This window comes from Micromonospora craniellae, from assembly GCF_014764405.1.
Classification (GTDB): domain Bacteria; phylum Actinomycetota; class Actinomycetes; order Mycobacteriales; family Micromonosporaceae; genus Micromonospora; species Micromonospora craniellae.
Genome location: NZ_CP061725.1, coordinates 3,511,094 through 3,624,795 on the forward strand (window position 1 = coordinate 3,511,094; position 113,702 = coordinate 3,624,795).

General features: G+C 69.9%; 107 protein-coding genes and 7 pseudogenes (2 of these 114 running past the window's edge). 57 read left to right on the forward strand and 57 right to left on the reverse strand.

Annotated elements, in window-relative coordinates; all coding sequences use genetic code 11:
• The 10 genes from ID554_RS15660 to ID554_RS15705 form a co-directional block, all read left to right on the forward strand.
• On the forward strand, positions 1-75 hold the 3' end of the coding sequence (locus ID554_RS15660; RefSeq protein WP_117230239.1) for a hypothetical protein. It extends 969 nt beyond the left edge of the window; the window shows 75 of its 1,044 coding nt (coding positions 970-1,044); the start codon falls outside the window, past its left edge; the stop codon is at positions 73-75.
• A complete protein-coding gene (locus tag ID554_RS15665) occupies positions 72-479 on the forward strand; it encodes a hypothetical protein (RefSeq protein WP_117230240.1) in 408 nt (135 codons plus the stop codon). Before ID554_RS15660 ends, ID554_RS15665 begins: the two co-directional genes overlap by 4 nt.
• 269 nt (positions 480-748) lie before the next feature.
• Positions 749-892 (forward strand): hypothetical protein, encoded by a 144-nt coding sequence (locus ID554_RS15670; RefSeq protein WP_191088555.1) that lies wholly within the window; start codon positions 749-751, stop codon positions 890-892.
• On the forward strand, positions 889-2,037 hold the full coding sequence (locus tag ID554_RS15675; RefSeq protein WP_223884093.1) for an AAA family ATPase: 1,149 nt from the start codon (positions 889-891) through the stop codon (positions 2,035-2,037). The genes ID554_RS15670 and ID554_RS15675 overlap by 4 nt, the downstream gene beginning before the upstream one ends.
• Before the next feature lie 8 nt (positions 2,038-2,045).
• The gene (locus ID554_RS15680) at positions 2,046-3,653 is read left to right on the forward strand and encodes a vWA domain-containing protein (protein ID WP_117230242.1); all 1,608 of its coding nucleotides are present in this window, start codon (positions 2,046-2,048) and stop codon (positions 3,651-3,653) included.
• A 433-nt stretch (positions 3,654-4,086) separates the two neighbouring features.
• Positions 4,087-4,872: a hypothetical protein gene (locus ID554_RS15685; RefSeq protein ID WP_147333552.1), complete on the forward strand. Its 786-nt coding sequence runs from the start codon at positions 4,087-4,089 to the stop codon at positions 4,870-4,872.
• On the forward strand, positions 4,873-5,211 hold the full coding sequence (locus tag ID554_RS15690; RefSeq protein ID WP_147333553.1) for a hypothetical protein: 339 nt from the start codon (positions 4,873-4,875) through the stop codon (positions 5,209-5,211).
• A gap of 190 nt (positions 5,212-5,401) precedes the next feature.
• A complete protein-coding gene (locus ID554_RS33115) occupies positions 5,402-5,623 on the forward strand; it encodes a tyrosine-type recombinase/integrase (RefSeq protein ID WP_199489278.1) in 222 nt (73 codons plus the stop codon).
• A gap of 589 nt (positions 5,624-6,212) precedes the next feature.
• Complete coding sequence (tnpC, locus tag ID554_RS15700; RefSeq protein ID WP_191088556.1) at positions 6,213-7,661, forward strand: IS66 family transposase; 1,449 nt, start codon at positions 6,213-6,215, stop codon at positions 7,659-7,661.
• A gap of 25 nt (positions 7,662-7,686) precedes the next feature.
• Positions 7,687-8,262 (forward strand): hypothetical protein, encoded by a 576-nt coding sequence (locus ID554_RS15705; RefSeq protein WP_147333624.1) that lies wholly within the window; start codon positions 7,687-7,689, stop codon positions 8,260-8,262.
• A gap of 267 nt (positions 8,263-8,529) precedes the next feature.
• Here ID554_RS15705 and ID554_RS15710 read toward each other — a convergent pair whose 3' ends face one another.
• The 5 genes from ID554_RS15710 to ID554_RS15730 form a co-directional block, all read right to left on the reverse strand.
• Entirely contained in the window at positions 8,530-9,132 is a 603-nt protein-coding gene (locus tag ID554_RS15710; protein WP_223884094.1) for a hypothetical protein, read from the reverse strand.
• Between the two features lie 208 nt (positions 9,133-9,340).
• Positions 9,341-10,813 (reverse strand): hypothetical protein, encoded by a 1,473-nt coding sequence (locus ID554_RS15715; protein WP_117231174.1) that lies wholly within the window; start codon positions 10,811-10,813, stop codon positions 9,341-9,343.
• Positions 10,810-13,881 carry a BTAD domain-containing putative transcriptional regulator gene (locus ID554_RS15720; protein ID WP_223884095.1) on the reverse strand — a complete coding sequence of 1,024 codons (3,072 nt, stop codon included), beginning with the start codon at positions 13,879-13,881 and terminating at the stop codon, positions 10,810-10,812. The genes ID554_RS15715 and ID554_RS15720 overlap by 4 nt, the downstream gene beginning before the upstream one ends.
• A 328-nt stretch (positions 13,882-14,209) precedes the next feature.
• Complete coding sequence (locus ID554_RS15725) at positions 14,210-16,123, reverse strand: AfsR/SARP family transcriptional regulator (RefSeq protein ID WP_117231173.1); 1,914 nt, start codon at positions 16,121-16,123, stop codon at positions 14,210-14,212.
• Between the two features lie 63 nt (positions 16,124-16,186).
• On the reverse strand, positions 16,187-17,980 hold the full coding sequence (locus ID554_RS15730; protein ID WP_223884096.1) for an Hsp70 family protein: 1,794 nt from the start codon (positions 17,978-17,980) through the stop codon (positions 16,187-16,189).
• Positions 17,981-18,293: 313 nt separating this feature from the next.
• On the opposite strand from ID554_RS15730, the gene ID554_RS15735 reads away from it, so the two are divergent.
• The 5 genes from ID554_RS15735 (at position 18,294) to ID554_RS31715 (ending at position 22,996) form a co-directional block, all read left to right on the forward strand.
• Positions 18,294-18,545: a hypothetical protein gene (locus ID554_RS15735; RefSeq protein ID WP_191088947.1), complete on the forward strand. Its 252-nt coding sequence runs from the start codon at positions 18,294-18,296 to the stop codon at positions 18,543-18,545.
• Positions 18,546-18,688: 143 nt separating this feature from the next.
• Positions 18,689-19,330 (forward strand): hypothetical protein, encoded by a 642-nt coding sequence (locus ID554_RS31710; RefSeq protein WP_223884097.1) that lies wholly within the window; start codon positions 18,689-18,691, stop codon positions 19,328-19,330.
• Positions 19,331-19,601: 271 nt separating this feature from the next.
• Positions 19,602-20,444, forward strand: coding sequence for a transposase family protein (locus tag ID554_RS15745; RefSeq protein WP_396888371.1), 843 nt, complete (start codon positions 19,602-19,604; stop codon positions 20,442-20,444).
• A 609-nt stretch (positions 20,445-21,053) separates the two neighbouring features.
• Positions 21,054-22,304 (forward strand): group II intron reverse transcriptase/maturase, encoded by a 1,251-nt coding sequence (ltrA, locus tag ID554_RS15750; RefSeq protein WP_223884098.1) that lies wholly within the window; start codon positions 21,054-21,056, stop codon positions 22,302-22,304.
• A gap of 110 nt (positions 22,305-22,414) precedes the next feature.
• Positions 22,415-22,996: a hypothetical protein gene (locus tag ID554_RS31715; protein ID WP_199489330.1), complete on the forward strand. Its 582-nt coding sequence runs from the start codon at positions 22,415-22,417 to the stop codon at positions 22,994-22,996.
• A gap of 41 nt (positions 22,997-23,037) precedes the next feature.
• Here the strand turns inward: ID554_RS31715 and ID554_RS15760 are convergent.
• Positions 23,038-23,442 (reverse strand): annotated as a pseudogene (locus ID554_RS15760) (transposase); the annotation flags it as partial.
• A 1-nt stretch (position 23,443) separates the two neighbouring features.
• Between ID554_RS15760 and ID554_RS15765 the strand changes: the two are divergent.
• The 3 genes from ID554_RS15765 to recD2 all read left to right on the forward strand — a co-directional run bounded on the left by ID554_RS15765 (position 23,444) and on the right by recD2 (position 27,017).
• The gene (locus ID554_RS15765; protein ID WP_396888550.1) at positions 23,444-24,181 is read left to right on the forward strand and encodes a DUF981 family protein; all 738 of its coding nucleotides are present in this window, start codon (positions 23,444-23,446) and stop codon (positions 24,179-24,181) included.
• An 87-nt stretch (positions 24,182-24,268) separates the two neighbouring features.
• The gene (locus ID554_RS33120) at positions 24,269-24,580 is read left to right on the forward strand and encodes a winged helix-turn-helix transcriptional regulator (RefSeq protein ID WP_117231382.1); all 312 of its coding nucleotides are present in this window, start codon (positions 24,269-24,271) and stop codon (positions 24,578-24,580) included.
• Between the two features lie 232 nt (positions 24,581-24,812).
• Complete coding sequence (gene recD2 / locus ID554_RS15775; protein ID WP_223884099.1) at positions 24,813-27,017, forward strand: SF1B family DNA helicase RecD2; 2,205 nt, start codon at positions 24,813-24,815, stop codon at positions 27,015-27,017.
• Between the two features lie 762 nt (positions 27,018-27,779).
• Here recD2 and ID554_RS33125 read toward each other — a convergent pair.
• A complete protein-coding gene (locus ID554_RS33125) occupies positions 27,780-27,971 on the reverse strand; it encodes a DUF397 domain-containing protein (protein WP_117229896.1) in 192 nt (63 codons plus the stop codon).
• Positions 27,972-28,311: 340 nt separating this feature from the next.
• Between ID554_RS33125 and ID554_RS15785 the strand changes: the two genes are divergently transcribed.
• The gene (locus tag ID554_RS15785) at positions 28,312-29,190 is read left to right on the forward strand and encodes a helix-turn-helix domain-containing protein (RefSeq protein WP_117229895.1); all 879 of its coding nucleotides are present in this window, start codon (positions 28,312-28,314) and stop codon (positions 29,188-29,190) included.
• Here ID554_RS15785 and ID554_RS15790 read toward each other — a convergent pair.
• Positions 29,187-29,555, reverse strand: coding sequence for a hypothetical protein (locus ID554_RS15790; protein ID WP_117229894.1), 369 nt, complete (start codon positions 29,553-29,555; stop codon positions 29,187-29,189). The genes ID554_RS15785 and ID554_RS15790 overlap by 4 nt on opposite strands.
• 680 nt (positions 29,556-30,235) lie before the next feature.
• Here ID554_RS15790 and ID554_RS15795 point away from each other — a divergent pair.
• Positions 30,236-30,433 (forward strand): hypothetical protein, encoded by a 198-nt coding sequence (locus ID554_RS15795; protein ID WP_117229893.1) that lies wholly within the window; start codon positions 30,236-30,238, stop codon positions 30,431-30,433.
• Positions 30,434-30,524: 91 nt separating this feature from the next.
• Here ID554_RS15795 and ID554_RS15800 read toward each other — a convergent pair whose 3' ends face one another.
• Both ID554_RS15800 and ID554_RS15805 read right to left on the reverse strand, forming a co-directional pair.
• A complete protein-coding gene (locus ID554_RS15800; RefSeq protein WP_223884673.1) occupies positions 30,525-31,340 on the reverse strand; it encodes an IS701 family transposase in 816 nt (271 codons plus the stop codon).
• A gap of 76 nt (positions 31,341-31,416) precedes the next feature.
• On the reverse strand, positions 31,417-32,208 hold the full coding sequence (locus ID554_RS15805; RefSeq protein WP_117229892.1) for an NYN domain-containing protein: 792 nt from the start codon (positions 32,206-32,208) through the stop codon (positions 31,417-31,419).
• A 369-nt stretch (positions 32,209-32,577) separates the two neighbouring features.
• On the opposite strand from ID554_RS15805, the pseudogene ID554_RS15810 reads away from it, so the two are divergent.
• Positions 32,578-33,265: pseudogene (locus tag ID554_RS15810) on the forward strand (IS5 family transposase).
• Between the two features lie 18 nt (positions 33,266-33,283).
• Here ID554_RS15810 and ID554_RS15815 read toward each other — a convergent pair.
• A complete protein-coding gene (locus ID554_RS15815) occupies positions 33,284-33,526 on the reverse strand; it encodes a hypothetical protein (protein WP_117229891.1) in 243 nt (80 codons plus the stop codon).
• 336 nt (positions 33,527-33,862) lie between these two features.
• On the opposite strand from ID554_RS15815, the gene ID554_RS15820 reads away from it, so the two are divergent.
• Positions 33,863-36,247, forward strand: coding sequence for a glycoside hydrolase family 65 protein (locus ID554_RS15820; RefSeq protein ID WP_117229890.1), 2,385 nt, complete (start codon positions 33,863-33,865; stop codon positions 36,245-36,247).
• 72 nt (positions 36,248-36,319) lie between these two features.
• Here the strand turns inward: ID554_RS15820 and ID554_RS15825 are convergent, their stop codons facing one another.
• Positions 36,320-36,772, reverse strand: a complete 453-nt coding sequence (locus ID554_RS15825; RefSeq protein WP_117229889.1) for a hypothetical protein — start codon at positions 36,770-36,772, stop codon at positions 36,320-36,322.
• Between the two features lie 124 nt (positions 36,773-36,896).
• Positions 36,897-37,595 carry a DUF4386 domain-containing protein gene (locus tag ID554_RS15830; RefSeq protein WP_117229888.1) on the reverse strand — a complete coding sequence of 233 codons (699 nt, stop codon included), beginning with the start codon at positions 37,593-37,595 and terminating at the stop codon, positions 36,897-36,899.
• A gap of 112 nt (positions 37,596-37,707) precedes the next feature.
• Here ID554_RS15830 and ID554_RS15835 point away from each other — a divergent pair, with 112 nt between their 5' ends.
• Positions 37,708-38,397 carry a TetR/AcrR family transcriptional regulator C-terminal domain-containing protein gene (locus ID554_RS15835; protein ID WP_117229887.1) on the forward strand — a complete coding sequence of 230 codons (690 nt, stop codon included), beginning with the start codon at positions 37,708-37,710 and terminating at the stop codon, positions 38,395-38,397.
• A gap of 28 nt (positions 38,398-38,425) precedes the next feature.
• On the opposite strand, the gene ID554_RS15840 is transcribed toward ID554_RS15835, so the two are convergent.
• Positions 38,426-39,184, reverse strand: coding sequence for a hypothetical protein (locus ID554_RS15840; RefSeq protein ID WP_117229886.1), 759 nt, complete (start codon positions 39,182-39,184; stop codon positions 38,426-38,428).
• 501 nt (positions 39,185-39,685) lie between these two features.
• On the opposite strand from ID554_RS15840, the gene ID554_RS15845 reads away from it, so the two are divergent.
• Positions 39,686-40,762, forward strand: coding sequence for a sensor histidine kinase (locus ID554_RS15845; RefSeq protein ID WP_117229885.1), 1,077 nt, complete (start codon positions 39,686-39,688; stop codon positions 40,760-40,762).
• On the forward strand, positions 40,759-41,433 hold the full coding sequence (locus ID554_RS15850) for a response regulator (protein WP_117229884.1): 675 nt from the start codon (positions 40,759-40,761) through the stop codon (positions 41,431-41,433). Before ID554_RS15845 ends, ID554_RS15850 begins: the two co-directional genes overlap by 4 nt.
• Before the next feature lies 1 nt (position 41,434).
• Here ID554_RS15850 and ID554_RS15855 read toward each other — a convergent pair whose 3' ends face one another.
• Positions 41,435-42,346 carry a UbiA family prenyltransferase gene (locus tag ID554_RS15855; protein WP_117229883.1) on the reverse strand — a complete coding sequence of 304 codons (912 nt, stop codon included), beginning with the start codon at positions 42,344-42,346 and terminating at the stop codon, positions 41,435-41,437.
• 230 nt (positions 42,347-42,576) lie between these two features.
• On the opposite strand from ID554_RS15855, the gene ID554_RS15860 reads away from it, so the two are divergent.
• The gene (locus ID554_RS15860; RefSeq protein WP_117229882.1) at positions 42,577-43,242 is read left to right on the forward strand and encodes a helix-turn-helix transcriptional regulator; all 666 of its coding nucleotides are present in this window, start codon (positions 42,577-42,579) and stop codon (positions 43,240-43,242) included.
• Here the strand turns inward: ID554_RS15860 and ID554_RS15865 are convergent.
• The 16 genes from ID554_RS15865 to ID554_RS15940 are packed head-to-tail and all read right to left on the reverse strand — an operon-like array spanning position 43,174 to position 59,936.
• Positions 43,174-43,953: a 4'-phosphopantetheinyl transferase family protein gene (locus ID554_RS15865; protein ID WP_147333532.1), complete on the reverse strand. Its 780-nt coding sequence runs from the start codon at positions 43,951-43,953 to the stop codon at positions 43,174-43,176. The two genes, ID554_RS15860 and ID554_RS15865, sit on opposite strands and share 69 nt — an antisense overlap.
• Complete coding sequence (locus tag ID554_RS15870) at positions 43,953-45,308, reverse strand: condensation domain-containing protein (protein ID WP_117229880.1); 1,356 nt, start codon at positions 45,306-45,308, stop codon at positions 43,953-43,955. The genes ID554_RS15865 and ID554_RS15870 overlap by 1 nt, the downstream gene beginning before the upstream one ends.
• On the reverse strand, positions 45,296-46,654 hold the full coding sequence (locus ID554_RS15875) for an MATE family efflux transporter (protein WP_117229879.1): 1,359 nt from the start codon (positions 46,652-46,654) through the stop codon (positions 45,296-45,298). The genes ID554_RS15870 and ID554_RS15875 overlap by 13 nt, the downstream gene beginning before the upstream one ends.
• Entirely contained in the window at positions 46,647-47,798 is a 1,152-nt protein-coding gene (locus tag ID554_RS15880; RefSeq protein WP_117229878.1) for an acyl-CoA dehydrogenase family protein, read from the reverse strand. Before ID554_RS15880 ends, ID554_RS15875 begins: the two co-directional genes overlap by 8 nt.
• Positions 47,776-48,345, reverse strand: coding sequence for an acyl-CoA dehydrogenase family protein (locus tag ID554_RS31720; RefSeq protein WP_223884100.1), 570 nt, complete (start codon positions 48,343-48,345; stop codon positions 47,776-47,778). Before ID554_RS31720 ends, ID554_RS15880 begins: the two co-directional genes overlap by 23 nt.
• Positions 48,339-49,211 (reverse strand): hypothetical protein, encoded by an 873-nt coding sequence (locus tag ID554_RS15890; RefSeq protein ID WP_158573798.1) that lies wholly within the window; start codon positions 49,209-49,211, stop codon positions 48,339-48,341. Before ID554_RS15890 ends, ID554_RS31720 begins: the two co-directional genes overlap by 7 nt.
• 2 nt (positions 49,212-49,213) lie before the next feature.
• On the reverse strand, positions 49,214-49,504 hold the full coding sequence (locus ID554_RS15895) for an acyl carrier protein (protein WP_117229877.1): 291 nt from the start codon (positions 49,502-49,504) through the stop codon (positions 49,214-49,216).
• On the reverse strand, positions 49,501-50,838 hold the full coding sequence (locus ID554_RS15900; protein WP_117229876.1) for a type III PLP-dependent enzyme: 1,338 nt from the start codon (positions 50,836-50,838) through the stop codon (positions 49,501-49,503). Before ID554_RS15900 ends, ID554_RS15895 begins: the two co-directional genes overlap by 4 nt.
• A complete protein-coding gene (locus tag ID554_RS15905; protein ID WP_223884101.1) occupies positions 50,835-52,205 on the reverse strand; it encodes a preATP grasp domain-containing protein in 1,371 nt (456 codons plus the stop codon). The genes ID554_RS15900 and ID554_RS15905 overlap by 4 nt, the downstream gene beginning before the upstream one ends.
• Positions 52,206-52,213: 8 nt before the next feature.
• The gene (locus ID554_RS15910; RefSeq protein ID WP_117229874.1) at positions 52,214-53,146 is read right to left on the reverse strand and encodes a 3-oxoacyl-[acyl-carrier-protein] synthase III C-terminal domain-containing protein; all 933 of its coding nucleotides are present in this window, start codon (positions 53,144-53,146) and stop codon (positions 52,214-52,216) included.
• Positions 53,143-53,421 carry an acyl carrier protein gene (locus tag ID554_RS15915; RefSeq protein ID WP_117229873.1) on the reverse strand — a complete coding sequence of 93 codons (279 nt, stop codon included), beginning with the start codon at positions 53,419-53,421 and terminating at the stop codon, positions 53,143-53,145. Before ID554_RS15915 ends, ID554_RS15910 begins: the two co-directional genes overlap by 4 nt.
• A gap of 46 nt (positions 53,422-53,467) precedes the next feature.
• On the reverse strand, positions 53,468-55,153 hold the full coding sequence (locus ID554_RS15920) for an acyl-CoA dehydrogenase (RefSeq protein WP_117229872.1): 1,686 nt from the start codon (positions 55,151-55,153) through the stop codon (positions 53,468-53,470).
• Positions 55,150-56,754: an acyl-CoA dehydrogenase family protein gene (locus ID554_RS15925; RefSeq protein ID WP_117229871.1), complete on the reverse strand. Its 1,605-nt coding sequence runs from the start codon at positions 56,752-56,754 to the stop codon at positions 55,150-55,152. The genes ID554_RS15920 and ID554_RS15925 overlap by 4 nt, the downstream gene beginning before the upstream one ends.
• Complete coding sequence (locus ID554_RS15930; protein WP_117229870.1) at positions 56,751-58,523, reverse strand: fatty acyl-AMP ligase; 1,773 nt, start codon at positions 58,521-58,523, stop codon at positions 56,751-56,753. The genes ID554_RS15925 and ID554_RS15930 overlap by 4 nt, the downstream gene beginning before the upstream one ends.
• The gene (locus ID554_RS15935) at positions 58,520-58,738 is read right to left on the reverse strand and encodes a ferredoxin (RefSeq protein ID WP_117229869.1); all 219 of its coding nucleotides are present in this window, start codon (positions 58,736-58,738) and stop codon (positions 58,520-58,522) included. Before ID554_RS15935 ends, ID554_RS15930 begins: the two co-directional genes overlap by 4 nt.
• A gap of 4 nt (positions 58,739-58,742) precedes the next feature.
• Positions 58,743-59,936 (reverse strand): cytochrome P450, encoded by a 1,194-nt coding sequence (locus tag ID554_RS15940; protein WP_117229868.1) that lies wholly within the window; start codon positions 59,934-59,936, stop codon positions 58,743-58,745.
• A gap of 349 nt (positions 59,937-60,285) precedes the next feature.
• On the opposite strand from ID554_RS15940, the gene ID554_RS15945 reads away from it, so the two are divergent.
• The 5 genes from ID554_RS15945 (at position 60,286) to ID554_RS15965 (ending at position 65,715) form a co-directional block, all read left to right on the forward strand.
• Positions 60,286-60,540: a DUF559 domain-containing protein gene (locus ID554_RS15945; protein ID WP_223884102.1), complete on the forward strand. Its 255-nt coding sequence runs from the start codon at positions 60,286-60,288 to the stop codon at positions 60,538-60,540.
• Entirely contained in the window at positions 60,527-61,219 is a 693-nt protein-coding gene (locus tag ID554_RS15950; protein ID WP_117229867.1) for a hypothetical protein, read from the forward strand. The genes ID554_RS15945 and ID554_RS15950 overlap by 14 nt, the downstream gene beginning before the upstream one ends.
• On the forward strand, positions 61,219-64,461 hold the full coding sequence (locus tag ID554_RS15955; protein WP_117229866.1) for a helicase HerA domain-containing protein: 3,243 nt from the start codon (positions 61,219-61,221) through the stop codon (positions 64,459-64,461). Before ID554_RS15950 ends, ID554_RS15955 begins: the two co-directional genes overlap by 1 nt.
• Before the next feature lie 331 nt (positions 64,462-64,792).
• Positions 64,793-65,089 carry a DUF1540 domain-containing protein gene (locus ID554_RS15960; RefSeq protein ID WP_117229865.1) on the forward strand — a complete coding sequence of 99 codons (297 nt, stop codon included), beginning with the start codon at positions 64,793-64,795 and terminating at the stop codon, positions 65,087-65,089.
• Between the two features lie 98 nt (positions 65,090-65,187).
• On the forward strand, positions 65,188-65,715 hold the full coding sequence (locus ID554_RS15965; protein ID WP_117229864.1) for a hypothetical protein: 528 nt from the start codon (positions 65,188-65,190) through the stop codon (positions 65,713-65,715).
• A 69-nt stretch (positions 65,716-65,784) separates the two neighbouring features.
• Here ID554_RS15965 and ID554_RS15970 read toward each other — a convergent pair whose 3' ends face one another.
• The 3 genes from ID554_RS15970 to ID554_RS15980 all read right to left on the reverse strand — a co-directional run bounded on the left by ID554_RS15970 (position 65,785) and on the right by ID554_RS15980 (position 66,738).
• Entirely contained in the window at positions 65,785-66,117 is a 333-nt protein-coding gene (locus tag ID554_RS15970) for an ATP-binding cassette domain-containing protein (protein ID WP_191088558.1), read from the reverse strand.
• A gap of 91 nt (positions 66,118-66,208) precedes the next feature.
• The gene (locus tag ID554_RS15975; protein ID WP_117229863.1) at positions 66,209-66,466 is read right to left on the reverse strand and encodes a Txe/YoeB family addiction module toxin; all 258 of its coding nucleotides are present in this window, start codon (positions 66,464-66,466) and stop codon (positions 66,209-66,211) included.
• Positions 66,463-66,738 (reverse strand): type II toxin-antitoxin system Phd/YefM family antitoxin, encoded by a 276-nt coding sequence (locus ID554_RS15980; protein ID WP_117229904.1) that lies wholly within the window; start codon positions 66,736-66,738, stop codon positions 66,463-66,465. The genes ID554_RS15975 and ID554_RS15980 overlap by 4 nt, the downstream gene beginning before the upstream one ends.
• Positions 66,739-67,042: 304 nt before the next feature.
• Here ID554_RS15980 and ID554_RS15985 point away from each other — a divergent pair, with 304 nt between their 5' ends.
• On the forward strand, positions 67,043-67,327 hold the full coding sequence (locus tag ID554_RS15985; RefSeq protein WP_117229862.1) for a type II toxin-antitoxin system Phd/YefM family antitoxin: 285 nt from the start codon (positions 67,043-67,045) through the stop codon (positions 67,325-67,327).
• Positions 67,324-67,578, forward strand: a complete 255-nt coding sequence (locus tag ID554_RS15990) for a Txe/YoeB family addiction module toxin (RefSeq protein ID WP_117229861.1) — start codon at positions 67,324-67,326, stop codon at positions 67,576-67,578. The genes ID554_RS15985 and ID554_RS15990 overlap by 4 nt, the downstream gene beginning before the upstream one ends.
• Before the next feature lie 146 nt (positions 67,579-67,724).
• Here the strand turns inward: ID554_RS15990 and ID554_RS15995 are convergent, their stop codons facing one another.
• From ID554_RS15995 to ID554_RS16005, 3 genes are all read right to left on the reverse strand, one after another.
• Positions 67,725-68,822 (reverse strand): integrase core domain-containing protein, encoded by a 1,098-nt coding sequence (locus ID554_RS15995; RefSeq protein WP_117229860.1) that lies wholly within the window; start codon positions 68,820-68,822, stop codon positions 67,725-67,727.
• 245 nt (positions 68,823-69,067) lie between these two features.
• Complete coding sequence (locus ID554_RS16000) at positions 69,068-70,663, reverse strand: plasmid pRiA4b ORF-3 family protein (RefSeq protein WP_199489259.1); 1,596 nt, start codon at positions 70,661-70,663, stop codon at positions 69,068-69,070.
• Between the two features lie 165 nt (positions 70,664-70,828).
• Positions 70,829-71,542, reverse strand: coding sequence for a hypothetical protein (locus ID554_RS16005; protein WP_117229858.1), 714 nt, complete (start codon positions 71,540-71,542; stop codon positions 70,829-70,831).
• A 491-nt stretch (positions 71,543-72,033) separates the two neighbouring features.
• Between ID554_RS16005 and ID554_RS16010 the strand changes: the two genes are divergently transcribed.
• Positions 72,034-74,265: an MMPL family transporter gene (locus tag ID554_RS16010; protein ID WP_117229857.1), complete on the forward strand. Its 2,232-nt coding sequence runs from the start codon at positions 72,034-72,036 to the stop codon at positions 74,263-74,265.
• Positions 74,266-74,387: 122 nt separating this feature from the next.
• Positions 74,388-75,047, forward strand: a complete 660-nt coding sequence (locus ID554_RS16015; protein WP_117229856.1) for a TetR/AcrR family transcriptional regulator — start codon at positions 74,388-74,390, stop codon at positions 75,045-75,047.
• Between the two features lie 76 nt (positions 75,048-75,123).
• On the opposite strand, the gene ID554_RS16020 is transcribed toward ID554_RS16015, so the two are convergent.
• Complete coding sequence (locus tag ID554_RS16020; RefSeq protein WP_117229855.1) at positions 75,124-75,357, reverse strand: hypothetical protein; 234 nt, start codon at positions 75,355-75,357, stop codon at positions 75,124-75,126.
• A gap of 407 nt (positions 75,358-75,764) precedes the next feature.
• Between ID554_RS16020 and ID554_RS16025 the strand changes: the two genes are divergently transcribed.
• The 5 genes and pseudogenes from ID554_RS16025 to ID554_RS32450 all read left to right on the forward strand — a co-directional run bounded on the left by ID554_RS16025 (position 75,765) and on the right by ID554_RS32450 (position 78,125).
• On the forward strand, positions 75,765-76,208 hold the full coding sequence (locus ID554_RS16025) for a hypothetical protein (RefSeq protein WP_199489258.1): 444 nt from the start codon (positions 75,765-75,767) through the stop codon (positions 76,206-76,208).
• A gap of 135 nt (positions 76,209-76,343) precedes the next feature.
• On the forward strand, positions 76,344-77,309 hold the full coding sequence (locus ID554_RS16030; protein ID WP_117229854.1) for an RNA polymerase subunit sigma-70: 966 nt from the start codon (positions 76,344-76,346) through the stop codon (positions 77,307-77,309).
• Between the two features lie 56 nt (positions 77,310-77,365).
• A pseudogene (locus tag ID554_RS32445) lies at positions 77,366-77,446 on the forward strand (hypothetical protein); the annotation flags it as partial.
• A 71-nt stretch (positions 77,447-77,517) separates the two neighbouring features.
• The gene (locus ID554_RS16035; RefSeq protein WP_117229903.1) at positions 77,518-77,991 is read left to right on the forward strand and encodes an Atu4866 domain-containing protein; all 474 of its coding nucleotides are present in this window, start codon (positions 77,518-77,520) and stop codon (positions 77,989-77,991) included.
• Complete coding sequence (locus tag ID554_RS32450; protein ID WP_263407285.1) at positions 77,991-78,125, forward strand: hypothetical protein; 135 nt, start codon at positions 77,991-77,993, stop codon at positions 78,123-78,125. Before ID554_RS16035 ends, ID554_RS32450 begins: the two co-directional genes overlap by 1 nt.
• 62 nt (positions 78,126-78,187) lie before the next feature.
• On the opposite strand, the gene ID554_RS16040 is transcribed toward ID554_RS32450, so the two are convergent.
• Entirely contained in the window at positions 78,188-79,015 is an 828-nt protein-coding gene (locus tag ID554_RS16040) for a helix-turn-helix domain-containing protein (protein WP_117229853.1), read from the reverse strand.
• Positions 79,016-79,141: 126 nt separating this feature from the next.
• On the opposite strand from ID554_RS16040, the gene ID554_RS16045 reads away from it, so the two are divergent.
• Positions 79,142-79,870 (forward strand): Atu4866 domain-containing protein, encoded by a 729-nt coding sequence (locus ID554_RS16045; RefSeq protein ID WP_117229852.1) that lies wholly within the window; start codon positions 79,142-79,144, stop codon positions 79,868-79,870.
• 26 nt (positions 79,871-79,896) lie between these two features.
• Positions 79,897-81,234, forward strand: coding sequence for an amidohydrolase family protein (locus ID554_RS16050; protein WP_117229851.1), 1,338 nt, complete (start codon positions 79,897-79,899; stop codon positions 81,232-81,234).
• A gap of 287 nt (positions 81,235-81,521) precedes the next feature.
• Here ID554_RS16050 and ID554_RS16055 read toward each other — a convergent pair whose 3' ends face one another.
• Positions 81,522-81,755, reverse strand: coding sequence for a GntR family transcriptional regulator (locus tag ID554_RS16055; protein WP_117229850.1), 234 nt, complete (start codon positions 81,753-81,755; stop codon positions 81,522-81,524).
• A 473-nt stretch (positions 81,756-82,228) separates the two neighbouring features.
• Here ID554_RS16055 and ID554_RS16060 point away from each other — a divergent pair.
• From ID554_RS16060 to ID554_RS16075, 3 genes and pseudogenes are all read left to right on the forward strand, one after another.
• Positions 82,229-83,767, forward strand: a pseudogene (locus ID554_RS16060) (cellulose-binding protein); the annotation flags it as partial.
• Positions 83,768-84,037: 270 nt separating this feature from the next.
• A complete protein-coding gene (locus tag ID554_RS31730) occupies positions 84,038-85,486 on the forward strand; it encodes a VTC domain-containing protein (protein WP_223884105.1) in 1,449 nt (482 codons plus the stop codon).
• A 151-nt stretch (positions 85,487-85,637) separates the two neighbouring features.
• Positions 85,638-86,219: a hypothetical protein gene (locus ID554_RS16075; protein ID WP_147333531.1), complete on the forward strand. Its 582-nt coding sequence runs from the start codon at positions 85,638-85,640 to the stop codon at positions 86,217-86,219.
• A gap of 117 nt (positions 86,220-86,336) precedes the next feature.
• On the opposite strand, the gene ID554_RS16080 is transcribed toward ID554_RS16075, so the two are convergent.
• Genes ID554_RS16080 through ID554_RS16090 form a run of 3 tightly spaced genes read right to left on the reverse strand, consistent with a single transcriptional unit; the run spans position 86,337 to position 89,565 of the window.
• Positions 86,337-87,554: an ABC transporter permease gene (locus ID554_RS16080; RefSeq protein ID WP_191088559.1), complete on the reverse strand. Its 1,218-nt coding sequence runs from the start codon at positions 87,552-87,554 to the stop codon at positions 86,337-86,339.
• Positions 87,551-88,312, reverse strand: coding sequence for an ABC transporter ATP-binding protein (locus ID554_RS16085; protein WP_117229901.1), 762 nt, complete (start codon positions 88,310-88,312; stop codon positions 87,551-87,553). The genes ID554_RS16080 and ID554_RS16085 overlap by 4 nt, the downstream gene beginning before the upstream one ends.
• Before the next feature lie 32 nt (positions 88,313-88,344).
• Positions 88,345-89,565 (reverse strand): efflux RND transporter periplasmic adaptor subunit, encoded by a 1,221-nt coding sequence (locus ID554_RS16090; RefSeq protein ID WP_147333530.1) that lies wholly within the window; start codon positions 89,563-89,565, stop codon positions 88,345-88,347.
• 90 nt (positions 89,566-89,655) lie between these two features.
• Here ID554_RS16090 and ID554_RS16095 point away from each other — a divergent pair, with 90 nt between their 5' ends.
• The 3 genes from ID554_RS16095 to ID554_RS16105 all read left to right on the forward strand — a co-directional run bounded on the left by ID554_RS16095 (position 89,656) and on the right by ID554_RS16105 (position 93,147).
• A complete protein-coding gene (locus ID554_RS16095) occupies positions 89,656-90,363 on the forward strand; it encodes a response regulator transcription factor (RefSeq protein WP_117229900.1) in 708 nt (235 codons plus the stop codon).
• Positions 90,360-92,177 carry a sensor histidine kinase gene (locus ID554_RS16100; protein WP_223884106.1) on the forward strand — a complete coding sequence of 606 codons (1,818 nt, stop codon included), beginning with the start codon at positions 90,360-90,362 and terminating at the stop codon, positions 92,175-92,177. Before ID554_RS16095 ends, ID554_RS16100 begins: the two co-directional genes overlap by 4 nt.
• A 439-nt stretch (positions 92,178-92,616) precedes the next feature.
• Positions 92,617-93,147, forward strand: a complete 531-nt coding sequence (locus tag ID554_RS16105) for a DUF3604 domain-containing protein (RefSeq protein ID WP_223884107.1) — start codon at positions 92,617-92,619, stop codon at positions 93,145-93,147.
• Between the two features lie 63 nt (positions 93,148-93,210).
• Here the strand turns inward: ID554_RS16105 and ID554_RS16110 are convergent, their stop codons facing one another.
• The 6 genes from ID554_RS16110 to ID554_RS16135 form a co-directional block, all read right to left on the reverse strand.
• A complete protein-coding gene (locus ID554_RS16110) occupies positions 93,211-93,516 on the reverse strand; it encodes a DUF1905 domain-containing protein (RefSeq protein WP_117229898.1) in 306 nt (101 codons plus the stop codon).
• Positions 93,517-93,647: 131 nt separating this feature from the next.
• Positions 93,648-95,363, reverse strand: a complete 1,716-nt coding sequence (locus tag ID554_RS16115; RefSeq protein ID WP_117229845.1) for a cellulose binding domain-containing protein — start codon at positions 95,361-95,363, stop codon at positions 93,648-93,650.
• A gap of 305 nt (positions 95,364-95,668) precedes the next feature.
• On the reverse strand, positions 95,669-96,652 hold the full coding sequence (locus ID554_RS16120; protein WP_117229844.1) for a nitroreductase family protein: 984 nt from the start codon (positions 96,650-96,652) through the stop codon (positions 95,669-95,671).
• A complete protein-coding gene (locus tag ID554_RS16125; RefSeq protein WP_117229843.1) occupies positions 96,653-97,741 on the reverse strand; it encodes a GNAT family N-acetyltransferase in 1,089 nt (362 codons plus the stop codon).
• Complete coding sequence (locus ID554_RS16130) at positions 97,738-98,178, reverse strand: DUF4188 domain-containing protein (protein ID WP_117229897.1); 441 nt, start codon at positions 98,176-98,178, stop codon at positions 97,738-97,740. The genes ID554_RS16125 and ID554_RS16130 overlap by 4 nt, the downstream gene beginning before the upstream one ends.
• A gap of 2 nt (positions 98,179-98,180) precedes the next feature.
• The gene (locus ID554_RS16135; protein WP_117229842.1) at positions 98,181-99,758 is read right to left on the reverse strand and encodes a phenylacetate--CoA ligase family protein; all 1,578 of its coding nucleotides are present in this window, start codon (positions 99,756-99,758) and stop codon (positions 98,181-98,183) included.
• A 161-nt stretch (positions 99,759-99,919) separates the two neighbouring features.
• On the opposite strand from ID554_RS16135, the pseudogene ID554_RS16140 reads away from it, so the two are divergent.
• Positions 99,920-100,087, forward strand: a pseudogene (locus ID554_RS16140) (non-reducing end alpha-L-arabinofuranosidase family hydrolase); the annotation flags it as partial.
• Positions 100,088-100,191: 104 nt separating this feature from the next.
• On the opposite strand, the pseudogene ID554_RS16145 reads toward ID554_RS16140, so the two are convergent.
• Both ID554_RS16145 and mgtE read right to left on the reverse strand, forming a co-directional pair.
• Positions 100,192-101,013 (reverse strand): annotated as a pseudogene (locus tag ID554_RS16145) (IS5 family transposase); the annotation flags it as partial.
• Between the two features lie 168 nt (positions 101,014-101,181).
• Positions 101,182-102,510: a magnesium transporter gene (gene mgtE / locus ID554_RS16150; protein WP_117229945.1), complete on the reverse strand. Its 1,329-nt coding sequence runs from the start codon at positions 102,508-102,510 to the stop codon at positions 101,182-101,184.
• A 457-nt stretch (positions 102,511-102,967) separates the two neighbouring features.
• On the opposite strand from mgtE, the gene ID554_RS16155 reads away from it, so the two are divergent.
• Complete coding sequence (locus ID554_RS16155) at positions 102,968-103,984, forward strand: TerC/Alx family metal homeostasis membrane protein (protein WP_117229944.1); 1,017 nt, start codon at positions 102,968-102,970, stop codon at positions 103,982-103,984.
• Positions 103,985-104,259: 275 nt separating this feature from the next.
• On the opposite strand, the gene ID554_RS16160 is transcribed toward ID554_RS16155, so the two are convergent.
• Positions 104,260-104,868: an ABC transporter permease gene (locus tag ID554_RS16160; protein WP_117229943.1), complete on the reverse strand. Its 609-nt coding sequence runs from the start codon at positions 104,866-104,868 to the stop codon at positions 104,260-104,262.
• A gap of 27 nt (positions 104,869-104,895) precedes the next feature.
• Positions 104,896-105,852 (reverse strand): NAD-dependent epimerase/dehydratase family protein, encoded by a 957-nt coding sequence (locus ID554_RS16165; RefSeq protein WP_117229942.1) that lies wholly within the window; start codon positions 105,850-105,852, stop codon positions 104,896-104,898.
• A 110-nt stretch (positions 105,853-105,962) separates the two neighbouring features.
• Between ID554_RS16165 and ID554_RS16170 the strand changes: the two genes are divergently transcribed.
• The 3 genes from ID554_RS16170 (at position 105,963) to ID554_RS16180 (ending at position 109,081) form a co-directional block, all read left to right on the forward strand.
• A complete protein-coding gene (locus ID554_RS16170) occupies positions 105,963-106,655 on the forward strand; it encodes a TetR/AcrR family transcriptional regulator (RefSeq protein WP_117229941.1) in 693 nt (230 codons plus the stop codon).
• A 164-nt stretch (positions 106,656-106,819) separates the two neighbouring features.
• The gene (locus ID554_RS16175) at positions 106,820-108,382 is read left to right on the forward strand and encodes a hypothetical protein (RefSeq protein ID WP_117229940.1); all 1,563 of its coding nucleotides are present in this window, start codon (positions 106,820-106,822) and stop codon (positions 108,380-108,382) included.
• A 69-nt stretch (positions 108,383-108,451) separates the two neighbouring features.
• Entirely contained in the window at positions 108,452-109,081 is a 630-nt protein-coding gene (locus tag ID554_RS16180) for a nucleotidyltransferase family protein (RefSeq protein WP_223884108.1), read from the forward strand.
• 20 nt (positions 109,082-109,101) lie between these two features.
• Here the strand turns inward: ID554_RS16180 and map are convergent, their stop codons facing one another.
• The gene (map, locus tag ID554_RS16185; protein ID WP_117229950.1) at positions 109,102-109,869 is read right to left on the reverse strand and encodes a type I methionyl aminopeptidase; all 768 of its coding nucleotides are present in this window, start codon (positions 109,867-109,869) and stop codon (positions 109,102-109,104) included.
• A gap of 81 nt (positions 109,870-109,950) precedes the next feature.
• Here map and ID554_RS16190 point away from each other — a divergent pair, with 81 nt between their 5' ends.
• The 3 genes from ID554_RS16190 to ID554_RS16200 are packed head-to-tail and all read left to right on the forward strand — an operon-like array spanning position 109,951 to position 111,504.
• Positions 109,951-110,223, forward strand: a complete 273-nt coding sequence (locus tag ID554_RS16190) for a helix-turn-helix domain-containing protein (RefSeq protein ID WP_117229939.1) — start codon at positions 109,951-109,953, stop codon at positions 110,221-110,223.
• A 49-nt stretch (positions 110,224-110,272) separates the two neighbouring features.
• Entirely contained in the window at positions 110,273-110,947 is a 675-nt protein-coding gene (locus ID554_RS16195) for a TOPRIM nucleotidyl transferase/hydrolase domain-containing protein (protein WP_191088561.1), read from the forward strand.
• Between the two features lie 32 nt (positions 110,948-110,979).
• Positions 110,980-111,504 carry an RBBP9/YdeN family alpha/beta hydrolase gene (locus ID554_RS16200; RefSeq protein ID WP_147333535.1) on the forward strand — a complete coding sequence of 175 codons (525 nt, stop codon included), beginning with the start codon at positions 110,980-110,982 and terminating at the stop codon, positions 111,502-111,504.
• Positions 111,505-111,629: 125 nt separating this feature from the next.
• Here the strand turns inward: ID554_RS16200 and ID554_RS16205 are convergent, their stop codons facing one another.
• Positions 111,630-112,562 carry an SDR family NAD(P)-dependent oxidoreductase gene (locus ID554_RS16205; RefSeq protein WP_117229937.1) on the reverse strand — a complete coding sequence of 311 codons (933 nt, stop codon included), beginning with the start codon at positions 112,560-112,562 and terminating at the stop codon, positions 111,630-111,632.
• A 110-nt stretch (positions 112,563-112,672) separates the two neighbouring features.
• Here ID554_RS16205 and ID554_RS16210 point away from each other — a divergent pair, with 110 nt between their 5' ends.
• Complete coding sequence (locus ID554_RS16210) at positions 112,673-113,242, forward strand: TetR/AcrR family transcriptional regulator (protein ID WP_199489263.1); 570 nt, start codon at positions 112,673-112,675, stop codon at positions 113,240-113,242.
• On the opposite strand, the gene ID554_RS32455 is transcribed toward ID554_RS16210, so the two are convergent.
• Positions 113,231-113,440 (reverse strand): alpha/beta fold hydrolase, encoded by a 210-nt coding sequence (locus ID554_RS32455; RefSeq protein WP_233527456.1) that lies wholly within the window; start codon positions 113,438-113,440, stop codon positions 113,231-113,233. The two genes, ID554_RS16210 and ID554_RS32455, sit on opposite strands and share 12 nt — an antisense overlap.
• Before the next feature lie 67 nt (positions 113,441-113,507).
• A pseudogene (locus tag ID554_RS33130) lies at positions 113,508-113,702 on the reverse strand (alpha/beta fold hydrolase); its annotated part runs 27 nt beyond the window's last position; the annotation flags it as partial.

Here is a 113,702-nt window from a genome sequence, read left to right on the forward strand (position 1 = left end):
AGCAGCCACCGCGTGGTCTGGCCACCAGTCCTCGCCCCGGCGCCAACAGCGGACGACGAGGTGGCGCGGCCGTGATCGACGACGACTACCTCCCCGGTGAGGGCGACGTCATGCCCGCGACCTGGTGGCACCTGCCGGAACCCTTCGGCCTCATCAAGCGGGTCCGTAGCAGTCGGATCCCCGGCCACCCGCTGATCGCGTTCGTCGACGAGTTCAGCACAACGCTCTCCGCCGCTGGTCCGCTCTACGTGAACCTGTACCGGTACACGGTCTGGGACAGCACCTCGTCCATGGACACCGTCGAGCGGCAGATCTTCGAGAGCCTCACCAACAGCTATCCGGGCATGTTCAGCACGGTTGTCGGCGGACCGGACGTGTGGCTCGCGCTGCGGATGACCCGGCTCACCGATCGCATCGTGACCGCGCTGCTTGAGCAGCACGAGCGCTACCAGGCCCACCGCCGCAGGACATCGGTGTAGCGGCACGACTTTCCTTGGGCCGGCCCGCGCCTACAGCCGCTGATGAACCTGGCCCGCTCCCTGTGACACCACGCCCGGGCCGGACTCCGGCCCGACATCACTCCTCGACCCGTCCTCGCGCCGCCGAACTGGTAGGCGCCCGACCTGAGCACCGCTCCGCGTAGCCGGTACGGCTACGCGCGCTCTTCCCCGCCCGCTGTGGCGCACCACTGCCGCCGCGCGCCCCGGGGAAGGGGCGCGCGGCGGCTTCCTATCGCCAAGGAGCATTCATGTCGAACTCGATACAACTTCCGATCCGCCAGCCGCTGACCGGCCACACCCTGCTGGAGCTGCGCGGATACGACTTGATCACGTCCGGGACCGCAGGTATCGGTTGCACGCTGACCGCAGCCATCGTCGGAGGTGCCCGATGACCTCACCCGCTCACCCCACCAGGCCGAAGGCCAAGCCCCGCCCCATGTTCGGGCCGGTCCTGACCCTGCTCGCGGCCGAGCCGCACCGTGCCTTCTCCATCGGCGACCTCGGCAAGGAGCTGCCCGGCCGGTCCTCCGGAGCGATCGGCTCCGTCCTGAACCGCCTCGTCGACCGAAAGTGGGCCACCATGTCCGGTGGGTCACCGCGCCGATACACCATCACCGCCGAGGGCATCGACGCGTACAAGGCGGGGGCCGGCTCCAGCCGCGCCCCCGCGACCGCCACCCCCACGCCCGCGGTGGCACCCGCGCCGACGCCCAGTTCGACCGGGCCGATTCCACCGCGTCCCGGCGCTGTCCTGCGCCCCAACGGCGTCTGGTACCTGCCCCGCCAGCTCGGCGACAGCACCGACGTCGAGGTCCTGCGCCGGCTGCGCCGCGACACCATCACGGTCCTGCTCTACGGGCCGCCCGGCACCGGCAAGACCAGCCTCATCGAAGCCGCCTACGCCGACGCGATCACCGTCGCCGGTCACGGCGACACCACTGTCGAGGACCTCGTCGGTAACTACGTCCCGCTGCCCGACGGCGGCTTCGAGTTCGCCTACGGGCCGCTCGTCGTCGCCATGCGCGACGGACGCGCCCTGTTCATCGACGACGCCACATTGATCCCACCCCGCGTGCTCGCCGCCCTCTATCCGGCGATGGACGGCCGGGCCACCATCACCATCGCCGCCCATCACAACGAGGTCGTGACCGCCGTCGACGGGTTCTACGTCTGCGCCGGCCACAACCCCGGCGTGCACGGAGCGATCCTCACCGAAGCCCTCGCCTCGCGATTCGCGGTGCACATCGAGGTCACCACCGACATGCAGCTCGCCCGATCCCTCGGCGTACCGAACGGGGCCATCGACGCGGCGGTCGCCCTCAACGCGCAGATGCGCAAGCACGAGATCGACTGGGCGCCCCAGTTGCGCGAGCTGTTGGCGTTCAAGCGCGTCGCCGCGAGCCTCGGCCTCGACGCCGCCGTGTCCAACCTCGCCGCGATCGCACCCGAACCCGACCGGCAGGCGGTCATCGAGGCCCTCCAACGGGCCTACCGCGGCTCCATCATCACCCCGCTCACCCTCGGCAAGCAGAAGTAGAGGCTGCCATGACCAGCGTTTCCGCACACCTGAGCACCTCCGGCACCACCCCGGCACCGGCTTCGTCGCCCTGGAGTCCATGGTCGGCGGCCTGGACCAAGCACGCCGCCCGGCTCACCGGCCGTCCGGACGCCTCCGTCACCGTCACCCCCGCCAGCGGCGGCCCGAAGGGTTTCAGCTACCCGGCGACCGCCGAGATCCAGGTCGACGCCGACCTCATCGGCGACCCGGAGATCGCCGACCCCCGCCGACTCGGGCACCGGTCGAAGGTCCCCGTCGCCTACGGCGTCCTGCTCCACGAGGTCGCCCACGTCATCCACTCGCACTGGGACCCGCCACCGTCGGTGCCGCCCGTCGTCCGGGAAGCCGCACTCATGCTGGAGGAGTCCCGGATCGAAGGGCACTACCGGACCGCCCGGCCCCGCGACCGCCGGTGGCTACGCCGCGCCATGACCAGCCTCATCGTCCCCGACGACACCCCCACCGACACGACATGGAGCGCCGCCTACGCCGCCGGACTGCTCCTCGCCCGAGTCGACGCGAAGATCCTCTACCCCGCCGACGTCCGCGAGCCACGACGCGCCATCACCAAGGTCCTCGGCCGCAAGCTCCTCAAGGGCCTCCGCGCCATCTGGCGGGAAGCCCAGACCGTCGGCGACACCGACACCGACCGCATGATCGACCTCGGTGAACGCTGGTGCCGCCTCCTGGGCATCAACCCCACCGTCAACCCTGGCCTGCCCGCCGACGACGCGGCCACCAGCGCGATCGCGGCGGCCATCGCCGCCGCTATCGACGCCATCCTCAACAACCCCGCCGACACCCCCGAACCACGCGGCGACGTGCCCGGCATCTACGTCGACACCGACACGCCGATCACCTGGACCGAACGCGACCCCCGCGACGCCGAACGCCAGGCCGCCCATCGACTCACCGCACTACTACGACGCGCCCGCCACCGCGAACACGCCCGCACCATCCAGGCCAGCAGCGCACCGCCCGGACGACTACGCACCCGCGCCGCCGTCACCCTCGCCGCCCAACGAGCGGCAGGCGCCATCCCCACCGCCCAGCCCTGGCAGCGCGCCGTACGACGCCCCGTCCCCGACCCCGAACTGACCGTCGCCATCCTCATCGACGCCTCCGGCTCGATGGACGCCTTCGCCGCCCCCATGTCCTCCGCCGCGTGGATCGTCGCCCAAGCCAGCACCCGCGCCGGAGCGACCAGCGCCACCCTGGCCTACGGCGAACGGGTCACCGTACTCATCCCACCCGGCCGCCGCCCCACCACAGTCCGCGACATGCAAGCCGACGCCGGAATGGAACGCTTCGTCGAAGCCTGCGCCGAAGCCGACCGACTCCTCCACCTGTCCACCCCCGGCACCGCGCGCCTGCTCGTCGTCGTCTCAGACGGCCACTACGTCAACCCGGAACAGAGCCAGGCCACCATCAACCGACTCCACAACACCGGCTGCGCCATCCTCTGGCTCGCACCCGACAACAAACACTGGTCGTCCAGGGTCTACGACAACACCACCACCATCACCGTCGACGACCCCACCACCTGCATCAATCTCATCGGCAAGGCAGCAGTCGACGCGCTGACCAGAGCCTGAGCCCGAACCCGCCGCGCAGGACCCCGGCCAAGAGGAGCGGCTCCCGACACGGACTATCGGGGGCCGCTCCTGCCCCTGCCTCAAGGGCTTCCAAGTTCGCCGTCCGGAATCCGGTGGCGAAATTCGACGCCGCGCGACTTGTCTGCCCCGTCGCTGCGAGCGTCAATTCGCGCAGGGCCCATCGATGTACTCAAAGGACCCGCCAACAAGGCACCTTCAACCATGACCGAAGGAAGTGCGAAACCCCAACGTAAGATCGTTATCGGCCCGGGAGAATGCCCGGCACACAAACACCTCGCGCCAGCATGGACAGGTGGCAGACTCCCGGTAGGGTCTTCTGCCGTGACCACCACCCCCTGGGTACCGCTGAGCCGCCGCAACGCCGACCTCGGCCCAGAACCACCTCAGGAAGGCGTCCCCCGCTACCTACAGGATGAGCTGCAAGGCTGGCTTCGAGTTCAGTTCATCACGCACCCAGAGCTTGAGAGAGCTACGCCTGCGCCTACGCATCCCTGGCCAACTGGCCAGGGCTGAGGGCGACAAGATGCTCGACGTTGTCGACGCTTTTCTATATTGGCACCCCTCGTCCGTCTGGGAGAACGAAGACGAGGAGGACCCCGAGGACTGGAGCCCCGAACAGGAAAAGGCGTGGCAGGACGATCTCACGGCCTGGCAGAGTTTGGCGGGCCAGATCGAGACGCTACTCAGTACGGCCGGCTCTGCTTGGCGTGTCGAGCAGCGATGCATCGGCCTCGAACGGCGAATCGATGAGACGGTGACAGCCGCCGTTGCTATGGCACGTAGAGACGCCCGCGACGATGCGGCCGAGCACCTCGCCGAGTCGTGGCGCGCGGCGTACGGCCGGAACCCGGACCACGACAAGGCGTACGACGAAGCCGTGCTCGCCGTCGAGGCGGTGCTCTGCCCACTGGTATCCCCGAACAACCAACGGCCGACCCTCGGCACCGTCATCCGTGATCTCCGGAACCAGACATCCCAATGGGAGCTGGCGATCGGCGACACCACTGGGAACCCGGCGGGGATCGGCCGCCTGGTCAACATGCTTGCGTTGCTGTGGGACGGGCAGTCGCGGCACGCGGGAGCCGCGAACTCCCGCCGGCAGTCCCAGATCGAGGGAGAGTCCGCAGTGCACGTGGCGGCCACGCTCGTGCAGTGGATCAACAGCGGTGTGCTGCGCCGGAAGACCGAGGGCCAGTAAGTGCCAATTGATCCCGCGACGTTCCTCGCTGCCGTGGCCACCGCCGTAGCAGCCAGCACCGTCGTGGAGCAATACGTCAAGCCGCGCGTCGAGGCGAAGAAGGCACGTCGGACCGCCCAACAGGAATTCATGGCCCGAATGGTCGGGCTGACCCTGTCCGCCGCAGTGCTCGCCGAGGATCTCCCCAAGGACATGGATCGCGAAGTGCGCGACCGGGTCAACGCCGAGCGGGCCCGCCAAGGGGAGCGGCTACGCCTGGCGGTGCAGCAGCTCTTCGACGACTCAGGCCGGTTCCTCATCGTCTACGGCGGTCCGCTGCGCACCCTGGTCCGGGACTAGGTCAGCTGCGTCGGCGGACTAACGCTGTCCGCTCGAACCAGAGCCCACCAAGCAGCGATCATCCAGGAACTGTCCGAGCCGGTCGCCACCGCGCTCAACCCTCCGTCGACGAGCGTCGGGCCGGGCCGATCCTGCGCAACACCTATGGTGGGCGGATGGATCGACACGCCGCCGCCCACCGATCAAGCACATGGCCCAGACCGAAGGGATCCGGATATCGAGGATGCAGCCGCATATGCTGCGCCACACGTTCGTGACGACCATGCTCGACGCCGGCGTCAGCCTCCGCGACGTACAGACCGCCGCCCGCCACGCCGACCCGAGAACCACCATGCGCTACGACCAAGCACGCAAGAAGCCTAGACCGGCACCCAACTACATCCCCGCCGCCTACACGGCCTCCGGGACATAGCCGGAGGCGCTCACAGCTTTTCCGAAAGTCGTGCACTCGATCATGACGTTGTCGGGTCTGCTCATCGCGTCCGGTCCGGCCGACTTCCCGAGCTGCCGATGTGAGTGCGCTGTAGCCGCGTCAGGAGCGGCCATTGCCGAGGACACTACCCGGTCAAACGACCGCCAATGGAGTCCTGGTTTCCGTCCGGTACCTGGAAATGCCGCCACAAGGGCTCGGCGGGTCTTTGCTGGAACCTCTGTCCGATCGGCCGCTCACTGATCCTGCCAACGTAGAAAGAGGCGCTCCTGCCAGCCCTTCATGCGAAGCTGGGCCGAGCGTTCCAGTTGTGACGGCCTCCGCGACAGGTGTGGCGAGACCGGCCGCCGCGCCCATCCGCGTTTCAGCACCCGGTAGAGCTGTGCTTATCTGCGTGATGGCTCTAGGATCTTCTCGTGAGCAGTGCTTCTGACTGGTTGGGCGTCGTCGCAACCGGGATCGGATCTGTCGGTACCGTAGGTGCCTTCTCGGTAACCTATCTTTTGCTGTAACTGGATAGGTGTCGTTGATCTTTCAGAGGTGTTTGGCCGGGGTGGGTCGTTGACCGTTCGTGCCCGCCGATCCTTCGCAGCCGTCGTATGAGCAGCTGCTTGCGCTGAACGCGGACCTGTTCGCCCGGTTGGATCAGGCGCTCGGGCGGATCGCGGAGCTGGAGGCTGACCTCAGTACGGCGAAGTGCCGGATCGCTGATCTGGAAGCCCAGCTGAAGCAGTCGTCGAAGAACTCCTCGAAACCGCCGTCGACGGACGGGCTGGCCAAGCCGGCACCCAAATCTTTGCGCGGTAGGTCCGGGCGGGGGCCGGGGCGCCCGGCCGGGCAGCCCGGCGCCACTCTGGAGCAGGTCGCCGACCCCGACGTCATCGTGCGGCACACCCCCGAGGTGTGCGCGGGCTGCGACAACGATCTGGCCGGCGCGGCCGAAGTGTCCGTGACCCGGCGGCAGGTGTTCGACATTCCGGAACCGACGGTCGTGGTGACCGAGCATCAGATCGTCACCCTCGCCTGCCCGTGTGGACATCGCACCACCGGCATCGGGCCCGCCGAGGCCACCGCGCCTGCCGTGTACGGGCCGCGGATCGCCGCGATCGGGGTCTACCTGTTGCACGGGCAGTTCCTGTCGATCGGCCGTACCGCCGACGCGCTGCGGGACCTGTTCGGCCTGCCGGTCGCGGCGGCCACGGTCACCGCCTGGGTCAAACGCACCGCCCTCGGCATCATCGAGCAGGTGCTGCCGGTGATCCGCGACCGGATCCGGCAGGCGCCGGTCGTGCACTTCGACGAGACCGGGATGCGCGTCGAAGGCCGTCTGGCCTGGCTGCACTCCGCGTCCACCGGCACCGACGTGCTCCTCACGGCGCACCGCAGACGCGGCGCCGCCGCCATTGACGACGCCGGTGTCCTGCCCGGCTTCACCGGTGTCGCCGTGCACGACGCGTGGGCGCCATACGACACCTACACCAGCGCCAACCACGCCCTGTGCAACGCCCACGTGCTGCGTGAACTGGTCTACGTCACCGACACCGCCACCGGCCCCACCGCCGACCTCGCCACCCAAGCCATCAACGCGCTGCGCCGGCTCAACCGCCTGGCCGACGACGCCCACACCGGGCAGGACACAGCGAACCCGGACGCCCTACGCGAGCAGCAGTACCTGCTGCGCTCCGCCGTCGTGCTCGGCGCGCAGGCCACCGCCGGCCGCGACGGCAAACTCCAGCGCAAACACCACGCCCTGTTCGTCCGGCTCCGCGACCGCCGCGACGACTACCTACGATTCGTCACCGACCCGGCCGTCCCCTTCGACAACAACGCCGCCGAACAGACCATCCGTATGCCGAAACTACGGATCAAGGTCTCCGGAAGCATGCGCACCATGACCGGCGCCGAACACTTCGCCGCCATCCGCAGCTACACCGCCACCGCCATCCGCCAAGGCAACAACATGCTCGACGCCCTGATCCAAGCCGTCACCGGAAACCCCTGGATCCCCGCCACCACCTGAGCAAATCGGCGTACACGCATACCCGATGTTCCAGCACCTATCCAGTTACCTTTTGCTGAAGCGAGAAGCCGCCCGGGATGAGGGCGCCGAGCATGCGCGGCAGACTGTTCGGGCTGAGCGGCGACGCCAGCAGGCTGCTGCGGTTGCATGCTGGTATGAAGAGCGGGTTCTTTCTGGTGAGCCTGGAGACGACGACTACGAGAGAGACTACGGCGCGAAACTGCTTAATTCGTCCAGTCTGCCTATCTATGACGTCCACTTGCGCTGGGCGCGAAAGAAGACGGCCGACTCGGAGCTCGAAGATCGGTGGCGCAACGTACTTCTCTATCCCGTTTGGTATGACGTTCTACCACCCACTCCTGACCCGATTTTTGTAAAATTCTCCGATCATAATGGGATAGCCGACAGCAATCTCGACTACGGTCTTGGCCGAATTGCAGTCCAAATGAGCTTCATAGACAGCGCAGGTGCTCGCTGGATGCGTCACGTGGATGGGCGACTCGAAGAGGATCCCGGGAACTCCATCAAGCGAGAGCCCGCCGGCTGGGAACTGCTGGAAATGGCAGACGTGCGAGAAATGATTCCGCACTACTTTCAGTAGTGAGCCATTTCCAACTTTATGGCGCAGGTCGGTAGCGTGGAGGGGGCCGGTAAGACAAGCAATCGGCCAAGAAAAATTCCCGTCGCCGTTGGTGGCCGAGTCTGGCTGGCGTGGACGTTCTGCTTGTTGACGAGAGCGCCCAAGCGGGACGGGAGCCGCCCAGTGCTTTCGCAGCGTGGCGGGTTGGCCTTCTTCCTTCGGATGACCGGAGCTTTCGCAAGCCGCTCGCTACGAAGCCTGGTGGAGGCGATGTATGGCCGTGCGATGTCAGGCCGCATTCGACGCCTCGATGATGGTAGCCGTTCCTACCACGGGCCGACCTTCGTGCATGGTGATCGTCATGCCTGGCTGCAGGTGACGCCAGAGGGCTGGGGACAGTGGGCCCAGGCGAACGGACCCGCTGGCGCCTGGTGACAGCGCTGGCGCGGACTCCACCCAGACGCGTGCCACGAGCAGATCGGGGTCGCCCTCAGCCGTACGGCGGCCGAGGTCCCACAGCGGTCGGAGGATGCCCTTGCCCGGGATCGGCGTTCGCCGACCGCCTTCGCTGGGCAACAGGAGCCGCAACTCAGCGCGGACGATTCCGTGGATGCTCTCCCACCGGCCCCAGCGGCACCACTTGACGGCATCGGAAAGCCACATCAGCTCGGCGCTGTCGATCAGCAGATCCCACCAAACGGTCGGGGGCCGCCAACCCGTGTCCAGGTCGGCAAGGAGGCCGAGCGCGACCTCCCACTCGCCGTGATCGAGGTACTCGCGTACGTCCATCACCGTCACGCCGGCCTCGTTGACGGCATCAACAGGGACCATGGCCGCAGCCCGAACGAGCAGATCGGCAACATCCACCCGCAGATTATTCAATGTCTTCATAGCCCCAGGGCAACGGTCCCATCGGCGCACGGATCTGCCGCGATCCGGGCACCAAATCGACTCGACTGGTGACTCAGCGTGAGTAGCGAACTTCGGGCCACTACGGTTGCAGACGAAGTGGAAGACGACCCGGCCATGTGTACGTCTGGCGTACCCGAGTCTGCACTGGAACCCGTACGCCGACACGTGGTCGTCGCGCCCGTTGACGTCACTTGCTCCGGCCCGCGGGCTGCCGTCGTGTCCGTGCCCTCGCGATTCCCGGTCGCCGGGGGTAGTCCTGCGGCAGGTGCCGGTAGATCGAACGCAGCGACTTGCCGATTCTCTCGGCTAGCAGTTCAGGGTCCAGGTTGGGTTCTTTGCGCAGCCAGTAGGCCACTGCCTCCGCGGTTCCCTTGGGAGCCTCCGAGTCTCTGTCGTCGTCGACCTCGCCGCCGACGGCGTGCTGATCGTCGTCCATCTCGTCGTTGTCGCCATCGCCGGCAGCGTCTGTGCCGTTCTCGCTCTCGCCTGCCGAGTCCGTTACGACTGGTCCTTCCAGCGGTGGCACGTGTGCGACTGCGTCGTGGCTCTCGGCCGGCTGCTGCTGATCGTCATCGTTCGGGGCGGGCTGTGGCTTCTGCTGGCCAGCGCTTGGCACGTCTGCCGCAGACGGGGTGCGCTCGGGCGCGGGCAGCGCGTCGGCGGGGCCATCTCGCCTGAACCGGCGACGGCGGCGGCCGGAGTTGTGTGCCGTGATGATCCGTTCCGGGGCGAGGTCTGCGGCGAGGAGCATGGTCAGCCCGTTGTAGTCGGCGGCGGCCGCGAGGCGCGCCGCGATCTCGTCCAGGTCGTACACCCGCACGGCGATGTCGGCGGTGGTCGGGTCGACCGCGGTTTTGATTTTGCGGTGGAGCACTTTGGCGATCGCGGCGTCGCGGCGTTGGCGGGCGGTCGCGGCGTGGGCCGCCTTCAGGGACTCGTACAGGTCGAGGCCGTCGGCCTTGGCGATGAACCGTGCCCGGGAGGTGATGACGGGGTGGCAGATCCAGTGCCCGAACACTTCATATGCGGGCGGTGTGGGTGGCAGCCCTCCGGTGAGGCGTAGCCGGTCGCGGCGCTGGTTGCCGGTGTGCATCACCCAGACGAGGTACCCGAGGGCGGACATGCCCGAGAAGAAGCCGCCGACCAGGTGGTCGGGGTGAGCGGCCCAGTTGAAGGCCACGGCACCGGCGGCGATGGCAGCCGACAGCAGGCGGGAGGCGATCGCCTGCTCGCCGAGGCGGCGTCGCACGTCGGCGTTGGCCATCACGACCACGCCGCCGAGTTCGAGGGCCGCGACGGCCGGGACCGCGACGAGCACCGGGACGCCCAGCGTCTGGACGGCGCCGGTGACCTGGCCGACGAGGGCGACCAGCAGCACCAGGACGTAGAACGCCTGGCGCATCCATGCCGCGTGCCGAACGGCCCTGATCAGGTCGGTATCGAGCGCGTCGCGGGTCATCGGGGACGTGGCGCGACGACTCGCCGCGCCCACCTCGCGGTCGATGCCCGGCGGGGTACCGCTGCCAGGGATGGTCGCTCTGGACGGCCACGCGGTGTTGTTGTGGCCGGCGTTCGCCGCCTGCACGCCGTCACGGCCGGGCGTGGGCTGATCGGGCCGGCTGCCGCGCGTCGTCTCGTGTGCCGGAGGGTGGAGCGTCATGCGCGTCGTCCGCTGTCACGGGGTTGCGGTTGTCCGGCTGGCCGGCGCTGTTGCAGGCCGGCGATGAGCCGGTCCGCGAGGTCGATGGTGTCCCCGCTGGGCTCGGCGTCGATCTCGTCGAGCCGGCGGGTGAGGGTCCGGCGCAGGGTGCGAATCTCGTCGAGGTGTCCCAGTGCGGCGTGGGCGCGCATCGCCTGCTGGTAGAGGGGCTCGGCGTATGGGTCGTGGCGCATCGCGGTGTCCAGCACCGTGAGGGCTTCGGCGGGGTCGGCGGTCGTGGCGGCGAGGGCGAGGTGGGCGTCGAGGGCTTGACGGCGGATGCCTTCGCGGTGGACCTCGATCCACTCGTAGTCGAAGCCGTCGGCGAGTGCACCACCGTAGGCGTTGACGGCGCGGCGCAGTGCGGCGGCCCGGTCGGCGTCGGTGGTGGCCCGCTCGGCGTCGCGCAGCGCGTCGCGCATACGCCACAGGTCCGTGTCGAACGCCTCCCGGTGGAGGGTGTAACGGCGGGACGGGTGGGTGACGTAGCTGGCGGGCCCGCCGGTGCGGGCGAGGGTCTTGCGTAGCGCGGACACATAGGTGTGCAGGCGGTGTGGGGCCTTCGCCGCGGGGGCGTCGGGGAGCAGGTCATCGAGGATGTTGTCCTGGGCCGCGTCGCCGTCATGGACGACGAGGTAGACGAGCAGTTCGAGGGACTTGGCGCGCAGCGGCACGGTGGTGTCTATGTCGACGATGCGCGCGTCGCCCAGGACCCGCACCGCGACGCGCTCCTGCGGCTGTGGGTCGTCGCTTCCTGGCCCGTCTTCGGAACGGTGACGGCTGTCCGTCGCGGCCGGCGAAACGGTGGTGTCGGAGGCGGGGACGGGATCATCCGTCGACGTCGGCGGCACCTCGCCGGCGGCGGGCATCGGGGCGTCGGTAAGACCGTGCGGTGCGCGGTTGTCGGCGTCGAGGATGGCATCCGGTTGCGGCTGCGGGCACTGTGTGGTCGTCGCGGTGGTGGGTCCGTCTGGTGTCGGCGTGGGGCGCTCGCCTGTGTGCGCCTCGGCGAGTGTGGTGACCAGGTCGATCGTCTCCTCCGGGGTGAGCACGGCCAGCCGGCCGACATCGGCGGGATGAACGCCGTGGCGGTTCTGTCCGTCGGGCCGGTGGGTGGTGCCGTCGGTGGCGACGACGACGGTGTCACCATCAGGCCAGGCGCCGAGAAGGACGCCGTGAATGTCGAGGCGTTGACCTTGGGCCAGGAGAGCGACGATCCGGGCGCGTTCGTGGCGGGCTGACGCGTGGGTGATGAAGAGGATGGGTGGTGGCGGTTCCTCATGGCGGGCGGTGTGACGCAGGTCGGCGAGGGTGTCGACCTCGTGCTGGTACACCAGACGGCTACGGTGCAGGGTCTGCGTCTCAAGGACGTCCAGGGCGTCGTCGAGGCCGGCGGTGACGGTGAGACGGCCAGTCTCGGGAAGGGCCGTGGCGGTGCTCAATAGGGCTGCTGCGGTCGGCGCGGGGATGACGACCCGGCCGCCGGTGTGGGGAGTGTTCACCCCGCTGGCGAGGGCGGCGGTGAGGAATCCACGCCCGGCCGCGTCCGCGCCGGGTCCGGTCAGCCCGAGCCCGGCGGGAGGCCACACGTCGCACAATGGGTGGTCCTGCGCGGGAACCACGGGCGCGGCGTGAGGCAGCGGCTGGTCGGCTGCTTCGGGGCTGTCGGCGCGCGTGTGCTCGACCGTGTCGTCATTGATCGCTGCCCGATCATCGTCGCAAGCGGCCTGCGCGGATTCGACGGCGTCGAGGATGTCGAGGCCGTGGGCGTTGTCGGTGGCCGGCCGGCGTAGGGCACGTCGGACGCGTGTGACGGTCGCGGGCATCGGCGTGAGGTCGGGATCGCCGGATCGCCTGTGCGGGCCGGGCGGTCGCGGCTGGTAGCGGCGCCGACGCCACGCCCAGACCAGGCTGGCGGCTGCCGCGACCGCGGCGGCGAGACCGAGGTCCAGCCAACTCCCGCTCCCCAACGTGATGCCATCGGGGCGGGACGATTCAGCCGGCGAGCTGTTGGCCGGCGGTGGCGTACGGGTGGCGTGGCTGCTCGGGGCGCCGGCCACGGTCGACGGTGCGGCGGTGGTGGTGGGGCTGGGCGGTGTGTCGCTGCCCTCGCCGGTGGTCGGCTCGCCGGTCGGTTCGACCGGCGAGGGCGGTTCCTGTGTGCGGGGTGTGTCGGGCTCAGACGGGCCTGTGGGGGCGGGGCTGGCCGCGCCTGGCGGGGCCGTGTCCGCGGGTAGGGCCAGGGTCCAGCCCGGGTAGATCAGGTCAGGATTGGTGAACGTGCCTCCCACGGTGGCGAAGTAGGTGCCGCGGTTGAGCGCCCAGATCTCGGGCCAGCGATCGGGATCGCCGAGCCACCGCTTCGCGATCGCCGACAGGGTGTCGCCCTCGCGCACCACGCAGGTGTAGACCGACCCGGCCCTGTCGACGGGGTGGTCCGCCCGCCGTGTCGTCGACGGTCCGCTCGCCGTGCGGGATGCGTCGGCGGAGACGACCGTACTGTGGCCAGCGACGGGCCGCGGGACGCGGTCGCTGTCGCCTGCAGCGGAACCGTGGTCTACCGGGGCCGACCGGCCCGCGTCGGTGCGGTCCGGCGCGGGCCGGTCGGCGGCGGGCCGCTGCGCGGGGGCGTCCTCGCGCGGTGTGCTGTCAGACGATGTGTCGGCCGTGGAGGTGGCGTGCGCGGCGGCGGGCAGCGCGGTGGAGGTTACCGCGGTGGCGCCCAGCAACGCTGCCGCGAGACCCTGCATCGGTGCCGGCATGCGCAGCGCGATCCGCCATCGCAGTCGAGCCGAGACACGCCGGTGGACGCGGCCGGCGACGGTGGTGGCGAACATGGCCCAGAGCAGCCACCCGCTGGCCTGCAGCAGCGTGGTGAGGAACCCGGTGGTCAGGGGCTGGTGCAGCCACGCGCGTAACTGACTGTTGGACGGCATCGTGGGCGTCGGCCAGTCCGCCAGGTAGATCAGCACGAGTGGCGCCGCCACGAGCACGAACGCGGCGATGCCCGCTGTCGAGACCGGTTTCACGCTGCCCTCCTCCCTGCGTCGTGCATTGGTGGCACCGAACGTAGGAGAAAGGTGGGCGGTGCAGGCCCGATGCGGGGCTGACAAGACCTCACACCGCCTTACACAACCTCACAACCGCAGGTCAGCCCCCGTACTGCCGAACGGGTCGTTGTCACGAAGGCTCCACCGTCGAGAGGCGTCGCGGTTGCTGGCAACAGGCCGCAGCTCCCCGCGCCACGCCGCCGGCCGCCCACCTTGCTCTTCGCGGCGCGGCCCGGCAGATCAAGTAAGGCTGGCCCCGGAGCCGTCCGGGACGGCAAGGCGCGTGGGACGGGACGGATTCAGCGGATCAGGCGCCGCCGGGCACGAACGCGCCGTCGAGGCTGAGACCGGCGGCGGTGAGACGCTTTCTGTACCGATCGGTCAGCACGACGGCGGCAGCCTGCTCACCCAGGTCGCTGAGGATGCGCGCGGCCTGCTGATGGAGGTCGGCGTTGTACGGGTCGACACGGATCCCGCCTTGTAGATGGGCGAGTGCTGTGTGAGGGTCGGGTGCGGTGTCGGCGAGGGCGGCGTAGGCGTCGAGCGCTCTGCGTCGGGCGGCTATCCGGTGTGGTTCGAGCCAGGGCCATGTGTGTCCGGTGGCGAGGTCGCCGGTGTAGGCGGTGATGACTGCCTGCCAGGCGGCTGCGGTGTCGGTGAGGGTGGCTGCCGCGTGGTCGGCGGTGGTGTGGAGGTGCCACAGGTCGACGTCGACGTTCGTCGGGTGGAGTCGGTAACGGTCTCCGCTGCGGTCGATGATCGTTGCGCCGGTGGTGGTGCGGGCGGCGGTGCGGAGTTCGCTGAGGGTGGTGTAGAGGCGTCCGGTGAGTCGGTGTGCGGGGAGTCCGGGCCAGAGCGCTTCGGCCATGAGGTGGCTGTCGGCTCCGTCTACGTGGACGGCGAGGAAGACCAGCGCCTGCCACGCCGCGGACCGCCGCAGGGCCACCGGTGAGCCGCCGACCAGCAGCTCCGGCTCACCCAGCACCCGCAACCGCAGGCCAGAAGAGTTGCCGCGTCGTGGGCCGGCCTGGCGAGGTATCCGCGCTGTCGGCGCAGGTGCGGCGGAGGTGTCTGGGGCCGGTGGGTCGAGGTGGCCGGTGACGGTGAGCAGGTCGGTGGTGGTCACCTCGTCGAGCACACATATCCGATGTCCGGCAGTGTCGTCGGCCGTGTGGCCGTCGGCGTCGACGTGCCAGACCGCCGCTTCTGGCCATGGTCCCAGCACGACCGGGACGGCCGCGCCTGTGACGACCGTGTCCGTCGGGGGAGCGTCGAGGATCAGTATCGCAGGCGCCCGTCGCCCATCCGCTCCGTCCGTTGACATCGCCGGAGGCGATGCGACAGCCAGGGCGGCGTGCGCGATGGTGTCGACGATCGTCAGTCCCGACCCGGGCCGTAGCCGCTCCACTGCAGGCCCGAGCAACATGTCGCCCGCGCGGCGGGTGATCACTACCTGCGCGTCCGGTTGTCGCATCGCGGTGAGGAGGACGCTGACCAGCAGGCCCCGTGCGGCGTCGAGTGCGCCTGGTCCGACCAACCCCACTCCCGTAGGCGGCACCCCCACCGGCAGCACTGCCGCCGGTGCGGATACGGGGTACTCGGCGGTGGCGGCGGTGATGGCCGCCACGGTGGACGGCAGAGGCGTCAGATCCGCCCCGTCGTTGTCGGCGGGGCGTGAGTGGGGGCGGTAGCCGCGGCGGCGGCGGAGCCACATCAGCCCGACCGCGACCGTCACCTGGCCGGCGACCTCGCGGGGCAGCCACCCACCGGCCACAGCGACACCGCCATCAAGCCCGGCCCGCTCACCCTCATCCGGCGTGGGAAGACCTGTGCTTCCTGTCGGTGGCACCGCGTCGACGCCGACAGCTGGTGTGGCGGGAGTGGGGATGGTGAGGGCGGCGGCGCCGGCGATCCCGGTCGCGGTGGCCTGCCACGGAGTGGGTAACGGCAGGCGGCGCAGCCACCGCACGCCCGCCCACATCCGCACCGCGACGCGGACGGTGATGATGTAGGCGACGAACGCCCACAACAGCCACGCCAGCACCACCGCCATCAGCATCAGGTTCTGGCCGGTCAGCGGGTCACGGATCCACTGCCACACCACCAGCCGCACCCCACCGCCCGGCGACGGCCACCCCACCACCATGACGAGCAGCAGCGGCGGACCGGCCAGCACCACCACGAGTACGACGAGCGACACGACTTGCCGCGTCCAGCGCATCGTCACCCACCTCCTACCGGACCGCGTCCCCGCACGGCAGCGACGTCGGCGAGGACACCCCCGTCACCGGACGGCCGTCACCGGGGCAGGGTGGATGATGCGGGTCCACAGACGACCCAGCCACCACACCCCGACCGCGACCGCGTAGATGACCGCCAAGATCCCCGTCGTGCCCGGACCCGCCAGCGCCGCGATCAGGATCGCCACCGGCGCGCCGAGGACCAGCCGCAGGACCGGCCGCGACACCAACGCCGTGACCACCCCAACCCCGATGAGCAGACCACCGAACCGGCCGCCGAAGTCGATCCACACCAACATGTGCGGCCACCGCTCCGCCGTCACCGACCACTGCAGCACCAGCATCCCCACCGTCGCCGTCACCACCGACGACACCGGGAACGCCAAGAACTGCGACCACCCACCCGCCGGCGTACGCCACTGACGCACGGCGATCACCGCGAGAACCGCCGCCACCACCACGATCGGCACGATCGGCACCACCGACCAGCGCAGGAACGGACCCAGCTCCATACCGATGTACTGGCTACCCACCACCGCGTACATACACGCCACAGCGACACCCAACCACGAGGCGGTGAGGATGCCGGTGGCGACCTGCGCCCCCGGCGACAACGGCAACCCGGTATCGGTACGCGACGCCAACGCCGCACCCAGAACCGTGCCCACACCGAGACAGGCGAGCATCGCGAACACCGACGCCATCGCCAGCTCACCCCAGTTCAACGTCGCCCACTTCCCCAACGCCGCGCTGTTCCACACCGGGGTGAACAACATGTGCGACACCAACGCCAACGACGCGAACCCCGACACCGCCACCGCCAGCGCCCGCCCCACCGACGGCAACGGCTCCACCACCACCTCCGGGCCCTCGCCCGGACTCCGCGCGCCGGCGTCCGCCGCCCCATGCGCCGCCGCGAGCGGAGGATCCCGCACCAACAGCGGCGTGAGACCCGTCTCGGTGGCCAGCACCTCCGCCACCAGTCGCATCTGCGCCGTCCCACCCGCACACCACAACCCCGCCACCGTCGCCGGGTCGACCTCCGCCGCGTCCACCGCATCCCGGACCAGGCCCGCCGCCCGTTCCAGGACCGGACGGGCCGCCTGCGTCAACACCAGATCGTTGACCACCACCGCCGGACCCGACGGCACCGCAACCGACACCGCCGCATGCGCGAACAGGGCATGCTTCGCCGTCCGCACACTCGCCGTCAACGCCACCTCCTCACCGGTCCCCGGAGCGACGGGATCGGGGGAGAGGGCGGCAGTCATCGCCGCGTCGATGGCGTCGCCACCGGCATCCGGGTCGGCGAGGGTGGAGAGGATCTCGAAGCCGACCGGAGTACGGCGGACGACGCTTACCTCGGCGCCGCCGCCCAGGTCACACACCACGATGGCGTCGCCCACCGGCAGGGGCACGCCTCCGGCGAGCAGGTGCGAGGCCACCGCCACCGGTGCCTCCACCAACCGGGGCTGCGGCAACCCTGCCCGATGCGCCGCGTGACGAAGCCAGGTACGACGTCGCGGTCCCCACCCCGCCGGCACCACCAACCGCACATCCTCCACCGCAGCTCCGACCATCCGTCGGGCCTCGTCAGCGGCACGCCGCAACGTCGCCGCCACCAACTCCGCCGGCACCACCTCCACGCCCGCCACGCTCACCTGCTCATCAGCAGGACGACGGGGGACAGGAACGAACCTCTGCGGCTGCGCCACCGCCGCCCGCCACGCCTGCTGCCCCGTCACCACCGACCCGTCGTCGGCGACCAGCACCGCACTCGGTAGTCCAGGCTCACCGTCGAACACCAGCGGCGACCACGACCCGTCCGACCACGCCACCACACCCGTCGTACTGGCACTCCCACAATCGATCGCCAGCCGAACCTGCCCCGATCGCATGCGCCATAGTCAAACATGAATCACGCCATCACGTGAGGGCATAACTACACACAGCGGCAGCCATCGGGCTGGGAAGTGAGCCGTGCATCTCCGATCTGGCATGACGTGGAAAGGCGTCGTCGCGCCGCGTGGTGCACGTTCCTCGGGCGGATCCCTCAGATCTCGGTTGATCAGCGGTGGACCCGGCCACGGCGACAGCCCAGCCCGGGAGAGCGGCTGGGTGAGTGTCGGCGCCGGATCGCGGGGAGGAACGATGGTCGCCGTGACCGCTCCTTCCCGTGCGCCGCTCGCCGTGTTGGAGGCGGTGCTGGAGCAGCTGACCTACGTCAACCAAGAGACCGGCTACACCGTCGCCCGGGTCGCCACCGGCCGCGGCGGTGACCTGTCTGGTCGGCGCGCTGTTGGGCGCGCAGGCCGCGGCGAACGAGCCATCACCACCCCCGAAACCTTGAGGATCCTCACCAAATTGTGCTGCAGTCCATCCCAGGCGACCGCGATCCTGTAGGCCATCCTCGTTCCCATGCCGCGTCGAAGCCGACCGCAACGCGGAAAGAAGTGGCTGATCAAGATAGCTTGAGGGCGTACTCGCTGGCGCCTGTCTCATGCACTTTGATCGATTGACTGAAGGTGTTTCTCGCGCTACGTTGAGTGTTCATTGCGCCATTGACGGAGGTGAAGGTCAAGGCGCGTGCGTCACAACGGGGAGAAATGATCTTGATCAGAAGTATGCGTGCATCGAGCTTAGCTATCGCCGTGGCCGTCGCCTTGCTGTCGACCGGAGCGAGCGCCGTGGCCTCTCCACCGGCATCGGACCCGTCGCCGGCCGCAGCTCGACCAGGGCTGGCGCCCGCCGATGCGGAGGGCACGTACCTCGACGAGGAGGGCAACGTCCTGTCGATGCGGGGGCGGGACGCCGACCTGGTAACAGGCAGAGCCCTGCTCCTTGGCTGCACACCCGGCAACGGAGCTGACAATCCGCACTGGACGACGCCTGATGTCTCGGGTCATGGAAGCTACGTCAAGGGAACGTGCACTAACAACACGGCTAAAGTTTACAACTGCTTGTACGAGTGGTACACCGACGGCACCTGGCGTCGGAAGTCGTGTTCGAGCACGGTGACGGTGACGGCTGGCGGCGGGGCTGGGAACAGGTCCAACGCCCGGCACGTCTGTCACTCGACCAGCCAGCTCATCTCCTGGCGCAATCACGAGGACGTCGACGTCATCGGCGAAATCGACGACGGCAACCAACCCTACAGGCAGGCCAGCGTCTATTGCGTAGTGAACTAGCCGTAGCGTTCACGATGGGCCATAGAGACCTCCGGTGGGTGTGGGCGTAAGCACCTCACGCCCCGCCGGGGGTTTCTCCATGGATCATGCCGACGCGCCGCCAAAGACGCTCATTAGCCACTGCAACTACAGTGAGGTGATCTCAGCAACGCATATGTGTTGATTGGCGCGACACGGGCGAAGGCGGCGAGTCGGGCGGCAGTGGAGACAGGCGTGGAGCCATCGATAGACATGTCCTTGCGACAGATCCACGTCTTCGAGAGGGCTCCACGTGATTGCCTATCGTGCCATGATCGACGTCCCGAGGGAACTCGTGCAGCATCTCGCGCGGCTGCTGTACGTGCAGCGCCGGGCCTGCGGCACTCGCCGTGGCACTCGTGCGTTGACCTGCTTCTACCAGGCCCTGATGGTGCTCGTCTGGTTCCGCAAAGGTGAGGACATGACCTTGCTGGCAGCCGGCTTCGGTATCTCCCGGGCGACGGCGTACCGCTACCGCGACGAGGGCATCACGGTGCTCGCCGCCCAGGCGGCCGACCTGCACACCGCTCTGCGTCGGGCCGCCGCCGACGGCTGGTCCCACGTGATCCTCGACGGCAAACTGTTCGACTGCGACCGGCTCACCGAGACCACCCTGTCGGTCAAGGGCGAGACCATCGACGCCTGGTACTCCGGAAAACACCGCGACTTCGGCGCGAACATCCAAGCGATCATGCGTCCAGACGGGCTGCCGATCTGGACCTCGGAAGCGATGCCCGGACATCTACACGACACCAGCTGCGCCCGCGACCTCGGGATCACCGCCGCCCTGAACTGGTCCGCCGCCGAACTCGACCTGCCCGCCCTGGCCGACTCCGGCTACGAAAGCACAGGCCACGGCATCAAGACCCCGATCAAGCAGCCCACCGACGGCAGCCGCCTCGCACCCGACAACCGCGCCTACAACCGACTGCTCCGCGGCCTGCGATGGCAAGGCGAACGCGGCTTCGCCATCCTGATCGGACGCTGGAAGACGCTCCGCCACACGAACATCAGCCCACGCCGAATCGGCGACATCGTCACCGCCGCATTACACCTGACCCACTTCGAATACAAATACCTACCAGTAAGTCGTTGAGATCACTTCTTGTGAACACGAACGTGGAAAGCGAGGCAAAGATTGATGACGGTCTCGTGGACTGCGGTGCTGTATGGGAGATGGAGGTTGTTTGGCCCTCCGGAGCCGGCTTGCGGAAGCAGGCTTCAAACCACCACGAGGGGCGTTGGCTGAAGACCGTCGTCCTGAGCGTCGTTGGAAAAGGCGTGACTGTGATCGCGTCAGGTATGGACCGGGAAGATGAGCGATGAACGTCGAGTTCTCTGCCGTTGACGTGTCGAAACTCAGTCAGACGACATCAGAACCGAGGCCGGAGGTGAGTCTCGGGATGAGCCTGGGGGATATCCGCTTACTGCCCAGGTGGTGTCCGGCATATAGGCAGCATGAGCCCGGTCCAGGCTCTCATACGGAACGTGTGAAGGCGGACCCCGATACCGTCCGTCGGTTTACCGGCGGCGAGAGGGAGGACTCCAAGCGGAGGAAACCGCGAGGAGCAGAGTACCGATGCGGGGACGCTGGCGGACTCGCCCGTAGTAGCTGTGAACCGCCTGCGTATCGCAGTGGGTCGGGGAGCGAAGGGGCGGGGTCGTTCAGGCTGGTTTGTGCGGTCAACCGTGAGGGAGGAACCGCGTGAGTCAGCCAGGGTTGACAGGCAAGTCGCACGATATCCCAAAGCGGCTGATCTGGGCCGCGTGGTTGAAGGTGAAAGGTAATGGCGGAGCGGCCGGGGCCGACGGAGTGACGATCGAACAGTTCGAAACGAGGTTGGCTGACAACCTCTACCGACTGTGGAACCGTATGTCGTCGGGCAGCTATTTCCCCGGCCCGGTCCGGGCGGTGGAGATCCCGAAGAAGGGTGGGGTCAGGATTCTGGGCATTCCCAATGTGGTCGACCGGGTGGCGCAGACGGTGGCGGTGCTGGTGTTGGAGCCGGAGGTGGAGAAGGTGTTCCACGACGACTCCTACGGATATCGTCCCGGACGGTCCCCGATTGATGCGATTCGGGTGTGTCGGCAGCGGTGTTTCAAGAAGGACTGGGTCGTCGATTTGGACGTCAAGGCCTTTTTCGACTCCGTGCGGTGGGATTTGATGCTCAAGGCGGTGGCGCGTCACACGACTCACCCGTGGGTCATGCTGTATGTGGAGCGCTGGTTGAGAGCGCCGATGCTGATGCCCGACGGGACCCTGACCCATCGGAACAAGGGGACACCGCAGGGTGGTCCGATCTCCCCGTTGATCGCCAACATTTTTCTGCACTACGGCTTCGACACCTGGATGGGCCGTGAGTTTCCCGGGGTCGGGTTCGAGCGGTTCGCAGACGATGTGGTGGTCCACTGCGTGACCGAACGTCAGGCGCAACAGGTGCGTCAGGCGATCGATCGTCGGTTCGCGGACATCGGGTTGCAGTTGCACCCCGACAAGACGCGCATCGTGTACTGCAAAGACGACCGGCGCCGTCTCGACTACGAGCTGGTGACGTTCACGTTCTGCGGGTACGCGTTTCGTCCCCGGAAGGCATGGGACAAGATCCGCGGAAGGGCCCGGACCGGGTTCCTACCCGCGGTTGCCCCGGGGAAGCTGACCGATATGAGCCGCAAGGTCGCGTCCTGGCGGCTACATCGACGCACGACCGGCAACCTGGCAGACCTCGCCGTAGAGGTCAACCCTGTCCTTCGGGGCTGGTTGAACTACTTCACCGTGTTTTACCCGAGCGCGGTCTACCCGATCGGCAAGCGCATCGATCGTCATCTGATGCGCTGGGCGAAGTGGAAGTACAAGCGACTCAAACGCAGCGACGACAGAGCTCGAGTATGGCTACGAGACGTCCGGCAACGGTCGCCCGACCTGTTCGCGCACTGGGCGATGCGGTACACGACCTGACAACCGAACGGCACGAGCCGGATGAGTCGAGAGGTTCACGTCCGGATCTGTGGGGGACGGCGGGTGAAACTCCCGCCGTCTACCCGGCAGTAGCGGTCTATTATTCGATGATGACACTGCAGCCCACTGGCGAACTCTCTGCTGCGGCGTGGCTGCATGCGACCGATGTCGACCCGGCACGGTTGATCACGTTTGGGCCGGCCTCGTTCCCCGCGTACGCACGCCTTCGCTACTTGCCCGATCCGGTCCTTCCGAATATGCGCGAGTCGGACGTGCGGCTCCCATCTCGCCGAACAACTGAGATCGACATGGCCCGAACAGCGTTGGAAGCCCTCGCCGACTACAGCTCCTCCACGCGCGATTGTTATGTCTGCGTGTGGGAAGGCGGCGCGACGCTCCGGAATCCTGCACTGACTGGCGGATCCATGCTGGACCTTCCGCACCGGCGATACGTCCTGTTCAGCGGCACACTGAACGACTTGATGGGGTGGAGCGACTTGTTCGACTCCGAAGTGTCCTCGGCGCCCGCATTCGTCTGGCCAGCGGATCATGCGTGGTGCTTCGCCAGCGACGTCGACCCTCATTGGGCCGGCATCGGAGCCGAGCGCGGGGTTGTCGACCGCCTCGTCGCGCACAGGAACCTCGACGTGGTGCATGCAGACCCGGCAGAGCGGCAGCCGACGTATTACTGAGCGCCTCCCTTTCCGCGATTCGGAGGCACCAGCGGCGCGGATTACGCCTCGGCGCTGGATCGCTGAGATGCTCCTATAGCTGTCAAGTGGTGCTGGTGGCTGGGGGCGCTGTTCAGGGTCCGGAAGAGTTGCCGGCTGATGTAGCGCTTGAGGCTGCGCATGACCTCGCGATACGTGCGTCCTTCGCGGGTGCGGCGGGTCACGTAGTCGCGGGTGCGGGGGTCGTGGTCCATGCGGACCAGCGCGACTGTGTAGAGCGCTCGGTTGAGGCGTCGGTCGCCGCTGCGGTTGAGCCGGTAGCGGGTGGTGTTGCCTAATGAGGCCGGAAGTGGTGACGCGCCGGCCAGGGCAGCGAACGCGGCTTCGGAGCGGACGCGGCCAGGGTGGGACCAGGCGAGTAGGACGGTGGCGGCGACGACGGTGCCGACACCTGGCAGGGCGAGCATGATTACCGTCCTCCGATTCTGGGCGCAGGTCCGTGCGCTGCCCGTGGCACAAGCGACCGCCGTCGCGCAAGCCGCATCGCGTAGCGAGGCGGCTGGTGGCGGGGGAACAGGAACTCTTGCGATTGCCACCAGAGCCGACACCACGACGATCACGGACGTCGAGCAGAGCGGCGGCTTCCACCCCGCAGACCACGCTCCCGTCTTTCTGATGCTCGGCGTCATCCTGACTGGGCTTGGCGGTGCGATGTCGGTGACTCACCCTCTCACGGCCAACCCTCCAGTCAACATCCTCTTCGGCGAACCCTGCCTGTGGCTCGGCGTGCTGCTGCTCGGCGCGGGTCTGCACCTGTCGCGGAGCCAGCACCTCTCTGCCGGCGCGATCAAGGCCGCATCGCCGGTGGTGTTCGGTGTGGGCCTGATCCTGGCGTTCTGCGCGGCGGCCATCGCACGGTTCGAGCTGATAGGAGCGGCACCGGTGGAGGAACCGATCACCGGACTCCTGCATGCCTATCCCGTCGTCGAGAACACCTTCTTCGTCCTCCTCTACGCCCTGTCCGCCGCAGGTGCGCTCGCCTTTCCGTGGCTCCTCTCGCGTGCCGGTGACCTGGCGTGGACGATCATGAAATGGAGTTGGTCCATCGCCGGATTGGGCTTCCTCATCTTCAGCGCCCTGAACTTCTACACCCATATCGGGATGATGGTGAACCTGACTCGACCTGATGCCGCTTTCCGGTTCTGACCGAAGACGTCCTGTGACTGCCGTATCGGGCGGTGCTTCGCTAAGGCAGCAAGCTGGCCATTGGAACATTCGTGATGACGGGAAACGATGAACCAAAAGCCCGTGCAGGCTGTTCTGCAATTATTCAACCACCGATGGACTCTGGAGATCCTCGCCGCGCTCACGTCCGGGCCACAGAGGTTCAACTCGCTCCAACGTGTGACCGGAAACATCAACGCCAAGACTCACCGGGACGCGCTGCAGCGCCTGGTAAAGGGACAACTCGTACGCCCCCCGTCCGACGGCGACGGAGTCCACTACGCACTGACCACGCTTGGTGAACGAGCACTTCCGGCTCTCAGGGCGTTCGCCGCCGGGCTTTCGCACGCAAAGCCTTCTCGACCACGCCAGCGTGTCTAGCAATTCGGTGCCTGTCGCCATACCGCCTAGTCATCCGGCGGGGAAGTGAGCCGTGTATCTCCGATCTGCCATGGCGTCGCAGGGGCGTCGTCGCGTCGCGTGGTGCGCGTTGCTCGGGCGGGTCCCGCGGATCTCGGTTGATCAGCGTGGAACTGGCCACGGCGACAGCCCGGCCCGGGCGAGCGGCTGGGCGAGTGTCGGTGCCGGATCGCGGGGAGGCACGATGGTTGCCGTGACCGTTCCTGTCCGTGCGCCGCTCGCCGTGGTGGAGGCGGTGCTGGAGCGGTTGACCTACGTCAACGAGGAGACCGGCTACACCGTCGCTCGTGTCGCCACCGACCGTGGCGGTGACCTGTCGACGGTGGTCGGCGCGTTGTTGGGGGCGCAGCCCGGGGAGAGCTTGCGGCTGCACGGCCGCTGGTCTTCGCATCCGAAGTACGGCCGGCAGTTCGAGGTCGACTCCTACACCACCGTCTTGCCGGCCACGATTCAGGGCATCCAGCGCTACCTCGGCTCCGGGCTGGTGAAGGGCATCGGACCGGTCTTCGCCGAACGGATCGTCGCGCACTTCGGTCTGGGCACCCTGCGGGTCATCGAAGAGGAGCCGGCGCGGCTGGTGGAGGTGCCGGGGCTGGGCCCGAAACGCACCGCGAAGATCACCGCGGCGTGGGAGGAACAGAAGGCCATCAAGGAGGTCATGGTCTTCCTGCAGGGCGTCGGCGTGTCCACGTCCCTGGCGGTGCGGATCTACAAGCAGTACGGCGACGCGTCCACCGACGTGGTGACGAAGGAGCCGTACCGGCTGGCCGCCGATGTGTGGGGGATCGGTTTCAAGACTGCCGACACCATCGCCCGGTCGGTGGGGATCCCACACGACAGCCCGCAGCGGGTCATGGCCGGCCTGCAGTACACCCTGTCCGAGGCCACCGACAACGGCCACTGCTACCTGCCCGAACCGAACCTCGTCGCCGACGCGACGAAGATCCTCGACGTGCCCGCCGACCTCGTCACCCGCTGCCTCGGCGACCTGGTCGCCGACGAGGGCGTCGTCCGCGAGACGCTCCCCGCGGCCGGCGGTGAGCCGCTGCGGGCGGTGTATCTGGTGCCGTTCCACCGCGCCGAGCAGTCCCTCGCCTCCTCGCTCCTGCGGCTGCTCCATGATTCAGGCGACCGGCTGGCCCACTTCGGAGGTGTCGACTGGGCCAAGGCCCTGGCCTGGCTGAGGGCCCGCACCGGCGCGGACCTCGCCCCCGAGCAGGAGCAGGCCGTCAGGCTCGCGCTGACCTCGAAAGTCGCGGTGCTCACCGGCGGGCCGGGCTGCGGCAAGAGCTTCACCGTCCGCTCCATCGTCGAACTCGCCGCCGCCAAGAAGGCAAAGGTGACGCTGGTCGCGCCGACCGGGCGGGCCGCCAAACGCCTGTCCGAGCTGACCGGTCACCCCGCCGCCACCGTGCACCGGCTCCTGCAACTCCGCCCCGGCGGGGACGCCTCCTACGACCGGAACAACCCTCTCGACGTCGACCTGCTCGTCGTCGACGAGGCATCCATGCTCGACCTGATCCTGGCCAACAAGCTCATCAAAGCCGTCCCACCCGGCGCCCACCTGCTCCTCGTGGGCGACGTCGACCAGTTGCCCTCCGTCGGCGCCGGCGAGGTGTTACGGGACCTGCTCGCCGCACCCACCATCCCCCGGGTGCGGCTGACCCAGATCTTCCGCCAGGCCGCCCAGTCCGGCGTGGTCACCAACGCCCACCGCATCAACGCCGGCCGCCCACCCCTCCTTCAGGGCCTGCCGGACTTCTTCCTGTTCGCCTGCGACGACACCGACGCCACCGCCGCCCTGACCGTCGACGTCGCCTGCACCCGCATCCCCGCCCGCTTCCGGCTCGACCCGCGCCGCGACGTGCAGGTCCTCACCCCCATGCACCGCGGCCCCGCCGGCGCCGGCGCCTTGAACGGCCTGCTGCAGCAGAAGCTCACCCCGCACCGCGAGGGACAGCCGGAGCGGCGCATGGGCGGGCGGGTGTTCCGGATCGGCGACAAAGTCACCCAGATCCGCAACAACTACGACAAGGGCCAAGCCGGCATCTTCAACGGCACCCTCGGCATCGTCACCGCCCTCACCAGCGAGGAACAGACCCTCACCGTGCGCACCGACGAGGACGAAACCATCGACTACGACTTCGACGAACTCGACGAACTCACCCACGCCTACGCCATGACCATCCACCGCTCCCAAGGCTCCGAATACCCCGCCGTCGTCATCCCCCTCACCACCAGCGCCTGGATGATGCTGCAACGCAACCTGCTCTACACCGCCGTCACCCGCGCCAAACACCTCGTCGTCCTCGTCGGCTCCCGCCGCGCCCTCCACGCCGCCGTCCGCACCGTCGGCGCCGGACGCCGCCACACCGCCCTCGACCACCGCATCACCTGAGACGTGATCGAGCCCGGCCCCCACAACCCGTCGCGCCCCTCCGCCTGCTCCTGCCGATCATCCTCAGGAGGCAGCACCGCAGGACCGGACGGCACCGCAACCGTCACCGCCGGATGCCCGAAGAGCGCATGCTTCGCTGTCCGCACACTCGCCGGGAACGCCACCTCCCTCACCAGCGGCCACGAGGGAGAGAAGTGATGGCCATTCCTAGTTCCGCCGCTGGTGGATCGATCGTTGATCCCGTCCGAGCCCTGCAGCGTGCGCCGTCGGATGACGCCGGCCGATGAGCCGCAACGACGATCTTGTTCACGATCGGGAAGCCGCTGAACCTCCTCCACGCCACTGACCTGCATCAGGTTGGAAAAGGGACCACTGTTTCGGATCGGCCGTCAAGCGGCCAAACGTCATGGTCCGAACGTGGACCCGCTAAGCGCGGTGTAGGCGGGCTGCAGCGCTTTGGCGATCTTGTCTCGGCGGGGTCGTCGGCATAGACGAGTTCGTTTTCGACCCCCCTGTGGCCGTCGGGGTGGGGTGCCGATGGGCGTGGTTGCGCTGTTCGTGGTGGGTGTCGTCGTGTCGTCTATACGGGTGGCCGGGGGTTCCGTAAGGTCTCGTTGACGGGACGCGGGGGTGTGGAGTACCTGTGCGAGCGGTTGAGTGGTGCCGGGCCTCGGTGCCGCCGGGGTCGATCGGCGACGGTGCCGGGCCCTGGGGTGGTGTCGGTTGCTGGCGGCGCGTTCGCGTGCCGCGCCGGTTCGGTGGCTATCGGGTGGGGTTGTCGTGGGTGCGGAGGAATGAGCGCCAGGAATCGTGAGTGAATGACAGCGTCGTGCCGGGATCGGTGGAGTTTCGCACCTGGACGGTGATGGAATGACGGGATACTTCGACACAGTTCTCATGGTCGCATCGGGAACTGCGGGTCCAGACAGGGGATGTGTTGTGGGATTTGCTCACGGCGATTCTCCTGGGTCATCCACGGGGCAGCCATTTGTGGGAGGTGGCACAGCGCCGGTCGGGTGTGAACGCAGACCGGTGGTGGATCGGCGGCGGGCTACCGAACCCACCCATAGCCTTCACGTACCGTCTTCGGCGACGTTGCGCTCTGTGAGCAGGCTAGCAGGGGGGTGACCACTTCGGCCATGAATGTCTCGCCCATTCACCCGATTCAGCGTCCACCCCTGCGGCCTGATAGCTTTATGCCCCCGGCATCGAGCTGGCGGGTCCATGCGAGTTGCCCTATGCGGGTTTGCGTATTCAATTTGCCTTCTGCAGATGCCGATCGTGGGGCGTGGATATGACGACGAACGGGCCGGGGCCGACCACGATTCGCCGCCGCATCCGCCTCCTGCTGCGTCAACTACGGGCCGACCGTGGACACTCGCAGGAGGACGTGTGCCGGGTGATGGCCTGGTCGCAGTCCAAAATGGCCAGGATCGAACGCGGCACCACCAACATTCCCGTTCGGGATCTTCGCGACCTGCTCGAATTCTACGAGATCGACGATGCCGACGAGGTGAGGCGCCTGCTGGATCTGGCGAAGCTCGCACGCCGACCTCACTGGGCGGGCGCGTACCGCGATTCGGTGCCAGCTCCTTACATGGATTTCCTCGGCTATGAGGACGATGCGCTCCGTATCAGTCAATACCATCCGTTCGTGATTCCAGGGCTGCTGCAGACCGAGCAGTACGCCCGTCTACTCGTGGCCGTGGGCCCGCGGCGTCGCGACGGCGACGATGAGGCAGAGGCTCGCGTGCGGTTGCGCCTGGCCCGACAACGTCGCGTCTTCGCCCAACCGCCGCGGCCCGGCCGGGTGCGGATCGTGCTCGACGAGCGGGCGCTCACCGTCGTGGAGAGCGACCAGGTCAAGCTTGACCAGATCGAGATGATCCTGTCGCGGCTGCCCGACATCGATTTCGCGCTACTTAGACGCGACACCGCCACTGACTCCGTCCTCGTCGGCCCCTTCTCCCTGCACGAGTTCGGATCCGAGGCCGATCCGGATGTCGTCTACGTCGCCAGCCAGCCCGAGGACGTGGCGCTCATCGAGGACCCCGAGGTCGTCGCAGGCTACAAACGCGCCTTCGACGACCTCTACCACCAGGCCGCGTCCGGCGACGAGGCACGACACATCCTCGACACCATCGCCACGTCACTGCGCGGTACATCGGCCTAACCCTCCCGGGGGCCGCGTGGCCCCGGCACGTCCACCCGGCCTCCCCGACCACAGGACCCGCCGCGACGCCCTCGTGCCTCCGCAGTCGTCGGTGCCCGCACCCGCGTCATGGACTCCGCACGCCGCTCTGCCTGCCACTCCACCAACCCGGCCAGCACGCCCACCAGGACGGCCAGCCTCAGATCATCGATAAGAGTGCCGACCAGCACCGCCACCGCCACCACCGGACCCGACGACCCCCGGATCTCCAGCAGCGGCCCCAGCAACCCATCCCCCGTTCCACCTCTGGCCATCACCGTCACCTGCGCCGCTGATGTCCCGTCCGCCGCCGACTGGCGGCTGCCCACCCTGCCTGAACGCACCATGCGTGCGCTCCTCCTCTACGATCCCGGCCTAGCATCGTGCAGAACGCACTTGCTGAACAGATACGCCAGACCGCATCAACCGACCTGACTTATGCACTCTAGGTCTCCCGGAGTGCGGTAGCGACACCGACACGCTCACCGCCACTCGGCGCGTCGCCCGCGCGGTCCACCACCCTGCCCCCAGACACCGGGCGGGATCTCCACGCCGCAACGGCACCACCCCGCCGCCCACCGCCGCTGGCACACCCCGCCACACCAAACCCGACCAGGCCCTTCTGCCAGCCCATACCTGACCTCAACAGACACCGCCATTCCCTCCCGGCGAATCACTCGGTCGGTACAGCCCAGCCACATCGGACGGCAGAGCACCGAGCCTGGTTCCTCCGGCAACCGCCCTACTGCTGTCGCGAACCGGACAATCGGTAAGAGACGGCGAGTGCGCACCCACTCGCCGGAGGGCCACGAGCTTGAAAGCAGGTCGGGGTCAGCGCCCTCTTTTATGGCTACGGCTACGGCGAGGGTGTCGGTGGAGCAGTTTCGGCCTAGGCCACCGACAGAGCCGGTCTCGGGACGGTCGGCCAGTCGCGGAGACCCGCACCGGACGTCAGGTGCGGGTCCTGTGGGGGCGGCGGACTCGGTAACACCTGGGTCTTGGCGACGTCGAGCCGTATCGTCGGAGGATGGACGTGCTGCTGCGCGGCGGGCCAGGTGACGGGCAGGTGATGCGCGGAAGCGGGGAGACCGTGGTGTGGCGTGCATGCCTGCACCAGATCACCCTCGAGCGCGGCCACCGGGGTGGCCGGGACCTTCGGGTCTATCGGCATCGCGGGGATTGCTGCGAGGCGTACGGGCGGGGCGGCGAGGATCGCTGCGAGTGAGCCGCCGCTGCCGGCCGCTCCGCCGAACGGCCCACGCCGGGCGCCGGCTCGTGGGTGCTCGGATGCCAGCGACCCCAGATGGACTCCCTCTTTAGTTGCTGGATTCCCGCCGCGAGCGACTGCCACCCCCGAGGGCTTGGCGGGCGTAGTGGCTGTTTCTCGCTGTGGCCTGGTGTCGACGTCGGAAGATGGACCAGGCGATGAGGTTCGCGGTGCGGCGTGCGGGTTCGATGATCAGGGCGTGGAAGAGCCGGCGGAGTTCGTTGGCGGTGATCGCGGTCATGCCCTCTGCGGTGGTGGTGCTGACGGTGGTTGCGGCGGCCAGGAACGCGTGAGCGGCGATGACCAGGGTGGTCCAGCGGTGCCAGGCCCGCCAGCGACGGTGTTGATGCTGGTCGAGGCCGAGACCGGTCTTCGCCGATTGGAACGATTCCTCGATCCGCCATCGAGATCCGGCGACCGACACCAGTTGAGGCAACGGGACGAGTCGCGGTGACCAGCAGCGATAGAACGCCAGTTCATCGGCGGTCCGGTTGCGGCGGATCAGCAGCCAGTGGTGTCCGGCGTGCTGGTCGACGGCCAGGGGCAGGGTGATGAACGCCCAGTCGTAGTAGCGGTGGCCTTTGGCGCCGTCGCCTGCCGAGAGCCGCTGCCATGCCTGTTTCGGCAGGTCGGCTGCGATCTGGTCGGCTCGTTGGACGCCGATGCCGGTCGGGACGTGATGCGAGCAGGCGACCGCGAGGACGTAACCCAGATGGTGGCCGCGTAATGCGGCGGCCAGGTTTGGGTCACCGCCATAGGCTTCGTCGCCGGCGACCCACCGGCATGGCAGTCCACCGGTGACCGCGGCTTCGATCAGACGGCGTGCCAGTTGCGGCTTGGTGGCGAAGGTGACCCTGTCGGGGATCCCGGGCGCTGTTCAGGGTCCGGAAGAGTTGCCGGCTGATGTAGCGCTTGAGGCAGCTGCCCCTCGCCAGGGCGGGCTATGGGTTGGTGGGTCGTTTGGGTGTGCTGTGGGTATGGAGGCGGATGTAGACGATGGCGGGCTTGCCGCCGCCGGGGATGCGGCGGTCGACTTCGTACCCGCCCGTGGCCTCGACGAGGTCGGTCAGCTTGGGGTATCCGTAGGTGCGGGAGTCGAAGTCGGGGCGGCGTTTCGTGAGGATGTGGCCGACGGCAGCGAGGTGTGCCCAGCCGTCGTCGCCGGAGGCGGCGTCGACGGCGGCGCGGAGCAGGGCCATAAGGGCGGTGTCGGTCGTGAGTGGGGCAACGGGTGGAGATGTTCGGGGCTTGATCACGGCGGCCGCGACCGGTGTGGCCGGTTGGTCATAGGTGAGGTTCTCGGTGTAGACGAACTTGTCGCAGGCGGCGACAAAGGATTGGGGTGTCTTACGTTCCCCGAAGCCGTAGACGGTGAGCCCGGACTCGCGGATGCGGGAGGCCAGGCGAGTGAAGTCGCTGTCGCTGGAGACGATGCAGAAGCCGTCGAAACGGCCGGTGTAGAGAAGGTCCATCGCGTCGATGATCAGAGCGGCGTCGGTGGCGTTCTTACCGCTGGTGTAGGCGAACTGCTGAAACGGTTGGATTGACTGGGCGAGAAGGTGCTCCTTCCAGCTGCGCAGGCCGGTGCCGGTCCAGTCACCGTAGGCCCGCTTCACATGCGCGGTGCCGTACTTGGCGACCTCGGCCAACAGCGGCACGATCAACGCCGGCTGGGCGTTATCGGCGTCGATGAGGACCGCTAGCCGGCTGCTGTTCTGTTCGATGGCGTCCATCGCGTCCCTCCCGCATGTAGCCCTGTCCGCTGGGTCGTCATCAGGTGTGCGGCAAGATGTGGTTCCGGTAGCGCTCACCGTATCGCCATACGCGAGCGCGTCGCCCCGAGTCGCTGGTCGCCGACGGTCGGACAGGAACGTCTGACTGGAACGTGCCCAATCCTGAGCCCGACGACCGGATCCGACAGGGCATCGCCGGCCTCTCTGGGTGGCAGCAATGGACCCGCCTGCCACGACTCGGGCCGCTATGGGCAGCTGTGTCGGCTGCGGGACGCGCGCCCCGGGGCTTGGGTTGTCTGCCCGGAGCGGTGGTGGTTAGGGCGTGTCCTGCCGATCTTGTGGTGGTTGATCGTTGACGATGTGCCGGTGGTGCGTCGTGGTGAACTGACCGATGAGGCGTGGGCGGTGATCGCGTCGCTGCTGCCGGAGCTTGGCGGGTCGCGGGGGCGGTGGCGGGATCACCGCCAGGTCATTGACGGGATTCTGTGGAAACTGCGTACGGGTGCGCCGTGGCGTGATCTACCGGAACGCTTCGCACCGTGGCAAGTCCGGGGACGCCTGGTACGCAAGATGGCGAGGCCATCGGCCGATCCCGCGGCGGGCTGAGCACGAAGATCCACCTCGCCGTCGACGGACGTGGACGGCCGCTGTCGATCCTGCTCACCCCCGGCCAAGCCGGCGACAACCCGCAGTTGTTGGCGCTGCTGGACGCGATCCGCGTCAACGAGCCCGGCCCCGGTCGCCCCCGCAAGCGCCCCGATGTGCTGATCGCCGACAAAGGCTACGCGCACGACACCACCAGACGTGCGCTACGGCAATGGGGGATCCGGCACGTCATCCCGCAACGCTCGGACCAGGTCGCCCGCCGGTGCCGCCAAAGGCAGCACCGGCGGGCGACCACCGGCCTTCGACAAGGCGACCTACCGCAAGCGCAACGTCGTGGAACGCTGCTTCAACCGCCTCAAGCAGTGGCGTGACCTGGCCCACCCGATACGCCAAACGCGCATCCCTCTACCGAGCAAGCCTCGTCCTCATCGCCGCCGTCATCTGGCTCTGATGACACCGATGACTCGCCTCAAGCAGCGACCTGGGCAGAGCTGACGAACCAGGAACCCGACTCGACACCAATGGGCTCATCAACCCAAGGCTGCACGATGACGGCGAGCTGCGCTGTCATGGGCCACACGTCCACGACCCACCCGTCGGGCGTCACCTCGACATGCGCGCGCAGCGGCTCGGTGACCTCTGACGGCAGGTCCCACGAGCGTACGAGGAAATCATCCACGCCGAACTTCTCAACCGTGTTGACCACAACCACGGCGAGACTCTAGCCAAGACGATGGCGGTGCCGACGGTGCAACTACCCGATCACCTTGCCGTCAGCTGATCGGCCCGTGGGTGCTCCGTGGGTGCTCGGACGCCAGCGGTCCCAGATGGATTTCCTCTTTAGATGCTGCATTCCTGCCACGAGCGGCTGCCGATCCGACAACTACAGTGAGTAACGACCGCGCTGACCTGCTGATACTGAAGCGCCTCTGTCCGGATTTGCGGACGAGATTCCGGACGGAAGCGCCTTGCGGGCAGCAGTCAGGGGCAGGACCGTCCGCAGTGGATTGACGGTCCGCAGGTACGTCGTCGCAACCCAGGAGGCGCTGTGCAAGGCACCCCCGACCGGCCGTCGTCGGCGCCGGACGACCGGTGGCGGATCCTTCGTACCCAGGACGACCTGGACCGGCTCGGCGAGACCGAATCGATCTTCGCGCTCAGCAACGGCTGGGTGGGGTGGCGCGGGACCCTCGACGAGGGCGACCCCTGCGACATGCCGGGCAGCTACCTCAACGGGTTCCACGAGCGGCGGGCGCTCAACTACCCCGAGGACGGGTACGCCTTCCCGCAGCTCAGCGACACCGTGATCAGCGCGCCGAACGCCACCCTCGTCCGGCTCTGGGTCGGCGGGGAACCGCTGGACATCCGCATCGGAACGCTCCGCACCCACGAGCAGGTGCTCGACCTGCGGGCCGGGGTGGTGGAACGGGTCACCGAGTGGATCTCGCCGGCCGGGCAGGGGGTGCGGGTACGCAGCACCCGACTGGTGTCGCTGCCGCGTCGCCGGGTGGCCGCGCTGGACTGGACGGTGGAACCCCTGGACGACGCGGTCGATCTGCGGATCTGCGCGGACCTGCTGGCCAACGAGCGGGTCCCGCAACGCGCCGACGACCCCCGGGCCGCGTCGATCGTCCACGATCCGCTGATCGCCGAGCGGCACCACGTCGACGGCGCCGACGGGGTGCTGGTGCACCGCACCGAGCACAGTGACCAGCGGGTCGCCGTCGCCGTGGCGCACCGGCCGTCGGCCCCCGACCAGATCGCCATCAGCACCGACGCCACCCCGGACCGGATCCGGCTCACCCTTGCCGGGACGGTTGCGCCCGGCGAGCGGGCACGCCTGACCAAGTACGTGGCGTACGAGTGGGTACCGGTCGACGGCACCGCCGCCGTGGACCTCGCCGACCAGGTGACGGCCGAGGCGGACGCCGCCCGCGAGACAGGCTTCACCACCCTGCTCGCCGAACAACGGGCGGCCCTCGACACCGCCTGGCGGACCGCCGACGTGGTGCTCGAAGGCGACGAGGAACTGCAACTGGCGATCCGGTTCGCCATGTTCCACCTGATCCAGGCGGGCCGGCCGGACGGCGCGTCGAGCATCCCGGCCAAGGGGCTGACCGGCAACGGGTACGACGGGCACGTGCTCTGGGACACCGAGCAGTACGTGTTGCCGGTGCTGACGTACGTCGCCCCCGGGGTGGCCCGCTCGGCCCTGCGCTGGCGGTACGCGCACCTGCCCCAGGCGCGGGAACGCGCGGCGGAGCTGCGGCTGACCGGCGCCACCTTCCCGTGGCGGACCATCGGCGGCCAGGAGTGCTCCGGCTACTGGCCGGCGGGCACCGCCGGGCTGCATGTCAACGCCGACATCGCCGACGCGGTGCTGCGCTACGCCGGTGCCACCGGCGACGAGAAGTTCCGGGCCGGGGCCGGGCTGGAGCTGCTGGTGGCCGGTGCCCGGCTCTGGCGTGGCTTCGGGCACTTTACCGACGACGGCGGCTTCCACATCTTCGGCGTCACCGGCCCGGACGAGTACGCCGCACTCGTCGACGACAACGCGTTCACCAACCTGATGGCCCGGCGGAACCTGCGCGGTGCGGCGGACGCCGCCGAGCGGTACCCGGAGGCGGCCGGTCGGTTGGGTGTGGACCCGGCCGAGGTGGCCGGCTGGCGGGCGGCGGCCGACGCGATGGTGCTGCCGTACGACGCCAAGCGCGGGGTGCACCAGCAGGCGGCCGGCTTCACCAGCCAACCGGAGTGGGACTTCGCCGGCACCGGTGACGACGACTACCCGCTGCTGCTGCACTTCCCCTACCTGGAGCTGTACCGCCGTCAGGTGGTCAAGCAGGCCGACCTGGTGCTGGCCATGCTGCGCTGCCCCGGCGAGTTCACCGCCGAGGAGAAGGCGGCGAACTTCGCCTACTACGAGGCGCGTACGGTCCGGGACTCGTCGCTGTCCGCCGCGCCGCAGGCGGTGCTCGCCGCCGAACTGGGTCACCTCGACCTGGCGTACGACATGTTCGCCGAGTCGGTGTTGCAGGACCTGTTGGACCTCGGTGACAAGACGGGCGACGGGCTGCACCTGGCCTCGCTGGGCGGCTCGTGGCTGGCGCTGGTGCAGGGCTTCGGCGGGATGCGCGACGACCGTGAGCTGCTCTCGTTCGATCCTCGGCTGCCCGACCGGATCGAGCGGCTGGCGTTCAGCCTGTGCTGGCGCGGGCACCGGCTGCTGGTCACGCTCACCACCGAGGAGGCCCGCTACGAGCTGCCCGACGCTCCCGCCGACACCGCCGTCGACCTGTGGCACCACGGCGAGCAGGTGCGGGTGGTCGCCGGGACCCCGGTACGCCGGCCGATGCCGCAGGTGCCCGACTTCGGCGCCGAGCCGACCGCCCCTCCCGGCCGCCGCCCCACCCACCGCGCCGCCGCTGTGTAAGGAAGCTGTGTAAGGAAGGGTCCCCTACTAACGCCTGGTGTATAGGAAGGGTCCCTTCCTTGCCTCCGGGGTCTAGTTGCCGGTCATGCGTTGCTGTATCGCGGTCAGCTCCTCGAAGGCGTACGCCCAGTTGTGGCACTTGAAGCTGCGGAGTCCGTCGATCGGCGAGCGGCAGTCGGAGCAGCGTACGCCGGGGATGGCGGCGGGCAGCCCGGTGTTGACGTACCGGCGGTCCCCAAGGATCACGGTGGCGATCATCGCCGGGTCGTGCACACCCTTCAGCGTCGAGGCGACGATGTCGTACCAGGTGATCCGGCGACCGCACTTGGGGCAGTCCGGCTGGTCACCGCTGACCCAGAGCGGTGCGCCGATGGTGCGCGGCGGCATACCGAGCAGCTTCTCGATCCGTCGGACGTCGGCCTCCGGGGTGGTCCAGCGGTGCCGGCCGGGCAGCGACGCGGGTGAATCGTAGACGGCCTGGAACAGCGTGGGGTCCACCTCCACGGTCTCGCGTTCACTGGTCATCGGCGTCCCTTCCGGTCGTTGGCGCCCCCACCGTGGTGGCCGGCGGGCGGCGGGCACATACCGGATCAACGACACGGCGGCCCGGCCGGCCCGCGCGTCACCGCCGGCCGGGCGTCCGCGTTCCTCAGGCGGCCTTCGTGGCTGCGGCTCGCGCCGGCTCGGTCAGCGCCGACCGCCGTACGCCCCGGACGATCAGGTAACCGAGGATCCAGAACTCGCCCACGGTCGCCGGGACGACGAGCAGGTCGGCGAGGATTCCGGCACCGGGGACGAGGTACGCGACAAACGCGTTGAGCAGGTAACCGGCACCGCCGACGACGAGGATCCAGCCGAGGGCACGGGGCAGCCAGCCCGAGCGGAGCACGCACCAGCCCATCGGGATCAGCCAGAGGCCGAAGAAGATCCCGCCGACCGTCCAGAGGTGACCACTGACCAGGTACAGCAGTTGCACGGTGCTGGCGGCGTCGCCGAACGGGTCGGTCGCCACCTCGACTGCGGTCGCGAGCAGCGCGGCGCTGCCCAGGATCGCGACGGCGTTGACCATGCCGAAGACGGCGATGCTGCCGGCGGCGGTGGCGTCGACGGCACGGAACAGACGGTAGAACCATACGGCGGTGAACGTCTGGGCGAGGACCACGAGCAGTTCGAGGGCGATCCCGACGCGGGCGAGGGACTCGTTGCCGACCAGGTGGGCCAGGGTCGCGTCGGCGTCGCCGGCGGCGAAGACCTGTGGCCGGACGGTCAGGAAGCCCAGTGCGCCGGCAATGGCGAGGCTGAGGTAGAACAACCCGGTCGCGCGGGCGGTGCGGATCAGGGGGTGCATGGGGAGACTCCTTCGAGATGCGCGTCGCCGCGGCCGGTGTCGGGTCGGGTAAGCAGCGCCTTACGACGTAAGGCAATCATACGATGTAAGGTAAAGGGAAGATGGGGGTCGGATGGGAGCGAGAAGACCTCGGGAGCCGCTGAGTCGTGAGCGTGCCCTCGCGGCGGCGATCGCGCTGGTGGACGCGGAGGGGCTGGCCGCGCTGACGATGCGTCGCCTGGCCGCCGGGCTCGGCGTCGAGGCGATGTCGCTCTACTACCACCTGCCCGGCAAGGAGGGACTGCTCGACGGCCTGGCGGAAGCGGTCATCGCCGAGATCGAGGCCGCTGCGGAGGCCGCCGACGCGACGGTGGCCGGCGACGACTGGCGCACCCGTCTGCGACAGCGCTTCCTCGCCGCCCGCGCGGTGATGCTGCGCCACCCGTGGGCGCCCGGTCTGCTCGGTTCCCGCCCGACCGTGCCCGCCGGGGTGTACGCCTACTACGACCAGATCATCGCCACGCTGCGCGAGGGCGGTTTCTCCTACCGAATCGCGCACCGCGCCCTGCACGCGTTCGGCAGTCTCGCGCTCGGCTTCGCCCAGGAGGTGTTCCGGCCGGCTGCGGCCGGCGGGACGACCGACGTCGACGTCGCCGAAGCGGAGTTGGCCGCGATGGCCGAGAAGCTGCCCCACCTGACGGCGATGATGGCCGCTGAGGCGCACGACGCGGATGACCCCACGCTCGGGTGGTGCGACAGTCAGGTCGAGTTCGAGTTCACCCTCGACCTGCTCTTCGACGGCCTCGAACGCGCCCGGGGGTGACGCCGCCCGGGTGTGGTGCCGGGAGCGGTCAGAGCGGTAGCAGGCCCTCGGCCAGGGCCCGCTTCACCTGCCACTCGCCTTCCGAGCCGGTCGGCCAGGGGAAGCCGCCACTGCCGAAGACCTGGTTCAGGTAGGCGACGAACGAGGTCGTCGTCTCGCCGACGAACAGCCCGTCCACGCATCCGTCGGGCAGGACGAAGCCGTACGGCCCGCCGCCGCTGGTGTTCTCCTTGTGCAGCCGGTCCGGCGCCACCGGGAGCACGAACACCCCGGGTTCCTCGTCGGCTTCCTGCTCCTCCTGCCAGGCGCTCCACTCCTCGTCGTGGTGATCGCGGATGGACGACCCGCCGGGGTGGCGGGATCCCTCCAGCTCGATCACCAGCGGGTCGGCCGATGCCGAGGTGGCCCACTCCGGATGCGTGCCGATCAGCCACACGTCACCCACCAGCCGGACCCAGGAGCACATCGTCATCGGCACCGCGCCGAACCGGTCCCGGAGCCAGTCCGCGTGCGCGTCGGCCTGCGCGGTCGGCGGGACGTACGGTCGCTGCACCGGCGTCTGCTCGTCGTCGTTCTCGTGGAACCGGTAGCCCGCGACGGTCAGCCGCTCCACCACGGCCTCGACGTTCTGCCGGGCCCGGAGCGCCATCTCGTCGCAGACCGACTGTGCTTCCTCGGCCAGCTCGGGACGGTGTCGGATCGTGCTGCCCCACTGGTGCAGCTCGTGCCAGACCTGCTCCCGTTGACCCCTGCGGTAGCGGCTGAGCCACTGCGGCGACGAGTTCATGGCGGCAGCATGGCGTACGCCCCCGACAGTCCGTCGACTCGGCGCGCCGCTCGGCGAAGCCGCACGTCCACAGGGGACGAAAGTTGGCCGTCGCCGGGTTCGTCGGGTGCCCCCAATCCCCCTTTCGGCCAATGATTGTTCGCCGTTCGACGTGGAGTGGTCCACGATTCAGGCGATCACTTCTCGGGTCGCACACATCGGTTTCCGAATATCTGCCGATCGGTCGGGGTAAAACGGTTTTATCGTCGTCCGGGTGGGCGCTTCGAGAATCGGCGGTTCTGCCTGGTGTCGGCGGCGATCTGCCGTGTGGGGACGGTCGCTCAGCGCGCCCCGGCAGGGGCGGCAGACGCGCACCTTGCTTGCTGTGACCCATGTCTCCTGTTAGAGTGAACGCCTCGGGAGCGCTCCCACGAAACGATCCCGTAAACGGATCCACGCACGGTGACACGGTGTAGGAATTTTTGTGAGCCTTAACAGTGGAATCGAATACAGGGACAGCGCGTGGGTTATCAGACAAATAAGCACGTCGGCCTGGCCGAAGAGATCTTCCGTGAACATCACCGGCGCCTGGAGTCCGCCTCGATCGCGCTGACCCGGAACGCGCCGGTGCTCGGTCAGTTGCAGCGCAACGTTCACGCGATCGTCGCCGACGTGGCGGAGCAGTTCGACCTGCCGGTGTCGAACGCCGACCCGCCCGCCGATATCGACGAGGTCGTCAACCACACGCTGCTGCCCACCGAGATCGGCGTGGACCGGGCGCTGCGAAACATCCATCCGATCGAGTCGTTGCGGGCCGCCGCGCTGCTCTTCGAGGTCGCGTTGCCGATCATTCTGCGCCGATACGTCATCACCGACCCGGCCCGGGTCGCGGCCGTCAGCCTCGCCCTGCACGACGCCATCTCCCGGCGGGTGTCGCTCTCCTCGCTGGCGTACGTGAACTACCTGATCGAGAAGTTGCAGGCGTCGCGCCGCGAGGAGCGTCGCCGGATCGCACGCGACCTGCACGACCGGCTCGGCCACTCGATCGGCCTCGCCCTGCAGAACCTCGACCTGTCCCGCCACTACGGCACGCAGGACCGCCTGCGGTCCGACGCCAAGGTCGGCGCGGCGATGCACGAGATGAGGGAGGCGTTGCAGACCGTGCAGGAGTTGACCGCGGAACTGCGCCGCTCGTTCGGTGCGGACGGCATCGAGCCGGCCCTGCGGGGGTATCTCGCGTCCAGCGTGCCGGCCACCATCCGCACCGGACTGACCGTCACCGGTGACGTCAAGGTCATGCCCCGCGAGGTCGGTGAGGAGCTGTACCTGATCCTGCGCGAGGCCGCCCGCAACGCGGTACGGCACGGCGAGGCCACCGAGCTGCGCATCACGATCGTCGCCTCGGAGGACGCGATCAACGCCGAGGTGATCGACGACGGTCGTGGCTTCGACCTGATCGACGCGCAGACCGCCGGTTTCGGGCTCCGGTCCATGGCCGAGCGCGCCGACCTGCTCAACGGCCGGTTCACCATCACCTCCGCACCCGGCAGCGGCACCGTTGTCGCGGTCGAGGTGCCGCTCTACGGTCCGGAAGGATGAACACGTCGGGCACCATCCGCGTGGTGGTGGTGGACGACCACAACCTGTTCCGCGAGGGCCTCAAGGAGGTGCTCGGCACCGACCGGGACATCCAGATCGTCGGTGAGGGCGGCAGCGGCCCGGAGGCGGTCGAGCTGGTCGTCGCCCACGAGCCGGACGTGCTGCTGCTCGACGTCGAGATGCCCGGGGCGGGCGTGACGGAGACCATCCGGCAGGTGCTGCACCAGTGCCGCGACGTGCAGATCATCGTGCTCACCATGCACGACGACGCCGAGCTGGTCCGTGAGGTGCTCGAGGCCGGCGCCAGCGCGTACATGCTGAAGACGATCCTGCGGGACGAGTTGCTGGCGGCGGTCCGGTCGGTGCGCCGCCCGTCGGCGAACATCCTGCTGGCGGTCTCGCGGGGCACGGTCGAGCAACTGGACCGCCGGCCGCCCGGCTCGGGCGGGCCGGGCACGGCGCTGACCCAGCGGGAGCGGGAGGTCCTGGTCCTCGCCGCGGGCGCGCTGAGCAACCAGCAGATCGCTTCCCGGCTGCACATCGCCGAGGCCACTGTGAAACGGCACCTGACCAACGCGTACGCCAAGCTCAACGCCGTTTCCCGGGTGGACGCGATCCGTAAGGCCGTCGCCCGCCGGATCATCTCCGACGGGCAGCGGCTCTCCCGCTGACTCAGATCGCCAGACACTGGGTGATCACCGTGAGGTGCACCGCGTACTGGGTGACCATGAAGGCCCGGTAGGGGCGGCGTCGGCGGCTGCGGTCGCCGTGGCTGATCCGGGTCAGCACGCAGACGCTCAGCACCACCGCACCGGCCAACAGTAGTCCGGCCGGCGGTAGCAGGGTCGGTTCGGTGGCGGCGACCGTGGCCAGTCCTGCCGCCACGAGCAGCGCGCCGGTGGCGAGCAGGCAGCGTGCGAGGCGTTCGGGCAGCACGATCGGCAGAGTGTGCCGGCCGGCCAGCCGGTCGCCGGCCACGTCCGGCAGGTCCTTGGTCATCCCCACCAGGCCCATCCAGAGCGACAGCGCGACGGCCACCGCGACCGCCCGTGAGTCCGGTACACCGCCGCCGGCGGCGTACCACCCGGCCAGGTAGGTGACGAGGCCGCCGGCCACCACCACGGCGACGAAGCCGGGCAGGTTGGCCTTCTGCGGCCGGGGCGCCGCCGAGTAGAGCCAGCCGAGTGCCAGCATGGCCGCCACCAGCACGGCGAAGCCGGGGGAGACGAGCACTCCGAGGGTCATCGCGAGCAGGCTGAGGGCGGTTGCCGCGCCACCGGCCGAGGCGGCGGACAGCGCGCCGGTGGCGAGCGGCCGGGCGGACCCGTTGTGCCGGTCCTCGGTGCGGTCGCAGAGGCCGTTGAGCAGATACACCTGCCAGGTGGCGCAGAGCCAGGCCAGCGCACCGACTGTCAGGTCCCGTACTTCGGGCGGGTGCAACGGCGGGGCGGCCAGCATCGCCCCGGTCAGAAAGCGGAGCTGGAAGACGGCCTGCACCACCGGACGGCTCTCCGAGAACGAGAGGCCGACGACGCGGGACAGGGAACCGCCCGACAGTGGACCCGCAATCGACTGAATGGACATCGGCACCCCTCGAATAGCGACACGGAATTGATGCATCTATCCTCGGTGGGGTAGGTGGCGATTCGGCTCCGACAACCACGGGATATCCGTCTGCTACTTTCGTCGTACACCGTCCTCCACCTTCGCCTGGTTAAAGCACCACCTCCGTATCTACCACTACTGTGGCCAATGCCGGCTGTTTATGGTGACCCTGCGATGCTGTTTCGATCGAGCGGAAGCGAGACGGGGGAATGGCACAGAAGATGATCTGGCCGGTGATGTCCGCCGGGTACCGGCCGGCACTGCCTGCTGACGAACTGACGATCGCCGTGGTGGTCGACAACGAGGTGACCTGGCGCGGTGTGGCGGCGGTCGTCCAGCAGGTGCCGAAGGTGCGGTGGACAGCCGGACCGGACGGTGCGGACGTGGTCATCGCCTCGCCCCGGGCCCTGAGCCACGCCGACAGGCTGGGGCGACACGACGACGGGCGGCAGCACAAGCTCCTCGTGCTGCTCGACGAGCCGGACCAGGTGGACATCGTGCGGTGGCTGACCCCGGACGGCTACCTGCTGGCTGCGGACCTGACGCCGGAGTCCCTGCACCGGACCCTGGCGCAGGTGGCCGACGGCCAGTTGGTGGTGCCCGCGGAGCTGAGCCGGCACCTGCTCAAGCTGGCCACCGGCCCGACGCGGCGGGAACGTGGCCGGGCTCCGGTGCTCACCGCCCGGGAGCGGGAGACACTGGCGCTGCTCGCCGAGGGGCTGAGTAACCGGCAGATCGGCCGTCGACTCGGTGTCTCGGAACACGGTGCCAAGCGCCTGGTGGGCAGCATCATGACCAAACTGGACTCACCGAACCGCACGCTCGCCGTGGCGATCGCCCTGCGGGAACGACTCATCCAGGCCGAACCGGCGTAGACCCGGCCAGGTGCGCATCACCACCCGGTAGTCGGCGGTCCCGGTCAACGCGACCGCGGCCAGGTGCCGGTCGCCGAGCGTGAGATCCCGCACCACCCACGGGCCGGGCAGGCCGGTCCCACCCCGGCAGCGCAGGCCGCGACCGTACGGGTGCGATCCGGCGACCCGTACCGGCAACCCCTGCACCAGCCGTCCACCGCTGGCCTTCACGCAGGCCTCCTTGCGGGTCCAGTAGCGGAGGTACCACCAGTCCCGGGCCGGCCCGCGCGCGCGGCCGACCCGGGACGCCTCGTCCGGTGGGTAGAACCGCGTCGCCAACCGGCCCACCGGTGACGGCGTGTCGTCCGGGTCGGGGCGGGCGAGGCGTTCCACGTCGACCCCGACCTCCCGGCCGGTGGTGACCGCCAGCAGGGCCAGGTCGGCGGAGTGGGTCAGGTTGACCTTCGTCTCCGGCCGCCCGAGCAGCGCCGGCTTCCCGTGCCGACCTCGATGCCAGACCACCTCCTCCGGCGGTACGCCGAGGTAGCCGCCGAGGATCAGCCGACTGGTGGCGTGCGCGTGGACGTAGCGGCGGCGCAGCCGAGCGTCGCCGAGCCGGTCGGCCCGGCGACGCTCGTGCGGGTCCAGCAGGTGTTCCGGATCCGGATCATCGGGGAGTCGGCGGCTCAGCGGCATCCGCCAGACGTGGACGACGCCGTCGAGACGCCGCATCACGGTGCTCCGGTGGCCGCCAGGACCCGTTCCTGCGCCGTCACCGTCACCAGCAACTCCTCGATCTCCCGCAGGATCTCGGCGGCGTCGTCGCGGCCGAGCCGGGTGGTGTCGGCCCGTACGGTCAGCTCCAGCCGGTCCGGCCCGTCCTCGATCACCTTGAGGAAGAAGGTCAGCTCGTCCACCTCGTACCCGGGACCGAAGGTGAGTTGGCTGGTCGCCCGCGCGGTACGCAGCCGCTCGGCGGTCACCTCCTCGATCCGGCCGGTGTCCGGCCCTGCCTGACGCAGGTCGTTGAAGTAGCAGGACGGGTCGGCCGTCGCGGCCAGCGTGCCGCGCAGCGCGCTGATCTTCTGCCGGTCGCTGATCCCGCTGCGGTACGCCTTCATCGCCGTACCCCAGCAACCCTTGACCAGCACGGCGAAGTCCTCGGCGGAGACGTCGATCGTGGCCGGTACGTCCTGCACCAGGTTGCCGACGTAGCCCCGCAGCTCCGGCCGGTGCCGGTTGCCGGCGATCAGGATCATCGGCACCCGGTCGTGGCCGGTACGCTGACCGAGGACCTTTGCGGTGGCCGTGAGCAGCACGACCGAGCTGCCGGTGGCGTACCGGGTGGCGAGGGCGTCCAGGGCCAGCTTGACCGCGCTGGAGTTGAGCATGGCGACGGCGTACCGGGGCTCGTCCGGCTCGCGGGGCGCGAAGATCGCCGACGGGGCGGTCACCAGTTGCTCCCGCCAGTAGGCCAACGACCGTTCCTGGACCCGCCGGCCGGGCTCGCTCCGCTCGAACTCGGCCAGCTCGACCGGCTGCATTCCGGGCGGAGGCAGCTCCTCGCCGGCCAGCAGCCGGGCCAGTTCGGCCCCGAGCACGCGGGTGCCGAGGTAGTCGGTGGCCGCGTGGGACACGCAGGTGATCACCACGCGGGGTGCGCCGTCCAGCACGCCGACGGCGGGCCGGATCGGCCACTCGGTCGTGTGGTCGAACCGGTGCCCCCGGACCCGCGCCTCCAGGTCGTCCACGAGCGCCCGTGGGTCGGGGTCCTCGGCGGTGGCCTCGCAGATCTCCACCGGCAGCTCACCGGCGGCCATCACCTGCTGCATCAGGTTCCCGTTTCGGTCCCGATGGAAGAGGGTGCGCAGCGCCTCGTGCCGGCGGGCCAGGGCGCCCAGCGCGGCTAGCACGCCCGGCAGGTCCACTCCCTCGGGCACCGGCGTGAAGACCGTCGAGTTGTAGAAGGAGGTGTCCGGCATCTGCCGGTCGATGTCCACCCAGATGCTGCGCTGCCCCAGGGTGGTGGGGGTGAGTACGTCCCGCCCGCCGTCGACGCGTACCGCCTGCCGGGTCATTCGCGCCATGCCGCCGCCTCCCTTGCTTCCTGGTCGTGCTCGGTGGTCTCCGGGGTTGCGGTGCCCGCCCTCCGACGGACGAAGAGGACGGTGGCGAAGACGGCGGCGATGCCGAACAGGTTGGCGATCGCGATCGTCCAGTACAGCGGCTCGGGCGCACCGGCGGACCGGGCCAGGTAGCCGCCGACCGCCACGATGCCGCCGAAGTAGACGACGTTCAGGACGATCGCGAGTGGTCCGCCGCCGACCTGCTCCAGCACCGTGAGCGCGGCGAGGACCAGGCCCATCAGCACGAAGGTGGGTGCGACGATGCCGAGGTAGCGGGACGCCTCGGCGGCCACCGCCGGGTCGGCCGCGGTCACCCTGGCCAGCCAGTCCCGACCGGTCCACACCAGCAGGGCGCAGACCACGTAGAACCCGGCGGTCACCTGGAGACCGGCGCGTAGCACGCCGGGCATCCGGTGGCTCTCCCCGACCCCCCGGTACTGGTTGGCGACGATCGCGGTGGCCGCGCCGATCGCCACACCGGCGACGATCACCACGCTCTGCACCACGTACGCCACCGCGAAGCCGGACACCACGGTCGCGCCGAAGGCGCTCACCACCCAGGTCAGCGCGAAGTTGCTGGCGAAGATCGCCACGTACGACGCGAAGACCGGCAGGCCCACGCCGGCCAGCAGGCCGAGCAGGTCGGGTCGCCAGGCCAGTGACGTGCCGGGCTGCCAGACGCCGGTACGCCACAGCAGGTAGCCACCGAGTGCGCTGCCGACCACGCCGGACGCGGCGATGGCGATCGGCACCGACCACAGACCCAGGCCCAGCCCGCCGGGCAGGCCGAGCGCGGCCACGCCGACGACCTCCACGGCGGCGGCGGCGAGCAGCACCGCCGCTCCCTCCCGGGGGCGTCCCGCACCCCGCAGGGTGGCGCCGCAGAGCACCGACCCGAGCCCGAGCAACGCGGCCAGGCAGACCCACCGGACGAACCACACGAAGTCGCTCTGCGCCCCCGCGTCGACCCCGAACAACTGGCCCATCCCGGGCGCGGCCAGGCCGAGCAGCAGCAGCACCACGACCGACGCCACGGCGCCGATCCGGGCGAATCCGGCCAGCGCCCGGATCCGGCTCTCGGCATCGTCGCCGCTGAGCGCCGACGCGACCTGGTTCGGTACGGCGAGCCCGGCGTGCAGGGCGATGATCACGAACATGATCGGGGTGAACAACGAGCGGATGTAGAGCGAGTCGTCGCCCATCCGGCTCATCAGGGCGACCACCACGAGCGGGACCAGGACGCCCACCAGGTCGCCGAGGACCATCGGCGAGGCCTGGCGCAGCACCTGGCGGCGGTACTCAGTCATCGTCGAACCTGCCCTTGGTCAGTGCGTGACACACGGTGAGTCGCTGCACGTTGCGTGTGCCCTCCATGAACTCGACCCCCCGTGCGTCGCGGGCCAGCTTGTCCAGCCAGGGATGCTCGAAGCGGGAGCCCGGGCCGAGGATCCGCAACGCCTGCTGGGTGGCCTCCTCGGCGAGCTGGGCGGCCTGCGCCTTGGCGGCCGAGGCGTAGTAGCCGTTGCGGGCATCCCGGTCCACCTCGTGGGCGGCGCGCAGGATCAGTTGGCGTGTGGTGTGTACGCGATGACCCAGCCGGTCCAGCTCGTCCCGACCTCGCTTCGATTGCGATCGAGCATACTCGATGGCCGCTCGTGCGATCCCCAACGCGATGGCGGCCACCCCGGGGCGCAACAGGTTGAACGTCCGCAGTGCGCTCCACATGCCGCGTGCCGAGGCCGGCAGGTGGGCGCCGAGGATCCGGCCGGGTGCCACCGGCACGCCGTCGAGGCGGATCGCGCTGATCTGCGCGCCGCGCAGGCCGACGGTATCCAGCGCCTGGGCGTGGTAGCCGGGAGCCGAGGTCTCGACCAGCACCGCGACCACCCCGAGCGGCCCCGAGCCGGTACGTGCGAAGACCGTGCCCACCTCGGCGCGGGTCGCGTTGCCGACGTACCGCTTCTCGCCGTGCAGGGTCGCCGACCCGTCCGGCGCCTTACTCAGCCGGGTACTCAGCGACATCGCGTCCGAGCCTCGCGCCGGCTCGGTCAGCGCGAAGAACGTCCAGGTGGGACGGGACCGCACCCGCCCGAAGTACCACTCCTGCTGGGTCTCGTCGCCGAGCATCCCGACCAGGACGCCGGAGAGCGAGGCACCCGGTGACGCGAGGAACATCCCGGCGTCGCCGAAGGCGATCTCCTCGGCGGCGACCACCCGCTCCACGGCGCTACTCCCGTAGTACGTGTACCTGCCGATCCGCATCGGGTCCGGTTGCAGGTGCGCGGGGATCATCGTCTTGCCGACGTAGTTCACTGCGGGCAGGTCGAGGTGCCGGTAGACGGTGTCCGGGTCGCGTTCCAGGTCGAAGGCGTACGGCCGAAGCTCCGTGGCCCACTCCCGGGCGTGCTCGCGCAGCACGCGCAGCCGGTCATCCGGCTCGATGATCGCCATGGTCAACTCCGTCGAGGTACGCGTCGGCCAGTAGTTCGGACAGGTGCGCGATCCCGCCCGGCCCGTCGGTCAGGAAGCCGCCGGCACCGAGCAGCCGCAACGACGCACGGTCGGCGTCGGTGAGCTGCCGGTGCAGGTGCTCGGCGAGGGACGGGTCCAGGTCGTGCTCCAGCGCGTCGAGGACCGCGGCGACGCCCTGCTGCTCGGTGACGATCTCGGCGAGACTGCCCTGGACCAGTTGCTGCTGGATCAGCGGCACACCGCCGGTGGTCCGGCCGGTCAGGTACTCCCGGGCCTGGTCGAGCAGCCACTGCGAGACGCCGAGCCGCATCCAGGTCAGGCCGAGCACCCACCCGGCGGGCCGGTTGTCCGTCCCACCGGAGAGGTGCTGCCGCTCGGGCGGGCACAGCCCGTGTCCGCGCGGCCCGTGCACCGTCTCCGGTGCGCCGGTCGCGGTCGCCAGCGCCGTCCAGCCCGCCACCAGTCCGCCCCGGCGGGCGACCGTCCGGCAGTCGGCCAGCGCGACCACCGCCTGCGCGGTCACCACGTCGGGTCCCAGGCGAGCACGTTGAGGTAGCGCAGCACCGGGTCGTACTCGGCCAACACGGTCCGGCCGGTCAGGTTTCGGGCGGTGGTCCAGATACCGGTGCAGAGCGCGCCCGGTGCGACCCGGTGCACCCGTTCGGCCCGCAGCGCGACCTCGGCGGTGACCGGCACGTCGTACCCGGCCACCAGCTCGAACGGTCGGCCGTCGTGGGCCGAGATCTCGTCCAGGACGTCGGCCAGCAGCGCCGCTGCCGCCGCCGGGTCGACCTCGGTGCGCTGACCGAGCAGCACGCCGGCATCGCCGGGCGCGGTCGGCCGGAAGGCGTACGCGACGGCGATGTCCTCGGCCGGCACCCGCTCGGCCGCGTCCACCTCCCACGGGAGGTTGCGCTGGTCGAGGACGACCACCGCGGTACGCGCGTCGGCTGGGGCGTCGTGCAGGTGGTCGGCGGCCAGCCGCAGCGCGGTGAACGGCGCGGTGACACCCTGGTCGCTGACGCAGAACACGGTCGGCCGTCCGGGCGCCGCCTCGACCAGGTAGCACCCGGCCGAGGCCCGGGAGTCGATGTCCGGGGTGGCGAACGCGAGGACGATCCGGCGCAGCGCGTCCACGCCCGAGGTCAACTCGGCCACCACCGCCGACGCCATCGTCGTGTACGAGGTGACCTGGGCCCTGGCGAGGAACTCCGGATCGTAGGAGCGGCCGTAGGCGCCCACCATGTCGGCGAGGTAGCGGTCCAGGCCGTCGTCCTCGATCGGCCCGTTGCCGCGGAAGGTGCGGACGGCGGACGCCGCCGGCCGGACCGGCAGCACCCGCAGGAGGCCGGTCCGGTCGGCGGCGAGCCGTGGTGCGACTGTGGTGAACACGGTCAGCGGCTCACGTGCTCGTTGACGTACTCGGAGAGGGTGGTGACGGTCTCGAAGTGCCGCTGTTCCAGGTCGTCCGGGTCGAACTCGGCGCCGAGCTCGTTCTCCAGTTCGAGCAGCAGCTCCAGCACGCTGGTCGAGTCGAGCCCGAGGTCGTCGAAGAGCCGGGTGTCCGGGGTGATGGTGGCGACGTCCCGCTTGAGGACGGCGGCGAGCGCGGTGCGGACGCTGGCCACCACGGCCTCGTCCACCGCCGGCGCCTGGGGCTGCCCCTGCACAATCGTCTCGGTCATGACACGCGAATCCTTTCGTTCGAGGGGTGTCCGTTGCTGGTGACGGTCGACACGAGTCGGGCCGGTGCGGCCAGCTCGTCGTGCGTCGGCTGTCGGCTGAGCAGGTCCTCCGGATCGTCCCGGTGCCGGACCAGGTAGGCGTGTCCCTCGTGGACCAGCACCTCGGCCGGGTAGCCGTGGCTGAGGAAGTGCACGGGGGAGGCGGTCGGCCCGTACGCCCCGGAGCGCAGCACCCCGATCAGGTCGCCGGGACGGACCGTGGGCAGCGGCACGTTCTTGCCGATCGTGTCGTTGGGCGTGCAGAGTGGGCCGGTGACCTGCCACTCCGCCACGGCCGGCTCGGCCGGACGGTTGAGCAGGACCATCGGGTAGTTGCGCTTGACGAAGGAGCCGGTCCCGACGGCTGCCATGTGGTGGTTGGTGCCACCGTCGGCGACGGCGAAGCGCTGGCCCATCGACTCCTTGACGTAGCGGACACCCACCACGTAGACGCCGGCGGGCGCGGTCAGGTACCGACCCAGCTCCATGATCACGCGGGTGTCCGGGTGCCGGTCGCGGAACGCCTCGACCACCGGGTTCACCCGCTCGGCCACCAGGGCCGGGTCGAGGTCGGTCTCGCCCTCGAAGTACGCCACGCCCAGCCCGCCGCCGATGTCGACCATCTCCAGCGGGAAGCCGTGCCGCTGCGCCAGCCGCTCGGCGAGGTCCAGGATCCGCGCGGTGTTCTCGGCGATGACCTCTTCGCTCAGGATCCGGGTGCCGAGGTAGGCGTGCACGCCCATCACCCGGATGTGGGGGAAAGCGCCCAGGTCGGGCGCGGCGAAGAGCTGCGCCTCGTCGATGCCGAACTGACGCGGCTTGCCGCCCATGGTCAGCCCGCCGCCCTTGACCGCGAACTCCGGGTTGACCCGGAGCGCGACCGGCGCGACGACGTCATGTTCGGCGGCCACCTCGTTGAGCAGTTCCAGCTCGCCGAAGGACTCGACGACCACCGCGTACACCTGCTCACGCAGGCAGGCGGCCAGCTCGTCGCGGCTCTTGCCGGGCCCGAGGAAGATGATGTCCCGGGGTGCCACCCCGGCCCGCCGCGCGGTGATCAGCTCGGTCAGCGACGACACCTCGGCGCACGCGCCGTAGCCGTGCAGCACCGCGCAGACCGACAGGTTGGGGTTGGCCTTCAGCGAGAAGAACATGTCCACGTCGGGGTGCAGCCGGTCCCGCAGGCCCTGGTACTGCCGCCGCAACTGCTCGCCGTCGTAGACGAACATCGGCGTGCCGAATCGCTCGGCCAACTCGGTGATGCCGATGCCCTGCACGTCGTGCTCGGCGGTCATGATCCGGTCCTTTCGGTCAGGCCGGCGACCACGCCGGCCACGTGTTCGTCGAGCTGGCGCACCCGCGCCTCGGTCGGCGCGATGACCAGCGCGTAGAGCCGGCCGTCGAAGCCGCCCTCGCCACCGGCCGCGGCGTTGACCGTGGCGAAGTTGTTCACCAGGACGCCCTCCTCGCCGGCCCGGGGGAGCAGGACGTCGCCGATCGCCCCGTGCAGCCGCTTGAACGGCAGCGGCTCGGACAGCCGCAACGGGTACTGCCGGGCCAGCGCCACCCAGCCGGCGGGGACGAAGCGCTCCTGCAACGGGAGCTGGTAGGTGGACATGTTGTTGCGGGCGTTGATCTCGGTGACCGGGAAGAGGCGCTCGTCGTCGCCGACCATCGCGTCGACGCCGACCACCCCGACGTAGCCGTCGGTGTGCAGCCGCTCGCCGAGCAGCCGGGCCGCCTCCCGGATCTCCGCCTCCTGGCGCGCGTCCAGCCGGGCCGGGATGCGGTGTCCCTTGTGCACGCCGGACTCGGTGATCGCCTCCTTGACGAAGTCGAACCGGACGTCGCCGTCGCGTCCCACGGTCATCTGGTAGTTGAGGTCGGCCCGCTTGGCCACGAACTCCTCCACCACCAGGGCGATCCGGTCGGAGCCGGTGGTGCGGGCCTTGCGGCTCACCATCCGGTCCATCTGGTCCAGCCGGCGCGGGTCGTCGACCACGACGATGCCCTTGCCGGAGACCCCGTACGCGTCCTTCACCACCACCCGGCGACCGGCGGCCAGCACCTCCTTGGCCCAGGCGACCGCCGCCGACCACTCGGCGATCGTGACGCAGCCCCGACCGGCCGGCTGCCGCAGGCCCACCTCGTCGGCGACCTGCCGGCTGTAGACCTTGCTGTTGACCGCCTTGCAGGTCTGTGCGGAGCTGCCGGCGATCCGGATGCCGGTGCGGGCGGCGATCTCCTCCTCCAGGACCGAGACGCCGTGCACCGACAGGTACGCGCCCTGCTCCGCCCACTCGGCGATCCGGCTGAGCAGGTCGGAGTCGGCGAGCACGTCCTGAGCGACGGTGTGCTGCGGGTTCTGCGCCGACACGGTGTGGATCTCCGGGAGCTGGACGCCCAGGCCGGTCAGGAAGGCCAGGTAGTCGGGGTCGGGGGCGGCCTTGAGCAGGACCCGGTCACCCGGTCCGGCCAGCAGCAGCGCGAACTCGTCCATCCGGTTCACCACCGCGCTGCCGGAGCCGAACGCCATCCGGGGCAGGCCCGGCTCGTCCTCGCCCCACACGTCCTCCACCTCGAAGTTGCCGAGGAAGACGAAACGCGCGTCCGGGTCGCCGGTCACCGCGGTCTTGAGCCGGGGTATGAACGGTGTGGTCATCATGCCTCCTAGTGCTCGAAGACCATGGCGGAGAAGGTCGCGCCGAGCCCGACGGCGACCATCAGGTAGCGGTCGCCCGGCGCGAGCCGCTCCAGTTCCAGGGCCGTCTGGTAGTTGATGAAGGAGTCGGCGCAGAAGCAGTGGCCGGTCGAGGCGACGTTGTCCAGCAGCACCCGGTCCACCGGGTAGCCGATCTGCTTGCACAGTCGCACCCAGGAGAGCCGGTTCACGTTGTGCGGCAGGATCAGGTGCACGTCGGAGAGCGCGACACCGGCCTGCTCGACCGCTGCCAGGACCACCTCGGCGAGACCGTCCTGATAGATCGCCTCGAACTCGGCGGCCCGCGCGGCGTCCATCCGCAGACCGGCGTTGAACTGCCCGTACGTCCGGGTGGCGTACCCCAGCAGCCGGTCGTGGTCGCCGCTCAGGCCGACCAGGACGGCGGCCGAGCCCTCCCCCATGAAGGTGGTGTTCGGGATGAGCTGCGCGGTGGGGGTGAACGCCTTCTCCCCCGCGAAGACCAGCGCCAACGCGTCCGGGTCGCCGTCGGCGGCCAGCAGCTCACCGGCGAGGTGCACGGCGAGCAGCCCCGACGCGCAGGCGTGCTGGGTGACCGCGAACGAGACCGCGTGTTCCAGGCCGAGCGCGGTGCGGACCTGGTGCAGCGGGTTCTCCGGGTACGGCGCCACGGTCTGCAACGTGCGGGCCTGGAGCACGTACCTGACCTGGCTCTCGCGTCCGGTCAGCGCGGTCAGCTTGCCGGCCGCGTTGATCATCATCTGGGCCAGGTCGCCGTCCGGGTCGTAGCGCACCTCGGACAGGCCGTAGAAGCGGCGGAAGGTCGCCACCTGCTTCGGGTCCATCGCCAGTTGGGCACCGATCTCCTCGATCGGTACGACTGCCGACGGGAGATAGGCGGAGACCGCCTCGATGGTCGTCACCGGGCACCCGCGGGTTGTTGCGCGGCGATCAGTTCGGTCAGGTGCGCGGTGAGTTCGTCGATGGTGGGGTGGTCCCAGACCAGGGTCTCGCTGAGCCGCATGTCCAGGTGCGTCTCGATGTCGCCGCAGAGGGCGAGCGCGTAGACCGAGTCCAGGCCGTACTCGGCGAGCCGGACGGTGGGGTCGATCTCGTCCTCGGGCCGGCGCAGGTACTCCGCGACGCAGCGGGTCAACCAGGAACGCAGGTCGCCCGCGCCCTCGGCGTTCGATGCCATGTGGGTTTCCTTCCTCGGATGGTTGGCGGTGCGGACTGGCTCCGGGTCACCCCGGCAGCGCCCGGCGGGACAGGTCGAAGCTGCGTCGCTCCGCGTGCCGGGCGGCCAGATCCTGATAGAGCGGCTCGCGGTGGTGGCCGGACCGGTCGTCGCCCGCGCGGCCGAGGCTGCGGGCCAGCCGGTCCAGCGCTGCGGTGACCCAGGCCGGGTCGTCGTCGCGGGCCAGCCAGACGTTCAGGCAGGCCGAGGCGGCGAGCACGGTGGCGTACCGGGCGGGCAGGTCGAGCACCTCGACGCGAGCGTCCACGCCCAGGTCCGAGGGGTGCAGCGCGGCCCCCGCCTCGGCGAGGTCACCGAGTTCGGCCCGGAACTGCTCGGCCACCAGGCGGAGTCGCTGCTGCTCCGACCCGTCTCCGAGCCGGTCGACGGCCGCGCCCAGCGACCCGGCCAGGCCGTCCAGCCCACCGGCGGAGACCCGCAGCCGCTCGAACGGCAGCTCGGGCAGCTCCTCGCCGATCCGGAACAGCGCCGGGTCGGCCGGCGCCGGCTGCACCCAGCCGCGCCGCGCCAGCAGCGGCACCTGGGGAAGCATGGTGCCCAGGCAGGCGACCCGGGCGGCGTGCCCGAACCCGGCCGGGGCCAGGTCGCGCAGCAGCTTCTGGAAGATCGCGTACCGGCCCTCGCGCAGATAGAAGTGCGCCCCGAGCACCAGGGAGAGCTGGTGCATCGCGTCCATCAGCCGCTTGGCGACCAGGTACTTCACCGCGGAGGCGTACATGCTGGTCTGGCCGGGCAGCAGGTGCAGCGCGCGAGCCGCGACCAGTCCGAGACTGTCGCAGATCAACAGATCCAGGTACGCGTCGACGAGCAGCCGCCGGACCTCGGGCTGGTCGGCGACGCGGTGCCCGTAGAGGCGCCGGTCGGCCGTGAAGTCCATGGTCGACCGCAGACCCGAGTCGAGGACACCGGCGAGCATGCTGGGAATCGCGGTGCGGGTGAGCTGGAACGAGCGCAGCGCGGTCTCGATGCCCTGACCGGGTCGACCCACCACCGCCTCGTCGTCCACCGGGCAGTCGGTGAACTCGATGCCGCCCAACTGCACGCCACGCATGCCCACGCTCGGGTAGCGGGCCAGGTCACGCATGGCGCCGTCCGGCACCGTCTGCTTGTCCACCAGGATCTGCGAGTGGCTGCGGCTGCCCGGCCGCTCGTCGGTGCGGGCCAGCAGCACCAGCCCACGCGCCCGCTTGACGTTGGTCACCACCTCCTTGCGCCCGTTCAGCCGCCACCCGCCGGTCGCGCCCGGCCGGGCCGCGAACTCGGCCCGGGAGAAGTCGTTGCCGTGCGCCAGCTCGTGGTACGCCGAGGCGATCTTCTGGTTCGACAGCAGCGTGTCGGCCACCCAGCGGGTCTGCGTCGGCGAACCGGAGGCCCACACGTTGACCGACGAGATGAACGAGCTGACGCCGTAGCCGAGCCCCAGCGACGGGTCCCGCCGGAACACCGTCCGCAGCACCTGGATCAGGTCGTCGGCCCCGGCCAGCCGTCCGCCGTGGCGGCGCGGCACGAACTCGGCGTTGAGGCAGTACGCGTCCAGGGCCTGCTCGGCCGCGCCGAACACCTCGTCCTTCTCGTCGGCGGACAGCGCGGCAGTGCCGCCGAGCGGGTTGCCGTCGTCGGACGGGTCGCCGAGCAGGCGTTCCAGCTCGTCCAGCCGAGCGGGGGCCGTCATGACAGCTCCTTGAGGTCGTCGGTGAGCCGGTCGAAGGCGGCGGGATCGGGCCGGTGACCGCCGAGGCGACCGACGATCAGGGCCAGCGTGGCGGCCAGTTTCGGCCGGGCGGGCTCGGCGGACCACCGGTGCAGCACGGCCGCGGCGGCCAGGCACCACTCGTACCGTCGGGCCAGGTCGAACGCCTCGACCCCGGCCGTCACGCCCTGCGGCCGCAGGGCGGCCATCTCGTCGTGCAGCCGCTCGGCGGAGTCCAGGACGTGCGCGGCGAGCCGCAGCACGCTCTCCGGTGCCGACGTGCGTACCTGCTCCACCAGGAACGGCAGGCTCTGCACCAGGCTGCATCCGGCGCGCGAGAACAGCGCCAGGCGGCCCGGGTCGGTGGGTGGGCCGCCCTCGACGGCCCGCAGCCCGGCGACGTCCCGGACCCGCTGCCGCCAACCGGCCGCCAGGAGCGGGAACTGGGTGATCAGCGAGTGCCGGTTGACGAAGGTGCTGCCGTCGAAGATGCCCACGATGCGGTGGTCCCGTTCCAGCTTCTGGAACGCGCCGTCCGCGTAGACGGTGGTGAGGAACGCGCGGGCGCCGAGCAGCTCGCCGCAGCGCGCGATCGCCTCGTCGACCAGGGTCGGCGCCAGCGCCTTCGCCACCGCCGAGTAGACGCTCATCTCGCCGGTCAGCGCACCGGCCGCCCGCCCGGCGAACAGCACCACCGACTCGGCCACCAGCGCGGCGGCGGAGACCTCCCCGAAGCTGCGGCGGACGTGCGGCAGCTCGATCAGCCGACGGCCGTAGAGTTTCCGCTCCCGCACGTACCGCAGGGTCAGCTCCCGGGCGTGGTCGACGGCACCGAGCGAGAGACCGGCCGCCATCACCCGGGTCAACTGGAGCGCCTTGAGCACGATCTCCAGGCCCGCACCGGGTCGCCCGACCAGCGCTTCGGCCGGCACCACCGCGCCGTCGAACGCGATGCCGCTGATGTCCGCGCCCCGGATGCCGTGCGTACGCGCCTTCGGCAGCGTCCGGTAGCTGCCCGGGGCGAGCCGGTCCTTGTCGACCAGGAACAGGCTGTGACCACGCGCCCCGGTCTCGGCCGAGGTGCGGGCGAGCACGCAGATCGTCCCGGCCCGGGTGGCGTTGTTGATCGGCCACTTCTCGCCGTCCAACCGGTACCCGCCCGGGCACTCGGTGGCGGTCAGCTCGCCGGCCACCAGGTCGCTGCCGTGCCCGCGCTCGGTCAGCGCCCAGGAGACCACCGCACCGGCCCGGATCCGCGCACCGAGCCGCTCGGCCTTCTCCTGGTCGCCGGCCACCCAGACGCAGACCGCGCCCAGGTAGGTCTTGGCGTGCGCGATCGCGGCGGTCAGGTCGTGCCGGGCGATCGTGCGGACCACCTCGACGAGCTGCGTGTGGTCCGTCAACGCGCCACCGAGGCGCGCCGGCACGTACCAGTCGGGCACCCCCAGCTCGTCCAGCAGCCGTACCGCGTCGGTGGGGAACGACTCGGTCCGGTCCAGCTCGGCGACCCGGTCCGGGCGGAACGGTTCGGCCGTCGCCAGGGCGGTGTCCAGCAGGCCCGGCGAGGTGGTGGTGACATTCATCGGGCCACCCCGGCCAGCTCGCGGTCCCGGTCGCTGGCGTCGAGGTGGGCGCGGACCTCCGGGGTGAGATCAGCGTACGTGCCGGCGAGCGAGCCCTCCTGGAAGGCGCGCCGGACCGCGACCCGCTGGATCTTGCCGCTGGTGGTACGCGCCACCCCGCCCGGGCGGACCAGCAGCACGCTCGCCTCCACCCCGAACTCGCGGGACAACCGGTGCCGCACCGCCGCCGAGATCCGGGCCAACTCCTCCGGGGTCGCCCGGCCGGCCCGTACCTCGTGCACCAGGACCACCTGCTCCTCGGGCACCGGCACGCTGAAGGCGGCACCGACACCGAGCGCCAGCGCGGGATGCACCGTGCGCGCCTCGGCCTCCAGGTCCTGCGGGTACAGGTTGCGACCCCGGATGATCAGCAGTTCCTTGATCCGCCCGGAGATGTAGAGCTCGTCGTCGAGGCGTACCCCGAGGTCGCCGGTGCGCAGGAAACCGCGCTCGCCGCAGGCGGTCACCGCGTCGAAGACGGCGGCCGTGGCCTCGGGGTTCTCCCAGTACCCGCGCGCGACGCTCGGGCCGCGCAACCAGATCTCGCCCACCTCGCCGTCGGGGAGCAGCACGTGACGCTCCGAGTCGACGATCCGGATGTCCATCTCGGACGTCGTGCCGCAGCCGACCAGGTCACGGGTTGCCTCGTCGGCGTCCGGCCCGACCGGTCGGGCCTGCCCCCGGCCCAGGTGCTCGGCGTCGACCCGGGTGATCCGGGGAAGCCGGTACTGCCCGGCGCAGGAGACCGCAAGCGTCGCCTCGGCCAGCCCGTAACCGGGCCCGATCGCCTCCGGCCGCAGGCCGTAGGGCGCGAACCGGTCGCGGAAGCGGGTCAGCGTGCTCGCCTGGACCGGCTCGGCGCCGTTGACCGCCACCAGCCAGCGGGACAGGTCCAGGCCGGCCAGTTTCTCCTCGGCGATCCGGTTCAGGCACATCTCGTAGGCGAAGTTGGGTGCCGGGGAGATCTGCACGTCGAAGCGGTCGACCAGGAACAGCCAGCTCTGCGGGTGTCGCAGGAACACCGAGGCGGGCATGTGCACGGTGGTGCTGCCGACGTACAGCGGGGAGAGGAAGAGCCCGATCAGGCCGAAGTCGTGGTGCATCGGCAGCCAGCCGCCGTGCCGGGCGTCCGACGGCGCGCCGAGGATGCGCTGGTAGACCTCGGCGTTGTCGGCCAGGTTGCCGTGCGTCACCACCACGCCCCGTGGCTGGCTGGTGGAGCCCGACGTGTACTGGAGGAAGGCGATCAGGTCCGGGTCGTCGGGCAGGGCGCGGAACTGCCCGACGTCGGGCAGCGCGGTCGCGTCGGTCACCAGACGCGGCAGGTCGCCTACCCCGGCCGCCTCCGCCCAGGTGGTCACGTCACCGGCCACCCGCTCCTCGGTGAGCAGGGCAGCCGCCCGCGCGTTGCGGACGATCGCGGTCAGTCGCTGGCTGCGGTGCTGCTGCCCGTCCGGCACCGGCACCACGATCGGGATCACCCCGGAGTACAGGCAGCCGAGGACGGCGAGGGCCAACTGCGGACCCGGCGGGTAGAGCAGCATCGCCCGGTCACCGGCGTCCAACCGGTCCTGGAGTAGCGCGCCGACCCGGCGGGCGGCGTCGTGGATCTGGGCGTACGAGTAGCTGACCGGGGCGTCGTCGCGCATCGGGTCGGCCACGTAGGTGAATGCGGTCCGCTCGCCGAACTGCTCGACGTTGACCGCCATCCGGGCACTGAAGCTGGTCACCGTTCACGCTCCTGCTGAGTCGTCTGGATCGAGATCGCTCGGTTGGGGCACAGTTGCGCGGCCTCCCGGACGGCCGGGACCCGATCCGGCTCCGGCTCGGCCACCAGCAGCACGACCGTCCCGTGGTCGTCCTCGTCGAACACCTCCGGTGCGAGCCGGACGCAGTGCCCGGCGCCGAGACAGCGCTCCGCCGCGACGGTGAGCAGGACCGTCATCGGGTCACCACCGCACCGGCAGCCGGCCGAGCCCGAACACCACGCCCTGCTTGACCGGGATCTGCTCGACCGGCACGGCGACGTGCAGCCCGGGAATCCGGGTGAAGAGGGCACGCAGCGCGATCAGCAGTTCCAGCCGTCCGAGGTGCTGACCGACGCACTGGTGGACGCCGAAGCCGAAGGTCAGGTGACCGCGCGCCGCCCGCCGTACGTCCAGCACGTCGGGGTGCGCGAACCGCTCGGCGTCCCGGTTGGCCGCAGGGAGCAGCAGGACGATGCCCTCGCCGGCCCGGATCAGCTCGCCGTCCACCTCCAGGTCGGCGGTGGCGACGCGGACCGTGGCGCCGGTGAGCGACAGGTACCGCAGCAGCTCCTCGACCGCGTCCGGCCAGCGCTCCGGCTCGGCCCGCAGCAGGTCGAGCTGGGTACGCTCGGCGAGCAGCGTGAGCACGCTCATGCCCAGCGTGTTGACGGTGATGTCCTGCCCGGCCAGCACGATGGCGATGCCGAGCCCGGCCGCCTCCTCGACGGTCAGCTCACCCTCGTCGATCCGCTCGACCAGATCCCGCAACTGGCCGTCCCGCAGGTCGTCCCGACCGTCGGTGAGCAGGTGGGTCAGGTAGCCGGTCATCGACCGGACCGGGTTGAACCGCTTGTAGGTGAGCGTCTGGAAGTGTTCGACGTCCGCCTCCGGCACTCCGAGCAGCCGGCCCAGCACCTCCGCGACCAGCGGCTTGGCGAACACGTCGAGCAGGTCCACCGGCGGCGACTCGGCCAGCATCCGGTCCAGGTAGGCGTCGGTGCACCGGACGATCTCCGGTTCCCAGGCGCTGATCCGCTTGAAGGTCAGGCTGGGCAGCACCGCCCGCCGCTGCCGCGAGTGCGCCGGCGGATCTGTCCGCAGCAACGCCTCGATGGTCGCCGACCCGCTCTGCCGCAGCCCCGCCATGCCCGGCACCGGCAGCGGCATGTTCGGCTGCCGTACGTCCACACTGGTGTCTGGGCTGGCCAGGATCGTCCGGGTCGCCGCGTACCCGGTGACCACCCACACCGGCCGGCCGTCGTACAGCCGCGCCCGGGTGACCGTCCCGCGTTCCCGCAGCTCCCGGTAGCCCTCCGGCGGCTGGTACGGACATCTGCGCGCCAAGGGCAGCTCGGGTAGCTGCGTAACGTCTTCCGTGGCCACGGCTCCGCTCACCGGTACCGCCCCTCTCTCCCCCGCTTGTCTCATCGAAAGACGAGTCTGCGGAGGTGAGAGAGCTTCGATAAGGGGCCGCCGGGCGGCGGAAAGAGCGCCCGGCCGGGTATACCCGACCGGGTACGGACCGAAGTCCGGAACGCGACACCTCGCTGGTGTCGGGCGTCCGCTGCTGGTAAGCGCCGATTCCATCCCTGAACTACGCCGGGCCGGTTGAGCTGCGTTGATGCTCGCCGTCTGGGGCCGGCGACGTGGCTGCTGGAACCAGGAACGCCCGTGATGACCAGCGCGAGGGTGCATAGCGCCTTCCGAAATGGATTCGTACCCTGTTCCGGGACGTCAGGGGTCAATGGTGGGAGGGCCGACGTCGTACACGCAGCCGTGGACCGACTCGAACAGGTCGCGGCCGAGTTGCTGCCGGCCCGATCGCTTCGAGGCCGACCGGCAACGGGACGTCCAGCTCCAACTGGACGGATACGCCGTCCTGCGCTTCACCAACGCACGAGTAATCCACGACGTCGGCGCCGTGGTCCAGCAGATCGGTGCGTATCTGCGGAACCGTCGCCGGGGCATACCGGAAGGACCTCTTCATGGCCGGCGATGACCTGACCGCATCCGAGAACGCGATCCTCGTCGTGCTGATGGCCGAGGCGCGGGAGGTGCTGAACACCGATCTGCGTCAGCGGTACGGCCTGGACGTCCGCAAGCCGCAACGGGACAAGCTCACCCGCCTGCACTACGTGGCCAGCCGTAAGAGCGGCTCGACCTACGCCCTCCAACTCGACGACAAGGGCTGGGTACGGGTGCAGAACGAACTCGACTTCACGTTGCGTGGGGCGTCGGCGCTCGGCGCGGCGCTGACCGCCCTGCACGGTAACCTTCGTGACCGCGTGCTGGCGCGCAGCGGCTGCGCCACGCTGACCGAACTCTTCGCGCTCAGCGACGTCCGCGCGCCGGCACCCACCCCGTCGTCCGAGCCGATCGGGTCAGCGCCCACCCCGGCCGGGCCAGCCGAACCGGCCGGGTCGCTGCGGGCCCGCGTGGTCAGCGCCTACCACGCACTCGCCGCCGAGCCCGGTGCGTGGGTGAACCTGCGCCGGCTGCGCCCGTTCTTCGCCGACGTGCACCGCGACGACCTGGACGACGCGCTGCGCCGGCTCATCCGCGAGGAGGGCGTCACGCTGGCCCCCGAGTCCAACCAGAAGACGCTCACCGAGGCGGACATCGCGGCGGCGTTGCGGGTCGGCGGGCAGGACAACCACCTCTTGGCGATCGGCGTGTGATGCGCGAGGCGGAGCACGCCGCGCTGGCGGCACTGCGGTTCAACTGGGCACCGGTTCCCGACGACGTGTGGCGACCGCTGCCCTTCCACGTCGACGGACTGCACGAACCGGTCCTCGGGGAGGTGCTCGCCGCAGTGGCCGAGGCCGGCACCGGCACCGGCGGCAGTCCGCTCGGCCTGGTCGTGCGGGGCCAGCGCGGGTCCGGCAAGACCCACCTGCTCGGTTGGGTACGCCAGCAGGTGCAGGACCAGGGCGGCTACTTCTTCCTGGTCAGCCTGCTGGACGCCGGTACGTTCTGGGACAGCGTGCGGGACGCTATGACGGACGGTCTCGCCCGACCGGTGCCCGGCACTCAGGAGACCCAGCTCAAGCTGCTGCTGCGCCGGCTCTCGACGCTTGTGGGCGCACCTCGTGCGGCCCGCCGAGCCGTGATGGGCGAGACCGAGCTGACCCGGGCGGTGTTGGACGCCTTCCTCAACGGGCTCGGTGCCTTCGACCGGCACGTGGCCCGGACGTGCCAGGAGACCGCCCGAGCGCTGGCGCTGAACGCCTCCGAGGACATCAACCAGCGGGACGTCGCGGAGAACTACTTCAGCTGCGGCGAGGAGGTGGTGCCCGGTGAACGCGCGGCCTGGGGCATGCGCCGCGCCCCGCGTACCGCCCAGCAGATCGTGCAGGACCTCTCCTGGCTGCTGGCGCTCACCGGCCCGTCGGTGGTGGCGATCGACCAGGTCGACACGTTGATCGCCCAACTCGCGATCCAGAGCGATCCGACCGTGGTGGGCGCCGCCGCGATGAGTCCGGAGCAGACGCTGATGCTGGCCCGAATGGCGGACGGCCTGATGTCGTTGCGCCAGACCACCCGGCGGACGCTGACGGTCCTGGCCTGCATCCCCAACTCGTGGACGATCATCAGGTCCACCGCCGCCGACACCGTGGCCGACCGGTTCCGGGAGACGCCGCCGCTGCGCCGGATCGACGACGCCGACCTCGCCCGGGCGATCATCGAGAAGCGCTTCACGCTCCGCTACCGGGAGGTCGGCTTCGAACCGCCGTACCCCTCCTGGCCGGTGTCCCCGCGTGCCTTCGTCGAGGCGGGGACCTTCACGCCCCGGCAGCTCCTCATCGAGATCGACCGGCACATCCGGGCCTGCCTCGCCGACGACGAGGTCCGGGAAATGGTCAGCCTCGGCGAACCGCCCGTTGCGGAACCTCGCGCGCCCCGGCCCGCCCCGGTCACCGCCTCGCCCGGGGAGATGGACCATTACGATGCCCGGTTTGCCGAGCTGAGGGCCGCCGCCGACATCGCCGCCCCGCTGGCGCGTTCGTCCGAGGACGAGGCGATGCCGCCGCTGCTCGCCGCCGGGCTGACCGCGTGGATCCTGGAACGGGGCGATGCCGGGGAGGCGTTCAGCGTCGACCCGCCCCCGAGCACCGACCCGCCGCTGCACGCCCGGCTCCGGCTGACGCTCGACGAGCGCACCGAGGACCAGGTGCACTGGTGCTTCCGGGCGATCAGCGACGAGCACCACGGCAACGCCGCGCTGGCCCGACTCCGCAAGGCATGCGTCTCCGCCGCCCTCACCAACGGCCTGCCCAAACGCAAGCTGTTTCTGCTGCGCAACCGCGAATGGTCGACCAGCGCGGGCACCCGGAAGGCCACCATCGCCTTCACCGAGGCCGGTGGGCAGACCATCGGCATCGACGACGAGGACCTGCGTACCCTCTCGGCGCTACAGGTCATGCTCGGTGAGGCCACCATGGAGCTCCAGGGATGGCTGGCCGACCGTCGACCCACCCGGGACCTCAAGTTCCTGCAACACGCGCTCGCCGACGTGGACAACTGGACCACGGACGGCTCGGACGGTGCGCCGACCTCGCCGCCCGCCGACAGCGCCCAACCGGTCGACGGTGCCCCACCGGCGGACAGTGCTCAGCGAGCCGTCGCCGGGTCGTCGGGGGAGCCGGCTTTCACCATCGGGTACGGCTACGACGACGACAGGCCCGCGCCGCTGGCGCTCGAAGCACTCCGCAAACACACGACGATCTTCGCCGGATCGGGCTCGGGCAAGACCGTGCTCATCCGCCGCATCGTCGAGGAGTGTGCCCTCCAGGGTGTCTCCGCCATCGTCCTTGACCCCAACAACGACCTGGCCCGACTCGGTGAGGGCTGGCCCACCCCGCCGACCCAGTGGCGGCCGGGCGACGAGGCCAAGGCGCAGGACTACCTCGCCCACACCGATGTCGTCGTCTGGACGCCACGACGCACCTCGGGCCGCCCGCTGAGCTTCCAACCGCTGCCGGACTTCACCAGCGTGCGAGATGACCCGGACGAGTTCGGCGAGGCGGTGGAGGCGGCCGTCGCGTCCCTCGCGCCCCGCGCCCTGGTCACCGGCCGAGCCACCAAGGCACATCTGGGCCTGGCCGTGCTGCGCAAGGCTGTCGAACACTACGGCCGACGCGGCGGCTCCCGCCTGAAGGGCCTCATCGACACCCTGGCCGACCTGCCGGACGGCCTCATCGACCTCGACGACGCCGACAAGATCGGTCTCAGCCTCGCGCAGACGTTGACCGCCGCCATGGTCAACGATCCGCTCTTCGGTGGCGAGGGCACCCCGATGGACCCCGGTGTCCTGCTCACCCCCGCGCCCGGCAAGCGGGCCCGGATCTCCGTGATCAGCCTCGTCGGCCTGCCCTCTGACGACGTACGCCAGAGCTTCGTCAACCAACTCCAGATGGCGCTCTTCGCCTGGATCAAGCGGAACCCGGCCGGGGACCGGCCACTGTTGGGCCTGCTCATCATGGACGAGGCCCAGACGTTCGCACCGTCCGGCGGGATGACCGCCTGCACCCAGAGCACGCTGGCCCTGGTCGCCCAGGCGAGGAAGTACGGACTCGGGCTGGTCTTCGCGACCCAGGCGCCGAAGGGCCTGCACAACCGCATCCCCGGCAACGCCGCGACGCAGCTGTACGGACTGATGAACAGCCCGATCCAGATCGATGCGGCCCGCGAGATGGCCCGCGCCAAGGGCGGAGACGTACCCGACATCTCCCGGCTCACCGTCGGCGAGTTCTACCTCGCCGCCGAAGGCGCCGCACCGCGAAAGATCAGGACCCCACTCGCGCTGAGCCACCACCCGCGCAGCCCGCTGACCGTCGAGGAGGTGCTGACCCGCGCACGCGGCACCGACCGCACGGAGTTCCCCGACTTCGGCACACAGATCGACGCCCGATGCCGATAGCTCGGCGACGAGGACCCAGATGTGGCCGCCAGTCTCGCTGTGATGCGCGCATGACCTGGTGGATGTCAATTCGCGATCCCTCGATTCCCGCTCGGAAGGATAGCCTTACCTAAATAGCGATAATTAGCGTAGCCTTTCCTTTGTTCGGGTTTCGTTGATGGGCTATAAGCCTGTTCCTCTGCCGGCGTAGAACGCCTGTGAGCAGCAACGATGGTGTGCTCACCCACCGCGTCCCGTGCGGGCGAATTCACTCTCGAAGCTCGTGAACTTGCTACGCTCACCTTGTTCGTGTCACGCTGAATCAGCATGGCGAGCAATGAGCGGAGGAATCATGAAGACTCTTTTGCAGATGCCTGCAGTGCGCGAGTGCGCCGCAATCTCATGTAGCTTCAACGACGGTGGTTGTCACGCCCCGGCCGTGACCGTTGCGGCGGCGGGTGAGGCCGCGTCGTGCGCGACGTTCGTGGAGTCGCCGATTCGCGGCGGCATCGCAGAGATCACCGGCACCGTCGGCGCGTGCGCCCGCACGGACTGCTCGCACAACAAGAATCTGGCCTGCAAGGCCCCGTCGGTCCAGGTCGGGTCCGGTGTAACCGTCAGTGACTGCCTGACCTACCAGCCGATCTGACCGGGCCGGGGTCGGCCCTCCACCGCAGCCTTGAATCAGGTAAGGCTTACCTATTATGGTGAGTCGACGCTTGTTGGCTGCGGTGGAAGGAGGCCGATGTGGCACCCGATGCTGAGCAGTCGTCCCTGCTCACCGACGTCGAGCGGTCGGTCGAGGCGGTCAGGGTCCGCACCATCCTCGCGGCGGCCACCTCGCTGCGACTGAGGGTCACCGACACCGACACCGACCTGATCGACGCGCACGCCACACTGCCCGATGGCACGGTCGTCGTCGCCGTCGACGCGATGACCACTTTCGGCGGTCTGCTGGTCGCGGCACGGGGAGCCGGCGGTGCGGTCCAACTCGATGTCACCGATCTGGCGCCGGTGCCGATACGTGACCGGGTGCGCGCGTGGTTGACCCTGACCGGAAGCGTGGTCCGCTTCAACCCCGAGGCGCTCGACACATGTGACCACGACGCCGTCGTTGCGTTGCTCCGCCTGCCGCCGGTGGCTCTCTGGGCGATCGAGCCCGACACCGTCGGTATCCGACGCGGCGAGGTCACCACGAAGATTCCGATTGCAGCCTACCGCGCGGCCCGTCCCGACCCGGCCGCACCGTCGAGGCCGCACACCTGGCACGCCTGACGTGCAGGGGAGCCCGTTCCCCGCGCTGTCGCGGTGTCCAGGGGTATCACTCCGGTCGGACGGCCCGGGTCAGCGGACGTAGACCGCGACAGGGTGAGGGCCGTCGGTGCGTACCTCGATCTCGGTGTCGAAGATGTCCTGGAGAGTGGTGGGATTCATCAGCTCGGCCGGGGTACCGGTGTGGGCGAGTCGACCGCCGGTGAGGGCGACCACCCGGTCGGCGTGGGCGGCGGCGAAGTTGATGTCGTGGATGACGATGACGATGGTCTTTCCGAGGTCGTCGGCGGCGCGGCGGAGCTGCCGCATCATCGCCACCGCGTGCCGCATGTCGAGGTTGTTGAGGGGTTCGTCGAGTAGGACGACGTCGGTGTCCGGACCCGAGCCGAAGCCCGAACACTTCATCGCCGAAGCCCACCGGGCCCAGGCAGCTTAGAAACCCTCCACGCTTCCAGGGATTGACACCGCCGGACGCTGCTGGTGCCACGCCGGTCCGCTATCGGTCGCCATAGTGGTAGCGGCAGGCGACGATCTTTACGTCCTCCTTGGTGATCCGGTACACCAGCCGGTGTTCGCGGTCGATCCGGCGGGACCAGAAGCCGGACAGCTCGCCCCGCAGGGGCTCCGGCTTGCCGATGCCCTCGTACCCGTTGCGCATCACGTCCGCGATCAGGTCGTTGATGCGCTTGACCAGCTTGCGGTCGGTGTGGCTGAGGTACTGGCTCCAGGCTGTCGCGGTGAAGACCAGCCTCACGCGGCGTCCCGCCGGGCGTCCGGGTCGGTCAGCTCCCGCTCGGCCGTGTCGCCCTGCTCAAGCTCCGCGATCGATCGACGGAGGGCTGCGGCGTTGCTGGGGCTGCGCAGGAGGTACTCGGTTTCCTTCATCGACTCGTACTCGGCAAGCGACACGATCACCACCGGCTCGTGGCCAGACCGGGTCACCACCACCTCCTCGGCGTCGTCGATGACGCTGTCGAGTTCGGCCGCCAGGTTCTGGCGTAGCTGGGTGAAGTTCACGGTCCGCATGACCACCTCCAGGGAAAGTACAGAAAACTGTACCTCAGATGTCCTGCCGTGCCCCTGGTCGATGCTGCACTCCGCTGCTGTACGAGCCGTGCTGACGAAGACAGCGACCCCAAGAAGGGCCGCTGACCTGCGTGAGAGTGGGCCGGAGGCCGAACCATCCGGCGATCGTCGGTGAGCCGCTCCTGCTGCGCCCGCGCCACCGCCGGACCTGATCGACCGTTCCAGGCCAGACGTTGCACCAGCTGGCACGCAGCCCCGGCACACCATCTTGTACAATTTATTGTACGTAACGTTGGGAGGCAGTATGCGAACCGTTCCTTATTCGGAGGTCAGGCAGAATCTGGCCAAGATGCTCGACCATGTCGTGGACGACGCCGAGGAAGTGGTGGTGACCCGCTCCGGCCGGGAGGCCGCGGTCATCATCTCGCTGCGCGAGTACGAGTCGTTGAAGGAGACGGCCTACCTGATGGCCAGCCCCGCCAACGCGCGCCGGCTGAATGAAGCCGTCGAAGATCTGCGCAACGGGGGTGGGGAGATGCGCGACCTGATTGACCCCGACGCCAGCTCAGGCGAGGCATCGGCAGCGTGAAGGTCCAATTCGCCGGCCGAGGCTGGGAAGATTACCTGACCTGGCAACGAGATCGTCAAATGCTCAAACGAGTGAACGCCTTGATCGAGGACGTCAGACGCAACGGCCACCAGGGCATCGGCAAACCGGAGCAGCTCCGCGGCAACTGGGCGGGATTCTGGTCGAGACGCATCGACCATGAGCACCGCCTCGTATACCGGATCCTGGACGATACAGTGCAGATCGCACAGTGCCGGTACCACTACGAATGAGGTAACCCGGCCAGCCGTCGAGGAATACCGCCCTGCGGCGGTCCGATCCAACGACGGCGGCAGCAGCGCCTTCCGCCCCCGTGGGGCTCTCGTACCAGCAGCCCGGTCATGAACCCTGCGGGTGCCGATAATCCCATCCGCGCTGGTCAAGCGGCATGCTCGTATTCGTGAAGGAGTCCGCCGGGCCGGTCGTGTCGGCGGATGCGCAGGCGCGCGAGGGCCTGCGGGTCGGTGGTCGGGTCGGGTAGTGCTCGCAGGGGCCGGGCGTTGGCGATGCCTCGGTGGGGCCGGTGCTGATTGTGGTGGCGTTCGTACTCGCGCAGAGTGTGCAGCAGATGCGTCTGACTCCAGATCAACATCCGGTCGAGCACCTCGTAGCGGCAGGACTGGATCCACCTTTCCATGATCGAGTTCATCCGAGGCATCCGTACCCCGGTGAGCACTACCTCGATACCGGCATCGGCGAGGATCGTGTCGAACAGGGCCGGGTACTTGCCGTCGCGATCACGGATCAGATACTTGACCTGGCCGCCGGTGTCCTCGAGGTCCATGACCAGGTTCCGGGCGGCCTGCGCGACCCAGGCGGCGGTCGGATGGGGTGTGATGCCGAGCACCCGGACGCGGCGGGTGGCGTGTTCGATCACCGCGAGGACGTATAGGCGGGTGCCGGCCAGTGTCACGGTCTCGAAGAAGTCCGCCGCGATCAGGCCCTGGGCTTGGGAACGCAGGAAGGTCGCCCAGGTGCTGCTTGCACGCTCGGGTGCTGGGTCGATGCCGGCGTTGTGGAGGATCTCCCACACGGTGGACGCGGCGACCTTGACTCCGAGGATGAGGAGCTCGCCGTGGATGCGCCGGTAGCCCCAGCCGCTGTTCTCTCGAGCCAGGCGCAGGACCAGGGTGCGGATCGATCGGATCGTTCGTGGCCGCCCGGCCAGGCGGGGACGGGAACGTCGGGCGTGCCGGCGGGCGATCAGGTCACGGTGCCAACGCAACACCGTGTCCGGACGCACCAGCAGCCGCAGCTGGTGCAGCACCGTTCGCGGTAGCGGATGCAGCAGAGCGGCCAGCCACGCCCGGTCCGCGGGAGCGAAGTGGACGCGGTCACCGCCGAGCTGTCGTTCGAGCACCATGATCTGGTGGCGTAAGGCGAGGATCTCGGCGTCCTTGTCCCGGTCACTCATCGGCAACAGCCGCAGCAGAGCCAGAGCGTTGGTCACACCGAGGTAGGCCAGTCGCAGCAACACAACCGATCATCCTCGCGGAACGGCGCGCATCGAGCATCGTTGAGGTCCGTTCGCCGAGATCAGCCCGGAGCCGGGCTGTACCTGTCGGTTGCCCAGATGGCTGTGACCAGGGCGGATGAGGTTTTCGGCACCCGCAACCACCCGGACACACTGACGCGAAGAGGCATTCGGCCGAGGTTCGACAGCGCCTTTCGTTGGTGGGCCTGCCAGGTGCGGCAGGCTCACCAACGAGCGTAATCTGTTCGTCAGCTGTCTCGGAGTCGTTGGTTCACCTGGTGGAGATCGAATGTGTCCGGGGTGAACTGGCTGGCATCGTCCAGGCCGAGCCATTCCAGTCGTTCTTGGTGCTCCGGGTGGTTCGCGTCGGCGAGCACCTCGACCAGCTCCTGGTATCCCCAGATGCCGCCGCAGTCGTCGGGTGGGGCCGCGCGCCGCCCGCCGACACAGGCCGGGTATCTGGCGGCCGGGTCGGCGGGCGTCGACTTCTCGACCAGGATCTCGTGTTCCCAGTCGTCGCCGAAGTCGTAGGTGTAGCGGAGTTTGTCCTTGACCGCGGGTGCCACCTGCTCCAGTGTGACCGGACCGTCCGAGCGGTGCCCGAGGTCACGGTCGGCGCGTCCGAACTGGCCGTAGGCAGTGTCGAAGACGTGCAGATGTCCGCCGTGCCAGCCGAACGCGGCAAGGATCGCCTGGTGCAAGCGGTTCAGGGTGATGTCGCCGGGCACCAGCAATCGGCGCCAGATCGGCGGTTTGGCACCTCGCAGGCTGACCTTGATCTGGTAGATGGGTGCCGGACCGTTCGATCTCTTGCGCTTGGCCGGCAGCTTTGCCGGCTGCGATCGACGCGGGGCAGGCAGGTCCAGGCCGAACGCGGCCGGGCCGCCGGACCTGCCGATCATTCCGGCGAGCTGTTGCAGCACGTCCATCGCGGTGCGGTCGGTGGCGTGACCGGAGGCGACCGTACCGCGTGGCCGGCGAGCTGCCGGCAGGACATCCAGCCGGCGGCGGGTCAGCACGGCGAGCGGGGCGTAGCCCGGCCCGTCGTCGTCGATCAGGTCCAGACCGGCAGGGACGCCATCCGGCCCGTCCTCCTCGTCGTGGACGGCGCGAGCATCCAGTGCCTGCTCGACGTACCAGCGGAACTCCGCCGCGCCGAGTTTCCGGGTCCTGATGTTCACCCCATCCTGCCGGGCGCCCTGATGGATCGCGGCAACCGCGTTCGGTAGATCCCCGGCGGCGAGAAGGTAGATCTGCTCCGCGGCCCCGCAGTGCTCGTTGTCGACCATGATCATGAGCGCGTGTTCGCGACCGGCTCGCTGGAAGACACCGATCAGCACCGACATGCTGTCGTGGTCGTCGTGCAGCCGGGTGAACGGCCCCGCGGTCAGCGGCTGTGCTAGATCATCCGCCCAGGACGGCGCCGCGACACCGACATCGCGTAGCCGTGCGGCCGATGTCCGGGCGGACTCGTCGACCGGCCCCGCGGTATCACCGGCCACCGCACCGATCGCGGTGAGCAGAGTCAGGGCGGCACGGGTGCCGCGCGCCTCGATCGCCGGCACGAAGGCTCCGGCGAAGGCTGCCATCGTCTCGTCACCGCCAGCTCGTGCCATCGCCACGAACAACGCACCGGTCAGCTCCGCCTCGAGCGGATCCTCGACTTCGGCCAAGGTGGACGCGTCGTCGACCAGATCAGTCAACATCTGCTCGGGATCCAGCCCGCCTGCTGAGCAATCGGGACAGCCGCAGCCCTGATCCGGGCCGGACAGCACGGTGACATCGGCCCGTCGACGGGGCTCGCTGGTGCCCCGCTTGGCAGGGCGTTGGCTTCGGGAGCTCATCGCGCCAGTCTGCCGCAACAACCGGAACCCACTCCGAACCGCCCCGCCGACTGCTGTGCGCCTATTCCAGCGGAACCTCGGCGTTGAAATCGTGACACCGCGAGAGAAACAGCGATCGCGGGCACCGCGAGCGCGTCCGGGTGCTCAGGTTCCCGTCGCGGTGTTTCAGACCAGGAGAGTCTCCCGCATCCGCGCGCCCAGGTTGATGCCGCCGACCACTCGATGACCGGCGGGATCGTGGACGTCGAGGGTGTTGTTGCGGCGCATCATCTCGCGTACCGGAGGCGGTAGCCGGGGCGGGTCGTCGATGGCCGCGAGGACCTGCCCGGCGGTCGAGATCAGTCGGTCGGCCAGTCCTGCGGCGTTGGCGTCCACCCGGACCTGCCCGTGCTCCATGCCGACGGTGGTGAGGTCGAGCACCTCGAACACGCGGGCCACGAGCGGGTTCGGGTCGGTCACCTGGTCGAGCCGGGACGCGCGGCTGCCGACCACCGCGACGGCGGCGGCCACCTGCGCGTACGGGTGGAGGCCGCTCGGCAGCGCGAACAGGGGCCACCGCAGCGCCGGTCCGGCCTCCTTCCACAGAGGCCGGTAGTTTCGGCGGTGCACCAGAAGTCGCCGGCCCGTCCGTCGATGTACGTCGTGGGCTTGGGCCTGCAGGTCCGCGTGAGCCTCGTCGGCGGATTCGCTGACGATCCGGGCCGCTACCACCAGGCCGTCGTCGTCGTCCAGCACTCGGGTGATCGCTTCGACCTGTTCCGGAAACCGGACCGGCGAGCCGGCGCCGTACCGGTGTCGGACGTCCCGCAGCAGTGCCTGCTGCCGCTCTGGATCGAGCTGGACTCGCCTGCTACCCAGCAACTGCCGGAGCCAACGCATCTCGCCTCGTTTCAGCCGCCACGGACCGCGGCAATGCTAGTGCGTCGGACGCCTCTCGTTTCGTGTGGGGTGTGGAGTGACAAGCGAGCACCGTCGGCGGACCGGCTGGCTCGCCGACGGGGCGGCTTCGGTGGACATCCGGTTCATGCTGCCCGCCGTCGCTCAGTGGCGACCGGCCGGCCGGGTGCCGGAGCCTCCTCGGCGCGGGCGATGTCCCGGCAGGCGGTGGCGATCAGCGCTCTTGTCCTGAGTCACCTCCGGGATGTTAGCCAGACCGCGCCCGCTGTCCAGGTGGTCAAAGGGCCGCGAGCGGTGACTGGGCCGGTGGTGCGCCGCCGGCTCGTTCCTATGACGACGGCCACAAAAATATCCACCCGGACATTTTCAAGCTACTGTCTGGTGCAAGCGATCGCGTGGCGTGCTTCCGCCGGCTGAAGCCGAACGAGGCAGCCACAGCGGGACCTTGTTGCCGACACGTAGGAGGAGACGTCATGGCATGGCAGTTGTTCAGGCTCGGGCGCTGGTCGTTCCGACGCCGCTGGACCGTGACGGGAATCTGGGCCCTGCTGCTCCTCACCGTCGCGCTCGGTGCGGCGACCCTGTCAGAAAAGACGAATGACGGCTTCGAGTTGTCCGGCATCGAGTCGACGCAGGCGTTCGACCTGATCAGGGAGCGGGATCCCGAGGCCGTGCCGAACGGCGCGACGGCGCGGGTGGTGTTCCAGGCCCCGGACGGCGAGACGCTTGCAGACCCGGCCAACCAGCAGGCCGTGGCCGACTCGCTCGCGGCGCTGAGGACGGAACACGTACTGTCGATCGTCGACCCGTTCGAGGCGGGGGCCATCTCCGAGGACGGGCGCACCGGCTTCGCCTCGGTCAGCTACGCCCGGAGCGCGGCCGATCTGTCGTCAGCGGATCGCGAGGCCCTCGAAGCTGCCCGTGACGTCGCCGAGCAGGCCGGGTTGACGGCCACCGTCGGCGGAGACGTACTCGGCGTGGAGATCGGCGGAGCGTTGGCCGAGCTGATCGGCATCGCCATCGCCTTCGTGGTGCTGGCCCTCACCCTCGGGTCGCTCGTCGCGGCCGGGATGCCGCTGCTCACCGCGCTGATCGGCGTCGGGATCGGTACGGCCGCCATCGCTGCCCTCACCGGCTTCGTCGAGCTCAGCACCACGACCCCCGCGCTCGGCACGATGCTCGGGCTGGCGGTCGGCATCGACTACGCGCTGTTCATCCTGTCCCGCTACCAGGCCGAGATCCGCCAGGGGCGCCCGCTGGAGGAGGCGGCCGGCCGCGCTGTCGGCACCGCAGGCTCCGCCGTGGTGTTCGCCGGCCTCACGGTCGTCATCGCCCTCGTCGGCCTCGCCCTGTGCGGCATCGGATTCCTGACCGAGATGGGCCTGGGTGCTGCGTTCACCGTCGCTCTCGCCGTATTCATCGCGCTCACCCTGCTGCCGGCACTGCTCGGTTTCGCCGGCGCTCGCGTCGTGAACAAGCGCACCGCCGCCATCGCCGCGGGCACCGGCGCCGACCAGAGTTCCGGCGAGCCGCGTACTCTCGGACGCCGTTGGGTCGAGGGCCTTGCCCGCGTCCGCTGGCCCGCGCTCGTCGCCGGGATCGCGGTCGCCGCCGTGGCCTCCATCCCGGTGGCCTCCCTGCAACTCGCGCTTCCGGACGACAGCACCAAGCCCGCAGGCAGCGACGTACGTGTCGCCTACGACCTCATCGACGAGAACTTCGGTGCCGGAGCCAACGGGCCGCTGCTGATCGTCATCGACACCGCGCAAGCCCCGGACCCGGCCGCCGCAGTCGCGACCGCCACCGAGATGCTGCAGACGATGGCGGCCGAGAACGACTCCAACGTCGCCGCCGTGATCCCGGCCATCATCAGCGACAGCCCGGAGGCGCAGCAGGCATTCATGCGGCAACTCGACACGGCACAGTACGCGACCCTCACGGTGATCCCCCGCTCCGGACCGTCCGACCAGTCGACCAAGGAACTCGTCGCGGACATTCGGGACACGCTGTCGGTCCTGCCGGACCAGAACGGGGCCCGCGCCCTGATCACCGGCGTCACTGCGGTCGGTGTCGACATCTCCAACGAACTGACCGAGGTGTTCCCGCTCTATCTCGCCGTCGTCGTGGGGCTGGCCCTCATCCTGCTCATCGCGGTGTTCCGCTCGATCTGGGTGCCCGTCAAGGCCGCGCTCGGCTTCCTGTTCTCCGTCGGCGTCTCCCTGGGAGCGACGGTCGCGGTCTTCCAGTGGGGCTGGCTCAACGAACTCGTCGGTCTCGACGCCAGCGGCCCGGTCCTGTTCCTGCTGCCGATCCTCCTCACCGGCATCCTGTTCGGCCTGGCCATGGACTACGAGGTCTTCCTCGTCACCCGCATGCGAGAGGCGTACGTCCACGGCGTCCCAGCGCGTCAAGCGGTCATCGACGGCTTCACGCACAGTGCCCGCGTCGTGGCCGCCGCAGCGCTCATCATGGTCGGCGTGTTCGCGGGCTTCACCCTCACCGACGACATCATCCTCAAGACCATCGGTTTCGCCCTGGCCATCGGCGTGCTCGTCGACGCGTTCCTGGTCCGCATGCTGATCGTCCCCGCCACCATGCTCATCCTCGGCCGGCGGATCTGGTGGATGCCGCGCTGGATGAACAAGGTCGTCCCGACCCTGGATGTGGAGGGCGAATCGCTCGCACGTCACCTCGCCGCACGCTAGGCGCGCGCCTCGACGTCATCGCCCCCTCGCCCTGGCCGAATCGACACGTCGGCCAGGGCGGGGACTGGTCATAGGATCGAACAGGCGGCGCACCGGCCCGCCGATCGCTGTGGAGGTATGCCATGACCGACCGGGACCCACGGGCCGTCCCGCCCGCCCGGCAGGAGGGTACGTCGAAGCGAGGCCCATACGCCAAGGGACTCGCCCGGCGGCAGCAGATCATCAACGAGGTGTTGGCGGTCTACGACCGGCTGGGATTCGAGGGCACCTCGCTGCGCGCCATCGGTGAGGCGATCGGCGTGACCCACCCGGTGCTCAAGCACCACTTCGGCACCCGCGAGCAACTCTTCATCGAGGTGCTGCGGGAGTACGACCGTCGCTTCCTCGACGCCCGGGACGTCGGAGACGGCACCTTCGTCGACCTGATCCACCGCTCGACCGAGCACAGTCTGCGGACACCAGGGCTGATGGCACTGCTGAACAGCATGGTGGCCCACGCGCTGGAAGCCGGCAACGACCACTCACGCGCCCACTTCTCCGAGCGGTACGCCGAGCTGCGAGGCAACATCACGGAACTTCTCGCCGAAGGCCAGGAGGCCGGCACCGTACGCTCGGACATCCCTCTGCCAGAAGCGGCCTCACTCGTCCTCGCGGCGGCCGACGGCCTCAGCACCCAATGGCTGCTCGACGGAAGCGCCGACATCAAGAACGGCCTGCTGCTGCTGCAACGCCTCCTCGAACCACCGGACCAGCAGGTCGCTCGGGCCGACGTCCAGTCCTGAGCTGACGGAGGACCTCACAGCGGGGGGCTGGCTTCGATCGACGACGAGGCCAGCCCCACTTCTTGTGAAACAGGTCTTAGTTCGGTGCGCGTACCCCGCTGGCAGACCAGTCCCTGGTGGCGCCACGGACGTACATGGTGCTGCTCTGGTTGCCGGAGAAGTACTGCCGGATGGAGCCGGCGAACGGTGTGCTGGAGGCGTTACGGCCGTAGACGTCGGTGTAGACCGTGGTCGGGCCGCTGTTCTGCACCTGGAACGTACCGGGGCGGAACTCCCGTAGCGTGCCCTTGAAGGGTGAGCGTGGTGTCATCCCAGGCGATGTTCTGCCCAGCCTGGCGGGCCTGGTTGCAGTAGTCGCCACCGGGTGCCCTGGTGGAACTTGTGAGCGCAAACATTGATCTCGACAAACGTAAGCGGGCGACAGTCCACCCTGCCGATGGCGTACGGCGGGTGGTGTCGCTGTTGCAATTCTCGTGCGGTACTGGTCGGCTTGACGGTGGCGGATCGGGCCGGCGGAGCCGGCACGCCGAGAGGGGGCGGACCGCGTGGGGCTTTCGGTAGAGGCAGGCGCCAGTGCTGTTCCGTAACGACATCCTCGACGGAATCCAGTAGGGCAGGGTCTCGCTGGCGTTCCGCCGTTGGCGGCAGGCGCGGATCCGGCAGGGCAGCCGGATCCGTACCGCGATCGGCGTCGTCGAGGTCTTCTCAATCCGCGAGGTGGAGGCGAGTGCGGTCTCCGACGCCGAGGCGCGGCGGGCCGGCTACCCCTCCGGCGCGGCTCTGCGCGCTGACCTGCCGGCACGCGACGAGCTGCCGCTGTTCCGCATCGAGGTCGGCTACGCAGGGTCGGATCCGAGGGAGGCACTGCGCGTCCAGGATCAGCTCAGCTCGGACGAGGTCGCCACGATCGCCGCGCGGCTGGACCGGCTCGACCAGGCAGCCAGCCGTGGTGGGTGGACCCGCGACGTCCTGGCGATCATCGCCGAACACCCGGCCCGACGCGCCGCCGAGTTGGCCGAGCTGGCGGGCTATCCCGGCACCGAGGTGTTCAAGCGTGACGTCCGCAAGCTCAAGGAGCTGGGCCTGACCGAGAGCCTGGGTACGGGCTACCAGCTCTCACCACGCGGTCGCGCTCTCGTGAAGCGACTCGGCCCGGCATAGCCACGCCCGAGGCACGCCGTACCGGCCGGCCCTGGTGATGAGTTGTCGCGCCCGCGCCCGTCATACCTACGTCGGGACACGACGAGGCAGAAGGATGACGAGAGGAATGCGGACGTACGGCTGGAGGAGCTGGGCATGAGCGGTCTGGGTGAGGTCGACGAGTCGGCTTTCTCGGGGCTGGCGGAGCGGCACCGGCGGGAGCTGCACGTGCACTGCTACCGGATGCTCGGGTCGTTCGAGGACGCCGAGGACACCGTGCAGGAAACGTTCCTCCGTGCCTGGCGGCGGCGGGAGACCTTCGAGGGGCGGTCGACGTTCCGGGCCTGGCTGTACCGGATCGCCACCCACGCCTGCCTGGACCTGCTCGCCAAGCGCCGCCCCGAGCCGGCGACCGGCGGCGAGGTGCGGTGGCTACAGCCCTACCCGGACCGGCTGCTCGACGAGCTGGCCGCCGGTGGCGCGGACGAGCCGGAGGCCGCCGCCGTCGCGCGGGAGACGATCGAGCTGGCGTACCTGGTCGCGGTCCAGCATCTCGCGCCGCGCCAGCGGGCCGTGTTGATCCTGCGGGACGTGCTCGGCTGGCCGGCGAAGGACGTCGCGGAGCTCCTGGGGGACTCCGTCAACTCGGTGAACAGCGCGTTGCAGCGGGCCCGCGCCGGCATGCGGGAGCACCTGCCCGCCGAGCGCCAGGACTGGACCGGCGGCGAGGAGGACGCCGGGACGCGCGAGCTGGTACGCCGCTACACCGACGCCAGCGTGGCCATCGACATCGGCGGGCTCACCGCGCTGCTGCGGGAGGATGTCCGCTGCTCGATGCCGCCCACGCCCGGCCTGTACGTCGGCCGTGACACGGTGGTGAAGGACTGGGTCGAGAACGGCTTCGAGGACATGACGAACCTGCGTGCCGTCCCCACCTCGGTGAACCGGCAGCCGGCCGTCGCCTTCTATCACCGGCGGGAGGGGGGAAGCGCGTACCTGCCGCTGACCATCGATGTCCTGCGCATCAGCGGCGGGGCGATCACCGAGATCATCACGTTCCACGACGACCAGTTCCCGCGTCTCGGTCTGCCGACGTCCCTGCCGATGGACGGCACGGAGTAGTAGTCCGGTCCCGGTGCCCGCCGTTCCTCACCGGGGCGAACGTCGCCGCCCGCGCCGCCCTCCTCGGGCTGCACCTCGTCCCTGCGGCGGTGATGATCCCGACCCTGACGCGAGAGCTACGGCGCTACGACAGGTGATACTGGAGGGCGTTCTTCCTGGGAGTACTGGGACCAGGCTGTCGGCGGGCGGGATACCTACCGTGGTCGACATGGCGAATTCGAGACTCGGGACCCTGTTCAGCGCGACATGCGGCGTCCTGTTGCTCGCGGGTTGTTCCGCCGAGGCAGGCAGCGGTGGTGTCGCGTCCGACGACGCGGCGCAGCACGGCCGGTCGGAGTCCACGCCTTCGGCGCCTGCCGCCCCGACTGCGACGCCACCGACTGCGACGCCACCGGCGGGCACCGGTGACGTGTCACCGCACCCGTACGTCGGGATGTGGTTGACGGCCGACGGCCACATCCGGCAGATGCTGCTGCCGAACGGCCGGTACGACGAGGCCCGGGGCGAGCGGGAGAGCGCCTACACGGGTTCCTACCAGGTGATCGGGACCCGGATCGAGTACGTCGACGACACCGGTTTCAGCGCGGACGGCACCTTCGACGGAGACGTGCTGCATCACGCGGGATACGTCTTCTATCGCGAGGGCAGCGACGCGCACCGGCAAGCGAGGGAGGAACGCTGATGAAGGACAGTGCGAAGCAGCACAGCCGGCGGGCGTACACCTCCAAGGCCGAGTTCCTGACAGAGGGTTCGGCACCGATCCTGGACCGGCTGTCGTCGATCCTCAGGTGCGGTGCCACGCCTTTCTGGACATGATCGCGGTGCGGGAACTCGTCGAGCGCATCGAACTGCCGTGAATCGGCGGTACGAGTCCGGGGTCAGTGGAGCCAACGGCTGACGGCGAGGGTGCCCAGCAGCCGCAGTGCCTCGGCGCTGCGGCTGTGCGGCTCCGCCCGGTACACGATCAACTGCTGGCCGGGCGCGTCCCGTACGTCGAACGCGTGGTACGACAGGGTCAGCTCGCCCACCGCGTCGTGCCGGAACGTCTTCGCCTCGTGCGTCTTGCCCTGCACGTCGTGCCGCCCCCACAGCCTGCGGAACTCCGGGCTCGCGGCACCCATCTCCTCGACCAGTTCCCGCGCCCGCCGGTCGTGCGGGTCGTGGCCGAGGGCCAGGCGCAGGTTCGCCACGCACGCCTCGGCGGCACGACGCCAGTCGGCGAAGAACGTCGTACCGGCCGGGTCGAGGAAGGTCATCCGGACGAGGTTGTCCGCCTCGGTGAAGTCCGCGTAGAACGCGTCGGCCAGCGTGTTGCCAGCCAGCAGGTCGAGTCGCCGGTCGATGACCACGGCCGGGGTGTCCGGCCAGGCGTCGAGCAGTTCCCGCAGGCTCTGCCCGACCTGCGGTCGGGCGGGGGTCGGCGTACTGCCGGGTGAGAGCCCGGCCAGCCGGAAGAGATGGTCGTGGGCGTCCGGCGCGAGGTCGAGCGCCCGGGCCACCGCGGCCAGCACCGACGACGACGGGTTGCGCTCCCGGCCCTGTTCGAGCCGGGTGTAGTAGTCGACGCTCACCCCGGCCAGCACCGCGACCTCTTCGCGGCGCAGCCCGGCGACGCGCCGGGTGCCACTGGACACGAGGCCGACGTCGCCCGGCGTCAACCGGGCGCGTCGAGCGGTGAGGAACGCCCCGAGCGCGGTCGTCGGCATGCCACCAACGGTAATCGTGCGGGCTCCGGCCCGGCAGGGTGCGTCACACCCTGGTTCGGTCCGGCCTGGCTGCCGACTCCGCCTCCGGTGACGGTGGGAGCACGAACCAACCCCAGGAGGTACGCCATGAGCAGCCCGATGCTCGACGAGGCGGTACTGGCGGAGATCGCCGGGAACACCGGTGACCGGCACCGCCCACTGATGTTCGTCAACGCCGCCATCCACACGCTCGCCCCGGTGATCGGTGACTTCCCCGCCGCCGACCTGCTGGTCGGTACGAACGAGATCGTCGCGGTCGGCACCGGCCTGCACACCGCCGCCGAGGACGATGGCGCGATCGTGATCGACTGCACCGGCCTGACCATCGTGCCCGCGGTCGTGGACGGTGTCGCCGTCGCCGGCCTGCGCGTTCGTCCGGCCGACCGGGTCGGCGCGCTCACCCCCGGAAACCCCGCCACCTTCGCCCTGGTCGCCGGCCCGACCTCCGGCAGGTCCGTCCTGGAGGTGATCATCTGGCGTCCGGAGCAGGCCGCCGCGATCGTCGTCGACGGCGAGATCGCGCTGGCCAACGGCCGCCGAGTCACGCCCGCCCCGATCGAGCCCGAGCCGGGACCGCGATCGGTCGAGAGCCCCTACCTGGGCATGTGGATCGACGAGACCGGTTTCCTGCACCAGGAACTCACCGCCGACGGCCGGTACGACGAGACGCGGGGTGGCCGACCGCACGCGTACCAGGGGGCGTTCTGGATCAACGGCGATCGGATCGTCTACCGCGACGATCTGGGCTTCTGGGCGTACGGCCGGTTCACCGACGGGGTGCTGTACCACGCCGGTTACGTCCTGCGCCGCCGGTGAGGCGCAGACTGCGAAGGGAGAGCCCGATGATGGTGTTCAGCGGCGGCACGGTCGTCACCATGGACCCGGCCATCGGCGACCTGGTACGGGGTGACGTGCTGGTCCGCGAGGACCGGATCGTCGCGGTCGGCCCGGACCTGCGTTCGCATCCGGAGGCGGCGGGCGCGACCATGATCGACACGACCGGCCGGATCGTCAGTCCCGGGTTCGTCGACACCCATCGGCACGCCTGGCAGGCGCAGATGCGCCGCAGCATCCCGGACGTGACCGACCTGGGGGCGTACGTGATGTCGACGCTGGCCGGGATCGCGCCCGCGTACACGCCGCACGACATGTACGTCGGCACCCGGCTCGCCGCGCTCACCGCCCTGGACGCCGGTATCACCACGATGCTCGACTTCTCGCACAACTCCCGGACGGCGGCGCACTCGGACGCGGCGATCCAGGCGCTGGTCGACACCGGCATCCGGGGCGTACACGCGTCCATGGGACCGCACTTCGGTGAGTGGGACCGCCAGTGGCCCGGCGACCTGGCCCGGTTGTGTGGGGCGTACCAGGGAGCGAACGGCGGGCTGGTGACCCTGCGCCTGGCGGCGTTGGCCACCGACGAGATCGCCGGTCCGGCCCTGGCCTACGGGCCGGAGCTGGCGGCCGTCGCCCGTGATCTCGACCTCGGTGTCAGCGTGGACGCGGTGTTCGGCGTGCCGTCGTCGGCGGCGATCCTGCGCTGGGCCGCCGACGGGCTGCTCGGCCCGGATCTGACCCTGATCCACGCCACGGGCCTCACCGTGCAGGCGTGGCAGGCGATGGGCGACGCGGGGGTCACTGTGTCGCTGGCACCGACCTCCGAGGCGCAGATCGGCCTGGAGACGGCGGTACCCGCGATCGACGAGGCGCTGGCCGTCGGTATCCGGCCCGGACTCAGCATCGACGTGGAGGTGGCGCTGGCCAGCGACATGTTCACGCAGATGCGTACCCTGCACGCCATCCAGCGGATGCGTGCGGTGAACGCCGCATACGGCGGGGACACCGCGCCGGACCGGATCACCACCCGCGACGTGCTGGACTTCGCCACGACGCAGGGTGCCCGGACCAACGGACTCGGCGACGTCACCGGTTCCCTCACTCCCGGCAAGCAGGCGGACCTGCTGGTGGTCGCCGCCGACGACATCAACACGATGCCGCTCAACGACGCGGTCGGCACGCTGGTGCTCGGGGCCGACCCCCGCAACATCGAGACCGTCGTGGTCGCCGGCCAGGTACGCAAGCGGAACGGGCAGCTCGTCGGCGTGGACCTGGACGAGCTGCGCCAGCAGGTGACCCGGTCCCGCGACACGATCCGCAAGTCCGTGGCCAACGCCTGAGCCCGCGTCTCTCCCGCCCCCGCACACCCTGGCCGCCCCGCCCCGCCGTCGCCCGCACGCCCTGCCCGCACGGCGAGACGCATTCGGCGATCATGGAGTTGTGGTCACCGCGAAAAGGTGAATCAGGCCGAAACTCTAGCCACAACTCCATGATCGACGAGGCGAGATGCCACCCGCACGCCGGAAGCGGCAGCGTGCGGGTGGCTGCTTCGTGGGGGTGACGTTGGGCGGGCTGCCTCGTGTGGGGTGGCCCGGGTGGGCCTGCGCGGGAATGCCGAGTCGCTGAGTCAGGACTTGTCGGCGACGTAGGTGCCGCGACCGGTGAACGTGACGACGAGTCCGCGATCCCGCAACAGGCGCATCGCTGCGCGGACGGTCCCACGCGCCACGCCGTATTCCTGCTGCAAGGTGGCCTCGCTCGGGAGCGGCTGACGCGGCTTGAGCTTGCCCTCCTCGATCTGCTTGGCGAGGAGGTCTGCGAGCTGAACGTAGAACGCCACCGGGGACATCTCGTCAACCATGTGCGGACCTTATGAATGGGCCGAACTGCCAGGGCGTGCGATACGGGTAGGACGGTCTAAGGCATGTCGTACAGGCTGTACGGCATGGACAGGTTGAGGTTCGGGCATGGGTGGTGGCCGGTCTGCCGCGATCTTCCGTGACTAGCGGACAACTCCGAGATTTTGCAACAAACCTGCACATCTCTACTATTGCGCCGCGAGTAAGCGCTTTCCTAGCCTGAGATTACATCGATGTTTCGCTCTATCGCCAGTTCGAGGGCTTTCGAAACTCAGTCACCTGCGGTGTCGGACTGTGCAGGAAGTGTCTCGCGCCGCGCTCACCAACGAGGAGTCCAACAGTGAGAACCACAGTGCGACACAGGCTTCTGGCCGGCGGCACCGCCGTGGTCGCGGCGGCCGTGGTGGCTGCGGCGCTGCCGGTCACCCGCGCGTCGGGTGCGGCGGACGGCCTCGTCGCCGCCTCGGTCGTCGCCAACGCGACCAACCTCAGCATCGGTGCCGGCGCCGACGGCTCCAGCAAGGGCAGCGGCACCAGCTACGGCAACGTGATCGACGACAACGTGAGCACATACTGGTCGCCGTCCGGCTCGACCGGCCGCATCTCGGTCAAGTGGGGCTCCGCCACCACGGTCGGCTCGGTCACCATCCGCGAGGCGTCCGGCGCGGTCGGAGTCATCGGCGCCTGGCGACTCGTCAACAACGACACCGGCGCCACCCTGGCCAGCGGCACCGGCGCCGGGAGCATCACCTTCGCCGCCACCTCGCTGCGCAAAATCAACTTTGAGATCACCAGCGCGAGCGGCACGCCGAGGGTCGCCGAGTTCGAGACGTACGCCTCCGGCACGACGACCCCGCCGACGACGCCTCCGCCGACGACCGGGCCGACCACCCCGCCGCCGACTACGCCTCCGCCGACCACCCCGCCGCCCTCGTCGAACACGCTGTACGTGGCGCCGACCGGCACCGACAGCGCGCCCGGAACGCTGGCGAGCCCGACGACGCTCACCTCCGCGATCACCCGGATCACCGCGGGCGGGACGATCTTCCTGCGCGGCGGCACCTACCGCCACTCGCAGACCATCACCATCGCCCAGGGCAACAACGGCACGTCGAGCGCCCGCAAGAACATCTTCGCGTACGCGGGAGAGACCCCGATCCTGAACTTCTCGGCGCAGAGCGAGGACCCGGCGAACCGGGGGCTCCAAATGGGCGGGTCGTGGTGGCACGTCCGAGGCATCGTCGTCGAGCGGGCCGGGGACAACGGCATCCTGCTCGCCGGCAACAACAACATCGTCGAGCGGGTGGTGACCCGCCACAACCGGGACTCCGGGCTCCAGCTCTCGCGGCTGATCGCCAACGCGCCCCGCGACCAGTGGCCCTCGAACAACCTCGTGGTGAGCACGGTGTCGCACGACAACGTGGACTCCGACGGTGAGGACGCCGACGGGTTCGCCCCGAAGCTGACCGTCGGCTCCGGCAACGTCTTCCGCTACACGGTCGCCCACAACAACATCGACGACGGGTACGACCTCTACACCAAGAGCGACACCGGCGCGATCGGCGCGGTGACCATCGAGTCCTCCCTCGCCTTCGGCAACGGCACCCTGAGCAACGGTGGTCAGGCCGGCAACGGTGACCGCAACGGCTTCAAGCTCGGTGGTGAGGACATCGCGGTGAACCACACCATCCGGGGCAACATCGCGTACGACAACGGCAAGCACGGGTTCACCTACAACCGGAACCCCGGCACGATGACGGTGTCGAACAACGCCAACATCGGCAACACCGAGCGCAACTTCAACTTCGACGGCGGCTCATCGGTGTTCCGGAACAACACCTCGTGCAACAGCGGCTCGAACGACCGGATCATCGGCAACTCCGACAGCTCGAACCAGTTCTGGTCCGGCACCAACGGGTCCCGGTGCTCGTCGTACTCGGGGGCGCTGGGTTGGTCCTTCGCCTCCGACGGCCGGCTGGTCGTGACCTTCGGCGGCCGGGTGGTCACCCCGTAACGAACACGGACGACGTCGGCGTCACCGGTGTGGTGACGCCGACGTCGTTCACCGGGGGTTCATCCGAGAATCAAAGCCCGTTCATAGGTACGCCTGTTGGTATTCGTTGGCATCTGACGCCTACGGATCGGCCAACATCCCATGCTCACCTGGCGCAACCGGGCACCCGCCCGTCCCACAACGCGTACGCCGTCGGCACCGATCGTCGGGCCCGGCCCGGCTGCGGACCGCGACGATCAGGCCGGCCACGCCCTCCGCGCACCGAGCCGATTGCACGCGTTCAATCGGTACGAGGTCAAATACGTGGTGCCGGTCGGTGACGTGCCGGCGCTGCGTGCCGAACTGGACGCGCGAATGGGTCGCGACAGTCATGGCGACCGGGCCGGGTACGGCGTGTGGAGCGTCTACTACGACACCGATCGACTGCGCTTCTACTGGGAGAAGATCGAAGGTCTCCGGTTCCGGCGCAAACTGCGGGTGCGCCATTACGGCGACCGTTCCACGATCACCGACGACAGCATCGTGCACGTCGAGATCAAGCAACGGGTCAACCGGGTCACCCAGAAGCGTCGCGTCGCCCTGCCGTACCGCCTGGCCCGTGATTTCTGCGACCGCCGGGAGATGGTCGCGCACCATCCCGACCAGCGGGCCTTCCTCGAAGAGGTGCTGGAGCTGGTCTGCGGACTGGACCTGCGTCCGGTCGCGATGACCGGATACCAGCGGGAGGCGTTCGTCGGACGGGATTCCGACGTCGGCCTGCGAGTCACCATCGACCATCGGGTACGCGGCCGGGACCGCGACTTCCACCTGGGCGCCGAGGCGGAGAACCGCCTCATCGTGCCGGCCACGCTCGCCGTGGTGGAGATCAAGGCCAACGAGCGGGTGCCGTACTGGCTCACCGACCTGGCCGCCCGGGCGAACCTGTCGATCGTCCGGATGTCGAAGTACTGCCAGAGCGACACCGAGTTCGACGAACAGCTCGCCGACCGGGTCGACGTGGAGTCCTTCGCCCGCTACGTGGCCTGGCAGAACCTGCTGCTCAACTTCGACGACATGTCCGGTCCGGGTCGCAACTACTACCTCTGGTACGACCTGACCAGCAAAAAGTTCACCGTGGTCGGCTGGGACTACAACCTCACCTTCAGCGGTGACGCCGGTCAGGGCCCGCACGAGCAGGGGCGCCTCGGTGGTGGTTTCCGGGGCGGGGGTGCCACCCGCCCGATGACCGGCCAGCAGGATGCCGAGAACGAAGGCGCGGCCCCTCCGGGCTTCACCGCCCCGGGAACAGATCCGCCGGCTGTCGCCGCCGATACCCCGGACGCGAGGCCGGACCGTGCGGGCCGTCCCGACACCGGCGGGCCCGGCGACGCTGGGCCCGGCAACGGTCGGCCTGACAACGCTGGGCGCGGTGACGGTGGGCCCGGTGGTGGTGGCCCGGGTGGTGCTGGACCCGGTGGTGGCGGCGGTCACCTCCTCAAGGAACGCTTCCTCGCCAGGGAGACGTTCACGCAGGTGTACGAGGACGCGTACCGCGAGCTCTATCGGCAGGTCTACGCCGACGGCGCGGCCCTGGCGGCGCTCGACGGCATCACCGAGGTGTTGTCGAGTGTCGACGGGCAGGACGCGCAGACCGTGACTGACGACGCGGATCGTCTGCGTACCCTAATCGGTCAACGCACCGAGAGTCTCGCCGCGGACCCGGTGATCACCCAGAGCTGAGCCCGGCGTGACCCTCCGTCGATGCCCTGCCGGGAGGCCCATCGACCTGACATGTTCCTCACGTCCGCTCGCGAGGCTGGCTGCGGCCGGGCCGAGAACCGGCCGCAGCGGCCCGGGAACGTCCCGGACCGATCGGACGAGAGGCGTTGTCATGCGCAGGAACCGAACGCTGTTGATGGGTGCCGTCATACTGATCGCGTTGTCGGCCTGCGGGACGACGGCGGAGGAGAAGAAGACGGACGACGGCGCTGGACAGGTGGCCTCACTGGCCACCCCCGAGCCGGAACGGACCGGCTCGGCGCAGCCGAAGGAGGAACGTCCGCGCGAGCGGCTCGACACCACGCCGGAGGAGTACCAGGCGCTGCTCGGGCCGTACCGCAAGTGCCTGAAGCAGCAGGGCGTCCCGGACAAGTTGACGGCCGGACACCCCGGCCGACCGTCTAGCGAGACCAACGCCAAGGAGGCGGAGGCGTACGAGGCGGCGAACCGGATCTGTGAGCCGAAGTACTATCCGCTGCCGCCGTGGGAGAAGGACCCGGCCAACCCGGAGGCGCGGGACTTCGCGGTCGCCGTCGTGAAGTGCCTCAAGGACAAGGGCGTCAAGTACGTGGAGGTCTCCGAGGACGGCGTCTCGCTCGCCTTCGGCGGCGACCAGAACCACTCCCGCTCGATCAGCATGGGTCTCGATCTCGCCCCCGAGTGCGAGCGCACGGTGGCCGCCGCGCAGAACTGACGGCGCCCGCCGAGATGTAAGGAGGGGTCCCTTCCTATACACGAGGCGTTAGGAAGGGACCCCTCCTTACACACAAGCACCGGCCGCCGCGCTCTTTCGTGTCGCCCTTCGGCGGGATCAGGCGGCGGCGAGGGCCTGCGTCGGGGGCAGCCGGGCCGCGCGTACGCAGGGGTAGACACCGGCGAGCACCCCGATCACCACGGCACCGCCGACCCCGAGGACCGCCGCCTGGCCGGGCAGTACCAGTGGCCACCCCTGCCAGGCCGCGTACCCGACGGTGGCGAGCAGTCCCACCGACGTACCCACCAGCCCGCCGAGTGCCGCCAACACGGTCGACTCGGTCAGGAACTGGCTGCGGATCTGTCCACGAGTCGCCCCGAGCGCCCGTCGCAGGCCGATCTCGGCGCGGCGCTCCAGGACCGAGACGACCATCGTGTTGGCCACCCCGATGCCTCCGACCAGGAGGGAGACCGCAGCCAGCGCCAGGAAGAGCACGGAGAAGTTGCCCTCGGTGGCCCGCTTCGCGGCCAACGCGTCGGAGGGACGGCTGACCACCACCGTGCCGGGGCGCTCCGGCGAGATCGTCTCGGCCAGCACACCGCGTACCGCCTCCAGTTGCGACTCCTCGCAGCGTATGTAGATCACCGTCGGGTGGCCGTCGAACCGCAGCTCGCTGCGCGCCGCCGACCAGCCGACCAGCACCGACCGGTCGATGTCCGGGGACAGCGGGGTCTCGGCCAGGATGCCGATCACGGTGAACCGGCGGTCCGCGATCGTCACCTGGGGCGCAGGCTCTCCGGCGGGCAGGTCGGCGATGCCGAGCCGGGTGGCGGCCACCGAGCCGAGTACGACGGTGGGGAAGTCCGCCGTGGCCGGGTTCAGCCAGCTACCGGCGCGGATCCGCGCGTTGATCGTGGGCAACAGGTCCAGGCGGCTGGCCAGTACGGTGAGCCCGGAGCCGTCGGTGGGATCGAGGAGATCGTTGCGGCGTACCACGGTGCGGGTGTTGCCGACCGCGCTGGCCGCCGTGACCGGGCCGATGCGCTGCACCATCCCCACGGCTGATTCCGGCAGCTTGACCGGTGGATCGCGGTCCGGTGCCGCCATCGCCTGGAGGGAGTTCGTGCCGAGCGCGGTCAACTCGGTCAGCAGCGCGGCCTGGCCGGCGGCCGGGATACCGGTAACCACGATCATCGTGGCGATGCCGATCGCGATGCCCAGTGCCGAGAGCACCGCCCGCAGCGGACGGGCTCGCAGGCCGGTCAGCCCGAGCGCGAGCAGGTCCGGTACGGCCAGCCGGGCCGGCCGTGGTGACCGGTCGATCGGCCCGGTCACCGGCCCGACACCACATCGCCGACCGGGGCGCCCGATTCCACGGCACGCGCCGGGCCGCCCGACTCCACGGCGCGGGCCGAGCGGACCGACAGCACCGCACGGGCCGGGACGGGCGACGACTGCGTGTCGTCGCGGATCAGCCGTCCGTCGCGGATCTCGATCTGCCGGGGCAGCGACGCGGCGATGCCCCGGTCATGGGTGATCAGCACGATGGTGGTGCCTTCCTCGTTGAGTCGGCGCAGCAGCCGCAGTACGGACTGCCCGGTGGCGGTGTCGAGCGCGCCGGTGGGTTCGTCGGCCAGCACCAGCGACGGCCGGTTGGCCAGCGCGCGGGCGATCGCGACACGTTGCTTCTCGCCCCCGGACAACTGCCCCGGGCGGTGGCCGGTGCGGTGCGCCAGGCCGACCCGGGCCAGGGCGCGCAGGGCGTGCTCCCGCCGCTGCCGCCGTGGGACCCCGGCGTAGAGCAGGCCGGTGGCGACGTTGTCGACGGCGCTGAGCCCGTCGGCGAGGTGGAACTGTTGGAAGACGAAGCCGATCTCCCGGGCCCGCAGTGCCGACAACCGCCGGTCCCCGAGTGTCGCGACGTCCTGACCGGCGATGTGGACGGTGCCCGAGGTGGGCCGGTCCAACGTGCCGATGATGTTGAGCAGGGTCGACTTGCCGGATCCGGACGGGCCGACGACGGCCACCAGCTCCCCGGCGGCGACGTCCAGGCTTACGTCGGCCAGCGCGGTCACCCCGCCGGGATAGACCATGGACGCGTGGCGCACCGAGAGCACCGGCGCGGTCACGAGGGCACCACCACCTCGGTGCCCTCGGTCAGCCCGTCGCCGGTGATCTCCACCCAGCCGTCGGCGAACAGACCGGTGCGTACCGCGACCAGCCCGCCGGGTCCCTGCACCGCGTAACCGCCCTCCCGCAACGCCACCAGCGCCTCGACCGGCGCCACCAGGACGTCGTCGGCGGTACGGCCGGTGAAGTGCACCTGTACCTCGCCGGAGTCGAGATCGGCGATGGCCTGCCGCTTGTCGACGGCCACCGTCACGGTCAGCAGGGGCGGGCCGCTCGCGATGCCGCTGTCGCTGGCGACGAGATCACGGCCGACGGAGACGACCCGGGCGGGGACCTTGCGGTCGTCGGGCAGGCCGACCTGGATCCGGTCCCCGCGCTTGATGGTGGCGGCGTCGGTGAGTTCGGCACCGACCGTGATCACCTTGCGGACCGAGGTCACCGCCATCAGTGGCGTCTCCGCCGGGTCACCGGGCTGTGCGCTCACCGAGTCCACCCGGACCGCTCCGCTCGCCACCTCGACGTGTCCCACCGGGATCGTGCCGGTGGCCGGCACACCGAGGTCGGTCTGCCAGCGTTTGATCGCCGCTACCAGGGCCGGCGTGAGGACGCCCTCGCCGCTGCGTACCCGATGCGGTGCTGCGCCGGCCCCTGCTGCGCCGGTCTCGACGGACTCGTCGTCGGCGGCGCTCCGGGCCTGCGACCGGGGCGTCACCCACTCGCCGGGGGACGGCTGCCGGCCGACCGCGTAGCCGAGCGCGCGCAGGTTGTCCGCGACCACCCGGACGTCCCGGCCGACCAGGTTCGGACCGGCGACGTCCCGGTACATCGGCAGGCTGCCGTAGAAGAGCACCACCGGCCGGTCGTCGGCCCGGAACAGTTGTCCACCCCGCTTCACCGTGGTGCCGGCGCGCGGCAACCAGGTCACCGTCGCCGCCAGGTGCCCGGCCATCGGACGCGTCGGGCCGTACCCGATGCTGCCGGGCAGCGTCCGGGTGGTCGACAGGTCGCGGCGCACGATCGGTGTGGTCGCGACGACGTCCGTGTTCGCCGACACCGGCTGGGCGTCGGCCCGATGCCGGCTGACCGCGATCCCGGAACCCACCGTCAGCACCGCCACCACGAGCACCACGGCGAGCCACCGCAGACCGCGTCGCCGTACCGGCGGATCGGGCACACGCGGTATGAACTCGGTCGGGGCGTCATGCTTCGGATCCATGCCGACGAGGGTGTCCAGCGGTCGTTAGAAACCTGTCAGGTATCGCCGCCGAAGCCCTACCGGCGGGGATCCAGACCTATCATCGCCGCCATGTGTGCACAGGTTCTGGTCGCCGACGACGATCCTCGACAGGCCGAGGTGGTACGCCGATACCTGACCGCCGAGGGCCATGACGCCGTGGTGGTGCACGACGGCCGGGCGGCGCTGGACACCGCCCGTCGGCTCCGCCCCGACCTGCTGGTGCTGGACGTGATGATGCCGGAGATGGACGGCCTCCAGGTGTGTCAGACCCTGCGCGGGGAGTCCGACGTGCTGGTGCTGATGCTGACCGCCCGGTCCGCCGAGGACGACCTGCTCACCGGACTGGATCTCGGCGCGGACGACTACCTGACCAAGCCGTACAGCCCACGGGAGCTGATGGCCCGGGTCCGTACCCTGCTGCGGCGGGCCAGACCGGGCACGTCGCCGCCCGCCGGGGCCGGGCTGCTGCGGGTCGGACCGATCGAGGTCGACCCGACCGCGCACCAGGTGACCGTCGACGGCGTTCCGGTCGCCTGTACCCGGGGCGAGTTCGCCATCCTGGCGGCGATGGTGAAGCAGCCGAACCGGGTCTTCACCCGAGGTCAACTGCTGCACCACACCCGTGGTCTCGACCGCAGCTCGACCGAGCGGACCATCGACGTCCACGTGATGAACCTGCGCCGCAAGATAGAACGCGATCCGCAGCGTCCGGCCTGGTTGGTCACCGTCTTCGGGGTCGGCTACAAGCTGGCCGGCGGTCCGGCGACATCCCGGTGAGCGCCCGGCGGGTGCCGATCCGGCACAGCCTGGTGACCCGGCTGCTGGTCACCTCGGTGCTGATCGCGATCGCCGCGATCACGTCCACCGCATGGCTCGCCACCCGGACCGCGACCCGGGCGATCAGCCAGGAGCAGGGCCGCTCACTCGCCGAGAACACCGAGGTCTACAACGAGCTGATCGGGTACGCGGCCACCCACCCGGACTGGTCCGTGGTGTCGCCGCTCATCGAGCAGCGGGCCGCCGGGCTGGACCGGCGGATCACACTGATGACCGACGACCGGACGATCGTCGCCGACACGCTCGACGGTCCCTCGCTGGACTCCGCCCGCCCGGCTGCCGTGGTCGATCCGCTGAACCTGGATCTCGGCCTCACCGGCGGCACCGACCGCATCGACCCTCGGGCGGTCGGCCCGTTCCGGCTGCCGGACGACGTCAGCGACGAACTGCTCGCGAGGGCCAAGGAACAGTTGGCGTGCCTGCGGGGGAGTCGCCTGGACGGAGAGATCGAGCCGCTGCCCGACGGGCGTTTCACCGTCGTGCTGACCACGCCGGATCCGCGCGGGTCGGCAGGTCGATGCGAGGCGAAGCCCGAGACGGCCAGCGCCGCCGAGGAGAAGGCGCTGCGGTCCCTGGGGCGGTTGGCAGGGAAGTGTCTCGACCTCGATGAGGACGAGGGGCTGGAGATCCTGCCCGACTTCAGCGCGTACCTGACCAACACCTGGGTCGACGAGCGCAGTGTCCGCCCCGCCCTCCGGGAGACCTTCCGGGTCGACGTGGACGCGGACGAGGCGGCCCGGATCAGCGAGTGTGTGGAGAAGTCGCGGCGGAGCATGCTCCAGCCGCACGTGGCCCCGGCCGTGCTGCTGTTCATCACCGCCCCGGACAGCGGCGCCGACCAGACCACGTTCACGCTGTCCGGCGAGAACACGGTCCGCATCGTCACGGTGACCGGCGCGGTGCTGGTCGCCACCATCATCGTCACGGTGCTGGTCGGCCGTCGGCTGGTCCGTCCGTTGCGGACACTCACCGACGCCGTCGACCGGCAGCGACCGGCCCCGGTCTCCGCACCGGACGAGATCGGACGGCTGGCCCGGGCGCTCAACGACTCGATCCATCGCCGGGACCGCGCCGAGGCACAGCGACGCGCCATGGTCAGCGACGTCGCACACGAACTGCGTACGCCGCTGACCAACATCCGCAGTTGGCTGGAGGCGGCCCAGGACGACCTCGCGCCGACCGATGCCCAACTGCTCGGCCTGCTGCACGAGGAGGCGGTGCTGCTCCAGCACATCATCGACGACCTCGCCGACCTGGCCGCGGCAGACGCGGGCACGCTGCGGATCCATCCCGAGCCGACCTACGTGCGGGACGTGGTGACGCAGGTGGTGGACAGTCATCGGGGTACGGCACAGGCGGCCGGAATCGCGCTGACCATGCAGATCGAGGACGACCCCGTGTTGCCGGCCGACGCGGTCCGGCTGCGGCAGATCGTCGGCAACCTGGTCTCGAACGCGATCCGGTACACCCCGCCCGGCGGGTCGGTCACCGTCGTCGCGCAGGGCACCACGATCGCCGTACGGGACACCGGGGTGGGCATCGAGGCCGAGCACCTGCCGAAGATCTTCGACCGGTTCTGGCGGGCGGACGGGTCGCGTACCCGGGCGACCGGCGGCAGCGGCCTCGGCCTGGCGATCACCCAGCACCTGGTCAGGGCACACGGCGGCACCATCGACGTGCAGAGCACCCTGGGCCAGGGCAGCCTGTTCACCGTCCGGTTGCCGGACACCCCGACGGGGCCGCGTCAGGCATGACGCGACCCCGCAGGCGGGCGGCGATAGTCTCCGGCTTGTCGTCGTCGCGCTGGCGGTGCGGGTGGGCCGCTCCTGGTCAGGACCGTGCAGAAATCGACACGCCGTCACCGCGACGGAGCCTCGGCTCGCCCGGGTGGGCGTCCGACTCACGTCTCACGAGGAGCCCGGTGACGTGCACCGGCGCCGTCATTCGTAGATGCGGAAGTCGTCGAACTCGTAGGCGCCGATACTGGTCGCGATGACCCCCGTGGTGCCGTCCGGGAAGTCCACGGCGTCGACGGTATTCACTTTCGTGCCGTTTCGGTTGTCCGGACCAGCGGTACATCAGTCCGGCCGTGCTCGTGGATCGGCTCCGCTTCGCGATTCGTACGTCGACGGAGACCGGCCTGTCGGTCATGTCGACTTCGAGGGCTGGTCGTCGGGCCGTACGTCGCCGCTGGTGGCCTGCCTCAACGCCGGATGGCGTCCGGGCCTGACCGGGGTCACCGACGAGCACGGCACGACCTGGGGCTTCCACGAGGGCAAGGGCCGCAGCGGCCTGTGGGTCACCGAGAACACCCGCGCCGCCGTGTTCGAGGCGATGGCCGCCCGCCGTTGCTTCGCCACCCGGGTCTCCGGGCTGCGGGTCGACGCCACTGCCAACGGCGTACGCATGGGTGGCGTGGTGAACGTGACCTCCGGCGACGTGCGGTTCCTGGTGGACATCGACCGGGGCGCGGCCTGGGACGGCAAGCCGTTGCGCGTCCAGGTGCTGCGCCCCGGCACCTCGACGCCGACCGTCGTCGACGTCGTCGAGACCGTCAACGGTCGACTCGCCGAGGTCACCGTGCCGCTGCGCGCCGCCGACGGTGACTGGGTGGTCCTGCGGATCTCCGACCCGGCCCTGCCCAACGGCACACCGGGTCCGGTCGGGCACCCCTGCAACGACTTCGGCGTGGCCTACACCAGCCCGTGGTGGTTGCGACCCTGATCCGCCCCGAGTCCGCCGGTGCCGGCAGGTCGACCGGTGCCGGCGGGTCGACCGTGACCGCCGTCATCCATGGTCGACCAGCTCGATGGTCACGGTGGTGGTGTCGCCCACGTCGAGCGCCTCGGCGGTGCGGACGGCCCGCTTGACCGGAAGGACGTAGCAACCGTGCGCGCTGTCGGGGAACACCGAGGTCGTCCACCGGCTCCCACCGATGGCCGCCCGGACGCGTACCGCACCGAAACCCCGACGCGTCCCGCCGGAGATCTCGCGGATCTCCTCGGACGCCCCGACCGGCAGGCTGACGAAGGTCCAACTCTCGTCACGGCGGGCGGCCCAGGTCCACAACTCACTGTCGAACGTCACGATCACGACGGTCAGCATCACATCCGGGACCGACAGCGCCGACGACCTGCCGGACCGGGGCGGCGGTCACGGCTACCGGACCCGGCCACTGCGTGGCGCGCGATCATGCGCGCCACGCAGTTGTCGTCGGGAGGTGCTCAGTGGGTCAGGACGACGGTGGAGATGCTGCGCGCGCCCACGTTGACCGAGACCTGCCCGCCGTTGACGCTGGTCGGCTGGCTGGCCGCGTTGGCGCTCAACGAGGTCAGGTAGTGCTCCGCCCGCGTGACGGACTGCGGCACCTGGATCACGGCGTTGTTCACCGCGCTGGTCGAGCGGTTGAGGATCACCAGCGTGGTCTTCCCGCCACCCTGGTACGCGGTCACCTCCAACGGCGAGGCCTTGGAACTCTTGGCCAGGGCGACGCGCTGGTAGCCGGGGCGGACGTACTTGGAGTACTGCGAGAAGGCGTATCCGCGCTTGAGCGGCGCGCCGGCCGTGGTGCCGAAGGCGGCCTCGCCGTCACCGATGAAGGAGTAGTAGCGCTTGCCGTACCACCAGACGTAGGCGGTCCAGTTCGCCTCCATCGACCGGTGGACCGTACGCATGATGTCGTCGAGCGTCTCGTTCCAGACCGTCTGGTTGCCGGGGTTGCCCCAGATGTTGGAGCCGTTGCCGTCGGCCGCGTGCAGGTTCCACTCGGTCATCCACACCGGCTTGTTGTGCTGGTCGGCCAGCGGGTACGACCGCAGTCGCCCGGACGCCTCGGTGCCGTACAGGTGCCCGCCGATGTAGCCGATGTTGTTGCGGGCGGTGGTGTCGTCGAGCGTCGGGTCGGTGTAGGTGTAGTTCAGGTTCACCGCCTCGGCGACCATCAGCTTGGTGTTCTGCACCCGCGTGCCGTGGTCGCGTACGAAGTTGCGCAGCTCGGTGCCGCTCCAGTCCATCGAGTCGTAGTCCGGGTGCCAGTCCGGCTCGTTCTGCACCGAGGTGACGTCGATCGGCACGCCCTGCCCGCGCATGTACTGGACGTAGCTGTTCAGGTGGTTGGCGTATTCGTCGTAGTAGTCGGTCCGCAGCTTGCCGCCGTTGATCCGGCTGTTGTTCGTCTTCCACGCCGCCGGTGCCGTCCACGGTGAGGCGAGGATCTTCACGCCCGAACCGGAAGCCTTGGCCGTCTTCAACGAGTTCACATGCGTCGCCCACTCGCTCGACACCGGCGACAGACCGGTCCGCACGATGGACAACCCCAACTGGTTGGCACCCATCCCGACCAATGTCTGCGTCTCGGCAGTCGACCACGCGCTGCCCCAGATCGACTGCGCCGCGCCGAACCCGTCGACCGTCTGGTGGCGGGTGGCGTTGTTGACCGTGATGTCCGCCGCGCCGGTGGGCGGCGGCGTGGTGGGCGGTGGCGTCGTCGTCGGCGGTGGGGTGGTGGGCGACGGGGTGGGCGTGGTGCCGCCGGTGCAGCCGACTCCGTTGAGCGCGAAGATGGTCGGGACGGGGTTGCTGCCGGTCCACGACCCGTTGAAGCCGAACGAGACCGTGCCGTTGGTGGGGACGGCACCGTTGTAGCTGACGTTCCGGGCGGTGACGGCGGCGCCGCTCTGGCTCACCGTGGCGTTCCACGCCTGGTCGACGGTCTGTCCGGCGTTGTAGGACCAGGTCAGGGCCCAGTTGGTGAGCGGGTCACCGAGGTTGGTGATGGTGACGTTGGCGCCGAAGCCACCCTGCCACTGGGACGACACGGTGTAGTTCACCGAGCAACCGGCTGCCGCCGCACCGGCGGGCATCGCCACGGCGACGCCGGCCGACGCCAGGAGTACGGCACCCGCGGTCACCCGGGCCGTATTGTGTGTGAACGCTCTCATTCGTCTTTTCATCGCTGCTCTGGTCCTCCTCGGAATTGGATGCCTCGACCTGCCGTCGGTGACGACGCAGAGACGGGAGCGCTCCCACAGCGCGGCGAAGGCCGCCCAGCTGTGCCCAGGACGGGGCGGTGATGAAAGCGCTTGCCAGATCGGCACGAATGTATGCCGAGTCAACGATGTGTGTCAATGTTGCGACGTGCCGCCTCCAAGGTGACCGTCCGCAACCCTGCTGTCCCTCCGGCCGGCGCCCGAGGTGTAAGGAGGGGTCCCCTACTAACGCCTGGTGTATTGAAAGGGTCCCTTCCTTACATCGGGGCGGCGCTGGGGTGCTCACTGCCGGTGACGCGGCGTGCGGACCGGGGTGCCGGTCGGGTGGGGCGGCCCACCCTGGTCACGTGCAGCAGCCGGTCCGGTGCCACGTCCAACAGCGTGCCGAGCGCCGTCCGGGTGGCCGCGACGTCGACGAGTTGGCTCAGCGGGTGCGCCGCCGACCCGGCCGCGTGCAGCGTCAACCAGCACCGCAGCAGTACCCGCCCGAACTCCACCTGCCCGGTCCGGTCCAGCCCCACGGGCGCGACCAGCACCAGCACGTCGCCGCCTCGGGCGAGCGGGTCGTCGGCGGCGGCGAGCAGCCTCGGCAACCCCAGCCGCCGTAGCGCCGGATACGCGGCCAGCGCCGCCCGCAGCCCGTTCGCGGCCGGGCGGGACAGCCCGAGGCAGCGGTCGGTGAGGCCGTCGGCGCGGTAGTCGGGATGCGCGGGGGTCAGCCGCAGCCAGCGGCGCAGCTCGGCGACGACCGTCGGGTCCGCGTACACCTGCCGGTCGGCCTCGCGCAGGAGCGCGCCGAGGCGGTCGGCGTGCGGCACGGTCCGGACGCTGCCGCCGGCCTGCCGGGCGACCGCGTCCACCGCCGCGAGCGCGTCGCTGTCCGGCCCGCCGACGAAACCGCCCCGGTGGGTACGCCGATCCCAGACCTCGGTGGTGCGGAAGGGCGTCGGGTAGCGGCTCGGCGCCGGCCGGAACCGGCCCACCCACGGGTCGTCGTGGTCGGCGACGTACTCCAGCGGCAGGTCGGCGTCGGCGGCGACGATCAGGCAGGTCTCCACGAACGCGCCCAGGGACAGGCGCAGGTCACGGCCGGTGGGGTCGGCCGCCGGCAGGGCGTACGCCGGGTTCCACCCGACCCGGATTTGCCCGGGCTCGTACCGCAGCCGCCACGGCTGGGTGTTGTGCGCGCTCGGTGCCCGCCAGCAGAGCGGTTCCAGGGCGCGGAACGCGGCGACGTCCACCTACCGCTCCTTGGCATAGAAGGTGTAGCCGTGCAACGGGCGGCCACCGAGGCGCCGGTACTGGGCCGCCGACGCCGGGTTGTCCCGACCGACGTAGGTGCTGCGCAGCGCGGTGTAGCCGGCGGTGTGCAGGTTGTGGTGCAGGTGCGTGGAGAGCAGTCGCTGGTAGCCGCGCCCCTGGTACTCCGGGACCACACCCTTGACGATCAGCACCGCCTCCCGCCGGTAGCGGCGACGGGTGCCGAGCAGCCGGATCTGGTTGACCAGGTGCAGGTCGCCCCGGACCGCCACCATGAACTCGCTGATGTCCGGTACGCACAGCGTGAACGCCACCGGCTGACCGTCCCGGGTCAGATAGAGCAGCAACGACTCGTCCAGCAGGTACGCCAGCCCGTCGGTCTGCCGCCGCAGCTGCCAGGCGCAGATCGGGGTGTAGTACCCGAGCTGGGCGAAGGAGTCGTTCAACATCCCGCGCAGCAGGTCGAGTTGGTCGTCGAGTCGCCGCACGTCACCCCGGTGCAGCTCGACCCGGGCCCCGTCCGGATCGACGCGTACCGGTGGCGCCGGTTCGGCCGGGGTGGGCACCGGGCAGATCCAGGTGTCGGACTCGAACCGGCGCTGGAACCCGTACGCCTCGTAGGCCGTCGCGTAGTGCGCCGGGTTCCAGGCGCTGTCGACGAAACCGCGTTCGGCGTACCCGGAGGTGATCACTCCGCCGGCCTGGTTGGGCAGCAGCGCCACCGGGCCGAAGAGCAGATCCCGGTCGGGGTCGGCGTGCGCGGAGATCGCGTCGAACAGCGGCCGGGCGGCCGGGGCGGTGAACTCGGTCAGCCCGAAGAGTTGGCACCGGCGGCCGATCTTGGCGTCGAAGGCCGCGTCGGTGTGCAGTGTGGTGCGTCCGACCACCGTGCTGGTGGCGTCGCGGAGCAGGTACATCGGCACGCCGTCCTGCCACCACTGCCGGATCTGCTGGCGCGGGGTGGGCACGTGGCGCGGCTCGTCGGCGTACAGCCGGTCGGTGAGACCGAGGAACTCCCGCAGCCCACGACGGCAGGTGACCCGCTCGAACCGGTGCGCGCGGGGGCTCACCGGATCACCGCCGGCCCGGTCGTCTCCGCGCCGAGCGGAGTGAACGTGTCGATGTGTCCCATCTCCGGCCCCTCGGCACGCCAGGTGCCGTTGGAGTACCCGTCCGGCGAGGCCGTGTAGAGCCGGATGAAGCCGGCGGTCGCGTTGCGGGTGCCGTCGGTCAGCCAGACCATCAACCGCCGGTGGTGGCGGGTACGCGCGAAGCGCAGCATCGCGTCGCGGTCGGTGAAGAACGCGATCGTGCCGAGCGTGAGCGGGAACTGCCAGTAGACGGTGTGCCAGCAGTAGCCGGACATCCGGCGCATGTCACGGACCATCCGGAACCAGTCCGGGGCCAGCCGCAGCAGCACCAGCGGGTTGGCGTAGCGGGTCCCGCCGATGAACATGGCGCCGGCGCGGGCCTGCGCGGGCGCGCGGGAGAAGTCACGGGTACGCATGATCACCTCACCAGGTAGACGTTCTTGATGTTCTGTTCGCCGGTGAACGGGCCGCTGCCCGGCTCGTGCAGCTCCACCCGCAGGTCACCGGCGGTCGGGTCCTCCAGCAGCGACTGCGCGAAGTCCCGGGAGACCGAGGTGAGGTGCCGGCGTACGCCGCTGCGGCAGGCGGCGACGAGCGCGTCGCGCTGCGATTCGGGCAGCGGGCGGCGCAGTTCGATGTGGACCACCGGTCGGGTCTCCAGCGACGCGTCCTCGACCAACGTCAGGCAGAAACGGTTGATCTCGGCGGCGTGCGGATTGCCGGTGTAGAGGCCGTACTCGACGTCCTGGGGATAGAGGTTTGCTCCCAGGTAGGAGACGGTGGAGTCGCGCCGGCCGAACAGCAGCAGCACCGGCAGGGTCATCCGCTCGACGGAGACGGCGGTGCGGAACTCGGCCCGGCGGACCGGGTCGGCGTGTGCCAGCTCCACGATCCGCTGGTACGGCACCAGCACCGCCTCGTCGCCGATGTTGTAGCGCAGTCGGGGCTGGAGCACGTCACCGGTGACCGTGCACACCAGCTCCCGACGGTCGTTCGTCTCCAGGTAGGTGGAGAACGGGTTGTACTGGAACACCATTGGCAGCCGCTGCTCGTCGGCACCGAGCAGCTCGGCCCGCAGCCCACGGTCGGTCTGCAACCGCCGCCGCAGCCACACCGTGAACCGGGTCTCGGCGCCGATGCCGATTGTCAGGTCCGAGGCCCCGTACGCGGAGCGGACCAGGGCGAACCGCTGCTCCAGGTAGTCGCGCAGCGCCTCGGTCATGCCCTCACCGCCGCAACTGGCGAAGACGCGGTACTTCCCCCACTCGAAGCCACCGGCGTCGAGCCGGTCCCGCAGGTGCTTGAGGAACGGCGGGTAGGCGGTCACCAGGTAGTCGTAGTCGGGGCCGAACTCGTGCAGCGTGTCGACGATCTTGCCGAGGTCCGGGCCGGTGTTCTTCACCACCGCGATCCGGGACATCGCCGCGCCGGTCGTGGTCCCGGTGGCCCAGGCCCCCATCGAGTACGCGTTGATGACGAACGGTCGGCGCATCGGGAAGACCAGTCCGGTGTAGCCGGCGATGTCCCGGTGCACCGCGCGCAGCTCCCGGTCCCCCCGGGGCCAGTTGAACGGCCGCCCGGACGAGCCGGCCGACTCGTCGACCACCACTCCCCGGGACGGCATGCGGCCCTGCCAGCACCGCGCGGCGGCGTCGTAGGCCGTCACGTAGCCGTGCTTGTCCGTCTCCGGGAAGTCGGCCAGGCGGCGGCGGGTGCCGGCCGGGCGGGCGCGCAGGAAGGACTGGTAGGCGGGGACCTGTCGAGCGGCCCGTTCGCAGACCGCCTGCGCGTTCGCCGCGGCCAGCCGGTCCAGGACCGGGTGGTGCTGTCGCGCCAGCCACCGCCATCCGGCGGGGTGGCGACCGGCGAGCCGGGTCAGCGTGGCGACCGCGCGGCCGCCGGTCGCCAGCGTCGTCTGTCGGCACCGCGCGGCCAGCGCCGGCAACGGCGACTCGGCGGTACCCAGGGCGATGTGTCGGTGCGGCAGTTCGGCCATGTCGCCAATCCTGTTCGCGCCGACGCGCCGACACCTGAGCGCGCGGGCCGGACCGGGTTGAGTACGCGTACCCAGGTGCGCGTGGGCGTCGGCACCGGCCTCGGATGGGCGCAAAGACTTGAATCGCATCCATCGGCGTCAAGCTGGTGATCATCTGCGCCTGGACCAACGACATCAGCCACGGCGAACTCATCCGCACCAACGCCGACCAGACCATGACCGCGAACGCCTGCAACCTTCAACTGCTCTACCAGGGCCGCTCCCCCAACTCCGGCGGCGACTACGGCCTCCTGCCCTACCGCCCCGGACTGCTCACCCTGCAACGCTGAGAGACCGTCGGGTAACCAGGTGACTACGTGGCGATAAGTCGTTCAGCGTTGATACGTCGGGCGGCTTCGCGTTCGGTAGTGTTGCTCCACCGGACCGCCTGCCCGGCCAGACGTATCGTCATGAGTCGAATCATCGCTACCTTGATCATGGCCTCAGAGTTGACGGTCAACCGCTCGTAGTCCCGGGCCAGACGCCGATTACGTACCAGCCAGCCGAACGTCCTCTCCACCACCCACCTACGCGGCAGGACCTTGAAGCCCTTGACATCGTCGGTGCGCTTGACGATCTCCAGCAGGATTCCGAGCTTGTCCTTTGCCCAGCTCAACAGGCTGGAGTCGATGCTGTTGGCGTAGCCGCCGTCGGCCCACACCAGCGCGACGGTGGCGAATGCCTCGGCCAGTCGTTGCAGGATCCGCCGGCCTCCAGGACGGTCGTTGACGGAGGCGGAGGTGACCATCACCACCAGGATCAACCCCATCGTGTCGACAACCAGATGCCGCTTACGGCCTGTCGTCTTCTTGCCCATATCGAACCCACGGCATTCGCCACCCTCGCTGGATTTGATCGACTGGGCGTCCAACACCGCCGCGGTCGGCTCCGGCCCACGACCCGCCGCCACCCGTACCTGCCGGCGAAGCTCGTCGTGGATCGCATCCCACGTCCCGTTTCTACGCCAAGCGGTGAACCAGCGATGCGCCGCATCCGGCGGCGCCAGATCACGCGGCATCATTCGCCACGCACAGCCCGACCGCAGCACGTAGAAGATCGAGTCGAGGATCAGCCGGTCGTCCCACTTACGGGGCCGGCCGCCTCTACGCAGGTCACGCACCGGCATGAGAGGGGCCAGGATCGCCCACATCGCGTCGGTCAAGCTCGACGGATAGCATGAGCGGGCGTCATCCCCGCCAAGGTCTACGTTGCACACACAACCCGATCATGGCGGGGATGACCTATTTGTCGAGCGTCCCGCATCGACGTGTCTCGCCGTCACACAACGCCCCGAGCCGGTTACCCGACGGTCTCTGAGCCACCACCACGCACCCGACGGGCCTACGACCGGCCCGTCGGGTGCACGGCTGCCGGCGCGGTCAGGTCAGAACGTCAGCACGACGTGCGCGACGCCGAAGTAGATGATCAGCCCGGTGGCGTCGACGAGCGTGGTCACCATCGGCGCGGAGACGACCGCCGGGTCGATGCGGAGCCGCTTGGCCAGCATCGGCATGGTGGCGCCGACGGTGGCGGCCCAGGCGCAGATGATCACCAGCGAGACGCCGATGACCAGGGCGATCTCACCACCGACCACGACCACGCCGACGACCAGGCCGACCGCTGCCAGCAACGCGCCGAGCAGCAGACCGACCCGGGACTCCCGCCAGATCACCGCCGGCAGGTCCGAGCCGCGCAACTCGCCCAGCGCGAGAGCGCGTACGGCGGAGGTGGTGGCCTGTGCACCCGCGTTCCCGCCGGTGCCCACGAGCAGCGGGATGAACAGGGCCAGCGCGGTCACCTGCGACAGCGTGGCCTCGAACGCCTGGAGCACATTGACGGTGAGCACCGAGGCGACGATGAGCAGCAGCAACCAGGGTGCCCGGGATCGGGCCAACCGCCAGACGCTCACCGCCATGTAGTGACCGGGCCAGGGTGCGGTGCCGGCCTGACGGGCCACGTCCTCGGTGTCCGCCGCCTCGATGATCTCCATCGCGTCGTCGATCGTGAGCAGGCCGACGAGCCGGTCCTCGCTGTCCATCACCGGCAGGGCGATGGTGTTGGTCTCCCGCATCAGGCGGGCGGCCTCCTCGGCCGGGTCGGTGGCGCGGGCCCGGAAGACGTGGGTGTCGACCAGATCGGCCACCGGCACGTCGGCGGCGCTCAGCACCAGGTCCCGCAACTCCACCACGCCGACCAGACGACGGCCCGGGTCGACCACCGGCAACACGTACACGGTCTCGGCCTCGGCGCCCTTGCGCCGCACCACGTCGAGCGCCTGGGCGGCAGTCACTTGCCGGGGCAGCGCGACCGCCTCCGGCGTCATGGTCTGCCCGACCGAGCCGGGCGGATAACCGAGCAGCTCGGCGGTCATCTGTCGCTCGCGCGGCGACAGCCCGGCCAGGACGCGCCGGGCGACCTTGGCCGGCGCCTCGGTGAGCATGCGGGCCCGGTCGTCCGGGTCCATCTCCTCGACCAACTCGTGGAACGCCTGGTCGCGCAGCCCCACCAGGATGCGCTGCTGGTCCACCGGGTCCAGTTCCTCGAAGACGGCGAGTGCGGGGTCCTTGTCAAGCAGCCGGAACGGCACCCCGGCGGCGACCGCGTCGAGTCGGGCGAGTTCGTCGGCGATCTCGTGCGGCGGTCTGCTGTCCAACCACCCACGGATCATCTCGATGTCGTTGCGGTCGACGAGCTGCTGCAACGTCCCGGTCATCCGATCACCTCCGCGGGTGGCGCCGGTCGGTGCAAAGTTCCGTAGCTACCCGGTACGCATGCCGGGTACGTCGACAATCCGCCCGGCGTGGCCCAGGCCATACCGATCGGCGGCCGACGGTGGTCTCGGCGTGGAAGACGTCGGCGTTCGTGTCCGCCCCACTCGGGACGATCGCCGTCGGTGACGGGGGACGACGCCCTCGGTGATCTCCACCACGGTCGCGCCCCGGCCGGTGCCGCCCACCTCGCGTGGAGCGGGCGGGGTGCCGTGATGCCGACGCGCCGCGCGCCGACGCCTGGCGGCCGGGGTCGGCCTGTCCTAACCTTGGCGGTACGAGGGGAGTACTTCCCACGAACCATACCGGTCAGTACGGCGCACCCCGGGTGTGCCTCGGGTGGTTGCCCACGAACGGTGGGTGAAGGAGACCTCGAACATGCACGGTGTTCGAGGAAGGTCCATGCCCGAATTGTCTTACTCCGCCGGTGAACTTCACTCCGTGGGCACGCCGTTGCTCTGGACGGTGACCATCGGCGGGGTGCTGGCCCTGCTGGTGCTCGACTTCGCGGTCACCCATCGCCCGCACCGGGTGTCGCTGAAGGAAGCGTTGGGCTGGTCGGCCTTCTATATCGCGCTGCCGCTGATCTTCGGTGCCTGGGTGTGGTCCGAGTTCGGCTCCGAGCAGGGCGTCCACTTCCTCACCGGCTATCTGGTCGAGAAGTCGCTGTCGGTGGACAACCTGTTCGTGTTCATGCTGCTGCTGGCGGCGTTCGCGGTGCCGACCGAGCTGGCGCAGCGGGTGCTGCTCTTCGGCATCGTCGGCGCGTTGGTGCTGCGGAGCGTCTTCATCGCGTTGGGTGCGGCGGCGTTGCAGACGCTGGACTTCGCGTTCCTGATCTTCGCGTTGATCCTGTTGTTCACCGCCGCGAAGCTGCTGCGGGACGCGTTCACCGGGCACGAGCAGTCGGTGGACATCGGCAACATGCGCTCGGTGCGGCTGCTGCGCCGGTTCATGCCGGTGGTGCATGAATACCACGGCACCAAGATGGTCGTCCGGGTGAACGGCCGTCGGGCGTTGACGCCGTTGGCGCTGGTGGTGGTGGCGGTCTTCGCCACCGATGCGGTCTTCGCGGTGGACTCGGTGCCGGCGGTCTACGGCATCACCGAGGACCCGTATCTCGTCTTCGCCACGAACGCCTTCGCGCTGCTGGGCCTGCGGGCGCTCTACTTCGTGCTGCACGCCGCGTTGAGTCGCCTGGTCCACCTCAGCTACGGCCTGGCCGTGATCCTGGCGTTCATCGGCGTGAAGCTCGGCCTGCACTGGGCGCACGGTGTCTGGGAAGGCGTCCCGCTGATCCCGACGGCGGCGTCGTTGCTGGTCATCATCGGTGTGCTGACCGTTGTGACGATCACCAGCCTGCGCGCCACCCGCAACGTGGTGCCGGGCTCCAAGGAGGTCGTCACCGAACGGCGGTGACCCTCGACCGCTGTAGCCAGTCGACGTAAAAACGGTCAAAAGCCTCCTACGGCCGCTTCGGCACTCTGGCGTTCGCCGTACCCTCCTGGCACCTGGTGGAACGTCCCGCCCTGCGGTTCTAGACCGAGAGCGTGCGGGCGCGTAGCCGGGTCGACCGCGACGCGGCGACCCGGCAGACCATGCCGGTCTCCTGAACCTCGGTAGGGCCTCGGCCACGTAGGCGGCAACGGGAAACGGTGGTCCTAGGACCACCGTTTCCCGTGTGCGGGGTGGAGCTATCGGTGCGCGGCGAGTCGACGGCCCTCCAGGACGGTGGCGAGCACGTACGCACCACCACCGGCGACGGCGAGGACCCAGAACGGGCCCGGCGTACCGAGGAAGAGCGCCGCCGTGCCCACCAACGCGAGCCAGCTCCCGAGCAGATAGTGCAGCAGGTTACGGCGGGCGGCCCCCTCGGCCAGGTAGATCAGCCCGACCACGAACGCCGAGCCGGTGGGCCAGAGGACGGTCTGCAACTCAGGCCGGTCGAAGGCGCTGGTCAGACCGGTGATGGCGAGGAATAGCGCGGTGAAACCGACGCCCCAGGCGGAACCGAGCAGCTTGCCGGTGAGGGCCTCGGGACCGGTGACCCCTCGCTGGGCCCGGGTGGCGGCCACGGTGGCGGCGATCGAGCCGCCCACCAGGCCGGTGGCGAGCAGGGCCATCGGTAACCAGCCGGGTAGTTTCACCAGCGGGTCGCTGCCGGACGACACGGCGGCGGCACCGTGCCCGAGCAGGTAGGCGAGGGCGAAGCCAGCGTACGCGAGGCGATTGTCGACCTGGCCGGGGGCGCTGCGGCTTCGGCTGTCGAGGACGACGGTGGGCGCGATGGTGAGAGTGGACATGGGTGAACCTCCGGTGTGGTGTCGTCGTCAGGCAACGGCGAGGGGGGCAGCGGCACTCGTGCTCGGTGCGTCGCGCAGCAACGCGATCGCCTCGCGCAGCGCCTCGTCGATCGGCTGGGGACGCAGGCCGAACGCGGTGGTGGCGGCCGAGGAGTCCATCACGAACGGCCGCGCGAACTGGTATGCCGTGGTCTGGAACTCGCGGAGCATAGGAACGAACAGGCCGGCGGCCCGGAAGACCGGTGCGGGAGCGCTGGTGAGCTTCGGCGCAGGCACGCCGGCCAGCTCGGTGAAACGGGTGGCGAGCTGCCGGATCGTCTTCGGCGCCGCACTCGGCACGTGCCAGGGACGGTTCCAGGCCCGCTCGTCGGTGGCGGCGGTGACCAGCATGGCCGCCACGTCGTTGATCGAGGTCCAGGTGTGCGGCACGTCGAGTGGGGCGGGGACGATGGCACGGCGTCCGGCGAGCAGCGGCTGACCGAGGAAGAAAGTCAGGATCGACTGCGCCTGGAGGTAGTCGCTGGCGCGTACCTCGGTGACGGCGCGGAGGCGACCGGCGCGCTGGGCGGCGAGGGCGTCGCGCCACATGTCGGCGCGCATCCGCAGCTTCGGGTGCGTGGCGGCGAGCGGGGTCTGCTCGGTCATCGGCCCGCTGACCTCGCCGTAACCGTAGAGGCAGCCGGCGATCACGAGTGGCGCGCCGGACCGCTCAGCGGCGGTGAGCAGCGCGGTGGCCATCGGCGGCCAGTCGGTGAGCCAGCGGTGGTAGGCGGGATTGAGGCAGTTGTAGACGGCGGTCGCGTCCTGCGCCAGCTCGCTGAGCCGGTCGGCGTCGGTGGCGTCGGCGGCGATCCGCTCGATGCGGGCGTGGATCGGGCCCCGCCCGGACCGGCTGACGATCCGGACATGCTCACCACGCGTGGCGAGCAGTCGCGCGGTGGTCGAGCCGACCATGCCGGCGCCGACGATCAGGTGAACGGCCATCGAAGTCTCCCCTCGGTCGAGAGCGGCGCTCTCTGTTGAGACCTATGCTCACGCATGAGGGCACCCTTCGTCAAGAGCAGTGCTCTCGAATGTGTGCGACAATCTCCGGTATGCCTGCCGCCGCCATCCGGGCCAGGGCCCGAGCCGAGATGATCAACGAGATCAAGACGATCGCCCGCCGCCACCTCGCCGCAGAGGGGGCGAACCTGTCGCTGCGTGCCGTCGCCCGGGACATGGGGATGGTCTCCTCGGCGATCTACCGCTACGTCCCGAGCCGGGACGAGCTGCTCACCGCGCTGATCCTGGACGGCTACCAGGCCCTCGGTGACGCGGCCGAGGCGGCCGACGCCGAGGTCACCGCCCGCACCGACCTGCGCGGCCGGTGGCTCGCCGTGTCTCACGCGGTACGCCGCTGGGCGCTGGCCCATCCGGCCGAGTACGCCCTGCTGTTCGGTAGTCCGGTGCCCGGGTACGCCGCGCCGCAGGAGACCACCGTGGCGGCGTCCCGGACCCCGACCACCCTGATCCGGATCCTGCTCGACGGCTTCACCACCGGCGTCCTGGCCGATCCCGGGCCGGACGAGCTGCCTGGTCCGGTGCACGCCGATCTCGTCGCCGTGCGGGATCACCTCTTCGCCGGACTGCCCGAGACCCTGCTGGCCCGGGGCTCCGTCGGCTGGATCCACTGCTTCGGCGCCGTCAGCTTCGAACTCTTCGGCCAGCTCGACGGCCTGATCACCGCACGGGACGAGTACTTCGACCACCAGATGCGCCGGATGGCCGACCTGATCGGCCTGCCCTGACGCGACTGTGGACGGGGCGGTACAGGCGGCGTAACTCATCTAGCATCAGCTTTCCCGCCGTTGTCGTACTGCGGGATCGGCTTCCACTCACGGGAGTTCCTAAATTGTTCTCATCTCGCATCGGGGCCGCCTCCGGCCCCGGATCGTCCTCGCGTGCCCGCGTCATGGCCCGGGCCGCCATCGCGTCGGCACTGGTGCCGGCGCTGCTGCTCGGTGCCGGCGCACCTGCCGTCGCGGCGACCAACACGCTGACCGTCACCACGCTTGACCGCAACGGCAAGAAGGTCACCGTCACCACGACCGTGGTCAACCTCGCCACCAACGAGCGCCGTTCGGTCAAGTCCAACAAGGCCAAGAAGCTGCCGAAGGGCACCTACGCGCTGCTCGCCTCGATCCGTACCGGGGACACCTCGACCCTCGGCGCGCGTACGGTCAAGGTCTCCGGCGCCAGCAAGACCACGGTGGACGCCCGCAAGGGCAAGCGGGTCTCGCTCGGCCTCAGCCCGGCGATCGACACCGCCGGGCGGGAGATCCTGACCAACGGGCAGATCTGCACCCGCTCCGCGTCCGCGACCTACTCGGTCGACGGGTGGGACCCCGGCGGCGGGCTGTACGTCGTCCCGAACTCCTCGAAACGGCTGGCCTTCGCCGCGATGCGGTCCTGGGTCGACCACACCGGGGTGTCCCCCCACTACGCGGTCATGTACACCACGACCAGTGTCCCGAGCACCCCGACCCGGACCTTCAGGCAGTCCTCGCTCGCCACCGTGGACGTGGAGACCCGACGCGGCCCGTCGGCGGCGAACTACAGCAGCCTGGGGGTGCAGCCGATCGACCGTTCCTGCGGCAGCGACATGTACGCCGGCCTGGTCAGCACCGATCAGCCGTACCGGACGAAGATCCGCCTCTCGGCCGGCAAGTGGGATGTCGGGGTACACGCCTACACCGAGGCCAAGGACGGAACGGCACCGGTCGTCGGGCACTACTTCGTCCCCCGTACGGTCAGCGCGGGTAAGTCGTACACGCTGCGGTTCTTCCGGTCCGCCTGGGGGCCGTCCACCCGGCTGCCGCAGGTCAACCACGGCTGGCTGTCGTACGTGCTGAACGACATGTTCGCCGACCCCGGCTTCCCGCGCGACAGCGTCGAGGGTGGCGACAAGGCGACGGCGACGCTGAAGTTCGGTGGCAAGACGGTCAAGACCAAGAAGGACAGGGGCTGGGAGTCGGAAATGACCAGCCTTGAGTACAAGGTCAAGAAGAGCGGGTGGTACACCCTCACCAACGACGCGAGCCGCTACTACCCGGAGATCACCTTCCCGGCCGGGATGCTGTCGCCGAAGACCAGCGTCACGTACCGGTTCAAGGCGAAGCCGAACAGCTCGATGACCGCGCCCGTCTACGCGCTGACCATGCTGCCCACCGGCCTCGACCTGTACAACCGGGCCAAGGCCGGCGCGAACACGAACGTCCAGCTGAAGCTGAGCCGGCCCAAGGCCGGTCCGGACGCCAAGCTGGGCAAGAACCCTAAGGTGAAGACGGTCACCGCCAAGGCGTCCTTCGACGGCGGCAAGACCTGGCGCTCGGTGTCGGTCAAGAAGGTCAACGGCGTCTGGACCGCCCAGGTGGGCAACCCGACGTCCGGGGCGGTCTCGCTGCGGGCGCGGGTCACCGACACCGTCGGCGGCTACACCGACGTGACGATCATCCGGGCGTACGCGATCAGCTGATCCGCCACCGCCCCGGCGGCGGCATCGCACGCTGCGGTGCCACCGCCGGGGCGGTGTTAGCGTCCACGGGTGGATCCGACACACTGCGGACCGGGCACCCCGGTCGCCGGGCTGGTGCTCGCGGCGGGCGCGGGCCGCCGCTACGGGCGACCCAAGGCGCTGGTGGAGGTGCACGGCCGGCTGCTCGTGGAACGTACGGTGGCCACCCTGGCGGCCGGTGGCTGCGATCCGGTGACCGTGGTGCTCGGTGCCGACGCGGAGTCGGTCGCCGCCCGCGCCGATCTGGCCGGAGCGACGGTGGCCGTCAATCCGGAGTGGGCCAGCGGGATGGGGTCGTCCCTGCGTGCCGGTCTCGCCGCGCTGGCGCCTACTCCGGCGGTGGCCGCGCTGGTGCTCCTGGTCGACATGCCGGGCATCATCCCGGAGGCGGTACGCCGGCTCGTCGGTCTCGCCGCCCCGCAGGTGCTCGCGATGGCGGGGTACCACACCGGCCGCGGTCACCCGGTCCTGCTCGGCCGGGCGCACTGGGCGGGTGTCGCCGCGTCGGCCGTCGGTGACGTGGGTGCCCGTCCCTATCTGCGTGAACGTGCCGAGCAGATCCGGGTCGTGCCGGTCGCCGACGTGGCCGACGGCGGTGACATCGACACCGAGGCCGACCGGGTCAGGTTCCTCGCCGCCGGGGAGGCGGCGAGCGCCTGACGTGCCCGTGGGTGCCGGTCTCAGCGAGCGGTGAGGATCACCGGCCCGTCCTCGGTGACCGCGATGGTGTGCTCCCAGTGCGCGGCCCGGCTGCCGTCGGCGGACCGGAGCGTCCAGCCGTCCCGGTCCACCCGGTACCTGTCGTTCCCACCGGCGAGGAACATCGGTTCGAGCGCGAGGACCAGCCCCGGCCTGAGCCGCAGACCTCGGCCGGGCTTGCCCTCGTTGGGCACGAACGGGTCCTCGTGCATGGCGCGGCCGATCCCGTGGCCGCCGTGGTTCTCCATCAGACCGAATCCCCGCGACCGGCCGATGGTGCCGATGGCGTGGGCGATGTCGCCCATCCGGGCGCCGGGCGTGGCGGCGGCGATGCCGGCGTGCAGGGCGCGTCGGGTCTCGTCCACCAGCGTCTGGTCGTCCGGGTCGGCGGCGCCGACGATGAAGGTCACCGCCGAGTCGCCGTGCAGCCCGTCGATGTACGCGCCGCAGTCGACGCTCAGCACGTCCCCCTCGGCGAGCCGGTACGACGTGGGGATGCCGTGCACCACCGCGTCGTTGACCGAGGTGCAGATGACCGCCGGGAAGGGGCTGGGTGCCGACCGTGGGTGGTAGTGCAGGAACGAGGGCTTCGCGCCGGCCTCGCTGATCACCGTGGCGGCGATCTCGTCCAACTCTCGCAGGGACGTGCCGACCGTGGCCGCCGTCTGGGTCGCGGCGAGCGCCGTCGCCACCACCCGCCCGGCCTCGCGCATCACGGCGATCTCGCCCGGCGTCTTCAACTCGACCATCTCCACCTCTTCGTCGTTCGTGCCGGTGGGGCGGTGTGCTCCCCGGCCCTGGTATTTTAATACCAGGATTACTATAGGCCCATGGTGCGTACCCCCATGACCGAGGACGAGCGGGCGCGCGGCCTGGTGCTGGGGCGGCTGCTCCAGCAGGCCCGTGGCGGCCGGAGTGCCGCCGCCGTAGCCCTCCAGGCCGGCATCTCGCTGGACACGCTGCGCAAGATCGAACGCGGGGCGATTGCCTCGCCCGCCTACTTCACCGTCGCCGCCCTGGCCCGGGTCCTCGGGCTCTCGCTGGACGACCTGGCGACCCGGCTCGCCGAGCCGGCCCCGTCCACCGGGCGACTCGCCTCCTGACCGCCTTGCCCGCGCGGTAACTCGCTGGGCCGTCCGGGAGCAGGTCGGCATGATGGTGCTGACCGGCCGGGAGGTGAGGGTGCAGATCTCGATCGACACCCTGGGCGACGCCCGCTCCGTGCTGCTGGTCGAGGGGGCCAGCGATCAGGCGGCGGTGCAGGCGCTCGCCACCCGTCGAGGTCGGGACCTGGCCGCCGAGGGCGTACGGGTACTGCCGATGGGCGGGATCACCAACATCGGGCATCACCTGGTCCTGCTCGGCCCGCAGGGACGCGGCCTACGCCTGGCCGGCCTCTACGACGTGGCCGAGGAGGGCTTCGTCCGGCGGGCTCTCGACCGGGCCGGTATCGCCACCGCCGCGTCCACCGACCGAATCGCCGAACTCGGGTTCCACGTCTGCGTACGGGACCTGGAGGACGAGTTGATCCGGGCCGTCGGCACCGACGGGGTGCAGGAGTTCCTGGACGCCGTCGGCGACCTGCGTTCCTTCCGGCTGTTCCAGCGGCAACCGGCGCAGCAGGGGCGGGAGCTGACCGCCCAGTTGCACCGGTTCGTCGGCACCCGGTCCGGCCGCAAGGAGGCGTACGCCCGGCTCATGGTGCAGGCGCTCGACCTGGACCGGATGCCGCGCCCGCTGGACGCGGTGCTCGACTCGGTCTCCGCTCACCACCTGGGCAGCATCGAACCGGGCAGCCTGCCATCGGTCGGGTCGCAACAGGACTGACACGGCGCGTGCGCGCCGTTACCGTCGGCCAGGTGAACCGACACCTGCTCGTGCCCGGACGGGGGACACCGCGACCCGAGCACTGGATGAACTGGCTCGCCGACCGGCACCCGGACTACCGGTGGGCACCCGAACCGCCCGGCCCGCCGCTGGTCCTTCGGGACCGGGTGGCGGCGCTGCACGAGGCCGTCCACGCCTCGACCGAACCAGCCGTGCTCATCGCGCACAGCGCCGGGTGTGTCAGCACCGTCGTATGGGCGGCCGAGCACACCGGTCCGGTCGTCGGCGCCCTGCTCGTCACCCCGCCTTTCATCGACGGGTACGAGCCGGACGACCCCCGGGACCTGCCCTGGCTCGTTCCCCGCACCACCTTGCCGTTCCGGACGGTTTTGGTCGCCAGCCGGACCGACCCGTACACCACCTTCGCTCAGTTCGAGCAGTTCGCCGAGGGCTGGGGCGCGGAGCTGGTCGACGCGGGCGAGGTCGGGCATCTCGACAGCGCGACCGGGTTCGGTCCCTGGCCCGAGGGGGAGCGGTTGATCGCCCGTCTCGGCTAGACCTTCAGGCCGTCCAGCAGGCGGGTCAGGTGATGTCGCCGGCCATCCGCTCGGCATGCTCGGCGGTGTGCAACGGGTTCAGCGTCACGATGGTGTTCCGCGTGGCCCTGGAGGCGACTGGCTGATCATTTCGGCGCAGCGGCGGCCCTCGGTGCGTCGAGGTAGCGCACGCCGGTCGCGTCCTGGGAGACCTGCCAGAGGCGCGCGGCCAGGGCCCGGTCGTTGCCGGGCGCGACGACCGGGCGGGCGTGCACCCGGTTGCCCCACCTGAGCACGGGCGGGCCGTGGAAGACGCCGGTCTCGGCGGTCGGGGCGGTGGCGGCGTAGAGGAGCGGGACGGTCCCGCTCTGGGAACTGCGGGCGAGCAGGAGACCGCCGATCCGGGTCACCGCCCATTCCCCCGCACTGTCGTACCGGCGGTTCATCGGGGTGCGGGCCATGCCGGGGTGGGCGAGGAGGCTGCGTACCGGGCTGCCGGCACGGCGCAGCCGGCGGTCCAGTTCGACACCGAACAGGGCGTTGGCCTGCTTCGACCGGATGTAGGCCACGGGCGGGGTGACGGCCGGGTCGCCGGCCAGATCGTCCAGGTCGGGTCCGCCGCGAAGCAGTCGGTAGAGGTCGGAGCCGACGGTGACCACCCTCGGGTCGCGATCGGGCCGGAAGAGGTCCAGCAGCAGGCCGGTCAGGGCGAAGTGGCCCAGGTGGTTGGTGGCGAAGACGCTCTCGTACCCCTGGGCGGAGTGCTGGTGGCCCGGCTTGGCGGTCCCGCCGTTGTTGAGCAGCAGGTCGATCTGGCGGCCCTCGGCGCGCAGCTCGGCGGCGAACTCGCGGACCGAGTCGAGATCGGCCAGGTCGAGCCGGCGTACCAGCAGGTCGCCGGCGATGCCGGCGCGGGCCCGCTCGGCCTTGGCCAGGTCGCGGACGGCCATGATGACCGTCGCGCCCCGGGCGGCGAGCTGTTCGGCGGCGACCAGGCCGAGACCACTGCTGGCCCCGGTGACGACCGCCGTGCGGCCGCGCTGGTCGGGGATGTCGTCGAACGTCCAGGAAACGGGCATGAGGCACCTCCGGTCTATCGCAGCGGATGAACTATCCGCTGCGGCGTCTCGACCGTAGCACGTGAACGGAAAAATAATCCGCTCACGTGTGGATGGATTATCCTCGTGCTGTGTCCACCGACCCGCCGACGAACGCCGAGCCCCTACGCGCGGACTCGGCCCGGGTGCGTGCCCGGATGCTGCGGGCAGCTCGGGAGCGGCTGGCCGCCGGTGACACGGAGTTGCCGATGAACGCCATCGCCAAGGCGGCCGGTGTCGGCGTCGGCACCGTCTACCGGCACTTCCCCAGCCGGCAGGCTCTCCTGGAGGCGTTGGCCGCGGAGCGGTTCACCCACCTCGTCGACGCGGCCGAGCAGGCTGCCGCCGGGCCGGACATCGCCACGGAGTTGGCGCGGTTGCTCCGGACCGCACTCGATCACCAGCTCGGCGACCCGGCGCTCGCCGCCGTCCTGGCCGAGCCCGAGGCCGCCCGCCCCGAGACCAGGGCACTGGGGCAGGCGCTGACCACGGCCGTGGACCGGCTGTTGCACCGCGCCCGAGCCGCCGGTGCCATCCGCCCGGAAATCACCGCCGACGATGTCCGGGCGCTGTTCTGCGGCCTCCAGCACGCGGTCACGGTGAGCGGCGACGCCGACCGCGACCGGTACGTGGGGATCCTGCTCCGGGGACTACGCGCCTGACGGGACGGCGCGGGCCGTGGGCGGGTCGGCGAGGAAGGACTCGACGGCGGCGACGAAGACATCGGGTGCCTGCGCGTGGACGTGGTGACCGGTCGGGACGGTCACCAGACGCCCGGCGGGGAAGCTGCCGGCCATCCGGGCCATCGGCTCCTGCGGCAGGTAGCTGCCCGGCCCGCCGGCCACCACCAGCGTGGGCACCGGGAGGCTGGCCAAGGGCCAGCCGGTCGAGAAGCGCCAGCAGGTCGTCGTGCAGCACGGCGAGCGAGTACGGCCCGACCCGGTCGCTGCGGCCCATGCCACGCAGGTCGGGCAGGTGGACGGTGCGGTGCCGCGCGAACGTCTGCGCCAGCGCGTCCCAGGTGGTGCCGTCGCCCCCGCCGCCGTGCACCAGCACCATCGGCGGCGCGGTCGCCGTGCCCGGCCCGCCCTCGACGCTGCGGTACGCCAGCCGACCCCACCC

Excerpts from the sequence above, each read along its gene's own strand:
- ID554_RS15670 (WP_191088555.1), top strand. The coding sequence starts at position 749 with ATGTCGAACTCGATACAACTTCCGATCCGCCAGCCGCTGACCGGCCAC.
- ID554_RS15675 (WP_223884093.1), top strand. The coding sequence starts at position 889 with ATGACCTCACCCGCTCACCCCACCAGGCCGAAGGCCAAGCCCCGCCCC.
- ID554_RS15680 (WP_117230242.1), top strand. The coding sequence starts at position 2,046 with ATGACCAGCGTTTCCGCACACCTGAGCACCTCCGGCACCACCCCGGCA.
- ID554_RS15685 (WP_147333552.1), top strand. The coding sequence starts at position 4,087 with ATGAGCTGCAAGGCTGGCTTCGAGTTCAGTTCATCACGCACCCAGAGC.
- ID554_RS33115 (WP_199489278.1), top strand. The coding sequence starts at position 5,402 with ATGGCCCAGACCGAAGGGATCCGGATATCGAGGATGCAGCCGCATATG.
- ID554_RS15705 (WP_147333624.1), top strand. The coding sequence starts at position 7,687 with ATGTTCCAGCACCTATCCAGTTACCTTTTGCTGAAGCGAGAAGCCGCC.
- ID554_RS15710 (WP_223884094.1), bottom strand. The coding sequence starts at position 9,132 with ATGAAGACATTGAATAATCTGCGGGTGGATGTTGCCGATCTGCTCGTT.
- ID554_RS15715 (WP_117231174.1), bottom strand. The coding sequence starts at position 10,813 with ATGACGCTCCACCCTCCGGCACACGAGACGACGCGCGGCAGCCGGCCC.
- ID554_RS15725 (WP_117231173.1), bottom strand. The coding sequence starts at position 16,123 with ATGCGCTGGACGCGGCAAGTCGTGTCGCTCGTCGTACTCGTGGTGGTG.
- ID554_RS15735 (WP_191088947.1), top strand. The coding sequence starts at position 18,294 with ATGGTCGCCGTGACCGCTCCTTCCCGTGCGCCGCTCGCCGTGTTGGAG.
- ID554_RS31715 (WP_199489330.1), top strand. The coding sequence starts at position 22,415 with ATGACACTGCAGCCCACTGGCGAACTCTCTGCTGCGGCGTGGCTGCAT.
- ID554_RS33120 (WP_117231382.1), top strand. The coding sequence starts at position 24,269 with ATGAACCAAAAGCCCGTGCAGGCTGTTCTGCAATTATTCAACCACCGA.
- ID554_RS15785 (WP_117229895.1), top strand. The coding sequence starts at position 28,312 with ATGACGACGAACGGGCCGGGGCCGACCACGATTCGCCGCCGCATCCGC.
- ID554_RS15790 (WP_117229894.1), bottom strand. The coding sequence starts at position 29,555 with ATGGTGCGTTCAGGCAGGGTGGGCAGCCGCCAGTCGGCGGCGGACGGG.
- ID554_RS15795 (WP_117229893.1), top strand. The coding sequence starts at position 30,236 with ATGGACGTGCTGCTGCGCGGCGGGCCAGGTGACGGGCAGGTGATGCGC.
- ID554_RS15805 (WP_117229892.1), bottom strand. The coding sequence starts at position 32,208 with ATGGACGCCATCGAACAGAACAGCAGCCGGCTAGCGGTCCTCATCGAC.
- ID554_RS15825 (WP_117229889.1), bottom strand. The coding sequence starts at position 36,772 with ATGACCAGTGAACGCGAGACCGTGGAGGTGGACCCCACGCTGTTCCAG.
- ID554_RS15830 (WP_117229888.1), bottom strand. The coding sequence starts at position 37,595 with ATGCACCCCCTGATCCGCACCGCCCGCGCGACCGGGTTGTTCTACCTC.
- ID554_RS15835 (WP_117229887.1), top strand. The coding sequence starts at position 37,708 with ATGGGAGCGAGAAGACCTCGGGAGCCGCTGAGTCGTGAGCGTGCCCTC.
- ID554_RS15840 (WP_117229886.1), bottom strand. The coding sequence starts at position 39,184 with ATGAACTCGTCGCCGCAGTGGCTCAGCCGCTACCGCAGGGGTCAACGG.
- ID554_RS15850 (WP_117229884.1), top strand. The coding sequence starts at position 40,759 with ATGAACACGTCGGGCACCATCCGCGTGGTGGTGGTGGACGACCACAAC.
- ID554_RS15855 (WP_117229883.1), bottom strand. The coding sequence starts at position 42,346 with ATGTCCATTCAGTCGATTGCGGGTCCACTGTCGGGCGGTTCCCTGTCC.
- ID554_RS15860 (WP_117229882.1), top strand. The coding sequence starts at position 42,577 with ATGGCACAGAAGATGATCTGGCCGGTGATGTCCGCCGGGTACCGGCCG.
- ID554_RS15865 (WP_147333532.1), bottom strand. The coding sequence starts at position 43,953 with ATGCGGCGTCTCGACGGCGTCGTCCACGTCTGGCGGATGCCGCTGAGC.
- ID554_RS15870 (WP_117229880.1), bottom strand. The coding sequence starts at position 45,308 with ATGGCGCGAATGACCCGGCAGGCGGTACGCGTCGACGGCGGGCGGGAC.
- ID554_RS15875 (WP_117229879.1), bottom strand. The coding sequence starts at position 46,654 with ATGACTGAGTACCGCCGCCAGGTGCTGCGCCAGGCCTCGCCGATGGTC.
- ID554_RS15880 (WP_117229878.1), bottom strand. The coding sequence starts at position 47,798 with ATGGCGATCATCGAGCCGGATGACCGGCTGCGCGTGCTGCGCGAGCAC.
- ID554_RS15895 (WP_117229877.1), bottom strand. The coding sequence starts at position 49,504 with ATGACCGAGACGATTGTGCAGGGGCAGCCCCAGGCGCCGGCGGTGGAC.
- ID554_RS15900 (WP_117229876.1), bottom strand. The coding sequence starts at position 50,838 with ATGACCGCCGAGCACGACGTGCAGGGCATCGGCATCACCGAGTTGGCC.
- ID554_RS15905 (WP_223884101.1), bottom strand. The coding sequence starts at position 52,205 with ATGACCACACCGTTCATACCCCGGCTCAAGACCGCGGTGACCGGCGAC.
- ID554_RS15915 (WP_117229873.1), bottom strand. The coding sequence starts at position 53,421 with ATGGCATCGAACGCCGAGGGCGCGGGCGACCTGCGTTCCTGGTTGACC.
- ID554_RS15920 (WP_117229872.1), bottom strand. The coding sequence starts at position 55,153 with ATGACGGCCCCCGCTCGGCTGGACGAGCTGGAACGCCTGCTCGGCGAC.
- ID554_RS15925 (WP_117229871.1), bottom strand. The coding sequence starts at position 56,754 with ATGAATGTCACCACCACCTCGCCGGGCCTGCTGGACACCGCCCTGGCG.
- ID554_RS15935 (WP_117229869.1), bottom strand. The coding sequence starts at position 58,738 with ATGACGGTCCTGCTCACCGTCGCGGCGGAGCGCTGTCTCGGCGCCGGG.
- ID554_RS15945 (WP_223884102.1), top strand. The coding sequence starts at position 60,286 with ATGGTGGGAGGGCCGACGTCGTACACGCAGCCGTGGACCGACTCGAAC.
- ID554_RS15950 (WP_117229867.1), top strand. The coding sequence starts at position 60,527 with ATGGCCGGCGATGACCTGACCGCATCCGAGAACGCGATCCTCGTCGTG.
- ID554_RS15955 (WP_117229866.1), top strand. The coding sequence starts at position 61,219 with ATGCGCGAGGCGGAGCACGCCGCGCTGGCGGCACTGCGGTTCAACTGG.
- ID554_RS15960 (WP_117229865.1), top strand. The coding sequence starts at position 64,793 with ATGAAGACTCTTTTGCAGATGCCTGCAGTGCGCGAGTGCGCCGCAATC.
- ID554_RS15970 (WP_191088558.1), bottom strand. The coding sequence starts at position 66,117 with ATGAAGTGTTCGGGCTTCGGCTCGGGTCCGGACACCGACGTCGTCCTA.
- ID554_RS15980 (WP_117229904.1), bottom strand. The coding sequence starts at position 66,738 with ATGCGGACCGTGAACTTCACCCAGCTACGCCAGAACCTGGCGGCCGAA.
- ID554_RS15985 (WP_117229862.1), top strand. The coding sequence starts at position 67,043 with ATGCGAACCGTTCCTTATTCGGAGGTCAGGCAGAATCTGGCCAAGATG.
- ID554_RS16000 (WP_199489259.1), bottom strand. The coding sequence starts at position 70,663 with ATGAGCTCCCGAAGCCAACGCCCTGCCAAGCGGGGCACCAGCGAGCCC.
- ID554_RS16005 (WP_117229858.1), bottom strand. The coding sequence starts at position 71,542 with ATGCGTTGGCTCCGGCAGTTGCTGGGTAGCAGGCGAGTCCAGCTCGAT.
- ID554_RS16010 (WP_117229857.1), top strand. The coding sequence starts at position 72,034 with ATGGCATGGCAGTTGTTCAGGCTCGGGCGCTGGTCGTTCCGACGCCGC.
- ID554_RS16015 (WP_117229856.1), top strand. The coding sequence starts at position 74,388 with ATGACCGACCGGGACCCACGGGCCGTCCCGCCCGCCCGGCAGGAGGGT.
- ID554_RS16020 (WP_117229855.1), bottom strand. The coding sequence starts at position 75,357 with ATGACACCACGCTCACCCTTCAAGGGCACGCTACGGGAGTTCCGCCCC.
- ID554_RS16030 (WP_117229854.1), top strand. The coding sequence starts at position 76,344 with ATGAGCGGTCTGGGTGAGGTCGACGAGTCGGCTTTCTCGGGGCTGGCG.
- ID554_RS16035 (WP_117229903.1), top strand. The coding sequence starts at position 77,518 with ATGGCGAATTCGAGACTCGGGACCCTGTTCAGCGCGACATGCGGCGTC.
- ID554_RS32450 (WP_263407285.1), top strand. The coding sequence starts at position 77,991 with ATGAAGGACAGTGCGAAGCAGCACAGCCGGCGGGCGTACACCTCCAAG.
- ID554_RS16040 (WP_117229853.1), bottom strand. The coding sequence starts at position 79,015 with ATGCCGACGACCGCGCTCGGGGCGTTCCTCACCGCTCGACGCGCCCGG.
- ID554_RS16045 (WP_117229852.1), top strand. The coding sequence starts at position 79,142 with ATGAGCAGCCCGATGCTCGACGAGGCGGTACTGGCGGAGATCGCCGGG.
- ID554_RS16050 (WP_117229851.1), top strand. The coding sequence starts at position 79,897 with ATGATGGTGTTCAGCGGCGGCACGGTCGTCACCATGGACCCGGCCATC.
- ID554_RS16055 (WP_117229850.1), bottom strand. The coding sequence starts at position 81,755 with ATGGTTGACGAGATGTCCCCGGTGGCGTTCTACGTTCAGCTCGCAGAC.
- ID554_RS16075 (WP_147333531.1), top strand. The coding sequence starts at position 85,638 with ATGCGCAGGAACCGAACGCTGTTGATGGGTGCCGTCATACTGATCGCG.
- ID554_RS16085 (WP_117229901.1), bottom strand. The coding sequence starts at position 88,312 with ATGGTCTATCCCGGCGGGGTGACCGCGCTGGCCGACGTAAGCCTGGAC.
- ID554_RS16090 (WP_147333530.1), bottom strand. The coding sequence starts at position 89,565 with ATGGATCCGAAGCATGACGCCCCGACCGAGTTCATACCGCGTGTGCCC.
- ID554_RS16095 (WP_117229900.1), top strand. The coding sequence starts at position 89,656 with ATGTGTGCACAGGTTCTGGTCGCCGACGACGATCCTCGACAGGCCGAG.
- ID554_RS16115 (WP_117229845.1), bottom strand. The coding sequence starts at position 95,363 with ATGAGAGCGTTCACACACAATACGGCCCGGGTGACCGCGGGTGCCGTA.
- ID554_RS16130 (WP_117229897.1), bottom strand. The coding sequence starts at position 98,178 with ATGCGTACCCGTGACTTCTCCCGCGCGCCCGCGCAGGCCCGCGCCGGC.
- ID554_RS16135 (WP_117229842.1), bottom strand. The coding sequence starts at position 99,758 with ATGGCCGAACTGCCGCACCGACACATCGCCCTGGGTACCGCCGAGTCG.
- mgtE (WP_117229945.1), bottom strand. The coding sequence starts at position 102,510 with ATGACCGGGACGTTGCAGCAGCTCGTCGACCGCAACGACATCGAGATG.
- ID554_RS16155 (WP_117229944.1), top strand. The coding sequence starts at position 102,968 with ATGCCCGAATTGTCTTACTCCGCCGGTGAACTTCACTCCGTGGGCACG.
- ID554_RS16160 (WP_117229943.1), bottom strand. The coding sequence starts at position 104,868 with ATGTCCACTCTCACCATCGCGCCCACCGTCGTCCTCGACAGCCGAAGC.
- ID554_RS16165 (WP_117229942.1), bottom strand. The coding sequence starts at position 105,852 with ATGGCCGTTCACCTGATCGTCGGCGCCGGCATGGTCGGCTCGACCACC.
- ID554_RS16170 (WP_117229941.1), top strand. The coding sequence starts at position 105,963 with ATGCCTGCCGCCGCCATCCGGGCCAGGGCCCGAGCCGAGATGATCAAC.
- ID554_RS16175 (WP_117229940.1), top strand. The coding sequence starts at position 106,820 with ATGGCCCGGGCCGCCATCGCGTCGGCACTGGTGCCGGCGCTGCTGCTC.
- map (WP_117229950.1), bottom strand. The coding sequence starts at position 109,869 with ATGGTCGAGTTGAAGACGCCGGGCGAGATCGCCGTGATGCGCGAGGCC.
- ID554_RS16190 (WP_117229939.1), top strand. The coding sequence starts at position 109,951 with ATGGTGCGTACCCCCATGACCGAGGACGAGCGGGCGCGCGGCCTGGTG.
- ID554_RS16195 (WP_191088561.1), top strand. The coding sequence starts at position 110,273 with ATGATGGTGCTGACCGGCCGGGAGGTGAGGGTGCAGATCTCGATCGAC.
- ID554_RS16205 (WP_117229937.1), bottom strand. The coding sequence starts at position 112,562 with ATGCCCGTTTCCTGGACGTTCGACGACATCCCCGACCAGCGCGGCCGC.